This is a genomic window from Chryseobacterium sp. YIM B08800 (assembly GCF_026163565.1).
Taxonomy (GTDB): domain Bacteria; phylum Bacteroidota; class Bacteroidia; order Flavobacteriales; family Weeksellaceae; genus Chryseobacterium.
Genome location: NZ_JAPDKN010000022.1, coordinates 1 through 115,343 on the forward strand (window position 1 = coordinate 1; position 115,343 = coordinate 115,343).

Sequence of the window (115,343 nt, forward strand, 5' to 3'; positions counted from 1 at the left end):
CCGCCAAAAAACAAGAAAAAGAGCTCAAACATATCGTTCAATCGGGGCTAAAAATTTGTCACTATTCAAAAAATATCCCATTAATTTAAGATCAACCATGTCAAGGTTTCAAACCTTGACACGGTTTTTTTAGAGGCTATTTAAATTTGATATTTATTTTTAACATTAAGAAATTAAGATCATCGTCTTAAAAAAACTTAATACAAAATCAACGTGTTGATTTCTTAATCATTTCCTGCTTAAATGACTAAATACCTCAATGTTAAAATAAGAATAAACAAAGTTTATTTTAATTTAGAAATTGAAGATTATCTCCTTTCAGTCGATGAATGCTATTTCAACATAGTCAAAATTAAGATAAAGGCAATAGAAAAATATTTAATAAAAATTTAAACACGCTCTTAATTAAAGAAAATCACCCACCCAATTTTACAGTTTTTGTCAAGCTTTGCGAAGCAAATTTATTTGCCTTTGCTTCCTAAATATAAAATTTAAGTGTAAATCTTTGCGTTAAAAAAAAGCTTGTATTTCTTATCCCAAACGGAGACTAAATAAAACAAAACAAGTCAATGAATTTTCATTGGTTTTCAAAACGTACAAAAAACCTTCTTTTAATAATAATTTTAATATTCCATAACTCATTATTTCTCAAAAATGATTAATTTGGTATTTCGTTTTAATTAACACCAAAGAGAAATAACGAAATATCACTTATGGACACACCAAATTACAGAATGCCTTTTGTACCGTCTACACTCATGTCCGAAGGTGGAAGTATCGATACCTGCGACATGGGAGAAAGCATTGCTCATAACATTATGCTTTTAATTACCACAAAAAAAGGAGAAAACAGATATGATGACAACTACGGAAACGATGTTTGGAATCTGGAATTCGATAACGGCGTAACATCAGCAGTTTGGGAAAGTGTATTTGTAAAAAGTCTTAAAAGACAGATTTTACAATACGAACCACGAATTGTACAGCCACAGATTGATGCTCACATACGATTTGTGGAGCATAACTATGATACCAAAGAACATACGGAAATCAAGAAAAAAGTAAAAATAGGGATCAATGCAAAAATGGAAGCTACAGGCGAGCGTTTCAGTTTTTCTACCGAACTTTTTCTAAGCCCAATGTCCATCGACTAAATATTTATTTGTAATAAAATTTTATGAATTTAGATCAGAATATTTATTCCAAAGAATCCGTAAAAGCGAGAATGCTTCAGAATGCTACAAAAGTTTGGGGACTAAAAAGTCCACAGTCATTAGATCCTTTTGTGAAATTATTGATTGATGCATTCAGCACCGAAGTTTTTAAAGCGAATAATGAAATTCAAACCGTTAATGCAAGAATTTTAGAAAAACTTGCCAAGTTATTAACGCCTTCAATTTATACACACCCGATTCCTGCTCATGCTTTAGCTTATACTTCACCGTTTGAGTCGTCTGAAATTTTACTGGAGCACACTGAGTTTTTTTTCAAAAAGCACATGAATTCCACAGTAAAATCAGAATCAGATAAACAGCTGAATATTCCTTTTACACCCATTGGAAGCGTAAGAACAAACAAAGCGCAAACTACCATTATGTTTGTGGGGAATACTTGCTACAGTTTAGATGAAAGATTGAATAAAATTCCAATTTCCAGATTTCAGGGAAGACCGGAAGATTACAGAAAAGTAACCATCGGAATTGATGTTTCGAAATTTACCAACGAAAAGTTTCCGAAAACATTAAGTCTTTATTGTTCTAATCCTGCCTTTGAACATCTTGATTTTGTGTATAAGCTTTTACCTTACAGTACGGTTTCAAGCAACGGAAATCCCATGTTCATTAAAGAAGGAATTTCTTATATAAAAAACAATGAGAGGGAAGGCTACGAACAGATATTTCATGAGCAATCAATAAAAACAAAAATTATTGAGGATATCAAAAGTATTTACAGTCATAAATTTGTTGAGGTTACAGGACTTTCAAGAGATCTTTTCACAAAAGAACTTCCACAGGATTTAGATTTTTTAAAGGGAAAAGAAGAAATTGAAAAATATCTGAACGGAAAAGAGTATCTGTGGTTAACTTTCGAGTTTCCGCCGCAGTTTTCCGCCGAAATTTTAGACAACTTTACTTTTGTACTGAATGCTTTTCCGGTATACAACCGTGGCTGGAAAAAAACAGAATACAGTTTAGATATTATGGGAAATAATATTCCGCTGATTACCGAAGAAGCCGAATATTTCCTCTATGTAGATGAAGTTCAGGATGGAGACGGAAGGAAATACACCGAAATTCCTTTCACGCCTTCAGATAATCTTAAAAAAGGTTTGTACACCGTGAGAAAAGGAGGAATGGAACGTTTCAACAACAGAAATGCGGTGGATATGATTTCTAATGTTCTTGAACTGACAAGAGATGAGATTGCAGCATTTTCATTATTAAACCGTGACAATGTAAAAGGAATGTTGGGAGAAATGTCTGATAAGATGAAATCGATGGTGCAGAAAGTAAATAACGCCAAAAGAAACATCAGACAGGAACTTAACTATGTAATCATGGAACCTGTCGAAAAAACAGACCACACTTACGCTTCGTTTTGGATTACGCATTGCACTTTTGCCAATCACATGCGTCCCGGAACTGAACTTTCAAACCAGTTGAAATCACAGTCGATGATTTTGTTGACAGAAACAATTGGCGGAGCAGAAGAACAAAAAGGTTCAGACAGCATTCAAGCTTACAAATATGCTTTAACGACGAGAGATAAAATCATTTCTCTGGAAGATGTTAAAAACTATTGCCGAATGGTTTTGAAAGATGAACTGAAAGATGTTCGTGTAAAACGAGGAACCATGATCAGCAACAAACCAAAAGAAGGTTTTGTAAGAACCGTTGAGGTGGAAATTGTACCCAACAATTATTCTTTCTATGGAAGAATGTATTGGGAAAATATGGCAAACATTTTGCGGAACCAAATCGTAGCAAAAGCAATCGATGGAATAGAGTATCTCGTGAAAATAAGCAATGAAGACACCGATTTTTTTGAAAATTAATTTTAACATCCAAATATAAAATATGAAAAAAATAATGATGGTTGCACTCGCTTTGTCGCTGAGTGCTGCAAGTGTAAGCTGTAAAAAAGGAATGGATAAAATAGGAAATGCCGTTCTGAAAGCCGGAGAAAACGAATCTCAGGCGATTATAGATTTTAATAACGACTTTTTAGATTCTTACAAAAGCTCTTCCAGACATATTGAAAATATCGTAAAATATGCAGAAGCTGCCGTTAAGAAATCTAAAGGCGAAACAGTTTACAGCATGCCGGTTGTAATTAGTTCTATGGATTATTCGCTGAGTAAAATAAAAGAAGTTCCGTCTGGTTTTGAAAATGATAAAAAAATAATTGAAACCGATTTTAATACCTACAAAGCAAAAAGAGAAAGCATAGAAAAAAAATACGAAGAACTGAAATCATATATCACTTCTGAAGATTATAAAGACGATAAAGGGGTAAAAGCAGAAACTTTGCAAAAAGATATTACAGCAGAAGCGCAGGCATTTTTTACGGCGGGAGAAAATATTTTAACGAAAATAAAACCTGCAACCGATGCAGCAGAAGAAGTGATTCTTAAAGATCATCCGATGAAAGAATTTATAGTTTCTTCTAAATCTTTAATGAGTTCTATGGATTCTGTAATGGATGTTTTAGATAAGCAATATGCAGGAAATTTTAATGAAGCAGAAGCCCAGAAAAAGTATGACGAATTTGAGAAAATTGTGACGATAAATAACAGCAAAGTTTTTAATGTAAAAGAACAGCAGTACGCTTACAAAAAAACTCAGTTTGAAAGTGTAAACCAAAAAGCCTCTGACTTTTTAGATAAATTTAGAAAGTTGATCAGAGATTCAAAATCTACAGGGAAAATTCCGGACAGTAATATTCAGGAAATGGATTCTGCTTACGAATCTGTTTTGAATTCTTATAACTCATTTGTGAAATAAATTCTTAAACTTTATTCAGATAAAAATACCGATGGAAAAATTCATCGGTATTTTTTATACTGCAAAGACGTGATTTTTAGAGGTAATTATTCCCCGTTATGTATTTGACTCGTTGTCGTCACTTCGAGTAGATTTTTGAAAAAAATCGTATCGAGAAGCTCGTAATTTTTAGGACAAGTTCTATTCTCGATACATCTTTTCTCTACTTCGTTATGAAAAACACTTGAAGTGCCGAAAATCTAAAAAAAAAATTAAAATATACATGGCATAATTATTAACAACAAGATCTATAATTTAAAATTAAACAAACAATATATCTCTAATTTCACAGATGAGAAACTAACATTTTTTAACACGATAAATTCCATAAAATTCCGTAATTTTGCACATCGTGATTTTCAGGTAAAGTCACTCCAAATTATGAGTAAATCAACTGAATATATAGAAGTTTACGGAGCTCGTGAACACAATCTTAAAAATATTAATGTAAAAATTCCGCGTAACGAATTGGTCGTAATTACGGGTCTTTCGGGAAGCGGAAAATCTTCATTGGCTTTTGATACGATTTTTGCGGAAGGTCAGCGTCGTTACATCGAAACGTTTTCCGCTTATGCGAGACAGTTTTTGGGCGGTTTAGAACGCCCCGATGTTGATAAAATTGAAGGTCTTTCGCCCGTAATTGCTATTGAACAAAAGACAACCAATAAAAATCCACGTTCAACTGTAGGAACCGTTACAGAATTGTACGATTACCTTCGTCTCTTATTTGCGAGAGTTTCAGATGCTTATTCTCAAACGACGGGAAAAAAGTTGGTAAGCTATACTGAAGATCAGATTCTTGATACAATCAAAGAAAATTATAAAGGCGAAAAAATTATGTTGATGGCACCTGTTGTGCGTTCCAGAAAAGGACATTATCACGAACTTTTTGTTCAGATGGCCAAAAAAGGATACGGACAGGCAAGAATTGACGGTGAATTACAGGATATTGAATATGATTTAAAACTCGACCGTTACAAAACCCACGACATCGATATCGTAATTGACCGTTGGATTATTGGAGAAAGTGCATCGGAAGCCAGAATGGAAAAATCGTTGCGAACTGCAATGGAAATGGGGGAAGGTTTAATCGGGATTCAAAAACTGGGAAGTACAGAGATTGAATATTTTTCTAAAAACTTAATGGATGCCGAAACAGGCCATTCATTGGCTTTACCGGAACCGAATACATTTTCATTTAATTCGCCGAAAGGAAGTTGTCCAAGCTGTAAAGGTTTAGGAACAATTAAAAAAATCAACACCGATTATTTTGTTGAAAATCCTAAATTGTCAATCAATCAGGGAGCTTTGTTACCGTTGGAAGATATTAAATCTAATAAATATGTACTTTCTCAAATCAAAAATATTCTTGAAATTTTTGGTTTAGGATTGGCAACACCTTTTAAAGATATTCCGGAAGAAGCATTGGACTATATCTACAATGGTTGTCATAAGGAATTTAATAAAGATTTAAAATATGCCGGAATTACCAAAAAAATCAAAATCAGTTTTGATGGTTTGATTCCTTTTATGGAAGAATTAATCGAGGAAAGAGAATCTTACGAAGCAATTTTGCTTGAAAGACATTTTACAACCGAAGAAACTTGCCCGGAATGTAAAGGAACCCGTCTTCAGCCTTCAAGTTTAAGCTTTAAAATCGACGGAAAAAATATTGCCGAGATCAATGGTTTAAGTTTATCAGACTTAAAAGATTGGTTAGCCGATGTAAAAGATAAATTTTCAGAAAAAAATTCGATCATTGCTCACGAAATTTTAAAGGAAATCGAAACCAGACTTCAGTTTTTACTGGATGTAGGTTTAGATTATTTAAGTTTGAGCAGAAGTTCAAAAACTCTTTCTGGTGGAGAATCTCAGAGAATTCGTTTGGCAACACAAATTGGGTCGCAATTGGTCAACGTTCTTTATATTTTGGATGAACCAAGTATCGGATTGCACCAAAGAGACAATGAGAGATTAATTAATTCGTTAAAAAATCTTCGTGATATCGGGAACTCTGTTTTGGTGGTAGAGCACGATAAAGATATGATCATGGAAGCCGATGAGGTTTTAGACATTGGTCCGAGAGCCGGAAAATTTGGTGGAGAAATTCTTTGGCAAGGGAAACCGAAAGATTTGCTTAAAGCTGATACGATAACCGCTGATTATATCAACGGGAAAAGAAAAATTGCCATTCCGGAAGTGAGAAGAGAAGGAAACGGTAAAAATATTGTACTAAAAGGTGCTACAGGAAATAACCTTAAAAATGTAACGCTTGATATTCCGTTAGGAAAATTGGTTGTGGTTACAGGTATTTCAGGAAGTGGAAAATCTTCTTTAATCAACGGAACTTTATATCCGATACTGAATAAGCATTTTTACAGAGCCGTTCAGGAACCTTTGCCTTACAAAAAAGTAGAAGGCCTTGATAATATCGATAAAATTGTAGATGTAGACCAAACTCCGATCGGAAGAACACCTCGTTCAAATCCTGCAACCTACACCGGAATGTTTACCGATATCAGAAACTTATTTTCAGAATTGCCTGAATCTAAAATTCGTGGCTACAAACCAGGAAGATTTTCTTTCAATGTAAAAGGTGGAAGATGTGAAACTTGTCAAGGTGGCGGTTTGAAGGTAATCGAAATGAACTTTTTACCGGATGTTTACGTACATTGTGAAACCTGTAACGGAAAACGTTTCAACAGAGAAACTTTGGAAGTTCGCTACAAAGGAAAATCGATTTCCGATGTTTTGGATATGACGATTGATGAAGCGGTAGATTTCTTCCAGCCAATTCCTAAGATTTTTGCGAAAGTAAAAACTTTACAGGATGTAGGTTTGGGTTACATTACAATGGGGCAACAGTCGACAACTCTTTCCGGAGGGGAAGCGCAGCGTATTAAATTAGCAACAGAACTTGCAAAAAGACAGACCGGAAATACTTTATACATTCTTGACGAACCAACGACCGGGCTTCATTTTGAAGACGTGAAAATTCTGATGGATGCGATTAATAAATTAGTTGAATTAGGAAATTCATTCATCATCATCGAACATAATATGGATGTTATCAAATTGGCAGATCATATTATCGATGTTGGACCAGAAGGCGGTAAACACGGTGGGCAAATCATTGCACAGGGAACACCTGAAGAAATTATCAAGTCTAAGAAAAGTTTGACAGGAAAGTATTTGAAAAAGGAGATGTAAATTGGTCTTAAATTTGTGGTATCTCTTAAAAAATGTTATGAAATCTATTAAAATTTATTTAGCACTTTTGGTTTTTTCTCTTAGTCTAGCTTCTTGCGAAGTGAGAACGGCAACAAGCGTAAGAAGTAATAATTCTAAACCAATACCACCGGGTCAGGCTAAGAAAATTTACGGAACAAAATCTGCAAAACCTTTTGCTCCCGGGCAAAATAAATAAGCAATTAACATCTATACAATATTAACGAGCTGTAACATGTGTTATAGCTCGTTCTTTTTATCAAATTTAATTGAAATTGGTTCTAATTTAAATGTAATTTACACTTCCAATGTTAACTTTTTAATTATTTTTAAAATTTAATAATTTGATTATCAGTATAATATATTTTAATGTTAACTCAATGTTAACTGAATGTGAAATTTGTATGAATATTTTTTTATATCTTTGATTTAGAATTCAAAACAAGTTTAATATATAATTTAAAATCAGATGATTATGAAAAATAAAATTCAAATATTTGTTGCTTCTCTTTTCGCATTAGGATTAACAGCAATCGCAGGTAACGTAAAAGCTCAGACAACTTCAAACAATACAATTGAAGAGATTCAGATAAATAAAAATGATGCATTCAGTGAAATCAGAAATCTGTTGATGGCCAATTTTGATTTTACCAATCAAGATTATAAGCAAGGAGTTGTAAATTCTGAAGTAAAGTTTGATATTGCAGAAAATGGTAAAATTGTAAATGTACGTTCAAAAGGAGACTGCAAAAATGTAAGCAAAGAAATAGAAAATGTTTTGTCTCATCTTCAATATAAAGTGGATGCCAACAAACTGAATGAAAATATGCTTGCTTCTTCTTTTGTAATGCCTGTAAGAGTAGACATCAACAATAGATAAATACATAAAACTGTATATAATTTTCCTTAAACTGCTTGAAAAAGCAGTTTTTTTATTTCCGGTAATTGTATACATTTGATTTTAAATATTATCTGCCGTGAATCCTATTCTTGATGTAGTTATCCGTTCACTTTGCGTTTACCTTTTTATGGTAATCGCCATCCGTTTATTTGGAAAGAATCAACTTTCACAACTCAACGCAGGAGATGTTGTTTTGCTGTTGCTGATTTCAAATGCGGTACAGAATGCAATGGTTGGTGAAAATACTTCCTTAGAAGGCGGAATTGTTGCGGCGCTTGTTTTATTTGCTGCTAATTTTACTTTAAAAAGATTGATGTTTTCCAATCGTGGTTTTGCAAGTTTTATGGAAGCAGATCCGGTTATTTTAGTAAAAGACGGAAATGTAGATCAGGTTGCTTTAAGAAAAGTGAAAATTACTTTTGATGAACTGAATGAAGCAATCAGGGAGCATGGAGTAGAAGCAATGGAAAATGTAAAGCTTGCTATTTTGGAGGTGGATGGAAATATCAGTGTGATTTCTGAAGATAAAGATGATCAGCAGACTCACTATTCCAGAATTAAAAGAAAAAATAAAAGAAAATATCATTAAAAAAATGAACTACGAGATAAGAGAAATGCTTCCGCAGGACGAAACCAAAGTTTTAGAAATTTTCAAGCAGGGAATAGACAGCGGAATTGCCACATTTGATACAGAATTGCCAAGCTCAGAAGCCTGGAATTCCAGCTTTTTAAATGACTGCAGATGGGTTTTGGAAAACGAAAACAACGAAGTGATCGGTTGGTGTGCTTTAAAACCTGTAAGTAAAAGAGATTGTTTTAAAGGCGTTGCCGAAGTAAGTATTTATTTTGATCATAATTACCTTGGAAAAGGTTTGGGTTCGGTTCTTTTAAGAAAACTGATTCTCGATAGTGAAAACCACGGATTCTGGACTTTGCAGTCTAATATTTTCCCTGAAAACGTAGCATCTATAAAATTTCATCAGAAAAATGGTTTCAGAATCGTTGGTAAAAGAGATAAAGTAGGTCAGCTTCATGGTGAGTGGAAAGATCTTGTGATGCTGGAAAGAAGAAGCCCGAATATTTTTTAAATATTAACTATTAGTCGTTTGGCATTTTGATTGTACCATTCACTTCATCAATTTAAATTTTAAAATTATGAAACTCCTGAAAAATACAATTGCTATAATCGTTACAGCAGGATTTATTTCTTCCTGTGTTCCGCATCCGAGCCAAAGACCAATGCCTCACGGTCATGATAAGAAAGTTGAGGAATTGAAAAAACATCATCCAAGTAATAGATAAATCATCTTGATTATTCAGAAATAATAATAAAATTTCTTAAAAAATACTAAATATGCAGTTATAAGCAATTATTGGCATTAGTGTTGTTGGCTTTAGTCGTAATTTGAAATTGAGTATTATGAAGATCTTATCTAAAGTAATTGGGGTATTTTTGATTGTTTTTTCAATCGTGTTTTACCAGGCAGCGCCTCTTCAAAGAGGTCATCATCACGGTCCTTACAAAAAGCATTATCATCGTGGCCATTACAAGCCAAAGTATAAAAAAGTAGTGTATTATAAAGCGCCAAGACATTATAAAAAACATTATTATAAACCAGTACGACCATATTATTCTCATAAATACAGACATCCGAGAGTTTATCATAGCAGACCGGTAATAGTCGTTAACTTATAAAAAAAAAAGGCTGTTTCATTTTTTTGAAACAGCCTTTTTGTTTATCCTTTTGTTTAAGGTTTATTAAAGATTTTTCTTCTTAGGATTTAAAGAAGTATTGAAAATCATTACATCCTGCCCGAATTTGGTTTCGATTCTTTCAGAGATGTTTAATAATTCACTTTCCATAAATTCTGTTCTTTTTTCTTCGTCATCAAAAATTAAAAGAAGATTATAGTTTTTTCCTTCGTCTATAAAATCGCTGTGAACTTCAGATAAGATGTATTTATCAACATCCATAAGGTTTTCTGTCATTAAAACTAAAGTTTCATCCACATAATTTTCCCACTCATCTATACTGCTTTTTATGCAGTGAAAAGTTATACTTAATACACTCATATTTTAATTTTTTTTAAGATATTTTGCTTGATTTCTCAGGCAAAAATCGGTAAAAATTTTGTAACTTAGCCCGTTATTAATTATTTGAAATAAATAGTTTTCAGACCGATTTTTAAAAGTCTGATTATCATTACAATAAAACTTATATATGCAAAAAGAAGGAGAAAGATTAATTCCTATCAACATTGTTGATGAAATGAAATCATCTTACATTGATTATTCAATGTCAGTTATTGTTTCGAGAGCATTACCAGACGTAAGAGATGGTCTTAAGCCGGTACACCGAAGAGTGCTTTATGGTATGTATGGTTTAGGGGTTTTCTCAAACAGGAAATACTTAAAGTCGGCAAGAATTGTTGGGGATGTTTTAGGTAAATATCACCCACATGGAGATTCTTCAGTTTATGACGCAATGGTAAGAATGGCTCAGCCTTGGAGTTTACGTTATCCGCAGGTTGACGGTCAGGGTAACTTCGGTTCGATGGATGGTGATCCACCTGCAGCAATGCGTTATACCGAAGCAAGGCTTAAAAAAGTTTCAGACGAAATTTTATCAGATCTTGATAAAGAAACGGTAGATTTTCAAAATAACTTTGACGACAGCTTGACGGAACCTAGTGTAATGCCTACAAAAATTCCAAATCTTTTGGTAAACGGTACTTCAGGTATCGCAGTAGGTATGGCGACGAATATGGCTCCTCATAACCTTTCTGAAGCTGTAGATGCAATCTGTGCATATATTGATAATAAAGAAATTACCATCGATGAATTGATGCAGCACATTGTAGCTCCGGATTTTCCTACAGGTGGAATTATCTATGGATATGATGGTGTAAGAGACGCTTTCCATACAGGAAGAGGAAGAGTAGTTCTTAGAGCAAAAGTAAATTTCGAGGAAGTTCACAACAGAAATGCAATTATCGTAACCGAAATACCTTATCAGGTAAACAAAGCTGAAATGATTGCCAGAACAGCCGAGTTGGTAAAAGATGAGAAAATTCCTGGAATCTATGAAATCAGAGATGAATCAGACAGAAACGGGATGCGTATCGTTTATGAACTAAAAAATGATGCGATTCCTAATGTAGTTCTGAACTTATTATATAAATATACTTCACTACAAACGTCTTTCAGTGTAAACAATATCGCTTTGGTACACGGAAGACCGGAGCAGTTGAATTTAAAAGACATTATTCATCATTTTGTTGAGCACAGACATGTGGTGATTGTAAGAAGAACTGAATACGAGCTTAGAAAAGCAAGAGAAAGAGCGCACATTCTTGAAGGTTTCATGAAAGTGATTGGTTCTCAGGCTTCTTTAGATAAAGCAATTTCAATTATTCGTCACAGTGCCAATCCACAGGCTGCGAAAGAAGGTTTGATTGAAGCATTTGAATTATCAGAAATTCAGGCGCAGGCAATTCTTGATCTTCGTTTGGCTCGTCTTACAGGAATGGAGCTTGATAAGATCCGTGACGAGTACGATGCTATTATGAAAGAGATTAATAATTTAGAAGATATTTTGGCTAATGAACCAAGAAGATTCCAAATTATTAAGGATGAATTAATTGAAGTAAAAGAAAAATACGGCGACGAAAGAAGAACAGAAATCGATTATTCTGGAGGTGAAATGTCTATTGAAGATATTATCCCGAACGAAGCAGTTGTTCTTACCATTTCTCATGCAGGATACGTGAAGAGAACGTTGCTTTCTGAATACAAAATCCAAAGTAGAGGTGGTGTTGGTAATAAAGCGGCTACAACGAGAGATTCAGATTTCTTAGAGTATATCGTTTCTGCGACTAATCACCAATATATGTTGTTCTTTACAGAAAAAGGTAAATGTTATTGGTTAAGAGTATTTGAAATTCCTGAAGGTTCTAAAACTGCAAAAGGAAGAGCGGTACAAAACTTAATCAACATCGAACCAGATGATAAGATTAAAGCATACATCAGAACTAATGATTTGAAAGATGTAGACTACATCAATCAAATGAGCGTGGTAATGATTACTAAAAATGGTACAATTAAGAAAACTTCTTTGGAAGCTTATTCAAGACCAAGAGTAAATGGTATTAATGCTATTGAAATCAGAGAAAACGATCAGTTATTAAGTGCTTATCTTACCAATGGCGAATCTCAGATTATGATTGCTACCAAAAACGGTAAATGTATCCGTTTCCCTGAAGAAAAAGTAAGAGAAGTTGGTAGAGGATCTATCGGAGTTCGTGGTATTACGATGGAAGAAAACGATGAGGTTATTGGTATGATTGTTGTCAACGATTTGGAAAATGATACCGTTCTTGTAGTTTCTGAAAAAGGATATGGTAAAAGAACCGCAGTTGAAGACTACAGAATTACCAACAGAGGTGGAAAAGGAGTTATTACTTTAAATATCACTGAAAAAACAGGTAATCTTATTGCTATTCAAAATGTTACGGATGAAGATGGATTGATGATTATCAATAAATCTGGAGTTGCTATCAGAATGAATATGAATGAAATGCGTGTGATGGGTAGAAACACTCAGGGTGTAAGAATGATCAATCTTAAAAAGAATGATGAGATTGCAGCTATCGCAAAAGTATCAATGGATAAGGATGTAGAAGAGGAAGGTATTGAAGGTGAAGAATCTGAAGAAAATATTTCAACGGAAGAAAATGCTTCACCAAAAGCAGAAAATAACACAGAAGAAAACCCGACTGATGAAACTGAAAATTCAGATTCTGAAGAATAATATAAAAATATAATTAAAATTCTTATTTATGAAAAAGCTAATTTTAGGTATAGCAATCGTTTCTTCGGTTTTTGCTTTCGGGCAGAAGGAAGAGAAAAAAGATGTAAATGCTCAAGTTCAAGCTACTAATAAAGCGGCGATGGATGCATATAATGCAAAAAATTATACGGTTGCAGGACCAAAGTTCTTAGAACTTTATGATTTATTAAAAACAAACGGTCAGGATGATAAAACTTACAAGTATTATGCTGGTTTGAGTTATGCTTTAGCAAACAACTTAGATGAGTCTATAAAAATTTATACTGATTTAATTAATTCTGGCTATACAGGAGTTCAGACAACTTATACGGCAAAAGAAAATAAGACCGGACAAGTTTCGGCTTATGATAAGGCAACTTGGGAGCTTTTGAAGAAAAGCTCTAAAGATTATTCTGATTTCAAAACTGAGCAATCTAAAAGTGTTGAACCAGATTTATATGAAACTTTATCAACATTGCTTTTAAATGCAAAGAAAAATGATGAAGCTTTGGCAATAATTGAAAAAGGTTTAGCAAAATTTCCTAATAGTGCTAAACTAAAAGAATATCATGGTTCTGCTTTGTATGCAACAGGTAAGACCGATCAGTTTATGGTAAATCTTAAGGAGCAATTAGCAAAAAATCCTAATGATGCTACGAATTGGTATAACTTAGGAGTTTTGCAGTCAAAAAATCCCGCCACAGAAGCTGATGCAATTGTTTCATTTAATAAAGCAGTTGAGCTTGCTGGTACTGATGTTAAATTGAAGGATAACGCTTATCAAAACCTAGTATACACTGCTATTGGTGACGATTCTAAAGCTGTTGAAGCAATCAATGCAATTAGAAAATCAGATCCAGATAAAGCTACAACATTAATTGAAGCAAGAAAGGAGAGATTTAATAAAGCTTTGCCTTATGCTGAAAAATGGTATCAGGTAAGTCCTAACAATATTGATTCTGTTACTATCTTAAAAGATATTTACGCAATGTTAAAAAATCAGGCAAAAGTAGCTGAGTTAAAAGCTAAAGAAGCTGAACTTCAAGCTAAAGCTAAATAATCTAAAAGATAAGATTTATAATAAAGAAAATCGTCTCATTTTGAGGCGATTTTTTGTTTTGATTATTGAGCTTACTTAAATTTTATTTAAAAATAGAATTGCCACGAATACACGAATGTATTTTTCATAAATATAATTCGTGCATTCGTGGCAGCTAAAAAAATCAGCTTCATCTGCAAAATCTGCGAGAGAATGAATTTATGCTAGTTGAAGTTCTGAATTTTAAACATTACTTTTCTCAGCAAAACAGAAAATATTTCCAAGTTTAATGCTCGAATAACCATTACTTTTTATTTTAGAAGAATTAATCATTGCTTTAGCTAAAATGTCGGTTGGCAAAGGTTTTTGGCTTTCAAAAAGACCCAATGTATTAGCGAATTTTATAATTCTGCTTCCCAAAACTTCACCTGTTCTTTCAGAATCTTTTCTTTCGAGCATTCCGGGTTTGAAAATAGTAATTTTATTAAAATGAAGTTTTTTTACGGCTTCTTCAAGCTCGCCTTTCATTTTAGAGTAAAATATTTTTGATTTAGGATTAGCTCCATAAGCCGAAACCAGAATATAATCATCCACATTATTTTCTTTTGCAGCTTTTGCAAACTGATATTGATAATCGAAATCAACTTTTCTCTGGGCATCCTTGCTTCCGGCATCTTTAAGTGTGGTTCCGAGACAAGAAAATGCAACATCGCCTTTCACAAGATTTTTCCAGTCTTCATATTTTTCAAAATCTACCACATGAGTTTTTAATTTTTCATTGGTGATGGATAATGGCTTTCTTACAAAAACATTCACTTCCTCAAAATCGTTATCCTGTAACAATTGATTTACCAAATCTTTTCCTGTAGCACCTGTAGCACCGATTACTAAAGCTTTCATAATAAATAGTTTTGCGTGATGATCAATTCCTTTTTTAAATTTACTAAATTTGAGGTAATTATTTAAGATAAAAGATAAAAGATAAAAGATAAAAGATAAAAGATAAAAGATAAAAGATAAAAGATCTTTCAGTTAAATTAAAATATCAATTATCATTTATGATTTATGATTTATGATTAATCATTTATCAATCATTATTCATTACCAATTACTTATTACCCATACGAAATGGATGCCAACGAAATTTTAGATTATTGTCTTGCAAAAAAAGGAGTGACAGAAAGTTTTCCGTTCGATAACGAAACTTTAGTTTTAAAAGTAGGAATCAAAATTTTTCTGTTGATGTCTTTAGAAAGACAACCTTTAAGCATCAATGTAAAAACAGATCCTGAATGGAGCGAAGAACTTCGTGAGCAACATCCACAGATTACAGGTGCATTTCACATGAACAAAACCCACTGGAATTCTGTTTCTTTAGATGGTTTGAAAAGAGATTTAGTTTTAAAAATGATAGATCAGTCGTATGATTTGGTTTTTAAATCGTTGACAAAAAAAGCAAAAGAAGAAATTGAAAATTCTTAAGTAAATTAATAAAACAAAATGGCGAAAAAAATAGGTCTAACAATCTTTGCTTTTATCCTCGGATTTATTGTTTTCAGATATTGTGCAAAATTTGAATTGAATGAAAGTTTAATTATTTCTTTAGGAACTGCTGTTTTAAGCTTTTTGATTCCTAAGAAGATTTAATGAATAATAGATTTTACTAAAAACTAAAATTCTCAGTCAATCTTTTATCTTCATCCAACCTTTCGATCAATTTTTCTAACCCCTCAAATTTAATTTCCTCATGAAGAAAATCTCTGAATTTCACGGTGATTTTTTGATCATAAATATCTCCTTCAAAATCAAGAATATAAACTTCAACGGTTAATTTTTCGCCGTTTACAGTAGGATTTGTTCCCACACTCAACATTCCTTTGTATTGTTGGTTATTTAGAAAAACTTCAACAATATAAGCACCTTTTTTCGGAAGTAATTTTAGATTTTCAGTTTCTATATTGGCGGTTGGATAACCGATCGTTCTGCCTAGTTTCTTCCCATGCACAACCGTTCCGGAAACAGAGTAAGAGTAACCCAGCATTTCGTTGGCTTCTAAAATATTTCCTGCCAATAAAGCATTTCTGATTTTTGTAGAACTGATATTGTTTTCGTGGATGTTAATAGCCTCCATTTGCTCTACCTCAAAATCTAACTCTTTAGATAGTTTTTGAAGCAATTCAAAATTTCCGCTTTTATTTTTACCGAAAGAATGGTCGTAACCTATGATTAAATATTTTACATTTAATTTCTCAATTAAAATCTGACGCACAAATTCTTCACCGGTCAAGTTTCTAAATTCGTCATCAAATTCTTTTAAAAACAAATTATTGATGCCATATTTTTCCATCAGTAAAGTTTTTTCATCCAAAGTATTAAGAAGTTTTAAATCTTCATTTGGATTAAAAACAAATCTCGGATGCGGCCAGAAAGTAAGGATTGCAGTTTCCAGATGATGGGCAGAACCCACTTTTTTCAGCTCATCGATGATACATTTATGGCCAAGATGAACTCCGTCAAACATTCCCAATGATAACGCCAGAGGCTTTTGAGAGGGATAATCACTAAAATTTCTGAAAACTTTCAAGATGAAAAAATTTTGACTGCAAATATAGTTATAATGTACTTATTAATGTAACAATTTACCAATGTAATAAGCTAACATTAAAAATAGACACTTTATTGAGTCATTTATTGGTAATTTGCCAGATTGTTATATTGCTAAATTGTTAAAAAAAGCATGATAAAAATCTTTTTTTTAGCAATTGCAGGTTTGTGAAGATTCATTATATTTGCACCAAGAAAAAATTTAGCAATGGCAAACCAAATTAAAGGAAAAATTTCTCAAATTATTGGTCCTGTAATCGACGTAGTTTTTAATAATGTAGAAGCTATTCCAAGTATCTATGATGCTTTGGAGATTACAAAAGAAAACGGTGAAAAAGTAGTATTAGAAGTAGAGCAGCATATTGGTCAAGATACTGTAAGATGTATCGCAATGGATGCAACTGATGGTCTTAAAAGAGGTCAGGATGTAATTGGATACGGAAATCCTATTATCATGCCAATCGGTGATGCGGTAAACGGAAGACTATTCAACGTTGTTGGGGATGCTATCGACGGACTTCAGAATATTTCTAAGGATGGTGGTCTACCTATTCACAGACCAGCTCCGAAATTTGATCAACTTTCAACTTCTGCAGAAGTTTTATTCACAGGTATTAAAGTAATCGACTTAGTAGAGCCTTACTCAAAAGGAGGTAAAATTGGTTTGTTCGGTGGTGCAGGTGTAGGTAAAACGGTATTGATCCAGGAGTTGATTAACAATATTGCAAAAGGACACGGTGGTCTTTCTGTTTTTGCCGGTGTAGGTGAAAGAACGAGAGAAGGAAATGACCTTTTGAGAGAGATGTTAGAATCTGGTATTATTAAATACGGTGATGATTTCATGCACTCTATGGAAAACGGAGGTTGGGATCTTTCTAAAGTAGATTTAGAAGCAATGAAAGATTCTAAAGCTGCATTCGTTTTCGGACAGATGAACGAGCCACCTGGAGCAAGAGCAAGAGTAGCACTTTCTGGTCTTACTTTAGCTGAGTACTACAGAGACGGTGGTGAAACAGGACAAGGTAGAGACGTACTTTTCTTCGTAGATAACATCTTCCGTTTTACACAAGCTGGTTCTGAGGTATCTGCACTTTTGGGTCGTATGCCTTCTGCGGTAGGTTACCAACCAACTTTGGCATCTGAAATGGGTGCAATGCAGGAAAGAATTACTTCTACTAAAAATGGTTCAATTACTTCAGTACAAGCGGTTTACGTACCTGCGGATGACTTAACTGACCCGGCTCCTGCTACAACGTTTGCTCACTTAGATGCAACAACTGTACTTGATAGAAAAATTGCTTCATTAGGTATTTATCCAGCGGTAGATCCATTGGCTTCTACGTCAAGAATCTTGGCTCCGGAAATTATCGGTGAAGAACATTATAACTGTGCTCAGAGAGTAAAAGAAATTCTTCAGAGATACAAAGCATTGCAAGATATCATCGCAATCTTAGGTATGGAAGAACTTTCTGAAGAAGATAAATCTGTAGTTTACCGAGCTAGAAAAGTTCAGAGATTCTTATCTCAGCCTTTCCACGTTGCTGAACAGTTTACAGGTATTCCGGGATCATTGGTAGATATCAAAGATACCATCAAAGGATTCAACATGATTATGGATGGTGAATTGGATCACTTACCGGAAGCTGCTTTCAACTTGAAAGGAACTATCGAAGAAGCGATCGAAGCTGGACAAAAAATGTTAGCGGATAACGCTTAATTAGACATAAAGATATTAGATACCAGACATGAGACTTTAAAGTTGTCTGAAATCTGAAATCTGAAATCTTCAAATCTAAATTAAAATGAATATAAAAATTTTAACACCAGAATACGTAGTTTTTGAAGGAGAAGTAGACTCAGTATTGTTGCCTGGAAAAAATGGTGAATTTCACCTGATGAAAAACCACGCAGGAATTGTTTCTTCATTATCAAACGGTAAAGTAAAGCTGTTTACAAAATCTGTAGATGAAGCTTACGCTAAAAACTTTACCAAAGAAAATGAAAATCAAAACGAAGTTTTTACGTATCCTATAAAAAGCGGTGTTGTAGAATTTAATCATGATAAAGGAATTATCCTTTGCGAATAATTAAAATCGAAGCTAAATATATTTTCAAAAAAGTGTAACTTTGGTTACACTTTTTTTATGCTTTGTAAAATCTGATTTTATGAAACAAAGTTTAATCATGTTCTTTACAGTTTTGGGCTTCATTCTAAATGCTCAGATTATTAAAACGAAAAGAGGCATTGTAAGTTTAGACGGAATTCATGTTGCGAAAATATCAAGCAAATCTGGAGAATATACTTTTATGGATTTGAAGGAAACTCCTATCTTCACGATGGAGTTTGTAGATAAGAGTGTAGTAGATTCTGTACGAGATAGTTATGTGAAGTTGAATCGTGTTTATAACCGCGAAAAAACTTTAGATATGGATTATATTTCTCCATCCGCATTTTCTGGTGACGAAAAATCTGCAGTTTATACATGTATTAAAGGTTTAAAAATTATCGATGAAAGAGGAATCAACGTAAAAAACTTGGATGAACTTTTCAAAAACATGCCGAAACGAAAGCTTGATACCAAAACAAAAGAAGCTTATACCATAAGATCTAAAATCGACAGATTAAATATTACCGTTAATAATGTAGGTGAAATTTTAAGTAATGGTGTTCCGGTTGGATATTTCACTAATTTACCTGTAAGTTTTGGCTCTGATGACACGATTTCAGATAAAACATTTATTGATATCGAGATGTATGATGCTAAAAGTAAGTTGGTTGGGCGATATAGTACAACAACGAAAAGAATTACTACAGCAGGTGGAAAAATTTTTACTTTATATAGGGAAATGTCGGGTCGGGCTTCTATTCTGAAATTTCCTACTTACAAAGCACTTGCTGAAAGAATGGCGATTTTAGATCCTAATTTTATTAAAATTAGAGAAAAAGTAGAAGTTGGGGAAGTGATAAAAGACGGAGTTGAAAAGGATAAAAAATAAATCTCTATAATTTAAAAAATTCAATAGGAACGGGTTTTAACCCGTTTTTTAATAGAAAACAATTGCATTGGCTTTAGCCAAAACATATAAATCCTGAAAACTTACTTTTCAGGATTAGTTTTTTTAAGTTTGTCATTCCGTAGAATCTAAACTTAAATTTTTAAAATATTGTTTGCTGAGACTCCTACGGAGTGACAAATTTGATATAATTGAATGAAATTTTGCGTTAAATAGAATTTAAAAAATAATGCTTTAAGTATAAGTTTGCAATTTACAAACTCAAAATAATTCCGTTTTCTTTTAATTGCTGCATTGGTTTTGAAAACCAGAATAATTCAAAATCATCAAATTTTTCTTCAAAATTAAGCTTAAGTTGCTGAAGTGTAATACGTTTCGGACTTTCAAAAGTGTTTTCAGAAATAATTTTTATCAGCCAGTCTGCTTTTTCCTGTTCTAGCTCTACCTTAACAATGTTGGTTCGTAAATGAAACGTAATTCTCGTATATGCCCATGAGTTCTGCTTTTTTGTTTTTACGTAATTCTCAGCGATTACGTTTTTCGCTAAAAATATAACTTTAGAATTTCCTTTAAAACTAAATTGATCTTCATCCAACAAACAGTCGTGAATATAATCTGGATGAATCGTTGTTTTCGGAATTTTAAAATCAAACCAATCCTGCAAAGGAATTTCAAAATTAATTCCGTGCATGAAATTGAACAGAGATTTTTTTAAACCAAAACTAAATTTACTGTGATCGATTCCGGTTTTATCTTTGAAATCAATATCATTATTGGCAAATTTAATTTCCTGCTTAATTGGAGTCACTCCAAATTCTTCAGGGTTCTGCCCAACCGGAGAATGTGCCGTCATTGCAAACTGATGCCAAAAACCACTTTGCAAAATTCCCATTTCAAAAAGCTGACGAACCATTTCCAAAGAATCTACAGTTTCCTGAATGGTTTGAGTAGGGTAACCATACATCAAATAAGCATGAACCATAATTCCTGCTTCGGTAAAATTTTTGGTAACTTTTGCAACCTGGTCTACAGAAACCCCTTTGTCAATTAATTTCAACAATCGATCACTTGCAACTTCAAGCCCGCCCGAAACCGCAACGCAACCCGAAAGTTTTAAAAGAAAACATAAATCCTGAGTGAAGCTTTTTTCAAAACGAATATTGGTCCACCAAGTTACGACAAGATTTCTTCGTAAAATTTCTAAAGCAACTTCTCGCATCAGAGCTGGAGGAGCGGCTTCGTCTACAAAATGAAATCCGGTTTCGCCTGTTGTTTTAATTAATTCTTCCATTCTGTCAACCAAAATTTTGGCAGAAATGGGTTCATAAATTTTGATGTAATCTAAGGAAATATCGCAAAAAGTACATTTTCCCCAATAGCAACCGTGTGCCATTGTCAATTTATTCCATCTTCCGTCGCTCCATAAACTGTGCATCGGATTGGCAATTTCAATGACTGAAATATATTTATCTAATTGTAAATCAGTATAATCTGGAGTTCCTATTTCCGATTGTTTGTAATCGTGTTTGGTAGAATTATTTTTGTAGGTAACTTCTTGGTTTTCAATTAAAAAAGTTCTTTTGAAATGAGATTCTTCGTTTTGCTCAGAATGACAAACATTTTCATAAACTAATTCTAAAGGAACTTCACCATCATCTAAAGTGATGAAATCGAAAAATTCAAAAACTCTTTGATCTTTAATTTCTCTTAATTCAGTATTCGGAAAACCACCACCCATCGCAGTTTTAATGTGCGGATAATTTTCTTTTATAAATTTTGCTGAACGAAAAGCTGAATATAAATTTCCGGGAAAAGGAATTGAAAAACAAACAAGTTTAGGTTGAACCAATTCTAATTTTTTATGTAAGATTTTTAAGGTAAAATCGTCAATAAATGTTTGAGAATCATTTAGTTTTAAATATAGTTCGTCAAAAGAATTGGCAGATTTTCCTAATCTTTCAGCATATCTGCTAAATCCAAAATCTGAATCTACATTTTCAACAATATAATCAGATAAATCTTCTAAGTATAAAGTTGCCAAATGTTTAGCTTTATCCTGAAGTCCCATATTTCCGAAAGCAAATTCCATATCATCCAACTGGTTGAATCGGGAAGCTTCGGGAAGAAAATTCATCGAACAGATCTGTCTTGCCAAAGTAGGATTTTTATTCTGGAGAAATAAAATTACCTGATCGATTGTTTTTAAATATTCATCTCTTAAAGCAAAAATTCGCTGCGAGTTTTCTGAAATATTCTGCAGATCAATTTCGGTATCAAAAATTTTCTGAATTCCATCTTTTGAGAATAAGTCCAAAATCACTTCGATACCCAAATCAATTTGATAGCTTGAGATATTTTTGGTATTCAGAAAACCTTTAATATAAGCTGTCGCAGGATAAGGAGTATTGAGTTGTGTAAAAGGCGGAGTGATGAGAAGGAGATCTTTCAAAAGGAATTTTTTTGCAAATTTATTCTAAATCTTTATGAATCTGTTTAGGTTTTGAAAAGTTTTGCCACGAATACACAAATAAAATATTCGTGCATTCGTGGCAATTATAAAAAATTATGTTTAGTCTTAAATTTCTTTGAAACTTAAACCTTGTTCAGATAGTAATTTTTGCTCCTGCTCTTTGTAGTGTCCACTTTTTAATTTGTCGTGAATAGCATCAAACGCAGCTAATGTTTCGTTAATTTCTGCATCTGTGTGAGAAGCGGTAGGAATTAATCTTAATAAAATCATTCCTTTAGGGATTACAGGATAAACCACTACAGAGGTGAAGATTCCGTAATTTTCTCTCAAGTCTTTTACCAAAAGAGTTGCCTCTACTGGAGAACCTTGCATCATTACCGGAGTTACACAAGTATTGGTATCACCAATGTTGAAACCTCTTTCGCTAAGTCCGTTTTGTAATTTTAGGGTATTTTCCCAAAGTTTAGCTTTAATTTCAGGTCTTGTTCTTAGCAATTCCAATCTTTTCAAACCTCCGATTACCATTGGCATTGTTAAAGATTTAGCAAAAATCTGAGATCTTAAATTGAATTTCAAATATCTGATGATTTCTTTATCACCTGCGATAAATGCTCCGAAACCAGCCATTGATTTTGCAAAAGTTGAGAAATAAACATCAATCTGATCCTGACATCCTTGCTCTTCTCCAGCTCCGGCTCCTGTTTCACCGAGAGTTCCGAAACCGTGTGCGTCATCAACTAAAAGTCTAAAGTTGTATTTTGATTTTAATTCGCAGATTTCTTTCAGTTTACCTTGTTGTCCTCTCATTCCGAAAACCCCTTCAGTAATTACCAAAATACCACCACCAGTTTCTTCTGCAACCTTAGTTGCTCTTTTAAGATTTTTCTCAAGACTTTCAATATCATTGTGTCTGTAAGTAAATCTCTTACCGGCATGAAGTCTTACACCGTCTACGATACAAGCGTGAGAATCTACGTCGTAAACAATTACGTCATTTCTGCTTACCAAAGCATCGATGGTAGAAACCATTCCCTGGTAACCGAAATTTAATAAATATGCTGAATCTTTTTGTACGAATTCTGCCAATTCCTTTTCCAGTTGCAAATGCTGATGCGTTTCACCAGACATTGCTCTTGCTCCCATCGGATAAAACATTCCGTATTCTGCGGCAGCTTTAGCATCTGCTTCCAAAACTTCAGGATGGTTGCACATTCCCAAATAATCATTAGCACTCCAGAAAATTACTTCTCTTCCCTGAAACTGCATTCTCGGGCCGATAGGACCCTCTAGTTTAGGGAAAATAAAATATCCTTCACCATAATCTGCAAACTGTCCAAGAGGTCCTGGATTTTCTTTTATTCTTTCAAAAATATCCAACATTATTATTCGTAATTTTTTAAGTAAAAAAGCCTTTTGTGGATTACAAAAAAGGCTTTACTTGTATTTGTATTAAAATTTTATTTAATGATTTCGGTCTTAAAGACTTCTTCGTAATTGTGAAAACAATTATTAACGAAACCTTGCTCAGCCATCCATTTATCACTGTAAACTTTGGTAATGTATCTCGATCCGTGATCCGGGAAGATCAAAACAACCAAATCATTTTCTGAAAACTGGTGAGAATTGGCATACTGCATTAATCCCTGAGTAACTGCACCGGTTGTGTAACCTCCCATAATCGCTTCTTTTAAAGCAATTTCTCTGGTTCTGTAAGCAGACATTTCGTCGTTTACTCTTACAAACTCATCGATTTTATCAAAAAGAAGAGCGGAAGGAATTAAATTTTTTCCCATTCCTTCAATCTGATAAGGATGTACATCTTCTTTGTGAATCTCTCCGGTTTCGTGGAAACTTTTTAAAATAGATCCGTCTGCATCAACACCGATAATTTTGATATCAGGGTTCTTCTCTTTTAAGAATTTTGCAGACCCGGATAAGGTTCCACCAGTACCCGTACAAGCAAAAAGGTGAGTAATTTTTCCTTGAGTCTGCTCCCAAATTTCAGGACCGGTTGTATGATAGTGCGCATCAATATTCAGCTCATTAAAGTACTGATTGATATACACCGAATTTGGAGTTTCAGCAGCAATTCTCTTCGCTACTTCATAATATGATCTCGGGTCATTCGCAGGTACATTCGCAGGACATACATAAACTGTAGCTCCAAGAGCCTTCAGATAAGCTATTTTTTCGGGTTTTGTCTTGTCGCTCACCGCTAAAATGCATTTGTATCCTTTAATGATGCAAACCATTGCAAGTGAAAAACCGGTATTTCCTGAAGTGGTTTCTACAACTACAGAATCTTCCTTTAATAAACCTTTTTTCTCAGCGTTTTCTATAATATGAAGTGCGATTCTATCTTTAGTGGAATGTCCAGGATTATATGATTCTAACTTAGCATAAATGGTGGCAGGAATTTCTTTAGTTACGGTATTTAGTTTTACCAAAGGGGTACTCCCAATTAAGCCAAGAATATTATCGTAAACATTACTCATTATTTGTTATTTTTCAATAAAAATCTGACCGCAAAAATACAAAAAAATAAATAATTTCTAAACTTTTAGTTAATTATAAGTTCGCTATTTGTATAAATAGGTGATTTATTTTTGCTTGCAGCCTACCGAACAAGACAAAAACTACGCCATAATTTTTAAATTTTGTTAAAATCAATATAAACTAATCTAAAAACCTTATTTTCGCATAATTGATTTTATACTATGAAAAACTGGACTTTTAGGCAATGGAACACCCTTCTCGGATGGGTGACTTTCGTTATTGCATTTTTCACGTACTTATCAACGATAGAACCCAACTTTAGTTTTTGGGATTGTGGTGAGTACATTTCTTCAGCAGTAAAATTAGAAGTAACGCACGCACCCGGAGCGGCTTTATTTCAGATTGTGGGAGCAGTAGCTGCCATTTTTGCTTTAGGTAAAGGTGAAAATTACTCTATCGTGATCAACGCAATGTCGGCATTATTCAGCGCATTTACAATTTTGTTTCTGTTCTGGACGATTACTCATTTTGTAAGAAGGCTTCTTAACAAAGATTTTGAAGAAATCACAAAACACCAAGAGATTTCTATTCTTTTTGCAGGAGTTATCGGAGCTTTATGTTTTACCTTTTCTGATACATTTTGGTTTTCAGCAGTGGAGGGTGAAGTGTACTCAATGGCGTCGATGTTCATTGCGCTTTTAGTTTGGTTAATTACTAAATGGGAAAACGAATATCTTGAGAAAGACAATGAAAGATGGATTATTTTAATCTTCTTTATTTTAGGACTTTCTGTGGGGGTTCACATGATGGGAATGCTTGCAATTCCTGCTGTTTGCTTGGTTTATTACGCAAGAAACTACCAATTTACCTGGAAGAATTTCATTTTTGCCAACCTTATTACTTTAGGAATTTTAATTATTGTATTTAAAATTATTTTCCCAGTAATCATGTCTTTATTCGGAAGACTTGAAATTTTCTTTGTAAATGGTTTAGGACTGCCTTTCCATTCAGGAACGATTGCTGGTTTTATTATTATGGTAGCATTGTGCTATTTCTTCATAAGATATGCAAGAAAATCGAAGAAAAATATTTTCCAGACGGTAGCTTTATCTGTGGTTTATATGATAATTGGTTTCTCTTGTTGGATGGTAATTCCGATCAGAGCAAATGCAAACCCACCAATGAACCTTAATGATCCTGATACTGCAATTGGTATGCTTGATTATTACAACAGAGAGCAATACGGAGACTGGCCTACAATTTACGGGCAAAACTATACTGCATTTTTGGATGCAAACGGAATTCAGAAAAATGAAGACGGTAGTTTTAAAACTACAAAAACTGGTGATGTTTACGAAAAAGACGAAAAAACAGGAACTTACAGAAAAACGAGTGAGCGTTTCAATTATGTTTTTGATAAGTCTCAGGTGAGCTTAATGCCAAGAATGTTTAATGATGATAAAGATGTAATGTCTAATTACATTTCTATGTACGGCGCACCAGATTTTAAATTTAATTATGCAAACGAAGATGTTGCAGACAGCCCTGAAGCAAAACAGATTTTTGACGAGTTGAGAGCTAAATATGAAGACGGATCTATTACGGCTGCAGATTATTTAAAAGTAAGACCTTATAATTTAATCACTGTTCAGAAGCCATCTTTTATGCAGAACATGGATTATTTTATTACTTTCCAAAACGGATATTATTTCTTAAGATATTTATTATGGAACTTTGCGGGTAGACAAAATGATCTTGAAGGAACAAGAGATACTACAAGAGGTAACTGGATTTCAGGAATTGCACCGCTTGATAATGCAATTTTAGGAAATCAGGATGCAATGCCTGCAAAATATAAAAATGAAAGTACTGTTGCATTCTTCTTTTTACCATTATTATTAGGAATTTTAGGATGTTATTTCCAGTTCAGCAGAGATTTTGGAAGATTCTATGCAATCTTATCATTATTTGTTTTAACGAGTGTCGGAATTATTTTCTACACGGGAGTAAAACCTTTCGAACCAAGAGAAAGAGATTATGCAATGGTTGGTTCGTTCTATGCTTTTGCGATTTGGATTGGTTTGGGAGCCGGAGCAATTCTTTGGTATTTACAGTCTAAAGTAAAATCAAATGTAGCAAATATCGGTTTCGGAGTTATTTTGTTGGGTGTTCCATTTATGATGGGCTTCCAAAATTATAATGTACACGACAGAAGCAATAGATATACAGCGTACGATTATTCTTATTCAGTATTAAAATCATTACCAAAAGAAGATATTTTATTTGTTTACGGTGATAACGATACGTATCCGGTTTGGGCAATGCAGGAGACTGAAAGATTCAGAGATGATGTGAAAGTAGTTAACTTTACTTTGCTTTCAACTCCTTGGAACATCGATCAGGTAAAGAGAAAAACGTATAATTCGAATCCGATTCCTAGTCAGCTTACTCATGAAGATTACAGAGACGGTGTGAATGACCAGATTTATTTGATGAAAAATAACGACTGGAAAAACATTATTGCCAATCTTCAAGAAGCTGGTGCTCCTCAAAGTATGATTCAGCCTTTTGAGAAATATTTGGTTCAGGATTCTATGACTTTGAAAGAAGCAATGAATTTTATTAAAATGAAATCTCCTGAAAAAGATGAAGTTTTAAAAATGATTTTTGGAGAAGAGCGTTACGAAAAATACAATTTCCTTCCGGTAAGCAAGTTTGTAATTCCTGTAAACAAAGCAAATGCGGTAAAAGCAGGAATCATCAATGCTTCAGACCTTCCAAATACAGTAGATCAAATCGTTGTTAATTATAAATCAGGAACTTTATACAAGAATAACCTGATGATGTTTGATATCTTGGCAAACTTCGATTGGAAACGTCCGATTAACTTCTCTTCAGGTGGAGTTTATGAAAGCGAAAACATTTTCTTCTTAGACGAATATCTTCAGTTTGATGGTTTCAGTTACCAACTGGTTCCTATTCATACACCAAGAAGCAGCGACGGAGAAATGGGAAGAGTAGATGCAAACTCATTATATAATGTTGTGAAAAACTACAGATGGGGTAATTTCAAAAATTTGAAAGTGCACTTTGATGAAACGGCAACTTCAAACATTATGGCCTACAGAAGCTCTGCAAGTAGAGCAGCGGCAGCTTTAGCATTATCTGGTCAGAAAGCAAAAGCTTTAGAAATATTAGATATTGCTACAAGAGAAATTCCTGCAGAAAAATATAATGATCCTCGTTCTTTAAGCTCAATGGTTTACGGATACATCGTTGCCGGACAAGAAGAAAAAGGATTGAAATTAGCCGAAGTTCTTAAAAAAGGAATTTTTGAAGAATACGATTATTATTTATCTTTAAGCCCTTCTGAACAAGGATATGTAGGAAGACCGATGAGATCAAAACCAATGGAATATTCATTAGTAGTGACTTCAGTAACCGATGCCTACAAAAAAATAGGTCAGAATGAGAAAGCTTACAATTATCTTGTGAAATCTATTGAGCCGATTGATAAGAAATTTAATGTATTCATCAAAGATCTTCAACAAATGGGTAAAGAAAAAGCAATGAAAGAATCTGAAAATGTGCAGAAAATCACACCTTTTTATCAATATTTATTTGATGTGATGGAACCATTCGATTCTACTTATGCTAAAGAAAAAGAAGATCAGATTACCACGGCGATCATCAAAGCAACTCAATAAAATAAATACTTAAAACGGAACTTCGGTTCCGTTTTTTTTATGTTTGATATTCCTGAAATTTAGGATTATATTTGTGTAACTAAAAAAACGCAATGGCTGAATCTAAAAACAAGAATCTCCCAATCTACGCTGTATTTTTTGCAATTATTGCAAAACTTTATTTTTTATTAACGCACCACATTCAGGAGGATGCATTTATCACTTGGCGGGTTGCCCAAAATCTTATGGATTACGGAGTAATCGGTTTCAACGGAGCTACAAAAATATCGGCATCTACAACGCATTTATATGTTTTTGTCTCGTATATTTTTAATCTGATTTTCGGAAAAGAAAATTTTATAGAGCCGTTGCTTATTTTTAATTCTACGCTTTTTACAATAGGAAGTTTATTTCTGTCACATCTTTTATTTAAAAATAATTGGCATAAAGCAATTTTCATCTTTTTATTTGGAATTTTACCACCTTCAATAAAGATTTCAATTCTCGGAATGGAATACGGAATTCTGTTTTTCCTTGAAATGGCATTGCTGTATTATGGTTTCAAAAAAGAGAAAAAATGGGCTTTTATTTTACTTCCCACATTCATATTATTTACCAGAATCGACACGGTTATTTTTCTCGGAATTGTATTTTTAGTGGATGTTTTTTGGAATAAAAAAATCAGATGGAGTTATATTCTAGGTGGAATTTTGGGAGTTGCAGTTTGTCTTTCTTTCAATTGGTTCTACTTCGGTGAATTGGTCAATAATACGATTGTCGCAAAGAAATTGGCGTATGATAAAGTATTTACTTTACATCAAAACATAGAATATTTTAGATTAAACTACGGCAACTTCTGGGGAATGCTGAAATTACCCGGAGATTTTAATCCGATTACGATTGTAATTGCGCTTTTTGAGCTCCTTTGTTTTATTTATTTAATAAGACAAAGAGAAAAAAGAAACTATTTTCTTTGGATTATTTTTCTGTTTGCGTGGACAAAACAGATTGTTTTTCTTTCACAAAAAAGCTTGTTCGATTGGTATTATTGGGTTCCGCAGATTTTATTGTTCGTTCCGGTTTTAATCTTTGTTTTAGAACAGAAAGTAAAAAGAAACCTTTGGCTGACTTTATTGATTCTTATTTATATTGTACCGATGTTGGCTTTCCAAACTATACATTCTATTGCCACAGGAAATGGTGAATGGAACTACAGAAGATCAATCGGATTATTTTTAAATACATACGAAAAAGATAAAAAACAGTGGATTTTACTGGAACCTGCTGGTTATGTTCCTTATTTTTCACGTTTAAAAACGATTGACGAAGTGGGATTGGTTGACAAGCAAATTCAGCAAGAAATTAAAAAAGACAAAGCTAATTCTTGGATCAATACGGTGAAAAAAAGGAAACCAAAATATATGCTTTCTTACAGAGATTTATTTCAGGATAAAGATTCAACCTATTACAAAACCAATTACCGTCTTTTGAATGAATTCAGAATAAAAGATCATTTGAAAAGCGATTATCCTATTTTAGAGAAAATTTACAAACTGAAACCTTCAGGAACAGACTATAATTTGTATGAAAAGGTAAAATGATTTGTATTAAAATGATTTGTATTAAAGTAAAAAGTAAAAAGTAAAAAGTAAAAAGTAAAAAGTAATTTTGAACTCTAAAACTCTAAAACTCTAAAACTCTAAAACTCTAAAACTCTAAAACTCTAAAACTCTAAAACTCTAAAACAAAATGAAATACTGTGCTTTTCTCCGTGGCGTAAATGTAAAAGGAACCAACATGAAAATGGCGGAAATCTGCCAGGTTTTCAAAAACTCCGGAATGGAAAATGTAAGTTCGGTTTTGGCTTCGGGAAATATTGTTTTCAGCTCAGATAAAAATACAGATGAGCTTAAGATAATTCTTGAAAAAGCAATGTCTGAACATTTTAATTATGAAGCATTTCTATTTGTAAAGACAGCAGAAGAAACAGAATTGTTTTGGACTAAAAATCCTTTTGAAAAAAATGAAGATTTTCACACCTATGCTTTTGTCGGTAATGAAAATGTAGAAAATATTCTAATAAATGAGTTTGAAAATGCATCAAAATCTGAAAACGAAAAAGCAGAGATTGTAAGCAATATATTTTATTGGCGGGTTTCAAAAGGAAATACATTAGATTCCAGCTTTGGAAAAGTTTTAGGTAAAAAAAGCCTGAAAGATCAGTTTACCAGCAGAAATATTAATACTTTTGAGAAGATTTTAAAAAAAATACACTTATGAAAAAAATACTTATTAGCTCACTAATTACATTAAGCTTATTTGCTTATTCTCAAAAGTTTTCAGATTTGAAATTTGAAACTAATGTTCCGGATGCAGAAAACCATTATATTGTTTTACCTGTAAAACAAGGTGAAAAGAAATTTAATTTTGGCTTTATGTATTTTGACGAAACCGCAGGCTACACGTTTGATTATATGGGAGATCTTTATGAAGAAGACGGTGTGTTAAAATTTAAAGAGAGAGAAGATGCTAAAGTTTCTTCAATGAAAGTTAGGATTGAGAACCTTTCATTTAAAAGTGCTTTGGTTTTAGACGAGATGCTGAAAAAATTTAGTTTACCAACTCAGCCTGAATGGTTAAAAATTTATTTAAGTTCCGCACCCGAAAATGAAAAATCTCTGCGAAGAGCAAGTTCAATGAATGGAGCAAATTTCCCTCAATTGGCATTACCAAAACTTCTTCAACTTTATAATAATAATTATCGAACAGAAGCGTTATATTTTGAATTGGTTTTTTCGTATAATGCAATGGGAAAATTTGCAGAAGCTGAAAAGATTTCTGCTGAAGCAATAAAGAATAAAAAGGCTGATGATCTTGTAAAAAAAGAATATATTTATGCACTTGTACATCAAGAAAAATTAAAAGAAGCAGATGATTTTTTAACTAAAAACTTATCTACTTTTACTACAGAAAACAATAAAATTGAAGCGATGATAAATACGATAGCATCGAGTGCTCATCATAGTAATTTTACAATTGCAGAAAAATGGTTGAAAGAACTGAAATCTCAACCTAATATCAATCGTTATCAAAAAAATATCAATCAATTAGAAAGTATAATTAAAGAAAAACAAAGTAAAATCCAATGATTCAACATTTAGATAACATACAGCACAAAGACTCTAAAAACTTTTTCTTAATTGCTGGCCCGTGTATTATTGAGGGCGAAGATATGGCATTAAGAATTGCTGAAAAAGTAATTGAGCTGACCAATAAATATAATATTCCTTATATTTTTAAAGGAAGTTTTAAGAAAGCAAACCGAAGCAGAGTAGATTCTTTCACAACAATTGGTGAAGAAAAATCTTTGGAAATTCTTAAAAAAGTAGGAGAGACTTTTAATATTCCTACCACAACAGATATTCACGAAAATGAGCATGCTGCTTTGGCTGCACAATATGTGGATGTTCTTCAGATTCCTGCATTTTTGGTTCGTCAAACTGATCTTTTGGTTGCTGCAGCTGAAACAGGAAAATGTGTTACTTTGAAAAAAGGACAGTTTCTTTCTCCTGAATCAATGAAATTTGCCGTTCAGAAAATTACTGATTCAAATAATCAAAAAGTGGCAATTATAGAAAGAGGAAATTCTTTTGGATATACCGATCTAATTGTTGATTACAGAGGAATTCCTACGATGAGAGAATATGCTCCCGTAATTCTGGATGTTACGCATTCTTTACAGCAGCCTAATCAAAGTTCAGGAGTTACAGGTGGAAGACCAGATCTTATCGAAACAATTGCTAAGGCAGGAATTGTTGTTGGTGCAGACGGACTTTTTATAGAAACTCATCCAACTCCGGAAACGGCTCTTTCTGATGGAGCAAACATGCTAAGATTAGATTTATTGGAAGATTTATTACAAAAACTCACAAGAGTAAGAGAATCTATACTATAATTGTTAAAAAATACTTAATTTTAGAAATTATAAATAATTCCTTTTGAAAAAACTAGTTTTACCACTAAGCCTTATGGTACCTGTCTTGGTATTCTCACAAGCAAGAAAAAGAGATACTACGACAACAAGGGTTTCCAATATTGAGGAAGTTGTTTTCCAGAAAAAAGTTACCGGGAGAACCAACGATGTTACTGCAGTAAGAATTTCAGCTAAAGATGCCAAAAATGTCGCAAGTATTTCTGGCGGTGTAGAGGGAATGCTAAAAACACTTCCGTCGGTAAATTCAAACACCGAGCTTTCTTCACAATATATGGTGCGTGGTGGAAACTATGACGAAAACCTTATCTATATTAATGATATTGAAATTTACAGACCTTTTCTGATTAGAAATTCTCAGCAGGAAGGTTTAAGTATTATCAATCCGGATATGGTTTCTGCAGTTAACTTTTCTGCGGGAGGTTTTGAGCCGAGATACGGTGATAAAATGTCTTCTGCTTTAAATATTTATTATCGTGAGCCTAAAAAGTTTGAACTTTCCGGTGAAGCGAGTTTAATTGGCGGAAGATTAACTACAGGTTTTGCATCAGGAAAAGAAGATGAAAACGGAAATAAGAAATTTACGGCTTTATTTTCAGGAAGATACAGAAATACAAATCTGGTTCTGAATACTTTAAATGAAGACACCGATTTTAATCCAACATATTACGATTTTCAGTCGTATCTGAATTATCATGTAAACAGCAAACTTTCACTTTCATTTATCGGATATTATTCTAAGAATGATTACGAAATGATTCCTAAAGAACGAAGTGTAGATTTTGGAACAATAAATCAACCCATGAATTTATCTGTTTTTTATAACGGTAAAGAAAATGATCAGTATAAAAACATGATGGGTACATTTTCCGTAAACTATAAAGCTTCGGATAAATGGAGATTTACACTCGACAGTTTTTCTTATCAGAATCGTGAAAGAGAATATTATTCTATTGCATCAAGTTATATTCTGCAGACTTTTGACCCGATTACAGGAGCTCCGATTACGTCTTATGATGTTGGAGGACAAATTGAGCATGCAAGAAATGATCTTTTTGTAAGAACATACGGAACACAATTCAGAACCCGCTTTTCACCGAATGTGAATACCGATATTGAATTAGGTTTTAAATATGAAAAAGAAAATCTTAGGGATTTAACCAACGAATGGAAATTGGTGGACTCTTCAGGTTACAGCATTCCGCATCCGGTTGATGATCCTAGATTTCCAGATGCTTCAGATTTAGATTTATTTTACAGTATTTCTGGAGCTAATCACATTCAACCAACGAGATTATCGGCTTATGCGCAGTATTCTCAGAAGTTTTACTGGGGCGCAAGTAAAGTTTTGGTAAATGGTGGAGCAAGAGTTGCACACTGGAGTTTTAATGACGAAACTATTTTCTCACCAAGAGCTCAGTTTGCAATAAAACCTGACTGGAATACAGAAATGTGGTTCAGACTTTCTGGAGGTGTGTATTATCAGGCTCCTTTTTATAAAGAAATTAAAGATTTGAATGGTAATTTTAATTCTAATATAAAATCTCAAAGATCGATTCAGGCAATTTTGGCCAATGAAACCGAATTTGAGTTTGAAAACAGACCATTTAAATTAACAACAGAATTATATTATAAAAAAATGGATAATGTAATTCCGTATTATATGGATAATGTGAGAATTCGTTATTCGGGACAAAATAATGCTTCAGGTTACGCTTACGGTATTGATACAAGATTATTCGGAGAATTTGTTCCGGGTGTAGATTCTTGGCTTTCTGCAAGTTATGCAAGGGTTTTTGAAAATATTGACGGAAGAGGAAATATTCCGAGACCGACAGATCAGCGTTTCAGATTTGCAATGTTTTATCAGGATTATATGCCGAAATTTCCACAAATGCGTGTAAATCTTACTTTAACGTATGCAATGGGATTACCAAACGGAGCGCCGGTTTTCACAGATCCTTATCAGTATCAGAAAACTTTGCCTTCTTATAAAAGGGTAGATTTGGGACTTTCTTATGCATTTGTAGATGCTAAAGCAAAAAAGCAAACTTATGGTTTCTTAAGTAATTTTGATGAACTAACTTTAGGAGTTCAGGTTTTTAATGCATTTAATATCAATAATACAATTGCCAATCAATGGATTACAGATGCTAATTCAAGTTTGATGTATCCTGTTCCGGTGCGTTTGACTGGAAGATTCTTTAATGTAAAGCTTGAATTTAAGATTAAATAATATTTAATGCCACGAATTCACGAATAATTTTTACATAGAGTAATTTAAAATTCGTGAATTCGTGGCATTTTAAAAACTATAATTTGTAAAATTAAAATGAAAAAACATTTCATTACTTTTCTGTTTTCAATATTTGCCGTTTTATCTGTAAATGCACAGTCGAAAACGAATCCGCAATTATCAAAACTATATCAGAATTACATTTCTGTAAAATCTGCGTTGGCTTCTGATGATTTTAAGAAAACATCGGCTGCAGCCGGAGAATTTTTGAAAACAGCTTCGTCAGTCAATTCAAAATCTTTAGATGCAAAGAAACTAAACTCTTTAAAATCAGATGCAAAAACAATTTCATCAGCAAAAAATATTGATGCACAGAGAAAACCTTTTTACAGATTATCTGAGGTAATGATTGCTGTTGCTAAAGAAAATAAAATTTCAGATAAAACTATTTTCGTACAATATTGCCCGATGGCAGAAGGAAGCTGGTTGAGTAACGAAAAACAGATTGTCAATCCTTACTACGGAAGTTCGATGCTTAAATGCGGTTCCGTAAAATCTGAAATAAAATAATGAAAAAAGAAATTCAAATCGAGTTTCTTTTTTTATATCTCCAGCTTTAAAATCTTTTCTACCATTTTCTGATTGATACTTTCAGGAATCGAACGCATCAAAAAATTCCTTAGTTGATTTCCCTTTTCCCATTGAGAAATTTTACCGATTGTCCAACTATTTTTAACAATCTCATCTACTTTTTTTCTTCTGATACTCTGAAATTCTTCAAAAACAGAATTGAAGTTTTGATTTTTTTCTAATAATTTTCCAATGACATACGCATCTTCAATCGACTGACAAGCACCTTGTCCCATATTTGGAGTTGTGGCATGAGCGGCATCGCCAATCAAACAAAGGTTTTCAGCATACCATTTTGGAATAGGAGCGAGGTCGATGATATCATTCAGAATAATATTTTCTTTTCTCGTTGATTTTAAAATTTCTAAAACCAAAGAATCAAAATCGTTAAATACTTCTGTTAGATTAAGATTTTCTTTAAATTTATTTTCATTCACTAAAGCATACCAATAAACCATTTTTCCGGAAAGTTTCACAAAACCAAAACGTTTTCCTTTTCCCCAAATTTCTAAAGCATGATGATTGTATTTTTCGGGAAGTTCAAGATCGGTTAAACCACGCCAACATTTTTGTCCGGCATTTCGGATGTTTCCAGTTTTAAAGATTTGGTTTCTGATTTTAGAATGAATTCCATCGGCTCCAAAAACGATTTTACTTTTTGCTGTAAAACCATTTTCAAATTCTAAAAGATAATTTTCTTTCTTCTGAATTTGCTGTAATGAATGATTGAGTTTTATATTTTCAAAACTTAAATTTTCAGCTAAAATATTCTGAAGTTCAGCCCTGTGAATGGCAACATTACAAGAATTGAATTTCTTTTCTAAAGCCAAAACGTTTGTCGTAGAAATAGTTTTTAGATTTTCATCGGTAATAAATATTCCGTGAATTTTATTTCCTCGACTTTCAATTTTCTCTTTTAAACCCAATTTATCAAAAATCTGCATCGCATTCACAGCCATCATAATTCCGGCTCCGACAGGTTTTATTTCCAGAGCAGATTCGTAAATGGTAAAATCTAAATGGTGTTGTTTTAGAATATTTCCTAAAGTTAAACCACCAATTCCGGCTCCGATGATTGAAATTTGATTCATTTTTAATTTAGAATGTAATGCCACGAATGCACGAATAATTTTAAATGATAATTAAGAAAAATTCGTGTATTCGTGGCAAAGATTTATTTTACGTTTTTCAATTCGTTTAACAATTGATTTTGCTTGTTGATGAAATTATTTAAGCTATCTGTTTTTAAAGGATGAGCATTTTGATATTTTTCAATTTCGGGGAGTGTTTTTTTGATTTTGAAAGTAATGTAATGATTTTCTATAATACTAATATTCTGATTAATTTTCACAATTAAATCTTTGATTTTTTGTGTTTTTAAATCATATCTTTCAGAACTAAATTTAATTTCTCTTTCAATCTCTTTCTTCATTAAAGAATCACTGATAGATCTTGTTAAATGTTTTGCATCATTATAATAACTATCAGATTTATAGATTATTTTTTCGTACTCTGAAACTACGGATTGTGTTTCGGTTCTTATCTTTTCAATTCGCTGTTCTAAATCTTGTAAATTTTTATCATTCTTGAGAAGTTCAGAATAAATTTCAAGAACCATATTTCCTTTTCCACGTACACTTTTTAAAGAATTTGAAACTGATGATTCTACATTATCAACCGTATTATTTTCTAAAGGATTGGTTTCTGATTTTTCTGAACAGGAAACTATTAATAAAAATAGAGTAGAGGCAATAATTATTTTTTTCATGTTTGTTTTTTACTTCGTTTGTCATTTCGACGATAGGAGAAATCTCTGAAAGTTCTCTTTAATTTAAAATATTGAGATTCTTCACTTCGCTACGCTTCGTTCTGAATGACAAAAGTATTGTTTAATTTATTATTTTAATGAATTGAAGATACTTTAAAATTTTTATAAAAAAGTAGAGTTTGATTTTCTTCAAACTCTGCATTTATTTGTACTAAATTATTCATTTCAACAAGATTCAAAAATTGTATTCAAATCAAAATCAGTTTTATTAAAATCTAAAAATATTTTATATTTTTCACTTGTTATACCTTTTCCAAAAGTTCCTTGTATTCTAAGTTTACCCTGTACTCTAAATTTTGAATCAAAAGAGATTTTTTTAGAAATATTATCAGATACAAAATTACTATTGCTTATTTGTAAAATGGGCTGAGCTTGTCTTATGGGTTTGTTGAAAAGTAAGAGGAATATTTCATTTTCTAATATGACAACATCAGATTTATTAAATTGATATCTATGCCTTATTTTGCCCGACGATTCCATTTCCATATCAAGATTTTTAATTAAAGTAAAATCTTTACCTTTTAAAGAATCAAGAAAACTTTCATGTTTTTTCTTATAATAAAGGTGGATTCCCAAGTTTCCAAAAATGAAAAAAGAAATCATAGTACCGAAAATAAAATATATTTCCATTGTTTAAAAATACAAAAAAACGGAGTCTGAAAAAATCAAACTCCGCTTAATAATTATTTAAACTAAAAATTATTTACCTAAATAAGACTTCAAAATCTTACTTCTTGTATTGTGTTTCAGTCTTTTAATTGCTTTTTCTTTAATCTGACGAACTCTTTCTCTCGTAAGATCGAAAGTTTCTCCGATTTCTTCCAAGGTCATTGGATGTTTTCCGTTTAATCCGAAATACAATCTTACCAAATCAGCCTCTCTCGGTGTTAAAGTATTCAATGCTCTTTCAATCTCGATTTGAAGAGACTCAAGCATCAAGTCTTTATCCGGGCTTGGAGATTCTCCAGAACGTAAAACGTCATAAAGGTTAGAATCTTCACCTTCTACCAAAGGCGCATCCATAGACAAATGTCTTCCGGAGTTTTTCATAGATTCTTTAATATCTTCCTCGCTCATGTCAAGAACTTCAGCCAATTCTTCCGGAGAAGGTGGTCTTTCGTTCTCCTGCTCAAGGTGAGCGTAAGCTTTGTTGATCTTATTAATCGATCCAATCTTGTTCAAAGGCAATCTTACAATTCTAGACTGCTCTGCCAAAGCCTGTAAAATCGACTGACGAATCCACCAAACCGCATAAGAGATAAATTTGAAACCTCTGGTTTCGTCATATCTTTTTGCAGCTTTCATCAATCCTAAATTCCCTTCATTAATTAAATCGGGTAAAGAAAGACCTTGGTTTTGGTACTGTTTCGATACAGATACTACGAAACGAAGGTTGGCTTTGATCAATTTTTCCAATGCGGCTCTGTCACCTGCACGAATTCTCTGTGCCAAATCTACCTCTTCGTCTGCTGTAATTAGTTCTACTTTACCAATTTCCTGCAAATACTTGTCTAATGAAGCGGTTTCCCTGTTGGTAACCTGCTTGGTTATTTTTAATTGTCTCATTTATTTTATTCTCAAAAATAGAGTTGCTATTACATTATACGTTTGAAACATTAAAAAGGTTACACAGGTTACAAAAATTTTTTATTTAATTAAAATGATGTTGAGAATTTAGTTGTAAATTATTCCCTTTATATTTATTAGGAGCTTTTTCCCGCTTTTCGCACTCGCTATTTTATGTTTTTGCGGCGGCTTTGCCGCAACTAAAACATAAAATGAGCTCAAACAAATGCTCCAATCGGGGCTAATGATAACTTACCGCTTTAAAAAACCTAACAGATTTTGAAAACCTAACAGGTTTTCAAAATCTGTTAGGTTTAGTAGAATAACTTTCACAAAAAAAAGCGAAACCAAAGTTCCGCTTTATAATATAAGGTAGTTTGACAGTCAACTAAAAACCATCAACTATTTACTTTTAAAACAAATCATTCAACAATTTTGCCAATCTTAAACCTCCGTAAAGAAGCTGTCTTTCCATGGTATCATTAAATTTATACTGATAATCGTAAGATAATTTTGATCCTTCTGGAGTTTGTGCATAAATTTTATTGGCAATCTGATGAGAATCGTACAACCAGTTTTCTAAAGTTCCCGATTGAATTTGCTTTACTTCATCCTTAGATTTAATATCCAAAAGCTTTGCATATTCTGTGTAGCTGTATTTTTGTGAATCTACCAATTTTCCGTCCCAAACTGAGTGAAGATTTGTTTTATCTCCAAAATAAGTAACATTAATTTTGTTTCCACCTAGATCTCCTGATCTTCCAGTGTGCATTGGTTGTGCCAAATCTCCCATCATGTGAATAAGGAAAATTAAAGCAATTTTTCTGTCTTTTTCAGATGTTTTTTCATCCTTGATTTGACTAGATAATACTTTAATTTGCGAATAAAGATTAGCTCCGGCCTGCGCTTTCAAATCTTTTTCAAAAGCTGTAAAATCTGTCTGTGGATCAATGTTTACATAATGCCAAGCTGAAGCCTGTTTCCAAGCTCCTGTAGTATCAGACTTAATAAAATCTGGCCAGTTTGCCCAATACGCCATTCTTTCCTGCCCCAACATTTTTTTGATCTCTCTCTTTGCTTTTCCTGAAAGATGATTTTCTGCAATCTCAGCAATCACTCTGTGACCCGTTAATCCCCATGCATAAGAATACAATGAACTTGCAACGAATGCCAAAAGCAAAATTTTAGAATAAATACTTTTCATTTCTTTAAATAATTTTCGAATTGCAAAGATAAGTCAGCCTTACGGAAATTTACGTTTAAAATAATTTTTTGTTGGTTTTAGCACTGTTAATTTTATGTAAAACAGACTTTGAATCTTGCCAGAATTTCCTTTAAACGTTAAACATTTTTATTTTAACAAAGATTAATACATTAGAAAATCAATATTTTAGATTAAATTACATCTTTTAATATAAAAATTTGAGATAAATGCTTTTTCAATATAGAGAGATATTTTATCTTTACGATACCAAACATGATCACAGGAAAAAAATATGTACGACAACAGCACCATAGATATGATTTATAATAAGCTGCAGACAGATTTTAAGGCTGAAGCAGTTGCTGTAAATCTCCTTAAATATCATAAGTCTGTAAGCAATATTTTTATTGAAAGAATAGGAATAAACGACAGGGCTTATCTTAAAGATATTAAAAGTATTTCAAGTCATTATTTAGGTTTTGACGAGGAAGTTCTCAGTATTAAAACATATCGCGAAGGCATTTACGACTATCTTCCGGAAGGAATTTTTCATCCGCCGTCACTCAATACTTCAAGAAAAAATGTAGAAAGTGTTGTAAAAGAAATCCGTAAGCAGAAAAGAGTAGAAGATGATGCGCGAAAGTTTTTCAGACCTTTTGAACTAGAGATTTTTTTTACAGAAATCAGTGCATTACTGAAAGAATATGATTTTGATTTGGCGAGTGATACAGATTCGCTTCTCAATATTTTCAGCGAGCTTTGGCCAATTATTAAAATGCTTGATAAGCAAAATGCTTATATTTTTCTTCATGTTTTGCCATTTTTTCACAATATCAGAGGTGATAAAAAATGGTTTGAACGCTGCATGACCGCTTTTTTGAAAGTTCCCGTTGAGATTACTTTTACCCCCAACGAAATCGACAGAATGAAAGAAGACGATTCGTCTATTCTTCTCGGAAATTCAAGATTGGGAGTTACTTATATTGCAAGCGGAAAACACATGGATGGTGAAAGAAACTGGATTGTAAATGTAGGCCCAATTCCTTATGACGAGATGAAAAACTATATTCCGGGACATCCTTTCAGAAAAGTTTTGCAAGCTTTGTACGATTATTGCCTTCCTGTTTCTGTAGATGTTGAAGAAAATTTCATCACAGAAAAAAAAGACTATTCTTTTGTGCTGGAAGACGATCAAAGAAATACAAACAGGCTCGGTTATTCTACTTTCCTGTAAAATATTTTAATTATATTTACAATTCATCAATCAAACTAAATATTAAAAGAAATCAATGGAAATTTCTTCAGTAAAAGGTATATTTTTAAGGTATATTTTCGTCCCGCTTATTGCTATTATCATGATGGTGATTTTAGGGGTAATCAGAAAAAACAAACCTGCCATAAAAATCAGAGTTATTATTGTTTATGTACTCTTGTGCAGTTTGTGTCTTGCATTACCAGGGTTTTTCGGTTTCTCAGGAAACTCGTTTAATCCGTATTGGTATCTTATTTCACAGATTATTTATCTTATTTTCGGAATTATCCATGTTAATTTGATGCATACATTTTTCAGAAAGCATTTTCAATCGCAGACTACAAGTATTACTTTTGAAGCTGTCTTATCGGTAACGTGCGCCTTGGTAGGAGCTTATCTTTTTGTTTTAATTTTCGGATGGATCAGCAAAGGAGCAGGATATCCTGTAATGTCTGCAACGAGCGTCCTTATATTTTTTGTACCGATGGTTTTTTATTATTGTTATATAATGTTAATCAGTATTCCGGTTGATATTTATAAAACGTGGAGATATTCTCCAGATCAGAAACCACCAGATTTTGACGGAGCAGACTTTGACCGTTTAATGGTTTTAAATGTTGAATTGAGCAAGAATCTTGAAGATGCAAACCGTTTTAGAATTAAAGCTAAAACTTTACCGACAGGCGTAACTTTCGGAGACTGGTTTTTCCGTGTCGTTGACGATTATAATCACAAAAACCCTAAATCTGTTATTCATTTAACAGACGAACACAGAGAATCTTATTACTGGATTTTTTATACCAAAAAATCGTTCTTTAGTTTTAGAAAATACATAGATTTTGATCAGGATATTACGACCAATACTATTTCAGAAAATGAAGTGGTGATCTGCAAAAGAGTTATTCAGCACGAAGAAGAAGGAAAAAAATAAATCAAAACAAAATCACATCAATAAAAGTACTACAATATGATACAGCCCATAAAACATTTTGCTATCAACTGGGTTGATGGAATGAAAGTTTCTCAGAAACATCTCAACGATCAAGATAATTTTTTAATAGATACGATCAGAGATGGTAATTCTCTTGGGATTACTAATTATAACTACGGTTTGCTGCCTCTTTCAAACGAATTTACCGATAAAACTATTTTTGATGTTCATAATACGGCAACCAACGATGTACAATTGTTTATCAAAAATTGCAGCGCCGTAACTTTAGCAGGTTACAGATTGGAGCTGAAAGACAGGAGAGTGAGCGTAAAATCTTTGGCTAAATCTTTGAATCTTGACGAAAACCAAATGGATGGAGAATATTATATTTTGATATCGGTAAATCCGTTTGATAAAGTACCTTTTGGAGATATTGATCCTGAAGAAATTCCGCCTCGACATCCGAATTCACATGCTAATTATCATATTGAATTGCTTCCGGTAAGCTCTTTGAACAGTAATCATTCGGGAGGAAATTATTTGGTAGTTGGGAAGGTAGATTTTAAAGGAAATATTGCGCAGGTAAATACTAATTTCATTCCGCCGTGTACATCGATTCAGAGTCATCCGGTTTTAATTGATTATTACAACGGATTTGCAAAATCTATTGGAAATTTACAGCAATATGCTTTTAAAATCATTCAGAAAGCTTCGCATAAAAATCAAAATACAGCTTTAGCATTAAATGTAAAAGCTTTGTGTACTGTTTTGGTGAATACTTTTGGAGATATGTATTTTCAGTTCAGAAATATTATTCCGTATCAACCACCGGTTTTTTTAATCGAAACTTTTGCTACATTAGCTTTAAGAATGTATAATTCAACGCAGGTTTTAGTTCCCGGAGAATTGGAAGAAATGCTGAATTATAGCTTAGAATGGAGCGAAATTGCACCACACACTTTGCTAAACCAGCTTTCTACTGTTGCTGAAACCAATTATGATCATCATAATTCCGGTGAACCGCTTTTGTACATCAGTCAGATGTTAAGGAGTTTAGAGACTATTTTCTCAAAACTGAGCGAGCTAGATTACATCGGACAGCGAAAAGAAAATATCATCGTTAACGAACAGGAAGTTTCTTCAAACACCAATCCCAAAAGGGGTTGGAGCGTTTTAGATTAATAAAATTAAAAAAGATTAATCCCGATTTTATTCGGGATTTTTTTTGATATTTTGATTTTTTATTGATAATAAGTTTGTAAATTCGTTAAGAAATTCTTCCTTTTAAGGATCATTTTTCACAAAAACACAATGTGATGAAAACAAAAAAAGTACTAGTAAAGGTCTTTCTATTCTTTATGACCTGTCTCCAAGCTCAAGGAGTTACCGATTCTGAATTAAGAAAAGAATTTGGTAAACTACTGACTCAAAAAGGAGAAAACCCCGATCAAAATATAGCTGTAGGGCAAAAAATGTTGAAAATAGCAAAAGATAAAAATGAAATTGCTCAATCTTTTCAGCTCATTTCTGATGGTTATTTAAAAAAAAACAATTATAACAAATGTATTTTCTATGGTCAAAAAGCTGATTCGGTTTTTATAGAACTAAACAATAATCTGGAGCATTTTTTAGCATCTAACAGAATGGCTGTAGCTTATCACAAGTCTGGAATGGAAAAAGAGGCTGAAAAATATTTGCTTGAAATGAAAAGAACAGCAGAAGCCGAAAATGATCCCAATCTAAGAATTATGAGTTTGTTCACAGAGGCTAATTTTTTATATGACGAAAAAAAATATGCTGAAGAAATTCCTATAAAAAAGAAAGCGATAGAAGAAATCAGAAAACTGCAAAAACAAAAATATAATCAAAATAGAGAGGTAGTTCTTTCAGAAGAATTTGGAGGTTTGGCTTTTGATTATTTAATGTGCAATAATATAAATGATGCAAAAAAAGCAATTCTAGAATCTGAGAAAATTCTGAAAAAACTTAGGCTTGAAGGACGTAAAGAAGAAAGTCTTTATTTCTTTTGTAAGGCAATTCTTTTGCAAAAGAAAATAATAAAGATAGTGCTAAAATATTTTTTGATAAAGCTGAAATTTACCCTCGAAAAAAGAATAACAAAAATATAATTTCTATCATTTTAGAACAACGCTTAAAATATTCAATAGATGATAATGATAAAAAATCTGAATTATTTAAAGAATATTCTCAAGTTCAGGATAGTATAAATTTGCAGTATAAGAATACAATCGCTTTAAACAGTTCTCAACAAAGTAAAAATCTTTCTCAGCAAAAAGAAATAAAAACTTATTTCATTATTGCTAGTTTAATATTACTTATATTAATATTGATCATTATTGTATTATATAGAAGAAGGCAAAGAGTATTATATAAAAATTTCAAAGAAATATTAGATAAATACGAAAAAACAGAAGCTTTTGCAGATAAAACAGCTTCAGAAATTTCTACTGAGAGCAGTATAGATACTCATTCGGAGAAAAACAAATTAATTTCTGAGGAGAAAGAGAAAGTTCTTTTAGAAAAACTTGAAGATTTTGAAAATGGTACCGAATTTACAGCGCATGGTTTTACTTTAAAAAACCTTAATGTTATTTTAGATACCAATAGCAAATACACCAATTATATCATAAAAACGTACAGAGAAAAAAGTTTTAATGATTATATAAATGGGCTGAAGATAAAATTTATTATAAGGCATCTACGAGAAAACCCGGAGCATTTAAAATATAAAATTAACTATCTATCTGATCTAAGTGGTTTTACAACACATAGTCATTTTACAAAAGTTTTTACCAACGAAACACAAATTTCTCCTTCGAAATTTATTTCAATGCTCAAAAAAGAAAATTTTAATTGATATTTTTAAAGTATTGATTATTAGGTGTTTGAATTTTATTTTGTAGCAAAATTCTGGAATTTTGCTATACAAAAGTTAGGTTTATAGATATTTTCGAATCTATATTTGCAATGTTAAAAAACAAAACACAATTTTAAAATAAAACACAAAAAAACACAAATGATGAAAATTAAAATTCCTTTTATAGGCAGCTTATTTTTTCCCGTTGCTTATACTCATTGCCAGATTTTATTTTTAATTAACTAACAATTTAAAGATTTTTATTGTTAGTCGAACTCTTTGGTATAAAAAAAATAATTCTAATGATTTCAAAATCACACAAGAATTTCTATAGTTTATACAAAAGAAGCGATTACGATTCTAAAAAAAAATGATGAAAAAAAATTTATTTAAAACTTATTGTTCCCAACAGTAATGAAAGAGTATTAAAAACAAAGTTTAAAAAAACAAATGAGTAGAAAAATTATTAGAAGCAACTTTCATCGGCTGTGTAACATACGTTATACAGCCAGATGAAAATTGAGGTTCTAAAGCAATTATAGACGTCGTGGAAAAAATTTAGCCAGAGCTAAATAAGAAAGATATAGCTTAAAAATATAGAAGAACAATTTTATTGTTCTTGTAAAAGATTAAAGTTTTTCATCGTCTGTATTTTATTGTTCATTTTAATTCAAAATAATGTATTGATTAGGAAAATGAGCAAAAGATATTTAACACACACACTGAATAGTCGAAAAGTTTAAAATCATGAAAAAAAATTTTATTTATTTTGCTATTTGTATATTTTTATATTTTTATTGAATATTCAAATAGTCTTTGGGCAGTCATTTGTAGTTAATTTTCCCGCATTTAGCAATGCGCCGACTGCAAATCCAAGAAGTTTAACGGTTGCTGGTGAAAGTTCTTTACTCCAGGTTCAGTTAGATGTATCTACATCTTCAACTGCAGGAGCAGATGTTGTCATTCAGTTACCAACTGGTGTTGAATATGTATCGGGATCGGTTGCTTTAGTCAGCACAAATGCTAATTTAACGATTACCGAAAACGGAGGTACAGCAAATGCGCCTCAGTTTAAAATTGGACCTAATAATCTTACTGCAGGAAACAGAATTGTTTTTACGATTGAGCGAAAAGCAAACTGTGCTGCAAGAAGCTACATTTTGGGAGGAGGAACTTTTAAAGATTCTGTTTCTGCAACCATTGGAGGAAATACAACTACCGAAAATTCATCTTCATATCAGGTTGTTTATCCTGTGTTTAGTCTTATTCAGCCAGCAAACCAATCTAATGCAGTTGTTGGGGGGAATTACACAAGAACATTTACAATTAGCAATGGAGGAAATGGTTGCTCAACTAGCGTTTATTTTTCTGTAGACCATACCTCAAACGGTATTGAACTGAATGATACGGATGGAGCTGGCCCTGCAACAGGTATTGCGATAACTTCTATAAATGGAGTATCATTAACAACGCCTATTCATTTAACACCCATATCTACTTCAGGAAGTGTTAAAAATTATATGATTCCTGCTGCAAATCTTCCAGGTGGAGACTTCTGCAATGGAGAGAGTATTGAGATTACCGAATCTTATAAATTAAAATCATGTAATGCTGTAACCAATTATGTGGCTGGTTGGGGAACTTCTGCTACAAATTTATGCCAACAAGTGAATGGTACAGGTTCTCTCCGGGAACAGCTACAACTTCGGTAAAGAGAACAACTTCTATTTTATCAGGAGCAAACAGCCAATTAATAGATAAATCTTATGCTCCAGCCAATGTATATAATAATATTCCATTTACAGCAAGATATTCTATGGGATATTACAGATATGAAGATAATTTGGATAACTTAAATACAAGACATGTATATGAAATTACTTTACCTGCCGGTGTTAGTTTAGTTGGTGCGCCAAGTTCTGTTATTTGGCATGCGGGTCAGTACCCAGACAATGCCACGATTACTACATATACAGCAAACGTAGTTCAGGTTGGAAATGTTGTTACAATAACTTCTAATACAAATTTATTTGGATGGTTTGAGCTTGATATGGTATATGATTGTTCAGCTGGGCCAGGTGGTAATGTTAGTATTCCTTATAAGGTTAAAAAAATTCAAAATATCAACTTCCCAAATTGTAGCTGTAACACTGAAGCTTTCTGTGACGATTTGGTTTTAGGAAAAGTAGTATGTCCTGCAAATTGTTCTACGGGAGGTCCTTCTGTAAGCTTTGTGAAAGTAGAGAGAGAAGATAACTCATTAGGGTGGACGGACAATACTTTAAGCACACATCAGTCAAGAAGTGCTATTTCATCTTATGATTTAGCGAAAGCACTGAATTTGGATGAGTTTTTTGTTGATACCAATGGTACTCAAAATATCTCAGTGGGTGATGGGGCTGCAAACAACTTGTATGTGTACCTTTCTATTGCTAAATTTGTTACAGGTGCGGCTGATAAAATTAAGGCAAAAAGTATTGATGTTACCATTAAAAGAGGATCCACTATACTTGTAAATAATGTTACTTTAAATGCTAGTGCTTCTACCTATTCAGGTGCAGAATCTAATACGACACAACAAGTAGCAGTCTGGAATTTAACCTCAATTCTTCCTGCTGGTGGATTGTTACAGGATGATATCATTGAGACGAGAGCACATTATACAGTAGAAGCTGGAGATGGAATTTTCTTAACATACGATCAACAAACTGGGAAAGAAGCATATCTCTACAATTTAGATACAAACAATGTTAAAAAATATTGTTCAACTCTTATTCCGGAGATGTATTTAGTATCTTCCATTTTTAGAGATCAGAATAATGTGGGATCATCACTTTCAAGCCAAGCATGTAATGCTTTTAACCCAGGTGGATCTAGTAATTCTATTGCAAGAAGATTTCATGCCGCAGGAACTAAATTTTTAGACGAAGTAAGACCGGGGATTTTACCTAAAACATATACAGTTACTGTTGATCCAACATACAAGGTGAATTCTATTACTTTGATTAATTATGATGTTTCAGGACCAAATGTTGTTTTAACACCCACATCTGTTGTTGGAAATACATATACATTTAATTTAGAACCTCGTACCTATCCAATAGTGGTTTCAAATAATTATAATTTAGCAATTCAGGTTAATGTTTCTCCATCATGTGCTACGCCGGCTTCAGTTGTTGGTTTAGTAAGTAAATTGGAATATTTAGATTATTATTATCATTATAAAGATATCACACCACAACCAGCGTTGTCGGTTGCAGACAAAAGTTTAACACTTACTTATGATACAGCAACACGTCCCGCAATTACGATTACGAACCAATCAGGAACAATTCAAGCATCAAAATCTACTGAAAGCTATGTGATAAGAATGTCTTCAACAGGAACTTCAACAGCTCCTTATACTTGGCTTGCAATTCCTACAACGGCGGGTGTTAATGTAACGCAATTGGTGGATATAAGTACAAATACTGTTCTTACTCCAATTACATATTCAGGTGGAAAATGGTTTAAAATAAGTACTGCAGGATTAGCTTCAGGTACTTTCAAAGATTATCGTTTAGATTTTAAATATACTACTTGTAACCCAACAACATTTGTAGTTGAAGGAGGTTGGAACTGTGCAGAATATCCTTCAGATCCTAGTACGTATATGTGTGGTAAAAGTGCACTTAGTTTGAGTTTTACACCACAAAATGGGGAAGTTCAGATTTTAACGGCTCAGCAACCAACTGCACCTAGCGATCTTTGTACGCCTATTAATTATGAGTTCCGTGTAAATTCAGCAAATGCGGGTAACTTAATAGATAACACCTTTACAATAAATCCGCCTACTGGTTTATCAATTGTTCCAGGAACATTACTGGTTGAATATCCTGTAGGGGCAGGAAATTGGCAAGCTGTTACTACTACAACATCTGGGGTAAATACCATTTTAGATTTGACGACGCATCCTAATTATCCGGCGCAAGGTCTTCCAGGAACTTTAAATGATCAGGGAAATGCCAATAACAGAATGATTGGAATTAAATTTCAAGCGACAACATCTTGTAATTTTGTAGTGGGATCAAATGTTTTTGTTTCTACAAATGCCAATAAAACTTGTGGAGCAGCAGCGGTAGGTAACGGAATTGTTCAGTCATCTAATGCAATACAAATCAATGGAGCAGATCCTTCATATAAAGTAGCAACTGAAGTTACAACTCCAAATGGTTTCGGAAGCTGTACTGTACCTGTGACGATTAATTTTAAGAATACTATAATTACTTCAGGAACAACTACTTCTACTGGATATATGAAAGTTTATGTTCCTACAGGATATTCTTATGCTTCCAACACATTTGCATGTACATCAGCTCAATGTCCAACTTTTGACGGTGTTTATACTGATAGTAATAACCTTCAATATGTAAAATTGAATATTCCTGGAGGTCTTACAACGAGTACAGAATTAAACTTTACATTAACTTTTAATCCTATTTCTAATACCATAGCAAGTGGAGCTTACAGTTTTGATGTCATTAGTGAAGATCAAGTGTCTGGATTAACTTGTTCTACCGCTCCGGGAGGAACATGCTCTAGTGTAGTTGTTCAAACAGGAAAAACAACGTATAACTATTCTTTAGCTTGTGTTTGTTATCAAGCTCCGGCAACAGGAACTGGTAACTATTCAGCAAAGTTTGGTATCACTTTATTGAAAAGAGCAGGAGCAGAAAATGGTAATTGGCCGATGAATAGAAATTCTGCACACGCAGTATTAGAATCCAATACCAAAGGTTTTGTAATTTCTAGATTAACAACAGTACAATTATCACAAATTACAAATCCAATAGATGGGATGATGGTTTATGACACCACAGATAAGTGTTTAAAAATTTATACTGTTGATGAAACAACTCCGGCAAATACAGGATGGAAATGTTATACAACACCTGCATGTCCGTAACGATCATAAACTAAAAAGAAATTTTATTTTAAATGTTTGATCAAATTCATAATAAATAAAAAATGAAAAATAGTATTAAAATTATAGCGACCGTTCTTCTCACTTCAAGCTCTCTGGCGTATAGCCAAATTGTGATAGGAGGAGAAACCGGTAGTGCAGGAAACAATACAACATCTGTTCTATTAGACTTTCCTAAGGGAGAAAACAAAGGAATAATTGTTCCTTATGTTACGACATTACCAACAACAGCGCCAACACGAGTAGAAGGAACAATTGTATTAGATGCGTCTTCTACAGGAGGGAGTAGAGTTAAATTTTATAATGGCATTACAACAACAACAGGAGCTGATGGATGGTTTGATCTAAGCGGCCAAGATGGAAATGTTTCAGTAGAATTAACACAGCAACCCCTTAATATAAACGAAGCTGATTCAAAAGTAATTATTGGAGCAGACACAAGCTCAGCAGACGGCGCTTTGGTATTAGAAAGTACAAATAAAGCAATGGTTTTACCTATTGTTTCTGATGTGCAAAATATTCCAAATCCTAGTCCCGGAATGTTAGTCTACGTAAATAAACAAGGATCTAAGAGACTTGCTGTTTACAATGGTAATAAATGGAGTTTTTGGAAACCATAGAAAGAAAACTACAATATCATTGATTAATGATAATGTAGACAATAATTTAGATTAAAATAATTACAAATTTTTATTTGTTTTTTCATATGTGTTTGATAGCCACTTTTTTTAAGTGGCTATTTTTTTAGATTTTACTAAAGCATAAACAATTTCTAAAAAAGAGATAGATTTTTTTTGATTAGAAACTTTCATTAAATTCGTGAAAAATCAAAAAGATAATGAAGATCAAATTGACCATCTGTCTTCTTGCGTTTCTTAATTTTTATGAAGCCCAGGAAAATATTTCGTATCAGAAACCGTCTGCAGAAATTTTAAAGCTTGCAGATTACGACCGACCGCCAAGTGTTTTAACCAATTCTAAAAAAGACTGGGTTGTTTTTGTGTATCGACCAACGTATAAAACATTAGACGACCTCAATCAGCAGGAAATGAAATTGGGAGGATTAAGAATTAATCCGGTAACCAATATTTCGAGTACCATAACGTATTCTAATAATCTTAAAGTTCGTAAAATGAACGATAAAACGGAGGTTCAGGTAAAAGGTCTTCCGCAAAATCCGAAAATAACCAATACTTCTTTTTCTCCGGATGAAAAGAAATTAGCATTTACCAATACTACAGATAAAGGAGTTGAGCTTTGGATCGTTGATCTTGAAACGGCAACAGCAAAAAAAATCACCAAAGATAATCTTAATGCCAATTTGGGAAATCCGTACAGCTGGATGAAAGATTCTCAGAGCTTCTTGATTAAAATTCTTCCCGAAAACAGACCTAAACTAACAGATTCTTCGAAAGATCTTCCAACAGGACCTATTGTTTCAACAGCCGATGGAAAAGTTTCTCAAAATAGAACCTACCAAGATTTGCTTAAAAACCCTCAGGATGAAAAGAATTTTGAAATTCTTACCGCTTCTGAGTTATATAATATAGATTTAAACGGAAATTTAAAAAAGATAAAAGATCAGGATTTATATTCCGGAATAAGCTATTCTCCCGATGGAAATTATCTGATGCTTACGACGATTAAAAAGCCTTTTTCATACATCGTTCCACTGAACAGATTTCCTATGACAACCACGGTTTATGATTCAAAAGGAAATGCCGTAAAAGTGGTGAATGAAGTTCCTTTAAATGAAATTATGCCGAAAGGTTTTTCATCTGTAAGAACAGGAAAAAGAGATATGGGTTGGAGAGCCGATCAACCTGCAACTTTGGTATATGCCGAAGCTTTGGATGGTGGAGATCAGTCGAAAGCTGTTGATTTCAGAGATGAGGTTTTCACTTGGGAAGCTCCGTTTACAACGCAACCAAAATCTTTCTTTAAAACAAAACAAAGATACAGTGGCGTAAGCTGGACAAACAACCATTATGCTATTGTTTCTGAAGGTTGGTACGATACAAGAAACACAAAATCTTATTTAGTTGATCTAAATACAGGTAAATCTGAAGTAATAGAAGATAGAAATTACCAGGATGTTTACAGTGACCCCGGAAGTTTTAACACCACAAAAAATGACTTCGGAAGATACGTTATCGATATGAAAGGGGAGAGAGCTTATCTGATCGGTGATGGCTTCACAAAAGACGGTCAACATCCTTTCATCGATGAAATGGATATGAAATCTCTGAAAAAGAAAAGACTTTACACTTCAAACCTTAAAAATGCCAAAGAGGAAATCATCGATATTATCAATCCGTCAAAAGGAGAGGTGTTGACGATCCAACAGTCGGCAAGTCAATATCCGAATTATTTTAAGAAAAATATTAAATCTAATAAAACGGAAGCAGTAACTAATTTTGCCAATCCTTTTGAAAGCATTAAAGATGTTTACAAAGAAGTAATTACCTACAAAAGAAACGACGGAGTTACTTTGACAGGAACGCTTTATTTACCGGCAAACTACGACAGAAAAGCTAAAAAAGAAAAACTTCCGTTATTGATTTGGGCTTATCCTACAGAATATAAAGACAAAAATACAGCCGGACAAAATACTCAAAATCCAAACGATTTTACCTTCCCATATTACGGTTCTTTTGTGTATTGGACGGCAAAAGGATATGCTGTACTTGATGACGCTGCATTCCCAATTATCGGAGAAGGAAAAACAGAACCAAATGATACTTTCATCCCACAACTAGTTGCCAATGGAAAAGCTGCAATTGATGCGGTAGATCAATTAGGATATATCGACAGAACAAAAGTTGCCGTTGGAGGACATTCTTACGGAGCTTTTATGACAGCGAATCTTTTAACGCATTCTAAAGATTATGCGTGCGGAATTGCAAGAAGTGGAGCTTATAACAGAACGTTGACCCCTTTTGGTTTCCAAAGTGAGCAGAGAAATTATTGGGATGTTCCGGAAATTTACAACAAAATGTCACCATTTATGAATGCTGATAAAATGAAAACACCCATGTTATTGGTTCATGGTGATGCCGATAATAATCCGGGAACTTTTACCTTACAGACCGAAAGATATTTTCAGGCTTTGAAAAATCTCGGAGCTCCAGTGAAAATGGTTCTTCTTCCTAAAGAATCTCACGGTTACGCTGCCAAAGAAAATATTCTGCATTTGCTTTGGGAACAAGATCAGTTCCTGGAAAAATGTTTGAAGAAATAATTATATTTAAAACTCGTTCTTTAGAGCGAGTTTTTTTATGGATTTAATTTAAATAATTCATTTTCTATTCATTTTAGTTTTTGTAATTTTCTGCGCATAAAAATGAGTATAAATAATAGATCCCGAAAGGAATCTGTCTGAAATAAAAATAATGTTAAGAACGAACCAACCATTTCTAAATTATCTTGAGATACTTTTCCATAACCAGGAACATAAAGGAAATATTATTTTAGAATCTTTTGAAAAAGACGAAAAATTATTGACGCAAGGCGAAGTTTCCGACAAAATAATGCTTATTAAAAGCGGAATTACCAAATGCTTTTTTACAGAAGAAAGCGATGAGGAATACATCGTTGAGTTTTTAGGAAAAGGAGAAATTCTTGGGGAGATTGAGATGATGAAGAATGTTCCGTGTATTTGCAGTATCGAAGCGATTACTGAGGTTACTGTATTTACGATAACGATTCCGTATTTCCAATCTTTGATTAAAAGTGATCTAAATTTAAACAATTTACTGTTAGATGTCTTTGCAGAACGTATTGCAAACACCTCAAACCGATCTTCTTATCAGCAACTTCATGCTACAGAACATACGTTGTCTCAGCTTTTAGATTTAAAAGCTAAAGAAATGAAAATTTCAAAAGAAGATATGGCTTCCTATTTGGGAACAACTGTAAAAAGTCTTACCAAAGCCATAAAAGATTATGAAAAGAAAAAGAAGGTGTAATAAAGTTTCCAATTAAATCTTCCGGTATCTTTGTAGAAATTTCGTTATAAAATGAATGACCTGAAGTTCAGAGATGCAAAATTAGAAGATTTAGAAAATATTGTCGAAATCTACAACTCAACCATAGAATCAAGAATGATCACTGCAGATACAGAAACTATTTCTGTGGAAAGCCGTCATCAATGGTTTTATGAACATAATCCAGAAAGAAGACCGCTCTGGGTAATTGAAGATTCTGAAAATAAGATGGTGGGATGGGTAAGTTTTTCATCATTTTATGGAAGACCTGCTTACAACGGAACTGTTGAAATAAGCATCTATATGGATGAAAGCTTCCGAGGAAAAGGTTATGGTAAAAAAACTTTGCAGTACTGTATCGATAATGCCGGAAAATTTGGAGTAAAAACTTTATTGGGATTTATATTTTTGCACAACGAGCCGAGCATAAAACTCTTCAAGCATTTCGGGTTTGAAGATTGGGGAATTTTACCGAATGTCGCTGTTTTGGATGGAGTAGAGCGTAGTTTGAAAATATTAGGAAAGAGGATTGGTTAAGTTTTAAAATATAACTTCACTATTGTTATTATACAAGTATATCAAATGAAAAAAATAGTATTCTTTTTTATTTTTCCATTTTTAAGTTTTGCTCAATTATCTCCACAAGTGAATAGTTTATATCAGGAACTTTCTAAAAACGAAAGATATGAAGGGAAGTATATAGGTTTTGGAGGAGACGAAAGTAAAGTTTATAATGTTTTTCAAAAAATTGATTTATTGGCTTCAGATGATGAGATGGAGTATATTGCTTCCAATGGCAATACAATGGCTAAAGCTTACGCTGGAAAGGTTTTATTTGTTAGAAAATCAGATAAATTTTTAAAAATATATGATTTGTTTCTAAAAAATAATAACCAGATAAAAATTCTTTCAGGCTGTACAGGTTATGATTCTTTTCTTGCTAATGAAATATATCGAAGGGTTTTTGAAGAAAAAAATGTTATAAGTCAGGCTCAAGCTTTCAAAGAGTATAAAGACAGTATTTTAACCAGTAAAACTTTACCACAGGATTTTGATAAAGACATTTTAGAAGAATTTAAAACTGAAACTAAATGGAACAATTCAGAAATTGATTCTTTGCTTTTAAAAATGGAAAAAGCAATCTTGAAAGATGAAAATTCATTACAAAGTTTGGTTGAATTGGTTTGTGAATATAATTTTTATACAGAGCAGAAAAAACCATATTACAAAAATTTGCTATATTTCGAAAAGAAGTATAATTCTGAAATAATTAAACAATATATTGATTATTGTAAATGAAATCAATTTCTCAATATTGAGTTGATTAATGGTTTATTTTAAACTCCTCGAAAGGATTATACCAAAAGCTCCCGTCGATTTACACAAATCCACGGGAGCTTTTAGAGAAAGCAGGCTTGCTTTTTTAAAATGTACGCCTGCTTTTTAAAATTGCTTACTTAGCTTTTCTAAACTTCATTACAGGAAGCATTCTTTACGATTAATTTTGAATGAAAAGCTATTTGATAATTACAACTCTTTTCTCATCATCAAATCGGTCTGTTCTTCATCACCAAACTTAAAAATATGTTTATCAAATTCTTTAAAACCATTCTTTTTATAAAACTGAACGGCTCTGTGGTTTTCTTCCCAAACACCTAACCAAACGTATTGTAGATTTTTATTTTGTGCAATTTCCAATGCTTTATCATATAAGATCTGCCCAACTTTTTGACCATGATAGTCTTTTAAAACATAGATCCTTTCAATTTCAAGAGCATTTTTATCCTGTAATTCGGTTTGTGCATCTCCTGAATTGACCTTTAAATATCCTACAACATCACTAAGATAGATAGCAAAGAAAAATTCAGAATCTTTATTTTTAAGTTCTGACAGCAATTTTTCTTCAGAAAATTTATCGTTAAGATATTTTTCCATGTTTTCTGCACTGTTATAGGGCGAAAAGGTTTCGAAAAAAGTCTTTTTAGCGATGCGCTGAAGCTTTTCAAGGTCATCTATTTCAACTTTTGTAATGACAATATTTTCCATAGTTTATTCAATAATTTGATTTTCAATTTTATAAATTACACCTTCTTGCCCATCAAAATCGAAGCCTTTTTCATATTGAAGTCCGATTTTTTCTAAAACTTTTACAGATGCCGTATTTTCTTTAATCGCTCTTCCTACAATTGTTTTTAAATTTAATTTTTCAAAACCATAATCGATGCAGGCTTTTGCACTTTCGATAGCAAATCCCTGATTCCAGAAATGCTCAAAAAACCGAAAACCAATATCAATTTCATCCAATTTTTCATCATACTTTAATCCACACCAACCGATAAATTGTTGGGTCGATTTATTGATAACTGCCCATCTTCCATAGCCGTTTCTTTGATAATCAGAATAAGTTTCCAGAAAAGATTTAGCTTCATCAATATCTTTAAAAGCAGAATTTCCGGTATATTTTATAACGTTAGGATTTAAATTTAATTCATAAAAACTTTCTGCATCGCTGATATCAAATTCTCTAAGCAAAAGACGGTTGGTTTCTAATATTTTTTTCATTAAAAAAATTAAGATTTTGGATAAACAAAGTAAATTAAATCAATTCTCCATTTAACAAGGATATCAATAATTTGATTTAAATTTTTGTCTTTGTTTAAAAGAATAATTCCATTATAAATAGGATAATTGTTTATATCTAAATTAAATTTTCTTAAAGATTCATGGTTATCTGTTTTTGAAGTAATGAGATTTGCCAAAACAATTATCAAATCAATATTTAAATTGGGATTATCGAATTTGGAAAGATATTCTTTTGAAAAAGAATTAATAGTAGATTCAATGTAGTTTTCAAATGCTAGAATTGCTAATCGACAAATAGCTTCATATTCTTTTTTCTCATCCAAACTTTCCCACCAATCAATTGCTAGTTCTTCGTTATAAAGATTTTTGATAGCGTTATTAACTCCATCAATAATTATTTTTAATCTCGAAATGTTGAAATCACAATTTAAAGCACTATTTCTAATTTCATCAATTGTTAAGTCCATAATTATTTTTAGATCTAAATATAAAAAAAGCGATCCAAAGACCGCTTTCAATACTATATTTTGTTTGCTTTAATTCTTCGGGCAGACATATTGAGAAAACGTTTAACGAGCATAAATGCTGAAATTGTTAATCCTAATCCAAGTGCGATCCACATTCCGAAAGCACCCATTTCTAAGGTTACACAAAGAAAATATCCTAGAGGAATTGTAATTAACCAATACGCGATAAACGTAATAATTGACGGGATTTTTACATCTTGTAAACCTCTCAACATTCCTAAAGCTGTCACCTGAATTCCATCAGAAAGCTGGAATAATGCTGCAATAATCATTAGTTTTGAAGCTAACTGTAGAACTTCAACTTCTTCTGGTTTTGTGAAAAATGTAGGTAAAATATTTCTTCCTAAAATAAATATAACTCCACAAAAACACATAAAGAGAAATGCAATTTTTAAGTTGTTGATTCCTATTTTTCTTAATTCCACAAAATTTTGTTCACCCAATTTTCTACCAATCATAACCGTTGAAGCTACACTAAAACCAATACATAAATTAAAGGTAAATGATGCCATACTTAAGGCAATCTGGTGTGAAGCAATATCGTGAGATGAAATCAGTCCGCAGATAAACGCTGCTCCTGCAAAAGCCGTTACTTCAAAAAACATCTGTAATGCAGTAGGAAAGCCTAATCTTACCATTTTTTCGAACATTTTCTTAGAAAAAACCTGCATTTTTAATGAAAATTCTTTGATGTACCGTTTTGTTTTTGGCTCTTTCATTAAAACAAAATAAAGAAAGACCACCATAAAAATTCTGGCAATCAAACTTGCTAAAGCAGAACCTTTTACGCCCATTTCTGGGAAAATCCAAATTCCTTTGATGAAAACATAGTTTAAAACAATGTTGATTACGTTAGCAATAATCGTAGCTTTCGTCACACCAATTGTGTAAGATAATCCTTCAGAAACTTCTCTCAAAGTCTGAAATGCCATAAACGGAATAATGCTGATTGCCATAATCCATAAGAAATCTACGGTATCAGGAATAATTTTTGCCGGCTGACCTGAATGATAGAGTAGTGGTAATCCTAAAAATAAGATCAGCATCAGAATAATTCCGACTGAAATATTGATGATAAAACCGTGACTGAAAACAGAATTAATCGTTTTGTGATCATTTCTGGAATGTGCCTCAGAAACCAATGGCGGAATGGCAAAAGAAAAACCCAATGCTAAAACAAACATCGAGAAAAACACGGCATTTCCCAAAGATACCGACGCCAAAGCATCTGCTCCCAAGAGTTTTCCTACGATGATATTATCAAAAAGGTTGACAGATACCTGTCCCACCTGCGTAAGCATTACCGGAAGAGCCAGCGTTAAGGCTTCTTTCGTGTAATTTTTATTTAAAAAGCTCATAATAGTTCAAAAAAAATTTGCAGTATAGTTACTGCAAATTTTTATAATGTATTTTAATTAATAATTAAATTATTTTCTAACAAAACTTGCAACGTCCTCTTCGGAAACCGTAGCTCCTCCAAGAATAATTAATCTTTCCACAACATTTCTCAATTCTCTGATATTTCCTGTCCAGGAAAGGGCTTTTAATGCCTCAATCGCAGACTCATCAAATTTTTTCAAAGCAGTACCGTGCTCATCAGCAATCATTCCCGAAAAATGATTTACCAAAAGACTGATATCTTCTTTTCTGTCATCCAAAGGAGGTACATAGATCTCAATTACAGAAAGTCTGTGATACAAATCTTCTCTGAATCTTCCAGCTTCAATCTCTGTCTGCATATTTTTATTGGTTGCAGCCAAAACTCTTACATCAACTTTGATTTCTTTGTCGCTTCCTACAGGAGAAACTTTGCTTTCCTGTAATGCTCTCAACACTTTTGCCTGTGCAATTAAGCTCATATCACCAATCTCATCTAAGAAAATAGTTCCACCGTTTGCCTGCTCAAATTTCCCTTGCTTATCTTTGATAGCTCCTGTAAATGATCCTTTTACGTGACCAAAAAGTTCAGATTCAATCAATTCAGAAGGTATTGCTGCGCAGTTTACTTCTACCATTGGTCCTCTTGATCTTTCACTTAAATTGTGAATGGCATGAGCTACCAGTTCTTTTCCAGCTCCGTTGGGTCCGGTAATCAAAACTCTTGCATCAGAAACAGCTACTTTCTCGATCATTTCCTGAATTTTCTTTAAAGCCGCAGATTCACCAATCATTTGGTATTTCTTGTTGACTTTCTTTTTCAGGGTTTTATTTTCGGTCTGAAGATTTTTATTTTCTTTTTTTAATGTTTCTTTCACCAAAGCGTTTTTCACACTTGTAATCAATCGGTTGATATCAATTGGTTTAGAAATAAAATCGTATGCACCGTCCTTTAAGCAAGAAACCGCAGAATCGATGTCGGCATGCCCGGAAATCATAATAAAAGTAGTCTCGGGTTTTAGAGCTAAACTTTGCTTTAAAAGTTCAGTTCCGGAAAGTTTTGGCATTTTGATGTCTGAGATCACCAATGCGAAATCTTCTTTCTCTATTTGTTTATAGCCTTCTAAGCCATCGTCGGCAATGACAAATTCATAGTCAGTTAGTTCATCCGAAAGGATACTGTGAAGTACTCCGGAAATTGCTTTTTCGTCTTCTACAATAAGGATTTTTTGCATAGTTGCAAATTTAGGTATTTTTTGCATGAGTATTAGCAAATATCATTCCTAAATCTTTAGTTTGAATAATCTCTTCTTCCAAAAATTGCAGATCCTACACGTACAGAATTGGCACCGCATTCAATCGCAATTGGAAAGTCATCACTCATTCCCATTGATAATGTTTCCAGTTTTTTGATCTGACTTAGCTCATCAAACAGATTTTTTAAAAATGAAAATTCTTTTCTGATTTGATTTTCATCTTCAGTAAATGTTGCCATTCCCATTAAACCTGTGATTTCGATATTAGGGAAATTTCCATTAATAAATTTTTGAAATAAATCTTTTGCTTCAGAAATCTCAAGTCCGAATTTTGTGTCTTCTTCAGCGATTTTTACCTGAAGTAAAACTTTTATTTTACGGTTGTGTTTTCCGGCTTCTTTGTTGATTTCATTTAAAACCTTTTCAGAATCTACACTTTCAATGGTATCAACAAACTCTGCAATATATTTTACTTTATTGGTCTGAAGATGCCCGATGATATGCCATTGAATATCTTTCGGAAGGAGAGGGTATTTTTCAACCAATTCCTGAACTTTATTTTCACCAAAAACTTTTTGTCCCAAATCATAAACCTCCTGAATAGCAGAAGAAGGATGCGTTTTTGAAACGGCAACCAATTGTACATTTTCCGGAAGACGGCTTTTTATATCTCTGTAATTTTCCTGTATACTCATAATTGCAAATTTCTGAATTTTAAAATAAATTTTAAGGATTTAAAGATTTTTTTAAACCATTAAGGTTTTATTAAGGAGTTAAGAATATTAAGTTGAGCTTTGCTCTTTAAAAATCTATTTGATTTTTCTTAATGCTGCTTAACTTATTAAATTTCCTAATGGTTCAATTTTAAAAGTGATTATTAAAGTGTTTATAAAATCTGTATAATTTTCCTAAATACTCAGGACTGCAAATTTTTGAATTTTAAAAACAAAAACTATATTTTAAATATAAAATCCCACAGATTGCACAGATTTTCACGGATAATTGAGGAAAATATTTGTTATAAAAATGCCACGAATACACGAATCAATTATCCTTAATGACGTTTTAATTATAAAATTCGTGTATTCGTGGCAAAAAAATCAGTATATCTGTGGGAGAAATATTAATTTAAAATCTCATTGATCTTCGGATACGCCGAAACTTTTCTGAAAACAAATCGATTTGATTTCTGTAATTTTTCAATAAACAAATCCAGTTCATTAATTGAATCTGAATCGTTAAGATATTGATCGTGGGTAAGTAAAACCAAGTGTCTTGATGTTTTTTCAAGGTCATTAAAAAAGATGCTGTCTACTTTTTTAAGCATTTCCTGATGGTTTCCTTTAAGCTGCATTTTATTGGTCGGTTTCCATTCCAGATCCCAACCGATTACTTTATAACCTGCACTTTTTAGTCTGTCTGCAGCTGCAGAAGAACTTTTTATATCGGTAACATTAATATTATTCAGCCTCCAAATATTTCTTCCAGGTGTTCTTGCGATTTTTCCGGGAAGCTTTAAGCTGTCTTTGGCAATATTAAAATCATTAACTACCGCTTCAGGATTTTTGTAAAATTCTGAATATCTGTTGTGTGCATGAGTATGGCTGTGATTGGCAAGCTCAATTAAATGATCGATTCGCATTTTTTCGAGATCTTCTTTTTGCTTTTTACTGTCTGTTGCATGTTTTCCGACAAGAAAAGCTGTTGCACAAACGTTTCTTTTGTGTAATATTTTTAAAAGATTTTCGGTGCCGCGATTAGGACCATCGTCGAAGGTAAGGTAAATTACTCTTTTATCTGTGGGTACATTTTCATCATCTAATTGGGGGACTTTTGCGACGGGAGGCAGTTTGGCGAGAACTTTTTCTGTTTCTTTTTTTTCAGTTTTCTGATTGCATCCTGTAAATAGGGTTGATGTTACGGTTACCACTGTAATCATCCTTAGAAAAGTCTTGCCTACAGACTTTTCCGCAAAAGTTTTTTTCATAAAGATTAATGGAAATTAAGTTGTTAAAAATTGTTAAATTTTACAAATTTTAGTTAACAAAGATAATGCCAATTTTTATATAAATATCACTTTTTAAGGATTTTTTAATTAAAATTATTTGGCTAAATATTTTTTAAGCTGAATAGCATTTTTTACTGCTGCATTTCCCCAAGTGTTATTAAAAAAGATAAAGCCTTTTTTTCCTGATTTTAAGATGTTTTCACTCAAATATTTTATTTCATCTTCAAAATATTCAGATTTATAGAGGATTGGTTTTCCATGAAGACGATAATAGAATAGCTCTGAGTGATTGACAATAAAATCGTTAGGAAGATTGCCCGGAAAACTTACTCCCGAAAAGATTATATTTTTTGAATTTAAAATTTGATAAATCTCATCACGCCACCATGATTCATGACGAAATTCAATGACATTCAAATAATGAAAATCTAAATTATTTAAAATTAAATCTAGATTCTCATCTGTATTTTTAAAGGATGGAGGAAATTGGTATAAAAATCCTGAGAGTTTTTCATTTAAATTATTTTGAATGTGTAAGCAGAATTCTGAAATTTCTTCTTTACAATCTTTTAATCGTTTTTCATGAGAGATTATTTTAGGAATTTTAATGAAAAATCTAAAATTATCAGGAGTTTCGTCAGACCATTTTTGCAACGTTTTTGCAGTTGGCTTTCTGTAAAATGTAGAATTAATTTCTACAGCGTTGAATTCTTTTGAATATAAAATTAAAAAGTCTTTACTTTTGGCGTCTTCAGGGTACAACGAACCTTTCCAATCGTTGTTGTAGAAACCTGAACAGCCAATGTAAAAACTTTCTTTTTTCATATTTTTTATTTTTCTCGCAGATTTAGCGGATCGTGCAGATTTTCAACTAACTAACTTTGCGAGAATTATGTGAAGCTTATTTGATTTCCAAATCCACAGAATTCAGTCGTAATGAATTTAAAATCACCGATAAAGAACTAAGGCTCATTGCCGCTGCCGCAATCATTGGAGATAATAAAATTCCGAAAAATGGATACAACAATCCTGCCGCAACAGGAATTCCCAAAACATTGTATACAAAAGCAAAGAACAAGTTTTCTTTGATGTTTCTCAGGAGTTTTTCGCTTAAAATTTTTGCTTTTGCAATTCCTAAAATATCCCCTTTCAGTAAAGTAATTTCTGCAGTTTCTATAGCGACATCGGTTCCTGTTCCCATAGCAATTCCGATATTGGATTGTGCTAAAGCAGGAGAGTCGTTGATTCCGTCTCCGGTCATGGCTACGATTTTTCCCTGCTCTTGAAGTTTTTTTACTTCATTCAATTTATCTTCCGGAAGACAGCTGGCTTTGTAGTTTTTAATTCCTAATTCATCTGCAACAGCTTTTGCAGTATTTTCGTTGTCACCGGTCATCATAATTACTTCGATCCCTTCATTCATTAAATGCTGAACAGCTTTTCTGGAACTTTCTTTAATTTTATCACTGAAACTTACAAAACCTAAAGTCTTATTTTCCTGAGCAATATAGGAAAGGGTATGTGCTTTTGACTGAACTTCTTTAGCTTTTAATTTTAAATTTTCAGGAATTTGAATTCCATTGGAAACTAAAAGATTTTCGTTTCCTAAATAAACCGTTTCACCATTAATGATTCCTTTCACGCCTTTACCGGAAATATTTTCGAATTTTTCAACTTTTTCTGCTGAAATATTCTCAGTTTTTGCTTTTTTGATTACAGCACTTGATAAAGGATGTTCTGAATTTTGATTTAATGAATACGCTAGTTTTAAAATTAAATTTTCAGAAGAATTATTAATAGTTTCGATGTGTTCTAAAGATGGCTTTCCTTCGGTTAAAGTTCCTGTTTTATCTGTAATTAGGACGTTTACTTTGTGCATTAATTCAAGAGCTTCGGCGTTTTTTATAAGAATTCCATTTTTAGCACCTTTACCAATTCCTACCATCAAAGACATCGGAGTAGCCAATCCTAAAGCGCAAGGACAAGCGACAATAAGAACCGCAACTGCATTGATAAAAGCAAATAAAGTTTTCTGACCTTCAGGACCAAAAAATTGCCATAAAATAAAAGTAAGAACAGCAACTAAAATAACTGTCGGAACAAAAACTTTAGCCACTTTATCAGTCAGTTTTTGGATCGGAGCACGGCTTCTGCTTGCATCGTTCACCATTTTTATAATTTTCGAAAGCAAAGTTTCGTCACCTACTTTTTCTGCTTTCATCAGGAAAACCTGATTTCCGTTGATTGTTCCTGAAGTTACCAGATCATCAATGTTTTTTTCAACAGGAATCGGTTCTCCGGTGATCATACTTTCGTCAACTACAGAATTTCCTTCGATTATTTTTCCGTCAACAGGAATTTTTTCGCCTGGTTTTACTTTCAATATATCTCCAATTTCCACCTCAGAAAGCGGAACTCTTTTTTCTTCATTATTTACGATTAAATTGGCTTCATCAGGAGAAAGGTTCATCAATTCTTTGATGGCATTTCCTGTTTTTTTATGCGCTAAAGCTTCCATTAACTGGCCTAAAATAACCAAAGTCAGAATAACAGAAACTGCTTCAAAATATAATGGTGCTTTTTGATTGTGACCTTGTATCTCATGAGGAAGCAGATCTGGAAAAACTAAAGCAACAATGCTGAAAATAAAAGCTGCAGCAACACCTAAAGCAATTAAACTGAACATATTGAGATTCCATGTTTTAAATGAAACCCAACCTCTTTTCATAATAAACCATCCGGAATAAAATAAGACAGGAATGGTTAAAATCAATTCAAGAATCCCCTGAAGCTTGTGTGAAAAAGGAAAATCAATCAGCATTCCACCCATTGAAAGAATTAAAACAGGAATAGTGAACGCTAAAGAAATAATGAATTTTCTTTTTAAAATAAGATAAGTATCATCAGTTTCTTCTTCACCTTTTTCGGGATATTTTACCAGATCCATTCCGCAAACCGGGCAACCAACATTGCTATCGTAAGTTTTATCACCTTCACAAAACATCGGGCAGTAATATTTTCCTGCCATATCATCTGTAACTTTTGGGATTTCGTGTTGTTGATGATCATGATGATGGTGATGTGAATGGGAAGCTGAATTTTTAACCAGATCTTCAGTGATTTCTTCCAAATGCATGTGACAAACCGGGCAATCTGTTTTTTCTTCATACACTTTATCGCCTTCACAGAACATTAGACAATAAAAACTTCCGATATGGTCTTTGAAATTTTCAGGCAAGTTGTTAGAAGAATACGTCGGTTTATGATTAGGATCTTTTGCTAATTTTTCCTCAATCGGAACCAGGTACATATTGCAATCAGGACATCTTTTTCCCTGTTGAAAATATACTTTATCACCCTCACATTCCATCGGACAATAATAAACGGAAGAAGGCGAAACACGGTCTTGAGGTTTTACAAAAGTGTTTTCTGGTTTATTGGGATCTTCTAATTTGTAATTTCCAATTTCTGAAAGTGCTTTATTCAACTCATTCAGATTGATTTCTGCATCAGAATTGATATCAACAGAACTATCTTCAAGATTTACTTTAGCGGAAATCTTATCTAAACTATTTAGTTTTTCTGAAATTTTTTTCTGACAACCTGAGCAGGTCATTCCCAAAACTTTATATTGTTGATTCATAATTCTACTATTTTATGGTACAAATTTCCAAAATATAGAGAGAAGACTGTTATAGATTTAGGGATAATATTTACATTATTCTGGCAGATTGTGAGTTGGAGGGTTGGAGAGTTTTAGGGTTTTTAGAGTTGTGAGATTCTAAAATTCTGAAAATTGAATTAAAAAAAGTTCGAGAATTGATCTTAGGTTTAATAATAATTTCGTTCAGACTAAAACTCTCAAACCTGATCAAGTGGTTTTCTGTTATGAACTTTTAGTTTTTTAAATTCAGTAGGTGTAAATCCTGTAGTGTTTTTAAATTGGGATGACAAATGCTGTACGCTTTTGTAACCTAATTTTCCGGCAATTTCTGTTAAATTAAACTCATTATAAAGAAGCAATTCTTTTACTTTTTCAATTTTTTGAAGAATAAAAAACTGTTCAACTGTAATATTTTCATTTTGTGAAAAGGCTTTTGATAATGAACTATAATCTTTATGAAGTTTTACACTTAAAAATTTTGACAGTAAAAAGTTTTCATCAATATCAAGTTTTCCGATTTTAATAATGATTAAGTTTTTAATTTTATCGACCAATTGATGCGTTACATCTTTTATTCTTTCAAAACCTGTTTCCTTTAATCTATTTTCAATGAATTGAATGTCGGTTTTTGAAATTTCGTCTTCGGTTTCTACTTCGCCTAAACTAATTTGAGTAATCTTTATATTACGTTCGTTAAAAATATTTGAAACTGCAGCAATGCATCTTCCACAGACCATATTTTTTATGAAAATTTTCATAGCGAATTGTTGAGTCTGTCTTTCACAAATTCTACTTTTGTTTTTCCGTGCGGTGCAGGATTTCCGTTTTCATCGAGGTTTACCATTACAATTTTATCAACGGTGATGATGGTTTGATGAGTCATTTTATTTCTTACATCACATTTCAATGTAAGAGAAGTGGAGCCAAATGCTGAAACTTCAATTCCAATTTCGATAATATCGCCCTGTTTTGCTGAACTCACAAAATTTATTTCTGAAATAAACTTGGTAACTACTTTTTTGTTCTCCAGCTGAATCACTGCGTATAATGCGGCTTCTTCATCAATCCATTGTAATAGTTTTCCTCCAAATAATGATTGGTTGGGGTTTAGGTCTTCTGGTTTTACCCATTTTCGAGTATGATAATTCATTTTATAATTGTTTTCAGCACAAATTTAGTTTTAAAAAAAAGCTTTTCAAAAGATTATTTAATGAAAAATTCATCATTTTTTTGCGATATTATTACAAGTTTTTAATAGAAGTGAATTAAACCTTTAAAAAGTTTTGATTTGAAGTTTTTAATTGTATCTTGCACCTGTTTATATTTGGAATCAATATCATGTTCATTATTATGTTGCTTTTCTTTTATATACCAATTTTATATATTAATTTTTAATTTTTTTTTAAAATGAACATTTTTGTTTCAAACATCAATTACGCAACTAAAGAATATGAGTTGCACGATTTATTCGCAGAATTTGGCGATGTATCATCAGCTAAAATTGTAACAGACAGAGAGACTGGTCGTTCTAGAGGTTTCGGTTTTATCGAAATGGGTGACGAAGAAGGAACTCAAGCTATTGAGGCTCTTAACCAGAAAGAATTTAACGGAAAAATTCTTAACGTTTCTGAGGCTAAGCCAAGAGAAGAAAAACCAAGAAGAAGTTTTGATAATAACAGAAGCGGTGGTGGAAGTTATGGTAACAACCGTGGAGGTAACTCTGGAGGTAGTTACGGAAACAACAACCGTGGAGGTAACGGAGGCGGCGGAAGTCGTTGGTAAAAAATTGAAGCGGCTTTTAAGCCGCTTTTTTTATGTCTTTATTTTAAATTATTTGATGGATATTAATAACAATAGTTTTTATTTTACGAACAACTAAAAACCAACAACCATCAACTAATTTTCATTCTTTTTCTTCTTCTTTTTTTTATCCTTTCCTTTCTTGTCTTTTTTAGGATTTAAGATTTCTTCAGCATATTCCAGTTTAGGTTCTTTTACTTTTACAGGTTTCATTTCGATTTTCAGATCAAAATAAGTTCTAAGATCATTCTGTGAAATCAAATTTTCATTAAATAAAAATTCCAGAATTTCTTTTCCTGAATCATTAAAGAAATTATGTGAAAGCTCTTTCAATAAAAACTTTTTATAATCATCAAAAGGTACAATAACTGAGTATTTGAAAATTCTGCCTTCTTTTTCTGTAGACAAATAGCCTTTTTCAACCAATATTTTCAGGTAAGTTGAAACAGTATTTTGATGCGGTTTTGGTTCCGGATGTTGCTCCATAACATCCTTTAAATAAAAGCTTTGGAGCTTCCAGAATAGCTTCATTAAATTTTCTTCGGCAGAAGTAAGATGATTTATTTTCATAAAAAATTCTTAGTGTTGAAATTGAATATTGCAATAAAGATAAATAAAAGATACCAGAAAAGCTATTCCTGCGCCCATAAATACCTCTTTTACGGTGTGTCTTTTTAAAATAACCCTTGTAATTCCTACCAAAGCTGCAATTCCGAACCAAAAAATTCCCGCTTTCCAGTCGAATCCATAAAACAATGCAGCAACAAATATATTGAAGGCAGTATGCATCGAACTTTTAATATATAGATTACTGTATTGAAGCGCAAAAAGCAATATTAAAATAAAAAGCATGACAAAATCAAGAAAACCATTCATAACGTAATGGTAAATTTGATAAGCGATAATAAAGACTGCAATAAAAATATATAAAGATTTTCTCTGTACCCGGTTTGATACATCCATATTCGTATATCTGCCCGTTTTTACATTCCAAACCAACCAGGCAACTACAGGAATAATAACCATTAATAATATCGGAAGAAAATGAGAAGCTGCTTGTTTAAAGGTGTAATTCTGAAAACTTAAGTACACAAAATAAATAAACAGAGAAACCAAAGGATTGAAAAAGTCTGAGATAACTCTCGAAATAATATGCAGTGCCGAAGTCTTTTTTTCTTCCATAAATTAGTTTGAAATGTAAATATAACATTATAAGTAAAAAAACAATTGCTGTGCATATAATAAAAACGAAGTTTTTTTTATATTTTTGCTCAACTATTTCATAATAAATAAGCAAGAAGCTCGCACATGAAAGAATTTTCTAAAGAGATATACCTAAAGTGGTATGAAGATATGACAATGTGGAGAAGGTTTGAAGACAAATGCCGTTCTCTTTATCTAAAACAAAAAATCAGAGGTTTTTTACATTTGTACAACGGTCAGGAAGCTATTCCTGCAGGTTTTACGCATGCAATGGATTTAACTAAAGATAGTATGATCACTGCTTACAGATGTCACATTCATCCAATGGCAATGGGAGTAGATCCTAAAAGAATCATGGCAGAACTTTGTGGTAAAGCTACAGGTACTTCCGGAGGTATGGGTGGATCTATGCACATTTTCAGTAAAGAACACCGTTTTTACGGAGGTCACGGTATTGTAGGAGGTCAGATTCCTTTGGGAGCAGGTATTGCTTTTGCAGATAAATTTTTCGACAGAAAAGCAGTAAACATCTGTTTCTTCGGAGACGGTGCTGCAAGACAGGGATCTCTTCACGAAACTTTCAACATGGCAATGAACTGGAAACTTCCTGTAGTATTTGTTGTTGAAAACAATCAGTACGCAATGGGAACTTCTGTAAAAAGAACCGCTAATCACGAAGATATCTATAAACTAGGTTTAGGATACGAAATGCCGTGTCTTGCTGTAGATGCAATGGATCCTGAGAAAGTAGCTGAAGCTGCTTACGAAGCTATTGAAAGAGCAAGAAGAGGTGATGGACCTACTTTTATCGAAGCTAGAACTTACCGTTTCAGAGGACACTCAATGTCTGATGCAGAACCATACAGATCTAAAGAAGAAGTTGCTATTCATAAAAAAGATGATCCTATTGAATTGATCAAAGAGAGAATCTTGGCAAACAATTGGGCAACAGAAGAAGAATTGGAAACTTTGGACAACAAATCAAGAGATTTTGTAGAAGAATGTATCGAGTTTATGGAAAACTCTCCATATCCTGATGCAGAAAAAGTTTATGAGTATGTTTATGCTCAAGAAAACTATCCGTTCTTAGATAAATTAGAAAATTAAAAAATAATAATTAATTTGATATTCGAATTTGAGTTTCCCTAATCTCAAATCTCGAATCTCGAATCTCAAATCAATATAAATTATGGCAGAAGTGATTACAATGCCACGTCTTTCCGATACAATGACGGAAGGAAAAGTGGCTAAATGGCATAAAAAAGTAGGAGATAAGGTAAAAGAAGGAGATATTTTAGCCGAAATCGAAACTGATAAGGCAGTACAGGATTTTGAATCTGAAGTTGAAGGAACTCTTCTTTATGTAGGTGTTGAAGAAGGTTCAGCTGCTGCAGTAGATTTAGTTTTGGCAATTATCGGAAATGAAGGAGAAGATATTTCAGGATTAACAGGCGGAGCTGCTGCTCCCAATGCTGCTTCTGAAGACAAAAAAGAAGAACCAAAAACAGAATCTAATACTACTGCAACTGAAGAAACTTCTGCGGAAGTTCCGGCTGGAGTAGAAGTGATTACAATGCCAAGACTTTCTGATACAATGACAGAAGGTAAAGTGGCTAAATGGCATAAAAACGTAGGTGACACCGTAAAAGAAGGTGATCTTCTTGCTGAGATCGAAACTGATAAAGCTGTTCAGGATTTTGAATCTGAATTTAACGGAATTCTTTTGAAGCAAGGTGTTGAAGAAGGTGGTGCTGCTCCTGTTGATACCGTTTTGGCTATCATCGGACCAGAAGGAACTGATGTTTCTGCGGTTGGAGCTCCAAAAGCTGCTGCAAAATCTACGAATCAACCAGCTGAACAAAAATCTGAAATAAAAACAGAAGAGAAATCGGCTGCATCAACTGCAAATTCTTCTTCAGACAGAGTAGCAATTTCTCCTTTAGCGAAAAAAATGGCTCAGGAAAAAGGTGTTGATATCAATTCTGTACAAGGTTCAGGAGAAAACGGAAGAATCGTTAAAAAAGATATTGAAAATTATCAACCATCTGCAAAACCTGCTGCTTCAGCTCCGACCGCAAGTCCAGCTGCACAAGTTGCATTAAGTTTTGTACAAGGTGAAGATACAGAGACTCCAAATTCTCAGGTTAGAAATATCATTGCAAAACGTCTTTCTGAAAGTAAATTCTCCGCTCCTCATTATTATTTGATGGTTGAGATCAACATGGATAAAGCGATTGAGGCTAGAAAAGAGATCAATTCTTTACCAGATACTAAAATTTCTTTCAACGATATGGTGATTAAAGCGACTGCAGTTGCTTTAAGAAAACATCCACAGGTAAACTCTAGTTGGGCAGGAGATAAGGTAATTCACAGAGGAAATATCAACGTTGGAGTAGCGGTTGCAATTCCTGACGGATTGGTAGTTCCGGTTCTTAAGAATACAGATCAGATGAATTACACTCAGATTTCTGCTGCTGTAAAAGATATGGCTGGAAGAGCAAAATCTAAAGGTCTTAAAGCTAACGAAATGGAAGGTTCTACATTCTCTATCTCAAACTTGGGAATGTTCGGAATTGAAACTTTCACAAGCATCATTAATCAACCTAACGCAGCAATTCTTTCTGTAGGTGCAATTATTGAAAAACCAATCGTTAAGAACGGTCAGATTGTAGTTGGAAACATCATGAAGCTTTCATTAGCTTGTGATCACAGAGTTGTAGATGGAGCAACTGGAGCTCAGTTCTTACAAACTTTAAAAACATATTTAGAAAGTCCTTTAACTTTGTTACTGTAACTTTTTAATATATAAATAATTAAAACCTCTCATTTCGAGAGGTTTTTTGTTTTAGATTTTATATTTAAACGTACTTTTTCTCAAATTTTAATTTTATTTCTAAATTTAAAAACTTTGTTGGTAATAAATAAAATTCTATTTTAGTGAAAAATATCTAAATGAAGAGAATTATTATTGGAGTTTTTTCCTTTTTAAGTGTGGCGTTTTTAGCTCAGAATCAACGTTTTTCTTATGAATATAAGTTTGTAAGAGACTCTACTGAAAAAGATAAGGCTGAAACAGAGGTTATGCTTCTTAATGTGTTTTCTAATGGATAGCAATTTTACAGTAAAGATGTTTTTGAATCTGACTCAATAATGAACGCTGAATTTGAAAAGCAAGCAAGAGGGGGTAATTATAATGTCGATTTAAAAGATTTTAAAGCTAAAGGGAGCGTAAGGTACCAGATTGAGAAAAATTATCCTGATTATTCTGTTAATTATTTTACCAACTTGGGATCAACAGAATATATGGTTCAGGAAAGTAGAAATCAAAACTGGAAAATTCTTTCCGAAAAAGAGAAAGTAGGAGAGTTTGAAGCCCAAAAGGCATCATGTAATTTTGCTGGAAGAATCTGGACTGCGTGGTTCGCAACTGATATTCCTATTCAGGATGGTCCTCATAAATTTCATGGTTTACCAGGATTAATTGTAAAATTACAGGATAAAACACAGTCCCACACTTTCGAACTTAAGGGCGTAAAATCCTTTAATGAAAATAAAGAATGGAAAAGTTTTAAAGATAAAGAACGTTATGAGCAGTTAATTGTTATGAATGAAAAAAAATATAAAAAAGTTTATATTGATAATCGTACCGATCCAAATAAAAGTATGCGAAATTTATTAGCCAATGGTGGTAAAGTTGAATTTAAAGATGCCTCCGGAAATATATTAGATACTAATAAGATGATGAAAGATATGGAAAAAAGAAAACTTGATGCAAATAAGAAAAATAACAATATTCTCGAACTGGATTTACTGAAATAATATTTATTTAAATTTTTTGCAATGAAATTAAGTTTTTTAATGATTACATTACTTGTATCAATAACTATTTTGGCACAAAATCAACGCTTTTCTTATGAATATAAATTCATAACAGATTCTACTAAAACTAATGAAGTTGGTACAGAAATCATGTATCTCGATGTAGCCAAAAAAGGTTCAAAATTCTATAGCCAAAAGAAAAGTATAGCCGATTCAATACATCAGGATAGAATAACGAAACAAACACGAGATTTTACGGGTATTGATTATGGCTCAGTTCCATTTGTTGTTGAAAAATCTTACCCTGATTTTAAAATAGATTTTTTCAACAATCTCGACATGAATAAATATAAAGTTTCTGATAACAGAACAATGAACTGGGAAATTCTACCCGGAAAAGAAAAAATTGGCGAGTTTAACGCCCAAAAAGCATCTCTTTATTTTGCTGGTAGAATTTGGACGGCATGGTTTGTTTCTGATATCCCTATTCAGGATGGACCTTATAAATTTCATGGCTTGCCAGGATTGATTATTAAAATTGAAGATAAAACAAAATCACACTCTTTTGTTTTAAAAGAAATCAAAAAAAGAAATTCTGATCAGGAATGGGTAAGTGATAATGAGAAAAAAACTTTTGGAAATACAGTTGTTATTGATCAGGAAAAATACAAAAAACAAGTTATCGATTTTAGAAATAATCCTACAAAAGGAATGCGTCAGATGTTATCCGGAAACACAAAAATAATGATGATTGATGAAAACGGAAAACCATTAGATATTGAAAAAATGCTGAGAGAACAAGAGAGAGATGCTAAAGCAAATAATGCAAGAAATAATAATTTATTAGAGTTAGATTTGCTGAAGTAAAATTATAAATCAACGAGTTTTTTATATAAAAGAAACCTGATATAATCAATATCAGGTTTCTTTTATAAAGTTTTACTATTCTTTCACTTTCCAGTGCGTGCCATTTTTTGGAGGATCTTTTGGTTCATCTATAACTGGTGAGAATGAAATTAATGAATCAGTTTTAAGATTATTTATAGGGTTTCTGGGCGGAGTTTTTATGGAATCTCCAGAAACTTTCCAGTGTGTTCCATTTTTTGGGGGATCAGTTTCTATGCTTTCTACTGATGTTGAATCATTGTTAGTTCTTTGAGATTCTTCAGTTGAATTCTGTTTCGTTGATGATCTTAAGGCTTCTTCTGCCATACTTTCGTCATCTTGCCTACAGCTCATTGAGCAGATTCCCGCTGCTATGAGACTGAGTACAATAAATTTTGTTTTCATTTTATTCTAGGATTAATGATTATATTTGTTCGTAATTTAGTTCTTCGAAAATAGTCAAAAATATATACTATTACAAATACATTGGGGTTCGATTTATAAATTTTTACCGTGCAAAAATACACTAATTTAAATAAAAAGAGTGTTAATTAATTAAAGTGATTACTCTATAATAGCTTATAATAAATAGTTTTTGCGTACTTTTGAATGAAATTTCTTAGAAATATTTAATGATTAAAAGAATTTTTACACTTAGTTGCTTTTTCATTATAAATATAATGTACTCGCAGGATTATTACTCGAAACTTAGAGAGAAGTATTGGGCTTACGAAGAAAATGATCCTAAGGCGCTTGTATATGTAAATCAATATATTAAAAAAGCAAAGTTAGAGAAAAATTATTCTGAGCTTTTTCAGGCGTATAAAGATGCTATTTTATATTCAGAAAATCAAAAAATGATTTATGCAGATAGTGCTTTAGTTGCTGCAAAGAATTCTGGGAATAATGATTTAATTGGAGATGGCTATCTTAGTAAAGGAGCAATATATTATTTTAATCAACGTAAATTTCAATATGCTTTAGAAGAATATTTAAAAGCATATGAATATCTAAAAGACTCAAAAAATGAGTTTTTAAAGTATCAAAATATATATCATATAGGCGTTGTAAAAAGTTATCTCGGGTATTACGATGAGGCTCTTAAGATATTTAATGAATGTATTGATTTTTTTGAAACAAAAATTGATGGTGACATTAAAAAAAATATTATTTTTAATAATACAAAAGGATATTTAAATTCTCTCCATCAAGCAATTATATGCTATCAGATGTTAGGAAAAGATGAGCAAGCCAACAAGCTACTGAATATAGCAGAGACTAAAATCCCTAAAACAAAAGATTTTTATCTGGAAACAAGTTATTTCACAAAAAGCTTAGGTGTTTCAGAATTCAAAAAAAAGAATTATAAAAAGGCGATTTATTATTTTGATAAAGCACTTCCAGAACTTATAAAAGTTAATGATTTTACTTGGGCTTCTTATATTTATTTCTATAAAGGAAAAAGTTACGAGCTTTTAGGGGATTTAAATCTTGAGGTAGAAAATTACAGAAAAGTAGATTCCATTTTTAAAGAAAATAAATTTATTCTTCCTGAACTGAGAAGTAATTATGAAGAATTGATTGAATATTATCGAAAAGATAGCAATCATAAAGAAGAATTATATTATACAAATCAGCTTCTTAAAGTGGATAGTGTAATAGCTTCAGATTTTAAACACCTTTCCAGCAGGGTTTATAAGGAGTATGATACCAAGATGCTTCTGGAAACAAAAGAAAACTTAGAGAAAACAAATTCTTACAGTAAACTGCTCATCTTTATTTGTTTGGCGATTATTACGGCATTAGGAATCGTAATGTATTACAGAATCAGAAAGCAAAAAAACATTCAAAAAAATTATGACGATTTATTAATAAAGCTTGAAGAGAGTATTCATACGCAAGAAATTCCTCCTCTTGTAAAACCTGATATTGTTGATTCGGGGGATAAGAATATCAAGTTTGATAACAGTATTGTAGAAAAGCTCTTAAATGACATTCATACATTCGAAAATAAGCAAGGATATTTAGAGCAAGGGTTAACCCTTAAAAAGCTTGCAGAACAGTTTAAAACAAATACTTCTTATCTTTCTCAGGTAATCAACGAATATAAAGGAAGTAATTTTAATACTTACATTAATGTTTTAAGAATCAATTTTGCGACGCAGAAGATTTATCATGATAAAGAATGGAGAAAATATTCTATTGAGCATATTGCTTCTGCTGCAGGTTTTAGCAACAGACAAAGCTTCTCAAATATTTTCCTTGAGCAAAATGGTATAAGACCTGCTGATTTTATTAAAAAGAGAATTAAGGAATTAGAAGACCAGGGTCAGTCTTAATTTTGCAAAACATATAAAAAATGAAAACCGAACTTCAAAGAAGTTCGGTTTTTCTATTAATAAAATGTGATGATGGTGTCTAATTTAGAATTGTAGAGAACAGGGTTCTTTTTCCTAGATTGTCCGAACCCTGATGTTCTACATGAAAACTGAATGATGAAAAGTTATTATATATGAATGATTAAGTGTCTCGTTTTATCTGTAACAAATATATCATCATAAAATTTCATCAACAACTTATTGTTGGAGCTATTTATAAATAGTTACGTAAAAATTCACAAAAAAACACCGTGTAATACTGTTTTAACTTTCTGATAATTAATTGTTTATTATTTTCGTTTGTATTGTTCGAGAATTTAATTGAAATACACTCTAATAATTAGATTTTCAATGAAAATTAAATTGAAATTTGAGCTTTAGTGATAATTTATGAATAGGAATTAAATCAATTTTAAAATTTTGACATAAAAAAAGCTGAATAATACGATTCAGCTTCTTAAATTTTCTATCACTTTTCTTGTTAATCTAAAGGCTTTCTGCCGGAAATAATATTGTAAAGAATAACAATTACTGCAATTACCAATAATACATGAATTAAATAACTGGTACTGATTCCCGGGATAATATTTAGCATTCCTAAAAGCCAAACAATAATACAGATGACGGCTACTAACCATAATAAGCTTTTCATAATAATATTTTTTGATGTTTATATATTGTTATTAGCATATTATGTGCCTTTTCGTTAAGAAAGAAAATATTTTTAATATTCTATATTCTTTTTGAAGAAAATTTCTTGAGCTAGATATAAAAATTAAATGATAAATGTTTATTGATTTCAATTGAATAAAATTTCCAATCTGAATCTGTTTTCCAAATCCTATAGTTTATTTTAATAGATATATGCGTTATAAAATATTATTTAGACTTGATAAGCTTAAATTGAAAGTTTGTCTTAAGCTCGAGTAATTATTAAGTATAAAATGACGGTATATAAAAAATTAAACCCTCCGTGTAGGAGGGTTTAATAAAAACACAAATGATGAAAAAAAAATTTTCATTTCAAATATACTTAAAAAAATAATATCTGGTAGAATTTATTTTAAAAAAATTCATAAACTTATTTCTTTCGAGGGTCTAATTATCAAATAATTTAAAAATTTTCACAACTATTGAAAATTTATGATTTAAATAATAAAAAGGGAATAGAAATTGATGCCAAATTTATTCATTAAATAAATCATTATCCGTTGTATTTATTTTCTAGATTTTTTCTTTTGATGATAAAATGTTTTTCGTATTTAGTATTCTGATTACCAGTTGTTAATTCTAATTTTTTCATCTTCGAATTAATATTTTGAAGCAAATGTATTTTCTTTAAATGGTGATATATTTATATAAAACATCACATCTAAGTACTTTAAGCTTTAAAAAAAAATGAATATAGATTATGATTTTTAAATAAGATAAATATTTTAAGCAAATTATACTATAATAAAACTAATGCAGACAAAATTAATGAAGGCAAAAAAAGTTCCGGGAATTCCGTTGCAAGTGAAAGGTAATTTCCACGATACAGAAAGTATTCAAAAACTTGAAAATGCTCAGGAAGCTGAGTTAAAATATAATTTACTCAAAGAAAGGTTTTTTGAAATAAATAAATGGGGAACTTATTCAAAAGAAAATATCGCAGAATTCACACTATGTGATTCTTCAGGAAATAGAATAGATAGATCACCCATGATAGGAGATTATATCAAAATATTACTATCTGAAGTAAAAAATCCTAAGACAAATGATTATCAATGGGTAAGAATCGATATGATTGATAAAACAAACCCTAATCGTATCATGATACAATGCCGACCTTCAAAATTACCGGGAAATGAATTCGCAGGAAAAACGGTGCATTTTCATTCTGCTGGTACAACTTCCACTTTTGTTATTTCAAAAGGGAATGATTATGTTAAAATGGCAATTTACGGGAGAAACGAAAAGCCAAATCAAAACACGGATCTAATAAGCAGTGTAAAGAATATGTTTATTGTTCTTGGTGGGATGGTCGGTTCATCAAAAATTCAATGGAAACAACTCGCTGATGGTATGGTAAGTCTAAAATAAATACCACATTTATCATTTTGTTGTTCTTTTTTATCATAAAAGCATACAATTTGCTTCATGTTTTTAAAGAAATAAAGATTCAGTATATTATTTTATGCTGAATTTTTATTTTAAATCATAATCACCAAAAATATATGAATAGATTACAACTTAATGGTAAAACAGTCTTAATTACCGGAGCCGACAGTGGAATAGGAAAATCTGCAGCCTTACTTTTTGCAGAAGAAGGTGCTAATATTGCAATTATCTTTCATTCGGATATTGAAGATGCTGAAAAAACAAAAAATGAGATCGAATATTTGGGACGCCAATGCTTGATTTTTAAAGGAGATGTAAATGACAGTAACTTTTGTCAAAAAACAACAAAAGAAGTGATTGACCAATGGGGAAGCATCGATATTTTGGTAAATAATGCAGGAATTCAGTTTCCAAGTGATGATATTACAAATTTAAATGAAGAAAATATTCGTACGACTTTTAATTCAAACATCATCGGAATGATTCTGCTCACAAAAGCGGTTTTTCCTTATTTAAAAGAGGGAAGTTCTATCATTAATACAACTTCAGCAGTAGCTTATCAAGGTCATGAGGAACTATTAGATTATGCCGCAACTAAAGGAGCGATTGTTTCTTTTACAAGATCTTTGGCCTTACAGGCAAAATCGAAAGGAATAAGAGTAAATGCCGTTGCTCCGGGACCGGTTGCAACACCACTTACAGAAGAAACTTTTAACGAAAAAGAGGAAGATGATAATAAACCACCTTTGCAAAGAAATGCAAATACTGAAGAAATTGCACCGTCTTATCTTTTCTTGGCAACTTCGGCTTCGGCACAAATGACAGGACAGGTTTTGCATCCCAATGGTGGAATTATTGTTAACGGATAATTTAGAAAAAATGGACGTACAGATTTTAGGATTAATTGCAGGTGTTTTAACTGCTATTGCATCAATGCCACAACTCATCAAAGTAATTAAAACAAAAAATGTAGATGATATTTCCTGGTTGATGCTTGTGATTCTGATTTCCGGACTTTCACTTTGGGTTTGGTATGGTTTCGAGCAGGATGAATTGCCTATTATTTTATCAAATTCTTTTGCTGCCCTGGTAAATATTACATTATTAGTATGTTATTTTATTTTTAGAGATAAAAGCTGATATAAAGAGACATCTAATCTTTCAGATTTTTTACAATTTTCCCTGAATCAGTAATCAACAAATATTGATATTCAGGGAATTTTTTTATTAACTTCAAACCTTCCTTTTTTCCTAAAACCATTATTGAAGTACTAAAGCCATTTGCCATTGTTGCATTGGGTCCTACAACGGTAACGCTCGTTAATCCGGTTGAAGGATAGCCTGTTTTAGGATTCATAATGTGAGAATATCTTTTGCCGTGAATTTCTGCATATTTCTCATAACTTCCGGAAGTTGTCACGGCATTTTCTTTTAAATAGAGAACTTCAGCAATTTTATCATCTTTAAAAGGATTATTAATTCCAATTGCCCAAGGTTTTCCATCGGGTTGAGTTCCCCAAGTTGAAATATCGCCCGAAGCATTGATAATTCCTGCTTTTACTCCAAAACTTTTCATCAATTCTCTGGTTTTATCTGCTGCATAACCCTTTCCTATCGATCCGAAACCTATTTTCATTCCTTTGTTTTTCAAAAAAATAGTAGAATTGTTTTCATCTAAAATAATATTTTGATAGCCAACATTTTTTACAGAATTTTTTATAGATTCTTCAGACGGTAATTCATTCATAGAATCATCAAACTTCCAGATTTTATCCATCGCAACGATGCTTATGTCGAAAGCTCCGTCAGTCAATTTAGAAAAATAAATTCCTTTTTCTGTTAAAGCAAAAACTTCGGGATCAACTTTTAAAGGCTTTATTCCTGCATTTCTGTTAACTTCCGAGATCTGAGTTTCCGGTTTCCATTCTGAAATTAAATTTTCAATTCTCGTAATTTCTTCTATAGATTTATCAATGTTTTTTTCTGCCGAAAGAGAATCTTTATCTACCAAAGTAATTTCAAATTTACTTCCCATTAAAGTAACCAATCTGCTTCTTTCAACTTGAGCAAACATTGATGAAGAAAGTAAAATCAAAAATAATTGGAAGAAATTTTTCAGGCTTTTCATGTGCTTTAAAATTAATAACAATCGGTTAAAATTTGTCCGTTTGCTTTGTAATTTTCGTAATCTTTATTTTTTAAAGCACACAGTTTTCTTAAAGTATCTTCCACATCATGTTGCATTTTTAGTGCACCACAAATCATGATGAAAGCTCCGTTTTCCAATGAATTGGCAAACAATTCAGCATCTCTTTCAACCAGATCCATTACATATTGAGAATTTTCTTCACGAGAAAAAGCTAAACTGAAAGAACTTAATTTTCCTTTTTGGATATTTTCATGAGCGAAATATTCATAATTTACAGTCAATTCATTTGATTTTCTGAAACCACAATACAAATGAGTTTTTGTTTTTCCGGTTTGCTCCTCAATCATTCCTAGAAATGGTGCAATTCCGGTTCCATTGGCAATCATAATTACTTCAGAAGCTTTTTTAGGAAAATGGAATTCTGAATTTTTAATAATCCTGGCTTTTATTTCCTGATTTTCTTTTAAACGATGCAAAAACCCTGATCCGAGACCATTTTCATGAAGTTTTACAACCAATTGAATTGCTCCATTCACTTTTCCGATAGAATAGAATCTCTCTTTATGATCATTCTCAGGGTAAATCGCAAGTAAATCTCCCGATTTAAATTTTACTAATGAATTTGGTTTTAAAATTACTTTAAAAGTTGTCACTTCATCCACGATTTCACTTCTTCCGATAACTTTCATTTTCTTTAAAGACGGAACTTTTTCGCTGTATAAAGATGGTGCAGTTGCCAAAGGAATCATGGTTTCATAGCTCCATTTCTTCACCCATTCTGTAAATTCTGCGGCTGATTTATCGTTGACTGTAAAAAGTTCAAGATGAGAGTCTGCCCAGTTTTGTTCGGATAATAATTGGTTAACTTCAATTGCAAAACCGCAAAAATCTTCGTAAGATTTAGAACCAAAACCAACTACAGAATATTTAATCTTTTGATTTTGAGGAAATTCTTTTAAAAGCTTTTTAAAGTTGGAAGCATTGGTTGGAGCTTCACCTAAACCATAAGTTGAAGTAAAGATGATAAATTGCTCTGCTTTAGGATATAATTTGTATTGATTAAGCTCTGTGATAAATGATTTTTTTCCGTCTGATAAAAGTTGAGAATGAATTTTATTGGCAAAACCTAAAGTCGAGCCGTTTTCTGAACCTACAAAGATCACAATCTCTGCATTTTCAGCTTTGTATTTATTCTTGATTTTATTTCTGGTTCGTTTAAAAGTAATGACAAAACCTGAATAAATAAACATCAAGATCCCAATAGAAGAAAGCCCTAAAACGATTGACCAAAAAACACTTCCACGACCTGTATGAAAGGTTAAACTTAGGTTTTCATAAATAAGGGTCAACGGATATTTTTCCTCCTTTACAATTTCACCGTTGATTTGGTTGACGGTAATTTCTCTGTCTTTTAGTTTTAAAACAAAAAATTCTTCAGCATCATCTTCAATAAAAGGAAATTCTATTTTCTTGACTTTACTGAGTTTTGTTTCCTTAAAAATAGGGAAGTCTGCTAATTTTATCTGAGTTTCAGAATTGGTGATTTTATGAGCAATCTTTTCATTTTTTCCTTTTGGTATCAATTCAAAACGATGAAGGAAAAGATAAGTTCCTGTTACAGAAACGACTAAAATTGGAATTAATAAAATTCTTCCTGAAACAACATGCAAATATTGCGAGAAAAAGTCTTTCTTGATATTGTCGAAAAAATGTCTAATCCCATTTTGTCTTTTGATAATCAGAATAAGCCCTGAAATACTGATGATCATTAATAGAAAAGAAACAACTCCAACTGCAAATCTTCCGGTTTCTTTTAAAAATAAAGAACGGTGCAGCGAAGTTATCCAATTGATAAATTTACTTTTTTCAACAGGTTTTCCTAAGATTTTTCCGGTTGTAGGATCGATGTATGCTTTGATGTTTTCACCATTATCGTCTAAACCTTCCAAGGTTACAAACTGATTGTGATCAACACTGATCTCCGTAATTTCCGGAAAAACCTTGCGCAGTTCCGGTAAAGACTGGGCAAGGTTTATGTTACTGAAATCGTCAACTCGATAAGGTTGAACTTTTTCCTGTGCAGCATCGTAAGCTAAAATAATTCCTGTGGTAGAAGCTACGATCAAAAATAGGAATGTAAGTATTGCTAAAGTTAAATGGGCATACCTCCAAATCGATAAGGTCATTTTTGGATTTTTTTATAACTTATTAAGTTTTACATATCGAATGTAACCTTTTCCTTCTGTTTTTGCTGTAATACCTTCAGTTGTAAAAGGTAGTTCTACATCTGAAACGTTGTATTTTTTATCTTCAACAGCAGTTTCAAAACGTACTTTGTAACCTTTGTTCAGATATTTATCTTCAATAGAAAAAGTAGAGATACTTCTGTCTCCATCTGCTACAGAGGCTCCTGTAATTGCATTTAATTTTACTGGTTTTTTACTCTGAAATTTGTGCCATTCTTTTAATGTATCATGCCATTTTGTATCAGGACCCATCACATAAAGCGTCTTTTCATAAGCACCTTTTGGGTTAATTAAAGAAACTACAACATAAGCACCTTCACCGCCATAGCTGGTCAACTGAAGCATACATTTATATTTTGAAGCCTGTGCATTGGCAAAACCTGCACAAAATAAGGTCATTAAAATTCCTAAAGCCTGAATTTTAAAATATTTCATAGTATTTTATTTTAAAAAGTCAATTGATACGTTATTATTTTTTAAGCTTTCATTTTCTGAAGCAAGATCGTAAGCAGTTTCGTCAAATTCTGTTTTGATGGTCTTATTGGCACCCAAAGAAACCAGATATTTTAAAATGGTATCATCTTTTGCAACCAAAGCTGCTTTTTGAAGAGCAGTCATACTTTCTTTGTTAAGAGAGTTCACATCAATTTTTAGATCGCTTAATTTTTTCAGAAGATCCAAATCATTTTTTGCAATCGCTAGATGGAGTAGTGTATTACCATCTTTTTGTGAAGCAGTAACATTTACATTATTTGATTGAAGAATATTTAATTTTTCTGAAAATTCATCAGAACCTCTTTGCGGACCAGGTCTGTAAGACTGAATTAAATAATATGCTAAATTATTTCCTTTTGCATCAACAATTTTAGCATCAGCTTTATTTGAAATTAAAAATTTAACAATCTCTGCAGAACCACTTTGGATAGCCTGAGTTAAGGCAGACTCTCCATTAGAATTTACAGCATTGATGTTTTGGGTTTTTGCTGCAATTGCTTTTACATTTTCAATATCTTTTCCGCTTGAAGCAATTATTAAAGCATTATTTCCTTCTTTGTCGGTTTTATTCGCATCAACTCCTTTGCCGATTAAATAATCAATAATTTCTTTTTGACCATTTTTTTTAGCAATGATCTGTAAAGCATTGGCACCATTTGCATTTACAGCAGAAGGATTTAACTTTACTTCATCAATTAAATATTGATAAACAGGAAGTGTATTCGTAACTGCTCTTGTTCCTGTTGCAGCATTGACCAAAGCTTTATCCGAAGCTTTTACACCCTGATTTTTTAATGATTTTAAAAGCTCAATATTTCCGAAGCTTGCCGCATAATCAAAAGCAGTTGCTCCGGTGTCATCTACATCCTTTATAGAAAGACCTTTTGAAGTGAAAAGTTTTTGTAAAGAACCATCTTTGTCGTTTCCAATCGCCAATAGCAAAATATTGGCTCCGTTTTTATATTTGTGTTTCGGATTTACACCAGCTTTGAAGAATGTTTCGTACACTTTTGGATCATTTAAACCAAACATTGCAGCAAAAGCAAGAGGCGTTAAACCTTTTGTATCTAATTTATTAACGTCAGAACCTTTAGAAATAAAATATTCAATGATTTCAGGATTTCCAGCCATTGCAGCCCAGTGAAGATAAATTCTACCATCATGAGTAAGCTTGTCTACTGCATTTCCTTTTTGCTCTAAAAGAAATTTTACCGTTTCCAGAGGAGCTTTATTGGTAAGGGCAAGAGAAACAGGATCGAAAGTACTTCCATTAAATTCAGAAGGACTGTTTCCATTGGATATTTCTTGCTTTACTTTTTCTACATTAGGTTTAGATTTCCAAAAATCTGCCTGTAATAAAGTGTTTTTTTGAGCACTGATTATTACAGAAAATAATAATAGAGCAGAATATAATATCTTTTTCATTGTTATTTTTATTTATTCTAAATACTGAACGCAAAATTAGTGTTTCCTAACGAAGCTGAAAAGGAATCTGTATAGAAATTTGAGCTTTAATTGTTGATTATTATCATTAAATGAATAAAACCAGGAAGCCTTAAAATAGTTTATGCGTTAGGTCATAAAAAATTATAGCGAAAGTTTATAATTTTGAATGTATAGATAGTATCAATCCAATTTTATTTGTCTACGTTTATAACTCAAGTTTTTTAAGACTGTCAATGTTTTTTTGACAGTCTTTTTATTTTAATTATGATTCGGAGATACCACAAATCTTATGGTTGGCAATAATTTTGTTTTAACTGAAGAAATATTAGTTTATGAAAAATTCAGTGAAAATTGCCTTAGGTATTGTTGCCGGTGGAGTTTTAGTCTTTTTAAATCAAAAAAGAAAAGGAAGAAACAATAAAAATCACACATTTACGGCTCCTGATGGAAATCAATACAAAGAAAATCAAATGTACCGAACTGCTGAAGGAGAAGTTTTTAAAAACGGAAAAAAGATTCGTCTCGAAACTCCGGGAAATATTGTTTCAACCCATAATCATGTAGATGTAAATTTTAATAATCAACATCTGAATGATCATTATAATCCAAATCAGCAGGTTTCTTATCATCAAAAAGGAGACAGACATCGATAAAATTTAGCAATCATTGGCGCTGTAATTGGCTTTTTCCAATTCGTCTTCCATTTTTTCAATTTCAGATTTAGATTGTTTTATCTTTTTTAAATCTACCTTTAACTGTTTTTTTCCATCAGGAGAAATCCATAGACCTTGAAGTGTTTCTGAATTGCGTTTTAAAAGCATAATTCCTGTATTATAATGCTCAACAAAAGTATATTGTTGAGCTTTTTCAGAAAAAGTAGTATCCAGAAGGATCCAGTTTCCAGTTTTATTATCGGTATATTTATAAATTCCGGAAGCAATAATACTGGGACAACCTGTTTCTTCAATTTTCAGATAAAATGAAATATTTATTTTTCCGTCAATAGTTCCTGTATATTTTTCTTGTTTAAGAATTTGCTGAGCATTGATTGCTAAAGATGAAAACGATAAAAGTAGAGTAGTGATAATTTTCATTTTATTCTTTTTTTTAATAAAAACTTAATTTTTAACTGGTATAATTATTATCACTAAAATATGATTTTCAAAATTAATTATTTTTTATAAATCAATTATCAAATATTTGTCGATGAAATGAGGCTTTTGTTGCAAATTTAGATTTATAAATATTCAATTTTATTGGCTTATTTTTTGAATCTTCAAATAAAATTTCATCATGTTTTTAGCAACTTTTTTAAACTTTACCTGGAAAGAATTATTCTTGGGAACCGAAGATTGGGGATTTCTCTTAGAAATTATACTTCGTACGATTATTATGTTTCTTACCATTATTATTAGTCTTCGGGTTTTAGGAAAAAGGGGAGTAAAGCAGCTGTCAATTTTTGAATTGGTGGTCATTATCGGTTTAGGTTCTGCAGCCGGAGATCCTATGTTTTATAAAGAAGTGGGAATTGTTTCGTCGATGCTTGTTTTTTTGGTCATCATTATTTTGTATTCTTCTATTACAGCACTGATAGGAAGGTTCAAAAAAATAGAAAATTTATTTGAAGGAAAAGCCATATATCTTATTGAAAACGGAGTTTTTGCCATTGACAATTTTAAAAAAGAAAATTTAGGAAGTGATGAGTTTTTTGCAGAATTAAGAGTGAAAGGAATTTCACATTTAGGTCAAATTGACTGTGCTATTGAAGAAGTTTCCGGTGAAATAAGTGTTTTCTTTAATGAAGATGAAAAAGTGAAATACGGTCTTCCGATCATGTTAAATTCTTTGGATCATCCAATGAAATATATCCAAAAAGCGGGGCATTATTCTTGTACTTTTTGTGGTTTTACAGAAAAAAAGGAGGTAGGAAATGCGGGAAGCTGTAAAAATTGTGGCAAAGAAAATTGGGTCGAAGCCAGCAACAAAACAAGAGTTACATAAAAATCCCCAACCAAAGTCAGGGATAATAATATAAAAATATGAAGTTTAATCGCTTCGTTTTTTAAATGGCTGCTTCGTGAAAAGAGCTTTTCAGAAAAACGGTTGTCTCTTTACCAAAAAGACAAGAGAAAATATTCTGAAATTCGTGGATATATTTACACTTTATCGTATTCCCATAAATTTTTAAGCCTTCAAAAATCTTTTTTGAATTTAAATCAATATCATATTTAATAAAAGATTCTGGCCTTTCATAGCGAATAATTTGTTGGTCTGAAGCATAAGTTTTTAAGAAACCAAATTTCTCTAACCAGTCTTCTGTAATCTGAATAGGGCTGATTTTTTCTGCCGGTACAGAAATAGCGTGACTTTCATTTTCAATCTTAACAAAATAATCGTTTCCATTCTGGAAAATCTCTGTTATCGTAAAAATCTCTGTTTTGTACTCAACAAGATTTTTAATTTTTAAATCTGTAACTTTCATATTATTAGGTGGTGTGGTATTTATTATGTTAAATGGTTAGTTGCAAATACTATGCCTCACATCATTTATGTGGTACCTAATTAATATGAATTTTTAGAATTTTTTTCAAAAAAATAAAAATTATTCTTTTACTGCTTTTTTATAAGTCTCCAAAGCTCTTTTTCTTGCAACAGTATGTTCCACGATTGGTGTTTTTACGGCGTATTTCTCAGGATTCCATTGAGTAATATATTTTAAATCTTTATCAAATTTTTTAGTTTGTTCACTCGGATTAAATATTCTGAAATAAGGCGCAGCATCGCAACCACAACCTGCTGCCCATTGCCAGTTTCCATTGTTTGAAGAAAGCTCGTAGTCTAAAAGTTTTTCTGCAAAATAAGCTTCGCCCCATCTCCAATCGATGAGAAGATGTTTGGTTAAAAAACTGGCGACAATCATTCTTACCCGATTATGCATAAATCCGGTCTCATTGAGCTGTCGCATTCCTGCATCTACAATTGGATAGCCTGTTTTTCCTTCACACCAGAGTTTAAATTCGTCTTCATTATTTCGCCATTTAATGTTTTCATATTTTTCTTTAAAACATTTTGTAACAACTTTTGGAAAATGATACAAGACCTGCATAAAAAATTCTCTCCAAATTAATTCATTCAGCCACGTCTCGTTATGTTCTGAAGCATATTTCACACATTTTCTGATTGAAATTGTACCAAATCGTAAAGCAATTCCCAATCGTGTCGTCTGATCTAAAGCCGGAAAATCTCTGTTTTTGTCATAAGATTCTATAATTTTTTTATCTAAAACAGGTTCAACGAAAACCATATCCGTTTTTTCAAAACCAATTTCTTTCAAAGTATGAATATTCTTAGTTTTAAATGAATAAAAATTTTTAAAACTAATTTGTGTTGAATGAATTTCAGTTTGATGAAATTTTTCTTTCCATTTTTTTGAAAATGGCGTGTAAACCGTATAAGGCAAACCATCGTTTTTTACAATTTCATTTTTTTCAAAGATGACCTGATCTTTAAAATCTTTAAAATTGATCTTGTTTTTATGGAGAAAATCTGAAATTTCCTGATCGCGTTTTATGGCATTTGGTTGATAATCGCGGTTGCAGAAAACAGTTTCAACATCAAATTCGTTGATAATTTCTTTAAAAATTTCGAGTGGTTTTCCGTGATAGGTTTTAATTCCTGATTGGTGTTTTTTTAATTCTTCATTAATTCCTTCTAAAGCCTGATGAATATAATCAACTCTTCGGTCTGACTTATTTTCAAGCTGATCTAAAATTTCGGTATCAAATATAAAAATTGGCAGTACTTTCTGGTCTGATTGTAATGCAGCATTAAGAGCGGTATTATCAGAAAGCCTCAAATCTCTTCGAAACCAGAATATATTAATTTTGTTCATCTTTTTTAAATTTATGAAAGAAGAAAAGATTCCACAGAATCATTTCGTAACCATAGACTGTATCTTCAACAGGAATCGTTAAAATTCTGAAACCTATAAAATCTTCCGGGTTGTAATTAACAATAGGAGAATCGAGTCCGGTTCCGGTGAGAATTCCGTTGACAGCTAAAAATCCGGGCATTAAGACCAAATAAATGAATGATGCTTTTCCAATCCATTTTACTTTTAAAACAAAATAGAGTACCATTAAAGTGATTGCAGCTGTAAGAAAAGTAATAAAAGAATATATTTTATCTCTAAATAGAATAGCTAAAATCAGGCAAAAAATAATTGAAATAATTACAAAAGCTTTTTCAACAGATGGTTTCCAATTTAGTTTAAAAAATTTATCTAAACAGAAATAGGTAAATACACATGAAAATGGAATGCAGATAAAAAACAATAGTTCCTCAATCGGAAGTCCGAAAAGTCGTTTGCCAATTAAATATTTATCTTTAAACCACCAAACTCCATTTGCGGTGAACCAAACATCCCATGCAATAAAAAATAGAGCAACAATAATTGAAGAAAGCAAAAAAGCTTTAAAATGTCTGTGAAATTTAATTTTCGGATGAAAAGAAAATATAAAACAGATAATTATTGTAAAAAAATTAATCGCTAAATACGTGTATTGCAACATTTACTGTTTATTTTTATTAAAATACATTTTAAAAAATCTCACAGGAACCCATAGAAAGCCAAAGCATTCTCCTTGTTCTTTTCCTGTATGCTTGTGATGCTGTTTGTGACCTCTTCGAATAGCCAGCAAATAAGGATTTTTTGTGTTCTTTAAAATATTGAAACGCTGATGAATAAAAATATCATGTACAAAAAAATAAGCCATTCCGTAGATCGTTATTCCAAGAGCGATATAGAAGTAAATATTGAAATCATTTATCGTTCCATAGTACATTAATGCAATAGTTGGAATTGCAAAAATGGCGAAGAAATAATCATTTCTTTCCATAGGTCCTTCGTTGCTGTGATCGTGATGATCGCGGTGAAGCGTCCACAAAAAACCATGCATAATGTATTTGTGAACTAACCAGGTAATTCCTTCCATCGTAAAAAATGTAGCTACAACAATTAAAAAATTCATGCTATTTTTTATTAAATGTTTCTTCTAAAATTTTAAATCGGTAATCGAAAATATGTTCCAATTTTTTCTTTACCATTACGCTGTGTGCAATTTCTCCTAAAAAGCCGAAAGGCAATTCGTAACTTATAGTATCCATCATCAAAACACCTTTATCATTTATAATAAATTCATGAAAATGATTCCATAGTTTGAAAGGTCCTTTTTTCTGAAAGTCTGTGAAGCTTTTCTGAAAATTAACTTCCGTAATTTCGGTTTGCCAGTTTAGTTTAATTCCCAAAAGAGGCGAAACGTAATAATCAATCAACATTCCTTCATAGATTTCGTCATCAGAAAGCTGTGTTCTTACTACAAAATTCATGTCTTTCGGGGTGATTTCCGAAAGATTATTTGCCGAAGAGAAAAATTTCCAGGCAGTTTTTATATCGCAGTTAAGTTGTTGTTGACGTTTAAGCTGGTGTACCATTTTTTTAATTTATATTTTATAAAAAAGACATTTTGTATTGCACATAGCTGCTCATCATTAAAGAAAATTTTCTACCGTTTGATATTCTGATTCTTTGGTTGATGATCTTATTGGCAGAGGTTTTTTTTATTTTTCTGAAAAGAGAAATATAGTATCGATAAGCCAGATAAACTCCAAATCTTGAAGAATTTGGAAGTTTTCTGATACCTTCAAAGGCTTCATTAAATTCATCGAAAATTTCTTTTTCAATTTGAGACTTTACAACATTATCAAAGTAAGAAATATCGACATTCGGAAAATAAGTGCGTCCCAAAATCTGATAATCATCTTTCATATCACGTAGAAAGTTTACTTTCTGAAATGCAGAGCCCAATTTCATCGCAGAAGGTTTCAGTAGATTGTATTTTTCTTTATTTCCGTCAACGAAAATATGAAGGCACATTAAGCCGACAACTTCTGCAGAACCGAGAATATATTCTTTATAAAGTTCAGAGTCATAATCGATTTTCTGTAAATCCATTTCCATACTTTTAAGAAACTGATTAATCAGCTCTACATCGATCTCATATCGGTGAATCGTCTCCTGAAACGCCTGCAAGATTGGGTTTAAAGAAATTTTTTCGTCTAAAGCCTGGGTGGTTTGCTCACGAAATCTTGCCAAAAGAGTAGTGCGGTCAAAACCATGAAAGCTGTCGACAATTTCATCAGCTAACCTTACATATCCGTAGATGGCGTAAATGGAATTTCTGATCTTTGGTGAAAGTGCCAAAATTCCCAAAGAAAAACTCGTGCTGTATTGTTTTGTGGTCTGTTTACTGATCTTATAAGAAAGTTCATCGAAAAGTTTTTTCATATTTTTGGGTTATTTGGTGGCTTCGGTTGCGGCTATTTTTCCGGATATAATCGAGGGCGGAACTCCCGGTCCGGGAACGGTGAGTTGCCCTGTATAAAAAAGATTTTTTACTTTTTTATTTCTCAGTGACGGTTTCAGAACTGCGGTCTGATTCAGCGTGTTGGCCAAACCATAAGCATTTCCTTGGTATGCATTGTAATCGTTTTTGAAATCACTAATGCAATAGCTTTTTTTATAGTCGATTTTTGATAAAAGATTTAATGATTTGGTGTGTTTTTCAAGCCTTTCAATCATTTCGAGGAAATATTTTTCTCTGATCTCTTCGTTATCTTCAATTCCTATTGCGATTGGCATCAAAAGAAATACATTTTCGCAATTTTCGGGAGCTACATTTTTATCTGTTTTTGATGGACAACAGCTATAAAATAAAGGCTTTGTTGGCCATTTTTTATCTTCGTAAATTTCAGAAGTATGAAGCTCTAAATCATTTTCAAAAAATAAAGTATGATGTTTCAGATTTTGAATTTTTTCTTTAAATCCTAAATAATAAATAAGACAGGATGGTGCGAAAGTTTTCTTTTCCCAATAATCTTCGCTGTAATTTTGATATTCTTCCTGAAGTAAATTCTGTTCTGTATGATGATAATCAGACGATGCAATTACGCTATCAAACTTAATTTCTGAACCGTTGACAACAATTGATTGCGCTTTGCTATCTTTAATTTTAATTTCTTCAACATTTGAATTTAAATGAAACTGAGCGCCTTGGTCTTTGGCAATTTCAGACATGGCTTCAATGACTTTATAAAAACCTCCCATCGGATACCAAGTTCCCAATTTATAACCTCCATAATTCATCAAACTGTACAAAGCCGGAATATCTTTTGGAGCAGCCCCGAGAAAAATAACCGGAAATTCCATCAGCATAATCAGTTTGGGATGTGAAAAATATTTTCTTACAAAACGATGAAAATTAGATAATAAATCAAGCTTTAAAGCACTTTTTGCAATTTTTGGAGAAACAAATTCAAACCATGAATGACAAGGTTTTGTGACGAAATCTTTCATCCCGACTTCATATTTGTACTTTGCGTCTTCCATGAACTCATCCAGCTTTTTTGCTGCTCCTTTTTCAATAATTTCAAAAAGATCTCTCATTTCAGAATAATCTTTCGGAACAGCCATAATTCCGTCAGAAAAAACCATTTCGAATTGAGGATTTAACGAAATCAGTTCGTAATAATCAGAAGTTTTTTTATTAAATGCATTGAAAAAATCTTCAATAATATCGGGCATCCAATACCAACTTGGGCCCATATCAAAAACATAACCATTATCGGAGGTAAATTGTCTGGCTCTTCCTCCCAAACTGCTGTTTTTTTCAAAAACGTGAACTTCATGACCAGCTTGTGCAGCATAAGCAGCAGCAGATAATCCTGAAAATCCCGAACCGATAATTGCTATTTTTTTAATCATAATTAATTATCATTAAATGAATATTCTCTAAAGACCGTATCTAATAAATTTGTACTGTCAATATTTCTGCCAAAAATAGGATTGTGGAAGTGGTCAAGTTTATGTAGAAGCTCAATTAAAGTATACTTTTCGTCTTCTGTAAGATTTCCACTGACAATTTTGGTAGCATTTCTTATGTTGGTCATTTGCTTTTCCAACGTTTCCAACCCCTTTTCAGTAATACTCAATACTTTCGATCTTTTATCTGTTTTAGAATCAGATTGTTTTACCCAGCCTTGTTTAATCAGTCTGTTAATAATTAAGTTTCCTACCGGTTTATCCTGAATATTCTTCTTAATAAGTTCGGTTTTGCTCATATTACCGAAAGATTTTAGAGTGATCAGGTAGATAAACTCTTCTTGTGTAGAAAATTCTGAACCGGCAATTGCAGACTTTGAATAAGTCTTTGCGTATCTGTTCATGTGAACAAGTAGTGTACTAATAACGCTTTCCGGGCTTCTTCCGTTTTCTTTTCCTTCCCAAACAATATTTTTTTGAGTAGGTGTTTTTTTATTTTGATGATGCTGAACCCAAGTTTTAAATCCTTCAATATCAGAAGTGTATTGTGAATTTGTATTTTCAGAATCGAATTGTTCAAGCAAGTGAATTACATCTTTTGCTAAATTATAATTCATAATTAAACTATTTTAGTAAACAAATATACTTAATTTGTTTTAAATAATTTATTTATAAACTAATTTAAATTTAAATAAAAAATAAGACTTTGATTTTTCAAAGCCTTATTCTCCTAATTCTAATTACGATTAATAATTTATTCCATTTACTTTTTGATTACTTTTTTTATTATCTGCTTCCCTGTTTCTAAATTAATTTTAATATAATAAACTCCTTTTAAATAAGGGGTTAAGTCAATCTGTTGTGTTTCATGTTGTGTACTCAAAAGTTGTCCGACAGTATTTGTAATTTTTACCGATGTTACTTTTGTATTTCCTTTTATTTTGATGATTCCATTAGTTGGATTAGGATAAACTTCAAGGTTGTCTTTTTTAACATCTTGTACAGAAAGCAATGATGCTAAAGAGATTCTTTTTACCTGTGTATTGCTCTGAGTATATGCAAGGACTAAATAATTATTTACATTATCTACCGCCAGATCATTATAAGTTGCTTGACCGTCTGAGACAAAATCTCCTCCAAAAGAAGACCAAGTGTTAGAAATATTATCGTATTTATATACTGTATTTTTCAAATGATTCCCATCACTACTGTCCCATTGACTTGCAACGACAAACGGGATTCCTGTGGAAGTTACTGCAATAGCAAGATGCTGAACTGCTTTTGCTGAAAAATTTGCATTTCCCACTTGTGTCCACGATGTACCATCAAACTTTTTTACGTTTATTTTTCTTCCGTTTGCAGAATTAGAAATATAGGCAACATACAGGTTGTTATTAGAATCTATTGCAATATCTGAAGTATATTGCTCACCCGAAGATGAAGATGTGTCAACCATTGCTCCGCCAACCAAGCTCCAGTTGTATGAAGAAGTTGCAGTAGTGCTATTTTCATAAACCCGGATTCCGCTTGAAACATTACAAGTGTACACTTTGTTATTTGTGCCAATTACCATTTCAGCAAATGAAGCTCCATTTGAAAACCCCGAGTTTCCTACTTGCTCCCAACCGTTATTTATAAAACGTCTTACAGTTCCCGATCCGTCTGATGAATAAGTGAATAGTACATTTGAAGGAGATACTGCTGAAGCATGAAAATTAACAGTATTGGTTGTAGCGGTTGCCAAAACAGACCATGTATTGCTGCTGAATTTTCTTACTTCTAATCCCGTTCCTTGATTAGTGTAATAAATATTGCCTGAAGTATCTAAACTCAAAGAATTATAAAGTGCAATTCCCGTTGTGATTCCTGCACTTCCGCCGAGATATGACCAGTTATTTCCTTCAAATTTCTGTACAGAACCTTTTGAAACGGAAGTATCGTAATAAGATAAGTAATATCTTCCAGAACCATCTACGACTAGATTATTATAACTTGATCCACCTGCAGAAACATTAGCAGAAGATCCCACGTTTTCCCATTGTTGGGCATTTACAGAAATTAGATTTGCAAATATTCCTATTGTTGCAAATGCTTTCCCAAAATTAAAAGAAGAAATTTTTACCATAAATATTTGTTAAGAATAATGATATATTTAAATATTTGTAAAAAAAATGATTGATGATTTTGACGAATATTTAAATGTTTTTTATGCTGGCAAATATATTATGTGTTGAATTATTTTGAAGGTTTTGTTGCGAAATATTTATCAAAAAGCATACTCATTACATACTTTATTGTGTTTAATCGCATTTTTGTTGTGAATTTTAAAAGTGAATGTGTTGATTAAACAGATTTTACAACCTTATTTTAAAAATAGGGATGTGTTTAAATTTTCGGAAAATGACTTAAAGAATTAATGAAGAAGTTTAAATTTGATCAATCCATTGATAAATATCGACATTCTGAGGAATATTAAGCTTTTTCCTGATACGATATTTTTTATTTTGTACAGTTCTGGTTTCTATAAAGCTTATTCTGGCAATATCTTTGGTTGAAAGTTTCATTTTTAGTAAAGCACAAAACTCAATTTCCGATTGTTGTAAATCTGGATTCTTACTGAGAAGCTGATTTGAAAACTCAGGATAGACTTTTTCAAAAGTAAATAAAAATGCAGGATCCTTTTTTTCTAAAAGCTCCATAAGATGATGATAGGTTTCCCTGCGATCAATTTCGGGTTTAGTTTCCGGCTCGATTTTATTTTTTTTTCTTTTGAAGGTTAAAAAAGCACCGCAAACGATGGCAGAAATCGCAGGAATAATCCAATACCAGATAGGATTTTGGGCATTTTCCTGTTCTTTTTTATCCTTGCTGATTACTTCCTGTAAAGAATTGTATTTGCTTTTGAGAGATTTTAATTCATATTGCTCAATCTTATTACTGTAAAAATTAGCACTGTCTTTATTATTTAGAATACTGTATATATCTTTTAATGAATGATAAATCTGATTATTATTAAGCTCAGTGCCGTTTTTATTGCTTATAAATAATGCTTTATGAAAGTTTTTTATAGAATTTTTATAATCTTTTTTGTCTTTATATACTTTTCCAATTACAGAGTAATTATCAATCATTGATTTATCATCGATTACATCCGAAGGTTTTATTAAAATTGATTTTTTTGCATAATGATATGCCGAATCTGAATTAATCTGAATGTAAATATTCGCCAGATTAGCGTAATTCAAATACTGAAAATTGGCTTGTTCATTTTTATCCTTAAGGATTTTTCCACTTTCAATTTCCTCATAAATCTTTTTTAGAGCTTCTTTTGGCTGATTTTTATCTAAATAAACATTGGCAAAGCTATTCAGCACATTCGATTTCGCGTAAAATATTTTTTTGCTGTTTGATTCATCTTTTTGAAGAATTTGATAGGCAGAATTTAAATATGAAATTGCTTTATCAGGAAATTTGTTGATAGAATATATTTCGGCAATATAAATATTAGACATCGCTTCAAAATAAATGTCTTTATACAAACTCGATTTTTTTCGAAGATTTTCACTGGTGATAATCAGGCTGTCCATCATATTTTTACTGTAAAAATACCTGCACTTCCTGTCGAGAAGCTTCATTTCAGAAATAGAATCTTTCAGAATTACAGTTTGTTTCAAGAGTCCGTTTAATTCTTTGTAGGCCTCGTCAATATTATTTTTATAAAGTTTAGAATTGTTGGCGATTTTGGTTTTCAGTTGTGTGGCAGTGAGATTATTCTGTGCTGCTGTCAGAAAACTTATAAGTATAATGTTGAATAAGAGTATTTTTCTAAACACAAACATTGTAAATAAATAGATATTTAGAGAATTGAAAGTGTAAATTTAATAAAAATAGAATGGAAATTATATCAAATTAACATGATTTTTGACTTTAAAATTAAAAATAAATAATGAATAGAATTGTAGTTGTAACATAATTTAAAATGATTTGTTATTTTTTGCATAGCTTAATCTTAATTTATACTTTTGTTGAGAATTTTAAAAATTCGCAGGTTTTCAGATCATTATCACTTTCATAAAACATGAAAGCAAAATATTATTGTTTTAAAATAATGATTAATAAACCTTTACACAGTTTTCACATTCCCGTTATGGGATTATCTTACACGATAGACAGCCCGATTCGTGTCGCTCAATACGGAATTTCTTCGGTTATATCGATTATTGATGACGAAATTGTAGAAAAAATGAAAAATTTCTACAGTAAAAAATTCAATCTTAATTATTTTGGAATTTCTTCAAAAACCGAAGATTACAGAGCCAAAAGAATTACAGATTATCTCGATATGATGGACGATATCGTTACAGAAAAATTTGAATCTTTTAAAGAAGAAATTTCTAAAAATACAGATGCTCTGAAGAATTTTATGACGATGCTTCCGAATACTTCCGAATTAAAAGACGGACTGCAGAATATTCTGAACCAGGGCGATTCCATAGCTTCAAATATTAAAAACTTTATCGAAAAAAATCTTGTTCCGGGAAATATTGATGTCAATATTATGACCAAGGTTGATAAAGACAATTATCGTAATAATGAACAGCTTCCTGTCATTTTCAATGATGCACATGCTTCTCTTCGTGGGTTTGCTCAAAGCAAAATTTCTTCATCAATGGTGCTTTCTGCGGGTATGAATCCTCGTTTGTACAGTTATATTGAAGAGTTTGAAGATTTCTTTCCAGATGCTAATAATTTCATAAAAAAGAAGATCATTCTTAAAGTAAGTGATTTCCGTTCTGCAATGATCCAAGGAAATTTTTTGGCTAAAAAAGGACTTTGGGTTTCAGAATATAGAGTTGAATCGGGGCTGAATTGTGGCGGTCATGCTTTTGCTACGGAAGGTTTGTTATTGGGACCAATCATGGAAGAATTTAGACTGAGAAAAAATGAATTGATTTCTTCGGCACATTCTCTTATGATTAAAGCTCTCGAGCAAAAAGAAAAATATATTCCTACTGAACCTTTAGAAATGAAAATTACGGTTCAGGGTGGAGTAGGAACTTCTGAAGAACACGATTTTCTTCTTGAAAATTATCAGGTTGACAGCATTGGTTGGGGTTCACCATTTTTATTGGTTCCTGAAGCCACATCTGTAGATCGTGAAACGAGGGATCTTTTGGTGAAATCAAAACAGAACGACTATTTTCTGAGCAATATCTCTCCTTTGGGAGTTCCTTTTAATACTGTTAGAGGAACATCGAATGAGATTTTAAAATATCATAAAGAAGCCAGAAATAAATTCGGAAGTTCATGTCCTAAAAAATTACTGGCGTTAAGCAAAGAATATTCTCCACAAGGAATTTGTACGGCTTCCAAAAAATATCAGGATATCAAACTGAAAGATCTTGAAGCTGTAAAAGGTGAAATTACTCAAAAACAATTTGAACTTAGAAAAAAAGAAATCACAGATAAAGCTTGTCTTTGTGTAGGTTTGGTAAATTCTGCATATTTAGAACAAGGAATCGAAATAAAAGGTGAGAAGCAAGGAGTTGTTATTTGCCCAGGACCTAATTTGGCGTATTTTGATAAAGAAGTTTCTCTTTCAGAAATGATTCAGCATATTTACGGAAATGGAAATATTCTTCCTGAAACCGAGCGACCGAATATGTTCATTAATGAACTGAAAATGTATGTGAATCATTTAAAGAATGAAATTTCAGATTTTTCAGGAGAACTTACTAATTCCCAAATAAAAAAATGGAAAACTTTTAAATCCAACCTTTTTGAAGGGATTGATTATTATAAAGAACTTTTCGAGAAAACCTCTTTTTTCTCAACAGAAAAAGACCGAATTAAAAATCAGTTAGAAGGTTTTAAAATGAACTTACATGAACTTATAATTCCAGAATTACAAAAATAAAACTTCAATCTAAGACCGGAGATCTTAAGCTTCGGTCTTAGATTTATCTTAAAGATATTCATCTCGTTTCCAATATCTTTTATTTTTGGAACCAATGATCTGACTTTTATAAATGCTGTTTTGTCCAGAAAAAAAGTAAGAAACAACACAAGCGATAACAACATAAACTCCGCATTCCATCCCAAATAACTCAAAAGCCATTATGCTGCAAGCAATCGGTGTATTGGTAGCTCCGGCAAAAACTGCCACAAAACCCATTCCCGCCAAAAGTGCTAAAGGTAAAGGGATGAAATATCCAAGTGCATTTCCTAAAGTTGCACCAATGAAAAATAACGGAGTCACTTCACCACCTTTAAAACCTGAAGCTAAAGTAATAATCGTAATAGTCATTTTTAAAGCAAAATCATAAGCTGGAAGCTGTTGCGAAAAAGAATCTAAAATTGTAGGAATTCCTAAACCAAGATATTTTGTGGTTCCCATTAACCCAACTGATATTAGCACGATAACTCCTCCAATCAACGGGCGAAGTGGCGGATAAAAAATTTTAGATTTAAAAAAATCTCCTGTTTTATGAATGGTTTTACTAAAAAAGGCGGCACAAATACCAAAGAAAACACCGGCAATAAGAGCATATAAAATATTCAATAATGATATTCCAGGAACAAAATTGATTACATATTCAGTGTGATGAGTGTTTAATGATTTTGTAACTGAATCTGCAATAATTGATGCGGAAATTGCCGGAAATAAAGCTTTGTATTTTATTTTTCCAGTAAGAGAAACTTCCAGTCCGAAAATTGCTCCGGCTATTGGAGTTCCGAACACCGATCCAAATCCTGCCGCAATCGCTGATATAATTAAAATTTTTCTATCATCAGCTGAAAGCCTTAATGGTTTTGAAAGCTGATCGGCAATTGATGCCGCCATTTGCAAAGCTGTTCCTTCACGACCTGCAGAACCTCCAAAAAAATGAGTAATTATTGTTCCAAAATACACTAATGGAGCCATTTTAAAAGGGATTGTCTTTTGGGGCTCGTGAATGGTTTCTAATAATAAATTATTTCCGGCTTCAACATCTTTTCCGAAATAGTAATATAATAGACCAACCAGAAACCCTGCTAAAGGTAAAAAAGCAATTAACCAAAGATGGTTTTCTCTGAATTGGGTTGCCCATTCTAAGGTCTGTAAGAAAAAAGCAGAGGCACATCCGATAAAACCTCCAATAATTGCAGTAATGAAAAGCCATTTCACTACAAAAAATACAGAAGGATATTTTCTGAAAAATATTTGAATTAAAACACTGAGAATTCTAAAAACTGATCTTTTATTTTTTTTAAACATAAAAACCTGATTAAATGGTAAACATTCAACTAATCAGGCGCCATCAGCTTTTTTAATGCGGTTGGGTAAGGAAGACACCATTTCCTTTATTTCGAAAGAACAAATTTAAGACAAATATCTTATTTATAAATAGTTTGACTTCAAGATTTAGTCTGACTTTTTTCAATCGAAATTTTCTATTGGCTACATTTTTATTAAAACTAAATTCCAGAGCTGTTTTCCAAAGGTTGTTTCATAAATTAGCTTTACTTTTTAAATAATATAAAATCTGTTTATGGAAAAGATAAAAATAAAAAATACCAATCTTTTGGTAGCGCCGATAAATTTTGGAGGAAATGTTTTTGGTTGGACTTTAGATGAGAAAAAATCTTTTGATATTTTAGATCAGTTTACAGCAGGAGGCTTTAATTTTATTGATACAGCCGATACGTATTCTTGGTGGGTAAATGGAAAAGGCGGCCAGTCGGAAGAAATTATCGGAAACTGGATGAAAAAAAGAAACAACCGAAATGATTTGGTGATTGCAACGAAAGTAGGTTCAGAAACAAAAGAACATGGTTTCGACATCAGCAAAAAACATATTCTGAAATCGGTAGATGAATCTTTGGCTCGACTTCAAACCGATCATATAGATCTTTATTACACCCATTTTGATGATCAAAAAACTCCGGTTGAAGAAACTTTAGAAGCGTATGATGAAATTATTAAAGCCGGAAAAGTAAGATATATTGCGGCGTCGAACCTTTCACCCGAAAGATTGAAAGAATCTTTTGATGTTGCCGAAAAAAATAATCTTCCTAAATATGTTGCCTTACAGCCGCATTATAATCTACTGGAAAGAGAAAAATTTGAATCTCAATATGCAGATCTGGTGAAAGAATATGATTTGAGTGTTTTTACCTATTGGTCTTTGGCTGCAGGTTTTCTTACCGGAAAATATCGTAATGAAGATGATTTAAAGAAAAGTGCAAGAGGAGAAGGAGTAAGGAAATATTTAGATGAAAAAGGTCTGAATGTTTTAAAAGCTTTGGATGAGATCAGCGCAAAACACGAAACCACTCAGGCTTCCATTGCATTGGCTTGGCTTCTGGCAAATCCATTAGTGACCGCTCCGATTGTAAGTGCAACGAGCGAGTCTCAATTGAAAACTTTATTTGCTGCTCTTGAACTCAAATTAAGTTCTGAAGATGTTGAGCTTCTAAACAAAGTAAGTCAATAGTTTTAAAATTTGACACAAAAAAAACTCCTGTAAATCTATTTTGCAGGAGTTTTTTTATGTATAAAGCTTAGAATTGTAAAATACTTTTTTGCAGGTCGTGATAAAGAAGAACTTTCCATTTATTTTCAATAGCTTCTTTTTGCCATTCTATCCTAAGCTGCATTGCTTTTTTGCCATCAAAATCGCTTTTGTATGCGAGATGATATTTTAAATAAGATTCTTGTGGAAGATCATCGGCGCCATAAAAAGCCGTTTCATTATTCTCGGTAATTTTGAAAATTTGCATGAAAGGACTGTGACCACCAACAACTTCATAATAAATTTCATCATTAATTTTTCCCTGATCATCATCCATCCAAACAATATTGGGCTGCTGAATGAGCGTTTCTAAAATTTCGAAATCAAATGATGGATTTCCTCGGCTTTCAAAAGCAAAATCAAGCTCTCTTTTTTGAATATAAATTTTAGCATTCGGAAAATTAGGTTCAAATCCATGATCTGTTTTCACTAAAGTTCCATTGATATGATCCTTGTGTAAATGAGAAAGAAGAACCTTTGTGATTTGACTGGGCTGAATATTTTCTTTTTTTAAAATTTCATTGATGACCAATTTTCCTTCTTTGTTTTTCCAGCCTAAACCAGAATCGATAAGAATATGATCATTTTCAGTAATAATTAAAAAAGGCTGAATAGACATTCTGACTCCTTTGGCTTCCGGATTTTCTTCAAGAATTTTAAAATTTTTGGATTTGTCGGCAACAAAATTGCCTTCTTTTATAGGAATGATTTTCATGTAAGTTGAATTACATTTTGAATTTTTAATGAGTTCACTGTATGAATTTGCAAAGATACATTACATAAAATTGATAGTAATAAGGTTAATAGTAACCTTTTTGTTAAAAAAAATAAACTTATAAATGAAATTTTTTTTGAAAAACAAAGATGGCATCAAACGTGCAACAGTAAAGGGAATACAATGAAAAAACTTTTGTGAATTATTAGTTTGATATTGAAAAAATTTGTAATTTTAATTAAGAATGGTGAATTATTTTAATTCATCATATCATTTACCATATCATAGCTTTATTGAGATTATTTATTTTTATTGCTTTTATTTTTGATAATATTTTAGCCATATTTTGTTTTATTTATTAAGGCTGTATTGTTTTGTGATAAATATTTGATTAGGATGTATTATTTTTGCACTCTTTATTTGAAAAAAAATTAAAGTATAAATAATTTGTTTGTTTTTTTTACATTGTAAAAACCGGATGATGAAAAAAATCGTAGTTAATAAAAATATATCTTATACAATTCTCACTTAAGAGATGTATATTTGTGAATAGACTTGTTAAGTCTTTTGTAAATAAAACATTAGATGTTGTGTAAGATTTTTAAATATTAAATAATTGCTTTTAGCAAAAAATAGAAACGATGCCCAGAAAAGTTGTACAAGGTCCTATTAGGGACAAAGAAAAAACAAAACAAAAACTACTCAATGCAGTAGGAAAGATTTTGAAAACGAAAGGATATTCAGGATTAATGGTAAGCAAGATTGCTGCTGTTGCCGGTTTTGACAAAAAACTAATCTATGAATATTTTGGAAGTACAGACAAATTAATTGATGAATACATCAAATCTCAGGATTACTGGAGTAGATTTGAGTTAGGAGAAGACGTCGATTTGTCTGACGGAGGAAGAGAAATGTCTAAATTGGCAATTCTTGACCAGTTTGAAAACTTGAAGAAAAATAAAGAGCTTCAAAAGATTTTAGTGTGGGAAATGTCTGAAAGTCGTCCTATTCTTAAGAAAATTTTTGATCAGAGAGAAGAAATTGGTGAAGAATTATTCAAGAATATTACGGATCCTCATTTTGGTGAAGAATCAGACAGATTTAGAGCAATTGCAGCTATTTTAGTAGCCGGAAGTTATCATTTAAACATGTTTACTGCACACAATGCTACTAACTTTTGCGGTATTAATATGAAGAGTGAAGAAGGAAGGCAGCAAATAAAGAATGCAATCGAAGATATTATCGACTTCGCTTACAATAAAAAATAATTTATTGCCCAAATGTAAAGCGTAGTTTTCTAAAATTTGAAAGCTAAAATTTTCAAATTAAAACTATATTTCTTACTTTTGGGCAATGGAAAATTTTATCGTATCTGCAAGAAAATACCGTCCTCAACAGTTTGACACCGTTGTTGGGCAATCTCATATTACAGATACTTTAGAACACGCCATTGAAGAAAACCAGTTGGCGCAGGCATTGTTGTTTTGCGGACCTCGTGGTGTTGGTAAAACTACTTGCGCCAGAATTCTGGCAAGAAAAATCAACGAAAAAGATGGCTCTGTCTCCGAAGATGGTTTTGCTTATAATATTTATGAGCTCGATGCGGCATCCAATAACTCTGTTGATGATATTCGTGAGCTGATTGATCAGGTGCGCTTTGCACCGCAGGTTGGTCAGTACAAAGTGTATATTATTGATGAGGTTCACATGTTGTCTTCTGCAGCATTTAATGCTTTTCTTAAAACTTTAGAAGAGCCACCTGCTCACGCTATTTTTATTTTAGCAACCACTGAAAAGCATAAAATTATTCCAACCATTTTATCACGTTGTCAGATTTATGATTTTAAAAGAATCACAATTCTTGATATTCAGAATCATTTAAGAGGGATTGCAGAAAAAGAAAATGTAACGTACGAAGATGATGCGTTGTATCTGATTGCTCAAAAAGCAGACGGTGCATTAAGAGATGCTCTTTCAATTTTTGACAGGCTTTCTACTTTTTCTCAAAAAAATATTACTCTTGCAAAAGCAGCTGAAGTTCTCAATATTTTAGATTACGATCAATATCTTAAAATTGTTGATCTAGCTAAAGAAAATAAAATCTCGGAAGTACTTTTTGCTTTTAATGAAATTGTAAAAAAAGGTTTTGATCCGCACCTATTCATTGCCGGACTTGGAAATCATTTCCGTGATTTGATGATGGCTCAAAATTCTTCAACAATAGATTTAATTGAAGTAGGAGAGCAGACTAAAATAAAATTTGTTGAGCAAGGGCAAAAGTGGAGTCCGCAAAATCTTATCGATGCAATTGAAATCTGTAATCATGCGGATATCAATTATAAAAATTCAAAAAATCCTAGACTTACTGTAGAAATTGCTTTGATGCAATTATCGTCTCTTTCAGCCGCTGGCGAAATAGCTAAAAAAAAAAGTTCTTAATACTGGCTCCGTTTCTTAACGAGAAACAGGAAGTAAAATTACCGACTCAGGTTCAGGAAAAGAAAATAGAAGAAGCAAAAGTTCAGGCTAAAGTTGCTGAAAATGAGCAAGCTTCACAAGCTGTCGCTAAAGCTTCAAAGCCTTTATCAAAACCAAATATTTCTTCAGGATTCAGCATTAATTCTTTTCTGAATAAGGAGGAAAAAACTGATGAAAAGGAAAACTCTGCAGTTGTAAATACAGGGAATCTTCCGGAGCATCATTTCACAGATACAGATATTCAGACAGAATGGAATATTCTTCTAAAAAATCTTCGTACTAAAGATCCTGTAGTTTTTAATGCCATTAAAGCTTTTAAGCTAGCTAAAATTGACGAAAAAACGATTGAGATTTCTTATCCGTCAGATTCTGCGAAAGGAGAATTTGATAAAATAAGCATTGAATTTTTTAATCATTTTAAACACAAAGTAAATAATCACTCAATCATTTTCGAATTTAAAAAAGATCATGAAAATTTAAAGATAGAAATCATGACAACCAAGAAAATCTTTGAGAAATTTGTGGAAATGAATCCTTTATTAAAAGATTTAGATGATTTAATGAAGTTTGATTTGTCATAATTTTTTATATATTTGCTAAATATTTACAAAACAAAAGATAAATTATAGTATAAAAGTGGAACTTTCTAAAATTCCATATACCTCTGATTTTGCTACAAAAATCAATACTACACCTGCTTATTTCTTAAGCAGCTATCTTTCTTTTGACGCTTTTTATTATAGAAATTTTAGAAGTTATTATCGATTTTATTGGTATAGCTAATTTAATTTCTTTCTTAAAAAAATATAAGGACTCACTTTTAGATTCCTGATTTCACAACAATTTTGAACGACATTTTTTTGAAAGAATTATAAATAAATTTTATAATAGATATGCTATTGACTCTAATTTAAAAATATAAATTTACAACAATATGAACTTAACAGATTTGGAAAACAGCTGGATTAACCAGTTCCAACAACCACTCATTATCGCAGGACCATGTAGCGCAGAAAGCGAACAGCAAATGCTGGAAACTGCTAAAAGAATTAAAGAAACCAATGCACAAGTTCCTATTTTCCGTGCAGGAATCTGGAAGCCAAGAACAAAACCTAATGGTTTTGAAGGAGTTGGTGTAATTGGTTTAAACTGGCTAAAAAAAGTAAAAGAAGAATATGGCTTCAAAACCGCAACAGAAGTTGCTAATGCCCATCACGTAGATGCTGCGTTGAAAGCAGATGTTGATATTTTATGGATCGGGGCACGTTCTACAGTGAATCCTTTCACTGTTCAGGAGATTGCGGAAGCTTTAAAAGGAACTGAAAAAATAGTTTTGGTAAAAAATCCGGTAAATCCAGATTTGGCTTTATGGATTGGTGCTTTGGAAAGGCTTTTAGGACAAGATATCAAAAACTTAGGAGCAATTCACAGAGGGTTTTCTACGTACCAAAAAACTAAATACAGAAATAATCCAAACTGGCAGATTGCTTTAGACTTCAAGAGTCAGTTTCCAAATATTCCGATTTTGATCGATCCTTCACATATTTGTGGAAATCGTACCGGATTGGCGGGAATTACTCAGGAAGCCTTGAATGTTGGTTACCAAGGTGCTATTATTGAATCACATTGTAATCCTGATGAAGCATGGAGCGATGCTTCGCAACAGATTACTCCTGAAGTTTTGGGCGAAATGATTTCTAATCTTAAAGTTAGAAGTACAGATTTAGCTGGTTTTGATGATGAAATGGGAAGACACAGAACTTTAATTTCTGATTTGGATTTTCAAGTGATTGAATTGCTTTCTCAAAGAATGAAAATTTCTGCAAAAATCGGAAAGCTGAAGAAGGAAAACGATATTGCTATTTTTCAGCCGGATCGTTGGAAAGTAATTACTGAATACGCTGCACAAAAAGCTACAGAAACAGGAATGTCTCAAGATTTTATTGAAAAAGTCTTCAAAGCGATTCACGAAGAGTCTATTGAAGTTCAAAACAATATTATGATTAATAGATAAATTGGTTTAAAAAAAGATAATGGGGTTTAGGATTTATATTTCAGCAAATCTGGCATAAACTAAATCCTGTTATCTAAAACCTAATTCCTTATCTTTGCAGATATCGTATGAAAGGAAAAATCATTAAATCTACAGGAAGCTGGTATCAGGTTTTGGAAACAGAAACCGGAAAAATTTTTGAGGCGAGAATTCGTGGAAAATTTAAACTAATAAAAACCAGACTTACAAATCCCTTAGCTGTTGGTGATTTTGTAGAATTTCAGCTCGAGCAGGATGATATTGCTTGGATCACAAAAATAGAACCCCGCAGAAATTACCTGATTCGAAAATCTGTAAATCTTTCAAAAGAAGCACACATTATTGCGTCGAATATTGATTTGGCGTGTTTTATTTTTACATTAAAGCATCCTGAAACTTCTCTCGGTTTTCTTGACCGGTTTCTCGCTTGTTGTGAAGCTTATAATATAAAGCCGCTTATTTTGTTTAATAAAATGGATGTTCTGTCGGAAGAAGAATCTGAGATTGTAAAAGATATTGAATTTCTATACAACGAAATTGGATATGAAACATTGGAGATTTCTTCTTACTCTAAGCTTAATTTGGATACACTGGTTGAAATTCTTAAAGATAAAACTTCCGTATTTTTTGGACACTCAGGTTGCGGAAAATCTACATTGGTCAATGCAATGCAGCCAAATCTTAATTTAAGAACTTCCGAAATTTCCGATACTCATTTAAAAGGAAAGCATACAACTACTTTTGCTCAGATGCATTTTTGGGATTTTGGCGGAAACGTGATCGATACTCCCGGTGTACGAGAATTTGCCATGATTGATATTGAGAAAGAAGAAGTGCAACATTACTTTCCTGAAATATTTAAGAAAAGGGAAGAGTGTAAATATCATAACTGTATGCATGTGAATGAACCCAAATGTGCTGTTTTAGAATCTTTAGAAACTGGAGAAATTCAGCCTACAAGATATTCTACTTACATTAAGCTTATGGACGAGGCGGAAGAAAACACCCGTAAATAAGTAATTCTCATCTTATTTTTTTTAAGTTAATTTATTGCTTTGATTGATTTTGAAGCAAAAGATTATTATATATAATTATGATTACTTGTATAATTGTGAATTTTTTAATTTATTGGGTTGTTTTTTATAAATAAAAAAACCCAGCCGAAGCTGGGTAAAAACTAATAACCATGAAAACTCAAATTAAACATGAGAATCGAATTAGTAATTACAATTACTGTGCCAAAAATGATTTTAAAATTTCTTAATAAAAGTTATTTTGTGTTAAAATTAATTTAAAACTATAATTTGGATATTTTTTGTAATTTTGCGCCATTAAAAAAATATTCAAGTTATGTCAAACATTACATTTACAATGATTAAGCCAGATGCAGTTGCTGACGGTCATATTGGAGCAATTTTAGGAAAGATTTCAGAAGGAGGATTTAAGATCAAAGCTTTGAAATTAACTCAACTTACTGTTGCTGATGCAAAAGAATTCTACGAAGTACATGCAGAAAGACCTTTTTACGGAGAATTGGTAGATTTTATGAGTTCAGGTCCAATCGTTGCTGCGGTTTTAGAAAAAGACAATGCAGTTGAAGATTTCAGAACTTTAATTGGTGCTACAAATCCTGCTGAAGCAGCTGAAGGAACGATCAGAAGAATGTTTGCTAGAAGCATCGGAGAGAATGCTGTACATGGATCAGACTCTGACGAGAATGCTTTAATTGAAGCTCAATTTCATTTTTCAGGAAGAGAGATTTTTTAATTAAAGTCCCATAAAATAAAAAATCCGGAAATTATTCCGGATTTTTTTTTGTGCTTATATTTTTTTATCAATTTATCTGCCATTTCGTCCTAAAAATATAGATGAATTATTTTAAATTTTAACTTTAAATATTATTTAGAATTAATCTAATTAAATTTTAAAAGGCTGATATTTTGTTAATGATTATTCTGGTATGTTTGAATTAAAAACTAAAATAAAGATTTATTAATTAAAAATTCAGTGTTTTTACGGATAGGATGGTGTTTTTTATTTTACCATCTTTATGTCAGTAAAAAAGAGGTAATCGGTTTCATTAAATCGAAACCCAAAAAAAGAAAAAACTAATAACCATATAATTACTCAGGGTAGGTAATGAGAAGAAAGGCAGTTGATAAAACTGCCTTTTCTTATTTAAACCTTTAAAAGCTCAATTGTTCTTTCTGGATTTTCTGTTGAGAAAACTGCGTTTCCGGCAACTAAAACATCTGCACCTGCTTCAAATAATTTAGATGCATTATCTAGGTTTACACCTCCATCAACTTCAATAAGAGCTGTAGAATTATTGCTTAAAATAAGATCTTTAGTCTCTGCAATTTTCTTATAGGTATTTTCAATGAATTTTTGTCCGCCAAAACCTGGGTTTACGCTCATTAATAATACCAAATCTACATCAGCAATAATGTCTTCCAACATCAAAACCGGAGTTGAAGGATTAAGAACAACTCCAGCTTTTGCGCCTTTGCTTTGGATAAGGTTGATTGTTCTGTGAAGATGCGTACAAGCTTCGTAATGTACAGAAACCAAATCTGCCCCGTAATCGATAAACTCTTCAACATATTTTTCAGGTTCTACAATCATCAAATGTACATCTACAAATTTCTTTGCGTGTTGCTGGATCGTTTTCATCACCGGAAAACCGAACGAAATGTTAGGAACAAATCTTCCGTCCATTACATCAACATGTAACCAGTCGGCTTGAGAATTGTTCAGCATTTCAATGTCTCTTTGCAGGTTCCCAAAGTCTGCAGATAAAAGGGAAGGAGCAATAAGCTTCGTTTTCATTTTTACTTTACTTAGATATATTAGATATTAGAAGTCAGATATTAGATATTAGAAATCAATCAATAGTTTTTAAACTAACTTCTAAACTCTAATTTCTAACTTATTTTTTAATGATATTTCAGTTTCATTTCTGGTTTTATCTTAAGAAGTGTTTCGTAAATCAACTGAATGACATTTCCGACATCTTCTTTAGAGACCATTTCTACTGTTGTATGCATGTAGCGCAAAGGTAAGGAAATCAAAGCACTTGGTACACCACCGTTAGAATGAGCGAAAGCATCTGTATCTGTGCCTGTTGCTCTGCTTGCTGCTGCTCTTTGGAAAGGTATTTTTTTAGTTTTTGCAGTATCAATAATCAGTTCTCTTATTGTATGATGCACACTTGGAGCAAAAAATACAACCGGACCATTACCGCATTTTTGGTCGCCTTCTTTCTTCTTTTCAATCATTGGTGTTGTCGTGTCGTGGGTGACATCAGTAACAATTGCAATATTTGGTTTAATCGTGTCTGCAATCATATCTGCTCCATAAAGACCAACTTCTTCCTGTACTGAATTGGTAATGTATAAACCAAAAGGAATTTGTTTTTTATTTTCTTTTAAAAGTCTGGCAACTTCTGCAATCATAAATCCTCCGATTCTATTGTCTAAAGCTCTGCAAACAAAATAACGGTCATTCATTTCGAAAAATTCATCAGGATAAGTGATCATGCATCCTACAAAAATTCCTAAATCCTCAACCTCCTGTTTTGAGATTGCACCACAGTCGATGAAAATATTGTCAATTTTTGGAGTTGGCTCATTTTGGTTAGTGCTTCTTGTGTGGATTGCAGGCCATCCGAAAACTCCTTTTACAATTCCTTTTTCACCGTGAATATGAACGACTTTAGAAGGTGCTATAGTTTGGTCTGAACCTCCGTTTCTGATTACATAAATTAATCCGTCATCAGTAATATAATTGACGTACCATGAGATTTCGTCAGCATGTGCTTCAATAACTACTTTGAATTCTGCTTCAGGATTGATGATTCCGTAGCAGGTGCCGTAATGATCTACTTCTACTTTGTCTACATAAGGTGTGATATAATTCATCCAAACTTTTTGTCCGTCATGTTCGTAACCAGTTGGTGATGAAGTGTTTAGGTATTTTTCTAAAAATTTCAAAGATTTCTTTTCGAATTTCATATAAAGGGAATGATTTTTGTTGTCAAATTTTGCTATAATAAGTGTAAAAATAATGAAATTTCATAAAATCGCTTGTCTTTTTCTCCTGTTTTTTGTGATTGGTATTTCTGGACAGAAGAAAGATTCTATAGCTATAAAACCTCTAAGTCAGTATCCACCTGAAGAGTTGAAGACTGACGAGTTTGGTAATAAATATTATTATGATGTAAGGCAAAAGGCTAAATTCTACGAAATCAACGGCGAAACTGTAGTAGTGATGGATGAATTAGTTCTTTTAAATAAGCCTAAATTTAATAATCAACTCGATAAAAATTACTATTTCTTTTTAAATAAAAAATTATACCGTGTTTATCCTTTGTTTTTAACTGCATTGCAACAATACAGAGATATTCAGGGTGAAATGAATAATCTTGACAGTGCAGCTAAAAGAAAATATGTAAGAGACAGACAAAATATGCTCGCTGATCAATATGAAAAGCAATTGAGAGATTTAACAACAACAGAAGGTCAGGTTTTTGCAAAATTAATGAACAGAGCAACCGGAAAAAACGTGTACGAAATCATCAAAGAATTACGTGGTGGATGGAGTGCATTTTGGTGGAATGTAAAAGGGAAAATGGCAGATATTGATCTGAAAGAACCTTACAATCCCCATAAGAACAGAACAGATGAGTTTTTAGAATCGCTATTGCAGTCTAATTGGAATTCTGGTTATTTACAACCATATCCCGGAGCAACAGATTTTAGAGCATCTAGATAATTAAAAATTCCTGTAAATATTTACAGGAATTTTTCTTTTAGTATATCGAAAACAATTTTATCGATAGGCAGGCTGAAAGGGTTTTCAGTTGAGTCGATAGAAATCCAGTCTATTTTTTCGATGCAAGGATCAAGAATGATAAAATCTTCTTCATTAATTATGTTTACCATATAATATATTGTAAGAAGCTGTTCGTTTTCTTTGAAACGCGAAACCAAAAAATCTTCCTGCGTATAAAGATGCTCTACAATTTCTATATTTACATTCAGCTCTTCTTCAAACTCACGCTTCAGGCAATCTGTCAATCCTTCTCCGTATTCCAGTCCACCGCCGGGAAATTTCATTAAAGGTTCACCTGCATATTCTTCAAAAAGCGTAAGAACTTTTTTGTCTTTTACAACGCATGCATAAACTCTTACATTAATATTGTCAATCATAGATAGTATTTTGCTTAGCTAAAATAGGGAAAATAGTTAGAAGTTTAGAGTTATGGATTATGAGTTTTAACAAAATTAAAGACTTTCTATATTCAATAACTTATCATTCATCATTTATAACTTATAACTTATAGCTTATAGCTTCGTTGCATTAATCATTTCTCTTTTTCCGGGAGGTCCTTGTTTTTTTTCAACTTTAAAATTAAGGTCTTGTAAAATCCTTCTTACACTCCCTTTGGAAGAATAGGTTGTTAACAGTCCGTTTATATTCATTTTATCGGAAACCATTTCAAATAAAGGCATTTCCCAAAGGTCTGGCTGCACTCTTGCTCCGAAGCAATCGTAATAGACAAGGTTAATTTTCGGTAAATCAATGTTTTTAAGGTCAAAAAAATCGCATTGAATCTTATGTAAATGAAAACCTGGAATAATTTCTATTGATTTTTCCCATTCAGATTGATGAATTTTTTGATAAATATTTTTTAATTCAACGTTATCAAAAAGTTCAAAGTAGGCTAAACTTTCAATTTCAGACTCATTTATTGGATATTTTTCAAGTGTAAAATAGTTGATGACATGATTTTTGTCAGTTTTTAAATATTCATTAATTGTTACCAAAACATTCAAACCTGTCCCAAAACCGAGTTCTAAAATGTTAATTTCGTAATCATTTACTAAATTTAATCCATTTTTGATAAATACGTGTTCGGCTTCCTGAAGAGCACCATGATGAGAATGGTAGTTTTCATTTAATTCATTGATAAACAATGTTTTACTTCCGTCGTTTGTAGTCTTTATTTCTCTTTCCAAAGTAATTTTTTTCAAATTTAATCTAAAATTTTTATATTTGGAAAATTATGTTAAATTTGTAGAACATCATAAAAATTTTAAGAAATGATAATTCAAAAAACAGAAAACTCTAGAATTTCTACTTTCGATCCCAATAATTTTTCTTTTGGAGGTACTTTCAGTGATCACATGATTATCTGCGAGTATGAGAACGGAAAATGGGGCGAGGTAAAATTGGTTCCTTATGGTCCATTATTGTTTACGCCTGCTATGATGGGAGTAAACTATGGGCAAGCTTGTTTTGAGGGTATGAAAGCCTACAAAGATAAAGACGGACAGGTTTTCCTTTTCAGGCCAGAAAAGAATTTTGAGCGTATCAATACATCTGCAGCTCGTTTGGCAATGCCACAGGTTACAGAAGAAATCTTTTTGGATGGTTTGAAAGCTTTAATCGATATTGACAGAGAATGGGTTCCTCAAGGAGAAGGTAATTCTCTATATATCAGACCATTGATTTTCGCTACTGAAGAAGCTTTAAAAGCAAGAGTAGCTAATAAATATATGTTTGCAATTGTAGCTACACCGGCAAAAATGTATTATACAGAGCCTGTGTCTGTGAAAATTTCAGATCATTATTCGAGAGCAGCAAATGGTGGAGTAGGTTCAGCTAAAGCTGCAGGAAACTATGCTGCTTCTTTCTACCCGACTCAGTTGGCGATCGAAGAAGGTTACGACCAGATTATCTGGACTGATGATGCTACTCACGAATATTTCGAAGAGAGTGGAACAATGAATGTTTTCGTAAGAATCAACGATACTATTTATACGCCGCCTACTTCAGAGAAGATCTTAGATGGTGTTACAAGAGATAGCTTCCTTCAATTGGCTAAGAGAAGAGGTTTTGAAGTAAAAGTAGAACCTATCAAAGTAAAAGATGTGGTAGAAGCTCAGAAAAACGGAACTTTGAAAGAAGTTTGGGGTGTAGGAACTGCGGTTGTTACAACTGTTTTCCAAGCTTTAGGGTATAATGGTGAAAAGCTTGAATTGCCTAGACTTTCAGACGAAGAAAGTTTTGCAGTAATCCTTAAAAATGACTTAGTAGATCTACAAAATAACCTTACTGAAGATCCTTTCGGATGGAGAGTTTTGGTGGATCATGCATTAGAAACTGTTTAATTTAAAAATTAAATATCAATACAAAGTCAGGAATTGTTTCCTGACTTTTTTTGTTTAAAATTGTAATGCGAAATAGTAATTGATTTTAATATTAAATTAAAACTATCGTTAACAATCTTAGTCTCTTAATGAAATTTCAGTAGTTTCTAAATATAAATTCATCAAGTTTTGTAATTGATTCCCGAAATGCTTATTTTCGCAAAAGTTTTTATGAAAAAAATACTCTTCATATCTCTTCTAAGCTTGTTGAGCTGCAAAAGAAATAATCCGGTGCATCCACCGGTTGGTGGCGTTTTGAGCCAAAATGATCTGGATGTTTCTAAAAACCGTATGAAAAATCTGAATACGGTGGAAAGGCAGCAAATTCAGGATTGGATTTCAAGCCAAAATATAAAATTCTTTCCTACACAGCTGAATTATTGGACGACAGTTGATGGTTTTGATAAGCGCGAAAGAAGACCTGATGAATCTACAGTATCGTATTCATATGATCTTTATGATTTTGATCAGACTAAAATTTATGATAAATCCATAAGCAGGAACGATGCAAGATTCGGACATTTTGATGAGCTTAAAGCTGTTGAAAATGCACTTCGATACATGCAGAACGGGGAAGAAGTAACACTTCTTGTACCATCATCATTAGCTTACGGAACCTACGGAGACGAAAATAAAATTGATAACGATATTCCTTTAATTATAAAATTAAAAGTACTGTAAAATGAAATTCTTAAACAAAAATATAATCTTAGCAGCGGCAAGCGTTTCGCTTTTAAGCTGTACTCCAATTTATAAAAAGATGAACGTAGACAAAGAAACTTACGAAGGGCTTAAAGACGGACTTTATGCTAATATTCAAACTACAAAAGGTAACCTTATTGTAAAATTTGAAGACAAAAAATCACCGGTAACTGTGGCTAACTTTATTGGTCTTGCAGAAGGAAAGATTGATAATAAAGCGAAAGCGAAAGGAGTTCCTTTTTATGACGGAACAATCTTCCACAGAGTAATTAAAGATTTCATGATTCAGGGAGGTGACCCTCAAGGAACAGGAATGGGAGATCCTGGATACAAATTTGAAGACGAGAAAAACGACCTTAAACATACGGGAAAAGGTATTCTTTCGATGGCTAATTCAGGACCAAATACCAACGGTTCTCAGTTTTTCATTACTGAAGTGGCTACACCTTGGTTAGACGGAAGACACACTATTTTTGGTGAAGTTGTAAAAGGAACTGAAACTATCGATGCCATTGCTAATGTAGAAAAGGGAGCTCAGGATAAACCAAAAACTGATGTTGTTTTAGAAAAAGTAAGCATTTTCAGCAAAGGAGATGAGTACAAAAACTATGATGCTGCAAAAACTTTCAACGAAGGAAAGGGTAAAATTGCTGCTAACAATAAAGCTATGGCTGAAAAAGCTGAAGCTGAAGCAAAAAAAGCTCTTGAAGAATTAAAAGCTGGAATGCAGGTTACAGAATCTGGACTTTATTACAAAATCACTAAAAAGACTGAAGGAAAGGCCCCAAAAGCAGGTGATAATGTACAAGTGCATTATGCCGGTAAATTGACTAACGGAACAGAGTTCGACTCTTCATTCAAAAGAAATGAGCCTCTTGAATTCCCTGTAGGAACAGGTAGAGTAATCAAAGGATGGGACGAAGGAATTTTGTTATTAAAAGAAGGTGAAACCGCTACTTTATTGATTCCACCAGCAATGGGTTACGGAGAAAGAGGTGCAGGAGGAGTTATCCCACCAAATGCATGGTTGATCTTCGATGTAGAATTGGTAAAAGTTCCTTAATCGAATTTCCATAAAAATATATAAAACCGTCTTATTGAGGCGGTTTTTTTAGTATTTTTAAATCTTCATACTTTTAAACCTAACAGGTTTTAAAAACCTGTTAGGTTTAATTTTTAATAATTAGATAATATTTTAGATAAATTATGAAAACTAAATTAATTACAGCCTTATTTATTTTTGTTTCTCTGTTTTCTTTCGCTCAAACAAAAGTAAATACAGACGATCAGGCCATCAGAAAATCGATGGTCTATTTTGCCAATACGATTAAATATAAAAAGCTAGACCAGACGGTTGATGCTATTTATCCAAAATTTTTCACGGTTGCCAACAAGGAGCAGTTCACGCAAATGCTAAACATGACCTACAATAATCCGTTTGTGAAAATTGATGTTTTGGATATGAAATTTATTTCCGTTGGAAAACCGGAATTGGTAGAGGGTGAAAACTTTTCAATTACAAGCTATTATTTAAAACTGAAAGCCGATGTAAGCTCGATGAATGAAGAAATGAAAAAATCTATTTCAGAAATGCTTGCCAAAAAATATGGTCAGGGAACCGTAGAGTATTTGGCTAAAGAAGGGGCTTATGTCATTAACGCACCCATGAAAATGGTTGCTGTATCAAAAGATAAGAAAAACTGGAAAGTAGTTTTTGCAGATAAAGAATATAAAAAACAACTGGCTAAAGTTCTTCCCAAGAAGATTTTGGATAAATTGTAAAAATGTAAAAGCCGATTCATGAGAGTCGGCTTTTACATTTATAACCAGTAATTATTTTAGTGATTGAAAATTATAAATTTAATTTGATGTAAAGTTTTAATATTTTTGCTTTTAAACAATAAATAATGGACGATTCTTTTGCAATAAAGGATGCTTTGACAATAGCAAGCCCTTTTATAAAAAGTGTTGTAGACACTTTTGTAACTCCTAAACTTGAAAAATTTAGAAATAGATTAAATGATGAAAAAAATATAAATGCATTGCCTGTAGAATC

Annotated in this window: 107 protein-coding genes, 1 pseudogene and 1 riboswitch (1 of these 109 running past the window's edge); of the genes and pseudogenes, 61 read left to right on the forward strand and 47 right to left on the reverse strand. The window is 32.2% G+C overall.

Features of this window, described 5'->3' with window-relative positions:
* Positions 1-713: 713 nt before the first annotated feature.
* The 10 genes from OEW74_RS09390 to OEW74_RS09435 all read left to right on the forward strand — a co-directional run bounded on the left by OEW74_RS09390 (position 714) and on the right by OEW74_RS09435 (position 9,868).
* Complete coding sequence (locus tag OEW74_RS09390) at positions 714-1,154, forward strand: GPW/gp25 family protein (protein ID WP_265428224.1); 441 nt, start codon at positions 714-716, stop codon at positions 1,152-1,154.
* Between the two features lie 23 nt (positions 1,155-1,177).
* Complete coding sequence (locus tag OEW74_RS09395; protein WP_265428225.1) at positions 1,178-3,055, forward strand: type VI secretion system baseplate subunit TssF; 1,878 nt, start codon at positions 1,178-1,180, stop codon at positions 3,053-3,055.
* Between the two features lie 22 nt (positions 3,056-3,077).
* Complete coding sequence (locus OEW74_RS09400; RefSeq protein WP_265428226.1) at positions 3,078-4,004, forward strand: DUF3829 domain-containing protein; 927 nt, start codon at positions 3,078-3,080, stop codon at positions 4,002-4,004.
* Between the two features lie 420 nt (positions 4,005-4,424).
* Positions 4,425-7,253 (forward strand): excinuclease ABC subunit UvrA, encoded by a 2,829-nt coding sequence (uvrA, locus tag OEW74_RS09405; protein ID WP_265428227.1) that lies wholly within the window; start codon positions 4,425-4,427, stop codon positions 7,251-7,253.
* A 37-nt stretch (positions 7,254-7,290) separates the two neighbouring features.
* Complete coding sequence (locus OEW74_RS09410) at positions 7,291-7,470, forward strand: hypothetical protein (RefSeq protein WP_265428228.1); 180 nt, start codon at positions 7,291-7,293, stop codon at positions 7,468-7,470.
* Positions 7,471-7,746: 276 nt separating this feature from the next.
* Complete coding sequence (locus tag OEW74_RS09415; RefSeq protein WP_265428229.1) at positions 7,747-8,151, forward strand: hypothetical protein; 405 nt, start codon at positions 7,747-7,749, stop codon at positions 8,149-8,151.
* A 97-nt stretch (positions 8,152-8,248) separates the two neighbouring features.
* Complete coding sequence (locus OEW74_RS09420) at positions 8,249-8,761, forward strand: DUF421 domain-containing protein (RefSeq protein WP_265428230.1); 513 nt, start codon at positions 8,249-8,251, stop codon at positions 8,759-8,761.
* A 4-nt stretch (positions 8,762-8,765) separates the two neighbouring features.
* A complete protein-coding gene (locus OEW74_RS09425; protein ID WP_265428231.1) occupies positions 8,766-9,260 on the forward strand; it encodes a GNAT family N-acetyltransferase in 495 nt (164 codons plus the stop codon).
* A gap of 67 nt (positions 9,261-9,327) precedes the next feature.
* Entirely contained in the window at positions 9,328-9,474 is a 147-nt protein-coding gene (locus OEW74_RS09430; protein ID WP_265428232.1) for a hypothetical protein, read from the forward strand.
* A 118-nt stretch (positions 9,475-9,592) separates the two neighbouring features.
* A complete protein-coding gene (locus OEW74_RS09435) occupies positions 9,593-9,868 on the forward strand; it encodes a hypothetical protein (RefSeq protein WP_265428233.1) in 276 nt (91 codons plus the stop codon).
* 63 nt (positions 9,869-9,931) lie between these two features.
* On the opposite strand, the gene OEW74_RS09440 is transcribed toward OEW74_RS09435, so the two are convergent.
* A complete protein-coding gene (locus tag OEW74_RS09440) occupies positions 9,932-10,246 on the reverse strand; it encodes a DUF4286 family protein (protein WP_265428234.1) in 315 nt (104 codons plus the stop codon).
* A 148-nt stretch (positions 10,247-10,394) separates the two neighbouring features.
* Between OEW74_RS09440 and gyrA the strand changes: the two genes are divergently transcribed.
* Complete coding sequence (gene gyrA / locus OEW74_RS09445; RefSeq protein WP_265428235.1) at positions 10,395-12,983, forward strand: DNA gyrase subunit A; 2,589 nt, start codon at positions 10,395-10,397, stop codon at positions 12,981-12,983.
* A 28-nt stretch (positions 12,984-13,011) separates the two neighbouring features.
* A complete protein-coding gene (locus OEW74_RS09450) occupies positions 13,012-14,061 on the forward strand; it encodes a tetratricopeptide repeat protein (RefSeq protein WP_265428236.1) in 1,050 nt (349 codons plus the stop codon).
* Between the two features lie 222 nt (positions 14,062-14,283).
* On the opposite strand, the gene OEW74_RS09455 is transcribed toward OEW74_RS09450, so the two are convergent.
* The gene (locus OEW74_RS09455) at positions 14,284-14,940 is read right to left on the reverse strand and encodes an NAD(P)H-binding protein (RefSeq protein ID WP_265428237.1); all 657 of its coding nucleotides are present in this window, start codon (positions 14,938-14,940) and stop codon (positions 14,284-14,286) included.
* Between the two features lie 228 nt (positions 14,941-15,168).
* Here OEW74_RS09455 and OEW74_RS09460 point away from each other — a divergent pair, with 228 nt between their 5' ends.
* Entirely contained in the window at positions 15,169-15,522 is a 354-nt protein-coding gene (locus OEW74_RS09460) for an MmcQ/YjbR family DNA-binding protein (protein WP_265428238.1), read from the forward strand.
* An 18-nt stretch (positions 15,523-15,540) separates the two neighbouring features.
* On the forward strand, positions 15,541-15,687 hold the full coding sequence (locus tag OEW74_RS09465; protein WP_265428239.1) for a hypothetical protein: 147 nt from the start codon (positions 15,541-15,543) through the stop codon (positions 15,685-15,687).
* 16 nt (positions 15,688-15,703) lie between these two features.
* On the opposite strand, the gene OEW74_RS09470 is transcribed toward OEW74_RS09465, so the two are convergent.
* A complete protein-coding gene (locus OEW74_RS09470; RefSeq protein ID WP_265428240.1) occupies positions 15,704-16,624 on the reverse strand; it encodes a bifunctional riboflavin kinase/FAD synthetase in 921 nt (306 codons plus the stop codon).
* Between the two features lie 228 nt (positions 16,625-16,852).
* Here OEW74_RS09470 and atpD point away from each other — a divergent pair, with 228 nt between their 5' ends.
* The 3 genes from atpD (at position 16,853) to OEW74_RS09485 (ending at position 19,641) form a co-directional block, all read left to right on the forward strand.
* Entirely contained in the window at positions 16,853-18,361 is a 1,509-nt protein-coding gene (gene atpD / locus OEW74_RS09475) for a F0F1 ATP synthase subunit beta (RefSeq protein WP_265428241.1), read from the forward strand.
* A gap of 85 nt (positions 18,362-18,446) precedes the next feature.
* A complete protein-coding gene (locus OEW74_RS09480) occupies positions 18,447-18,731 on the forward strand; it encodes a FoF1 ATP synthase subunit delta/epsilon (RefSeq protein ID WP_265428242.1) in 285 nt (94 codons plus the stop codon).
* Positions 18,732-18,810: 79 nt separating this feature from the next.
* Positions 18,811-19,641 carry a hypothetical protein gene (locus tag OEW74_RS09485; protein ID WP_265428243.1) on the forward strand — a complete coding sequence of 277 codons (831 nt, stop codon included), beginning with the start codon at positions 18,811-18,813 and terminating at the stop codon, positions 19,639-19,641.
* A gap of 271 nt (positions 19,642-19,912) precedes the next feature.
* Here the strand turns inward: OEW74_RS09485 and OEW74_RS09490 are convergent, their stop codons facing one another.
* The 3 genes from OEW74_RS09490 to OEW74_RS09500 form a co-directional block, all read right to left on the reverse strand.
* Positions 19,913-22,108, reverse strand: a complete 2,196-nt coding sequence (locus tag OEW74_RS09490) for a B12-binding domain-containing radical SAM protein (RefSeq protein WP_265428244.1) — start codon at positions 22,106-22,108, stop codon at positions 19,913-19,915.
* Between the two features lie 126 nt (positions 22,109-22,234).
* Positions 22,235-23,506, reverse strand: a complete 1,272-nt coding sequence (locus tag OEW74_RS09495; protein ID WP_265428363.1) for an aminotransferase class I/II-fold pyridoxal phosphate-dependent enzyme — start codon at positions 23,504-23,506, stop codon at positions 22,235-22,237.
* Between the two features lie 80 nt (positions 23,507-23,586).
* Positions 23,587-24,624: a PLP-dependent cysteine synthase family protein gene (locus tag OEW74_RS09500; protein WP_265428245.1), complete on the reverse strand. Its 1,038-nt coding sequence runs from the start codon at positions 24,622-24,624 to the stop codon at positions 23,587-23,589.
* Positions 24,625-24,846: 222 nt separating this feature from the next.
* Here OEW74_RS09500 and OEW74_RS09505 point away from each other — a divergent pair, with 222 nt between their 5' ends.
* From OEW74_RS09505 to OEW74_RS09535, 7 genes are all read left to right on the forward strand, one after another.
* Positions 24,847-28,332 (forward strand): DUF2723 domain-containing protein, encoded by a 3,486-nt coding sequence (locus tag OEW74_RS09505; protein WP_265428246.1) that lies wholly within the window; start codon positions 24,847-24,849, stop codon positions 28,330-28,332.
* Between the two features lie 92 nt (positions 28,333-28,424).
* Positions 28,425-29,912, forward strand: a complete 1,488-nt coding sequence (locus OEW74_RS09510; protein ID WP_265428247.1) for a hypothetical protein — start codon at positions 28,425-28,427, stop codon at positions 29,910-29,912.
* 148 nt (positions 29,913-30,060) lie between these two features.
* On the forward strand, positions 30,061-30,591 hold the full coding sequence (locus OEW74_RS09515) for a DUF1697 domain-containing protein (protein WP_265428248.1): 531 nt from the start codon (positions 30,061-30,063) through the stop codon (positions 30,589-30,591).
* Positions 30,588-31,460 (forward strand): hypothetical protein, encoded by an 873-nt coding sequence (locus OEW74_RS09520; protein ID WP_265428249.1) that lies wholly within the window; start codon positions 30,588-30,590, stop codon positions 31,458-31,460. The genes OEW74_RS09515 and OEW74_RS09520 overlap by 4 nt, the downstream gene beginning before the upstream one ends.
* Positions 31,457-32,266 (forward strand): 3-deoxy-8-phosphooctulonate synthase, encoded by an 810-nt coding sequence (gene kdsA, locus OEW74_RS09525; protein ID WP_066676633.1) that lies wholly within the window; start codon positions 31,457-31,459, stop codon positions 32,264-32,266. Before OEW74_RS09520 ends, kdsA begins: the two co-directional genes overlap by 4 nt.
* 43 nt (positions 32,267-32,309) lie before the next feature.
* Positions 32,310-34,538 carry a TonB-dependent receptor plug domain-containing protein gene (locus OEW74_RS09530; protein WP_265428250.1) on the forward strand — a complete coding sequence of 743 codons (2,229 nt, stop codon included), beginning with the start codon at positions 32,310-32,312 and terminating at the stop codon, positions 34,536-34,538.
* Positions 34,539-34,634: 96 nt separating this feature from the next.
* On the forward strand, positions 34,635-35,108 hold the full coding sequence (locus OEW74_RS09535; RefSeq protein ID WP_265428251.1) for a DUF3347 domain-containing protein: 474 nt from the start codon (positions 34,635-34,637) through the stop codon (positions 35,106-35,108).
* Positions 35,109-35,140: 32 nt separating this feature from the next.
* Here OEW74_RS09535 and OEW74_RS09540 read toward each other — a convergent pair whose 3' ends face one another.
* The 5 genes from OEW74_RS09540 to OEW74_RS09560 all read right to left on the reverse strand — a co-directional run bounded on the left by OEW74_RS09540 (position 35,141) and on the right by OEW74_RS09560 (position 39,766).
* Positions 35,141-36,259: an FAD-dependent monooxygenase gene (locus OEW74_RS09540; RefSeq protein ID WP_265428252.1), complete on the reverse strand. Its 1,119-nt coding sequence runs from the start codon at positions 36,257-36,259 to the stop codon at positions 35,141-35,143.
* Positions 36,260-36,342: 83 nt separating this feature from the next.
* Positions 36,343-36,936 (reverse strand): hypothetical protein, encoded by a 594-nt coding sequence (locus tag OEW74_RS09545; protein ID WP_265428253.1) that lies wholly within the window; start codon positions 36,934-36,936, stop codon positions 36,343-36,345.
* Positions 36,937-37,161: 225 nt separating this feature from the next.
* Positions 37,162-37,626, reverse strand: a complete 465-nt coding sequence (locus OEW74_RS09550; RefSeq protein ID WP_265428254.1) for a hypothetical protein — start codon at positions 37,624-37,626, stop codon at positions 37,162-37,164.
* Between the two features lie 69 nt (positions 37,627-37,695).
* Positions 37,696-38,562: a sigma-70 family RNA polymerase sigma factor gene (locus tag OEW74_RS09555; RefSeq protein ID WP_027385416.1), complete on the reverse strand. Its 867-nt coding sequence runs from the start codon at positions 38,560-38,562 to the stop codon at positions 37,696-37,698.
* Between the two features lie 412 nt (positions 38,563-38,974).
* Positions 38,975-39,766 carry a S1/P1 nuclease gene (locus OEW74_RS09560; RefSeq protein WP_265428257.1) on the reverse strand — a complete coding sequence of 264 codons (792 nt, stop codon included), beginning with the start codon at positions 39,764-39,766 and terminating at the stop codon, positions 38,975-38,977.
* 292 nt (positions 39,767-40,058) lie between these two features.
* On the opposite strand from OEW74_RS09560, the gene OEW74_RS09565 reads away from it, so the two are divergent.
* From OEW74_RS09565 to OEW74_RS09620, 12 genes are all read left to right on the forward strand, one after another.
* Positions 40,059-41,000: a type VI secretion system baseplate subunit TssG gene (locus OEW74_RS09565; RefSeq protein ID WP_265428258.1), complete on the forward strand. Its 942-nt coding sequence runs from the start codon at positions 40,059-40,061 to the stop codon at positions 40,998-41,000.
* Between the two features lie 55 nt (positions 41,001-41,055).
* Positions 41,056-41,949, forward strand: a complete 894-nt coding sequence (locus tag OEW74_RS09570) for a TssN family type VI secretion system protein (RefSeq protein WP_265428260.1) — start codon at positions 41,056-41,058, stop codon at positions 41,947-41,949.
* Between the two features lie 36 nt (positions 41,950-41,985).
* On the forward strand, positions 41,986-43,131 hold the full coding sequence (locus OEW74_RS09575; RefSeq protein WP_265428261.1) for a hypothetical protein: 1,146 nt from the start codon (positions 41,986-41,988) through the stop codon (positions 43,129-43,131).
* 134 nt (positions 43,132-43,265) lie between these two features.
* A complete protein-coding gene (locus tag OEW74_RS09580; RefSeq protein WP_265428262.1) occupies positions 43,266-44,078 on the forward strand; it encodes a hypothetical protein in 813 nt (270 codons plus the stop codon).
* A 101-nt stretch (positions 44,079-44,179) separates the two neighbouring features.
* Positions 44,180-44,827, forward strand: a complete 648-nt coding sequence (locus OEW74_RS09585; RefSeq protein ID WP_265428263.1) for a helix-turn-helix domain-containing protein — start codon at positions 44,180-44,182, stop codon at positions 44,825-44,827.
* 797 nt (positions 44,828-45,624) lie between these two features.
* Entirely contained in the window at positions 45,625-46,539 is a 915-nt protein-coding gene (locus OEW74_RS09590) for a hypothetical protein (protein WP_265428264.1), read from the forward strand.
* On the forward strand, positions 46,485-49,772 hold the full coding sequence (locus OEW74_RS09595; protein WP_265428265.1) for a hypothetical protein: 3,288 nt from the start codon (positions 46,485-46,487) through the stop codon (positions 49,770-49,772). The genes OEW74_RS09590 and OEW74_RS09595 overlap by 55 nt, the downstream gene beginning before the upstream one ends.
* A 131-nt stretch (positions 49,773-49,903) precedes the next feature.
* Positions 49,904-50,410 (forward strand): hypothetical protein, encoded by a 507-nt coding sequence (locus OEW74_RS09600; RefSeq protein ID WP_265428266.1) that lies wholly within the window; start codon positions 49,904-49,906, stop codon positions 50,408-50,410.
* Between the two features lie 218 nt (positions 50,411-50,628).
* The gene (locus OEW74_RS09605; protein ID WP_265428267.1) at positions 50,629-53,031 is read left to right on the forward strand and encodes an alpha/beta hydrolase family protein; all 2,403 of its coding nucleotides are present in this window, start codon (positions 50,629-50,631) and stop codon (positions 53,029-53,031) included.
* Between the two features lie 151 nt (positions 53,032-53,182).
* Complete coding sequence (locus tag OEW74_RS09610; RefSeq protein ID WP_074229005.1) at positions 53,183-53,758, forward strand: Crp/Fnr family transcriptional regulator; 576 nt, start codon at positions 53,183-53,185, stop codon at positions 53,756-53,758.
* Between the two features lie 51 nt (positions 53,759-53,809).
* Positions 53,810-54,313 carry a GNAT family N-acetyltransferase gene (locus OEW74_RS09615; RefSeq protein WP_265428268.1) on the forward strand — a complete coding sequence of 168 codons (504 nt, stop codon included), beginning with the start codon at positions 53,810-53,812 and terminating at the stop codon, positions 54,311-54,313.
* Positions 54,314-54,358: 45 nt separating this feature from the next.
* Positions 54,359-55,075 (forward strand): hypothetical protein, encoded by a 717-nt coding sequence (locus tag OEW74_RS09620; protein ID WP_265428269.1) that lies wholly within the window; start codon positions 54,359-54,361, stop codon positions 55,073-55,075.
* A 228-nt stretch (positions 55,076-55,303) separates the two neighbouring features.
* On the opposite strand, the gene OEW74_RS09625 is transcribed toward OEW74_RS09620, so the two are convergent.
* From OEW74_RS09625 to OEW74_RS09675, 11 genes are all read right to left on the reverse strand, one after another.
* Positions 55,304-55,822: a GNAT family N-acetyltransferase gene (locus OEW74_RS09625; RefSeq protein ID WP_265428270.1), complete on the reverse strand. Its 519-nt coding sequence runs from the start codon at positions 55,820-55,822 to the stop codon at positions 55,304-55,306.
* A gap of 3 nt (positions 55,823-55,825) precedes the next feature.
* Positions 55,826-56,338, reverse strand: a complete 513-nt coding sequence (locus OEW74_RS09630) for a GNAT family N-acetyltransferase (RefSeq protein ID WP_265428271.1) — start codon at positions 56,336-56,338, stop codon at positions 55,826-55,828.
* 8 nt (positions 56,339-56,346) lie between these two features.
* Positions 56,347-56,877 carry a hypothetical protein gene (locus OEW74_RS09635; protein WP_265428272.1) on the reverse strand — a complete coding sequence of 177 codons (531 nt, stop codon included), beginning with the start codon at positions 56,875-56,877 and terminating at the stop codon, positions 56,347-56,349.
* A gap of 2 nt (positions 56,878-56,879) precedes the next feature.
* Positions 56,880-58,244: an MATE family efflux transporter gene (locus OEW74_RS09640; protein WP_265428273.1), complete on the reverse strand. Its 1,365-nt coding sequence runs from the start codon at positions 58,242-58,244 to the stop codon at positions 56,880-56,882.
* Positions 58,245-58,313: 69 nt separating this feature from the next.
* The gene (locus OEW74_RS09645) at positions 58,314-59,498 is read right to left on the reverse strand and encodes a sigma-54-dependent transcriptional regulator (protein ID WP_265428274.1); all 1,185 of its coding nucleotides are present in this window, start codon (positions 59,496-59,498) and stop codon (positions 58,314-58,316) included.
* 56 nt (positions 59,499-59,554) lie between these two features.
* Positions 59,555-60,214 (reverse strand): YggS family pyridoxal phosphate-dependent enzyme, encoded by a 660-nt coding sequence (locus OEW74_RS09650; RefSeq protein ID WP_265428275.1) that lies wholly within the window; start codon positions 60,212-60,214, stop codon positions 59,555-59,557.
* Positions 60,215-60,642: 428 nt separating this feature from the next.
* Positions 60,643-61,506 carry a polysaccharide deacetylase family protein gene (locus OEW74_RS09655; protein ID WP_265428276.1) on the reverse strand — a complete coding sequence of 288 codons (864 nt, stop codon included), beginning with the start codon at positions 61,504-61,506 and terminating at the stop codon, positions 60,643-60,645.
* A gap of 114 nt (positions 61,507-61,620) precedes the next feature.
* Complete coding sequence (locus OEW74_RS09660) at positions 61,621-62,352, reverse strand: DUF72 domain-containing protein (RefSeq protein WP_265428277.1); 732 nt, start codon at positions 62,350-62,352, stop codon at positions 61,621-61,623.
* Positions 62,353-62,428: 76 nt separating this feature from the next.
* The gene (locus OEW74_RS09665; RefSeq protein ID WP_265428278.1) at positions 62,429-65,170 is read right to left on the reverse strand and encodes a heavy metal translocating P-type ATPase; all 2,742 of its coding nucleotides are present in this window, start codon (positions 65,168-65,170) and stop codon (positions 62,429-62,431) included.
* 218 nt (positions 65,171-65,388) lie between these two features.
* On the reverse strand, positions 65,389-65,949 hold the full coding sequence (locus OEW74_RS09670; protein ID WP_265428279.1) for a helix-turn-helix domain-containing protein: 561 nt from the start codon (positions 65,947-65,949) through the stop codon (positions 65,389-65,391).
* A complete protein-coding gene (locus OEW74_RS09675) occupies positions 65,946-66,341 on the reverse strand; it encodes an acyl-CoA thioesterase (protein ID WP_265428280.1) in 396 nt (131 codons plus the stop codon). Before OEW74_RS09675 ends, OEW74_RS09670 begins: the two co-directional genes overlap by 4 nt.
* A 257-nt stretch (positions 66,342-66,598) precedes the next feature.
* Here OEW74_RS09675 and OEW74_RS09680 point away from each other — a divergent pair, with 257 nt between their 5' ends.
* Positions 66,599-66,973 (forward strand): RNA recognition motif domain-containing protein, encoded by a 375-nt coding sequence (locus OEW74_RS09680; RefSeq protein WP_265428281.1) that lies wholly within the window; start codon positions 66,599-66,601, stop codon positions 66,971-66,973.
* Between the two features lie 114 nt (positions 66,974-67,087).
* Here the strand turns inward: OEW74_RS09680 and OEW74_RS09685 are convergent, their stop codons facing one another.
* Entirely contained in the window at positions 67,088-67,561 is a 474-nt protein-coding gene (locus OEW74_RS09685) for a BlaI/MecI/CopY family transcriptional regulator (protein ID WP_204534471.1), read from the reverse strand.
* A gap of 9 nt (positions 67,562-67,570) precedes the next feature.
* Positions 67,571-68,173, reverse strand: coding sequence for a phosphatase PAP2 family protein (locus tag OEW74_RS09690; RefSeq protein ID WP_265428282.1), 603 nt, complete (start codon positions 68,171-68,173; stop codon positions 67,571-67,573).
* A 126-nt stretch (positions 68,174-68,299) separates the two neighbouring features.
* On the opposite strand from OEW74_RS09690, the gene pdhA reads away from it, so the two are divergent.
* From pdhA to OEW74_RS09715, 5 genes and pseudogenes are all read left to right on the forward strand, one after another.
* On the forward strand, positions 68,300-69,301 hold the full coding sequence (gene pdhA, locus OEW74_RS09695; RefSeq protein WP_139423529.1) for a pyruvate dehydrogenase (acetyl-transferring) E1 component subunit alpha: 1,002 nt from the start codon (positions 68,300-68,302) through the stop codon (positions 69,299-69,301).
* Between the two features lie 82 nt (positions 69,302-69,383).
* Complete coding sequence (locus OEW74_RS09700) at positions 69,384-70,988, forward strand: pyruvate dehydrogenase complex dihydrolipoamide acetyltransferase (protein WP_265428283.1); 1,605 nt, start codon at positions 69,384-69,386, stop codon at positions 70,986-70,988.
* Between the two features lie 158 nt (positions 70,989-71,146).
* Complete coding sequence (locus tag OEW74_RS09705) at positions 71,147-71,305, forward strand: hypothetical protein (protein ID WP_265428284.1); 159 nt, start codon at positions 71,147-71,149, stop codon at positions 71,303-71,305.
* Between the two features lie 12 nt (positions 71,306-71,317).
* Positions 71,318-72,013: pseudogene (locus tag OEW74_RS09710) on the forward strand (GLPGLI family protein); the annotation flags it as partial.
* A 39-nt stretch (positions 72,014-72,052) separates the two neighbouring features.
* Entirely contained in the window at positions 72,053-72,880 is an 828-nt protein-coding gene (locus tag OEW74_RS09715) for a GLPGLI family protein (protein ID WP_265428285.1), read from the forward strand.
* 75 nt (positions 72,881-72,955) lie between these two features.
* Here the strand turns inward: OEW74_RS09715 and OEW74_RS09720 are convergent, their stop codons facing one another.
* The gene (locus tag OEW74_RS09720; RefSeq protein WP_265428286.1) at positions 72,956-73,252 is read right to left on the reverse strand and encodes a hypothetical protein; all 297 of its coding nucleotides are present in this window, start codon (positions 73,250-73,252) and stop codon (positions 72,956-72,958) included.
* A gap of 326 nt (positions 73,253-73,578) precedes the next feature.
* Here OEW74_RS09720 and OEW74_RS09725 point away from each other — a divergent pair, with 326 nt between their 5' ends.
* Positions 73,579-75,237 (forward strand): helix-turn-helix domain-containing protein, encoded by a 1,659-nt coding sequence (locus tag OEW74_RS09725; RefSeq protein WP_265428287.1) that lies wholly within the window; start codon positions 73,579-73,581, stop codon positions 75,235-75,237.
* Positions 75,238-75,757: 520 nt separating this feature from the next.
* On the opposite strand, the gene OEW74_RS09730 is transcribed toward OEW74_RS09725, so the two are convergent.
* Positions 75,758-75,928: a lmo0937 family membrane protein gene (locus OEW74_RS09730; protein WP_265428288.1), complete on the reverse strand. Its 171-nt coding sequence runs from the start codon at positions 75,926-75,928 to the stop codon at positions 75,758-75,760.
* A gap of 812 nt (positions 75,929-76,740) precedes the next feature.
* Here OEW74_RS09730 and OEW74_RS09735 point away from each other — a divergent pair.
* The 3 genes from OEW74_RS09735 to OEW74_RS09745 all read left to right on the forward strand — a co-directional run bounded on the left by OEW74_RS09735 (position 76,741) and on the right by OEW74_RS09745 (position 78,516).
* Complete coding sequence (locus tag OEW74_RS09735) at positions 76,741-77,358, forward strand: hypothetical protein (protein WP_265428289.1); 618 nt, start codon at positions 76,741-76,743, stop codon at positions 77,356-77,358.
* Between the two features lie 134 nt (positions 77,359-77,492).
* Positions 77,493-78,245 (forward strand): SDR family oxidoreductase, encoded by a 753-nt coding sequence (locus OEW74_RS09740; RefSeq protein ID WP_265428290.1) that lies wholly within the window; start codon positions 77,493-77,495, stop codon positions 78,243-78,245.
* A gap of 10 nt (positions 78,246-78,255) precedes the next feature.
* Complete coding sequence (locus OEW74_RS09745; RefSeq protein WP_265428291.1) at positions 78,256-78,516, forward strand: SemiSWEET transporter; 261 nt, start codon at positions 78,256-78,258, stop codon at positions 78,514-78,516.
* A gap of 13 nt (positions 78,517-78,529) precedes the next feature.
* Here the strand turns inward: OEW74_RS09745 and OEW74_RS09750 are convergent, their stop codons facing one another.
* From OEW74_RS09750 to OEW74_RS09765, 4 genes are read right to left on the reverse strand one after another with little or no spacing between them, the layout of a single operon-like run.
* Positions 78,530-79,504: an FAD:protein FMN transferase gene (locus OEW74_RS09750; RefSeq protein ID WP_265428292.1), complete on the reverse strand. Its 975-nt coding sequence runs from the start codon at positions 79,502-79,504 to the stop codon at positions 78,530-78,532.
* An 11-nt stretch (positions 79,505-79,515) separates the two neighbouring features.
* Positions 79,516-81,711 carry a PepSY domain-containing protein gene (locus OEW74_RS09755; protein WP_265428293.1) on the reverse strand — a complete coding sequence of 732 codons (2,196 nt, stop codon included), beginning with the start codon at positions 81,709-81,711 and terminating at the stop codon, positions 79,516-79,518.
* 12 nt (positions 81,712-81,723) lie between these two features.
* Entirely contained in the window at positions 81,724-82,206 is a 483-nt protein-coding gene (locus OEW74_RS09760; RefSeq protein WP_210149497.1) for a DUF2271 domain-containing protein, read from the reverse strand.
* Between the two features lie 6 nt (positions 82,207-82,212).
* A complete protein-coding gene (locus tag OEW74_RS09765) occupies positions 82,213-83,691 on the reverse strand; it encodes an ankyrin repeat domain-containing protein (protein WP_265428294.1) in 1,479 nt (492 codons plus the stop codon).
* Between the two features lie 353 nt (positions 83,692-84,044).
* Here OEW74_RS09765 and OEW74_RS09770 point away from each other — a divergent pair, with 353 nt between their 5' ends.
* Positions 84,045-84,365 carry a hypothetical protein gene (locus OEW74_RS09770; protein ID WP_265428295.1) on the forward strand — a complete coding sequence of 107 codons (321 nt, stop codon included), beginning with the start codon at positions 84,045-84,047 and terminating at the stop codon, positions 84,363-84,365.
* Positions 84,366-84,368: 3 nt separating this feature from the next.
* On the opposite strand, the gene OEW74_RS09775 is transcribed toward OEW74_RS09770, so the two are convergent.
* Positions 84,369-84,806, reverse strand: coding sequence for a hypothetical protein (locus OEW74_RS09775; protein ID WP_265428296.1), 438 nt, complete (start codon positions 84,804-84,806; stop codon positions 84,369-84,371).
* 199 nt (positions 84,807-85,005) lie between these two features.
* On the opposite strand from OEW74_RS09775, the gene OEW74_RS09780 reads away from it, so the two are divergent.
* Positions 85,006-85,713, forward strand: coding sequence for a DUF421 domain-containing protein (locus OEW74_RS09780; protein WP_265428297.1), 708 nt, complete (start codon positions 85,006-85,008; stop codon positions 85,711-85,713).
* A gap of 61 nt (positions 85,714-85,774) precedes the next feature.
* Here OEW74_RS09780 and OEW74_RS09785 read toward each other — a convergent pair whose 3' ends face one another.
* The 10 genes from OEW74_RS09785 to OEW74_RS09830 all read right to left on the reverse strand — a co-directional run bounded on the left by OEW74_RS09785 (position 85,775) and on the right by OEW74_RS09830 (position 95,430).
* Positions 85,775-86,194, reverse strand: a complete 420-nt coding sequence (locus OEW74_RS09785) for a hypothetical protein (protein WP_265428298.1) — start codon at positions 86,192-86,194, stop codon at positions 85,775-85,777.
* Between the two features lie 120 nt (positions 86,195-86,314).
* Positions 86,315-87,604 (reverse strand): cryptochrome/photolyase family protein, encoded by a 1,290-nt coding sequence (locus OEW74_RS09790; protein ID WP_265428299.1) that lies wholly within the window; start codon positions 87,602-87,604, stop codon positions 86,315-86,317.
* Complete coding sequence (locus tag OEW74_RS09795; RefSeq protein WP_265428300.1) at positions 87,591-88,283, reverse strand: lycopene cyclase domain-containing protein; 693 nt, start codon at positions 88,281-88,283, stop codon at positions 87,591-87,593. The genes OEW74_RS09790 and OEW74_RS09795 overlap by 14 nt, the downstream gene beginning before the upstream one ends.
* Positions 88,284-88,742, reverse strand: a complete 459-nt coding sequence (locus OEW74_RS09800; protein WP_265428301.1) for a sterol desaturase family protein — start codon at positions 88,740-88,742, stop codon at positions 88,284-88,286.
* Position 88,743: 1 nt separating this feature from the next.
* Positions 88,744-89,205 (reverse strand): SRPBCC family protein, encoded by a 462-nt coding sequence (locus tag OEW74_RS09805; RefSeq protein ID WP_265428302.1) that lies wholly within the window; start codon positions 89,203-89,205, stop codon positions 88,744-88,746.
* 16 nt (positions 89,206-89,221) lie between these two features.
* On the reverse strand, positions 89,222-90,058 hold the full coding sequence (locus tag OEW74_RS09810) for a phytoene/squalene synthase family protein (protein ID WP_265428303.1): 837 nt from the start codon (positions 90,056-90,058) through the stop codon (positions 89,222-89,224).
* Positions 90,059-90,067: 9 nt separating this feature from the next.
* On the reverse strand, positions 90,068-91,534 hold the full coding sequence (locus OEW74_RS09815) for a phytoene desaturase family protein (RefSeq protein WP_265428304.1): 1,467 nt from the start codon (positions 91,532-91,534) through the stop codon (positions 90,068-90,070).
* Positions 91,535-91,536: 2 nt separating this feature from the next.
* A complete protein-coding gene (locus OEW74_RS09820; RefSeq protein ID WP_265428305.1) occupies positions 91,537-92,208 on the reverse strand; it encodes a MarR family winged helix-turn-helix transcriptional regulator in 672 nt (223 codons plus the stop codon).
* Positions 92,209-92,354: 146 nt separating this feature from the next.
* Positions 92,355-93,716, reverse strand: coding sequence for a T9SS type A sorting domain-containing protein (locus tag OEW74_RS09825; RefSeq protein ID WP_265428306.1), 1,362 nt, complete (start codon positions 93,714-93,716; stop codon positions 92,355-92,357).
* 301 nt (positions 93,717-94,017) lie between these two features.
* Positions 94,018-95,430 carry a LuxR C-terminal-related transcriptional regulator gene (locus tag OEW74_RS09830; protein WP_265428307.1) on the reverse strand — a complete coding sequence of 471 codons (1,413 nt, stop codon included), beginning with the start codon at positions 95,428-95,430 and terminating at the stop codon, positions 94,018-94,020.
* A gap of 269 nt (positions 95,431-95,699) precedes the next feature.
* Between OEW74_RS09830 and OEW74_RS09835 the strand changes: the two genes are divergently transcribed.
* Positions 95,700-97,508: a hypothetical protein gene (locus OEW74_RS09835; protein WP_265428308.1), complete on the forward strand. Its 1,809-nt coding sequence runs from the start codon at positions 95,700-95,702 to the stop codon at positions 97,506-97,508.
* Between the two features lie 48 nt (positions 97,509-97,556).
* Here the strand turns inward: OEW74_RS09835 and OEW74_RS09840 are convergent, their stop codons facing one another.
* A complete protein-coding gene (locus OEW74_RS09840) occupies positions 97,557-98,849 on the reverse strand; it encodes a voltage-gated chloride channel family protein (RefSeq protein ID WP_265428309.1) in 1,293 nt (430 codons plus the stop codon).
* Positions 98,850-98,876: 27 nt separating this feature from the next.
* A riboswitch (Fluoride riboswitch) is annotated at positions 98,877-98,943 on the reverse strand.
* A gap of 180 nt (positions 98,944-99,123) precedes the next feature.
* Between OEW74_RS09840 and OEW74_RS09845 the strand changes: the two genes are divergently transcribed.
* Positions 99,124-100,068: an aldo/keto reductase gene (locus OEW74_RS09845; protein ID WP_265428310.1), complete on the forward strand. Its 945-nt coding sequence runs from the start codon at positions 99,124-99,126 to the stop codon at positions 100,066-100,068.
* 67 nt (positions 100,069-100,135) lie between these two features.
* Here the strand turns inward: OEW74_RS09845 and OEW74_RS09850 are convergent, their stop codons facing one another.
* Positions 100,136-100,861 (reverse strand): MBL fold metallo-hydrolase, encoded by a 726-nt coding sequence (locus OEW74_RS09850; RefSeq protein ID WP_265428311.1) that lies wholly within the window; start codon positions 100,859-100,861, stop codon positions 100,136-100,138.
* Between the two features lie 641 nt (positions 100,862-101,502).
* Here OEW74_RS09850 and OEW74_RS09855 point away from each other — a divergent pair.
* The 5 genes from OEW74_RS09855 to OEW74_RS09875 all read left to right on the forward strand — a co-directional run bounded on the left by OEW74_RS09855 (position 101,503) and on the right by OEW74_RS09875 (position 107,138).
* Positions 101,503-102,129, forward strand: a complete 627-nt coding sequence (locus OEW74_RS09855) for a TetR/AcrR family transcriptional regulator (protein WP_265428312.1) — start codon at positions 101,503-101,505, stop codon at positions 102,127-102,129.
* 85 nt (positions 102,130-102,214) lie between these two features.
* Positions 102,215-103,300, forward strand: coding sequence for a DNA polymerase III subunit gamma/tau (gene dnaX, locus OEW74_RS09860; RefSeq protein ID WP_265428313.1), 1,086 nt, complete (start codon positions 102,215-102,217; stop codon positions 103,298-103,300).
* A gap of 973 nt (positions 103,301-104,273) precedes the next feature.
* Complete coding sequence (locus OEW74_RS09865) at positions 104,274-105,353, forward strand: chorismate mutase (RefSeq protein WP_265428314.1); 1,080 nt, start codon at positions 104,274-104,276, stop codon at positions 105,351-105,353.
* Between the two features lie 107 nt (positions 105,354-105,460).
* The gene (gene rsgA / locus OEW74_RS09870; protein ID WP_265428315.1) at positions 105,461-106,387 is read left to right on the forward strand and encodes a ribosome small subunit-dependent GTPase A; all 927 of its coding nucleotides are present in this window, start codon (positions 105,461-105,463) and stop codon (positions 106,385-106,387) included.
* 334 nt (positions 106,388-106,721) lie between these two features.
* On the forward strand, positions 106,722-107,138 hold the full coding sequence (locus OEW74_RS09875; protein ID WP_265428316.1) for a nucleoside-diphosphate kinase: 417 nt from the start codon (positions 106,722-106,724) through the stop codon (positions 107,136-107,138).
* A gap of 411 nt (positions 107,139-107,549) precedes the next feature.
* Here OEW74_RS09875 and rpe read toward each other — a convergent pair whose 3' ends face one another.
* Positions 107,550-108,200: a ribulose-phosphate 3-epimerase gene (rpe, locus tag OEW74_RS09880; RefSeq protein ID WP_265428317.1), complete on the reverse strand. Its 651-nt coding sequence runs from the start codon at positions 108,198-108,200 to the stop codon at positions 107,550-107,552.
* A 107-nt stretch (positions 108,201-108,307) separates the two neighbouring features.
* Positions 108,308-109,384: a M28 family peptidase gene (locus OEW74_RS09885; RefSeq protein ID WP_265428318.1), complete on the reverse strand. Its 1,077-nt coding sequence runs from the start codon at positions 109,382-109,384 to the stop codon at positions 108,308-108,310.
* A gap of 52 nt (positions 109,385-109,436) precedes the next feature.
* Here OEW74_RS09885 and OEW74_RS09890 point away from each other — a divergent pair, with 52 nt between their 5' ends.
* Positions 109,437-110,144: a DUF4294 domain-containing protein gene (locus tag OEW74_RS09890; protein ID WP_265428319.1), complete on the forward strand. Its 708-nt coding sequence runs from the start codon at positions 109,437-109,439 to the stop codon at positions 110,142-110,144.
* Between the two features lie 20 nt (positions 110,145-110,164).
* On the opposite strand, the gene OEW74_RS09895 is transcribed toward OEW74_RS09890, so the two are convergent.
* Both OEW74_RS09895 and mnmD read right to left on the reverse strand, forming a co-directional pair.
* Complete coding sequence (locus tag OEW74_RS09895; RefSeq protein WP_265428320.1) at positions 110,165-110,581, reverse strand: NUDIX domain-containing protein; 417 nt, start codon at positions 110,579-110,581, stop codon at positions 110,165-110,167.
* A 135-nt stretch (positions 110,582-110,716) separates the two neighbouring features.
* Positions 110,717-111,391, reverse strand: a complete 675-nt coding sequence (gene mnmD, locus OEW74_RS09900) for a tRNA (5-methylaminomethyl-2-thiouridine)(34)-methyltransferase MnmD (protein WP_265428364.1) — start codon at positions 111,389-111,391, stop codon at positions 110,717-110,719.
* A gap of 84 nt (positions 111,392-111,475) precedes the next feature.
* Between mnmD and OEW74_RS09905 the strand changes: the two genes are divergently transcribed.
* The 5 genes from OEW74_RS09905 to OEW74_RS09925 all read left to right on the forward strand — a co-directional run.
* Positions 111,476-112,546: a branched-chain amino acid aminotransferase gene (locus OEW74_RS09905; protein ID WP_265428321.1), complete on the forward strand. Its 1,071-nt coding sequence runs from the start codon at positions 111,476-111,478 to the stop codon at positions 112,544-112,546.
* A 210-nt stretch (positions 112,547-112,756) separates the two neighbouring features.
* Entirely contained in the window at positions 112,757-113,266 is a 510-nt protein-coding gene (locus tag OEW74_RS09910; protein WP_265428322.1) for an FKBP-type peptidyl-prolyl cis-trans isomerase, read from the forward strand.
* A gap of 79 nt (positions 113,267-113,345) precedes the next feature.
* On the forward strand, positions 113,346-114,350 hold the full coding sequence (locus OEW74_RS09915) for a peptidylprolyl isomerase (RefSeq protein WP_265428365.1): 1,005 nt from the start codon (positions 113,346-113,348) through the stop codon (positions 114,348-114,350).
* Positions 114,351-114,493: 143 nt separating this feature from the next.
* The gene (locus OEW74_RS09920) at positions 114,494-115,069 is read left to right on the forward strand and encodes a hypothetical protein (RefSeq protein ID WP_265428323.1); all 576 of its coding nucleotides are present in this window, start codon (positions 114,494-114,496) and stop codon (positions 115,067-115,069) included.
* 125 nt (positions 115,070-115,194) lie between these two features.
* A protein-coding gene (locus tag OEW74_RS09925; protein WP_265428324.1) for an NACHT domain-containing protein crosses the window boundary here: on the forward strand, positions 115,195-115,343 show its beginning. The gene runs 1,837 nt beyond the window's last position; the window shows 149 of its 1,986 coding nt (coding positions 1-149); the start codon lies at positions 115,195-115,197; its stop codon lies beyond the right edge, outside the window.

Coding starts and splice junctions, on each gene's coding strand:
- OEW74_RS09390 (WP_265428224.1), top strand. CDS start 714: ATGGACACACCAAATTACAGAATGCCTTTTGTACCGTCTACACTCATG.
- OEW74_RS09395 (WP_265428225.1), top strand. CDS start 1,178: ATGAATTTAGATCAGAATATTTATTCCAAAGAATCCGTAAAAGCGAGA.
- OEW74_RS09400 (WP_265428226.1), top strand. CDS start 3,078: ATGAAAAAAATAATGATGGTTGCACTCGCTTTGTCGCTGAGTGCTGCA.
- uvrA (WP_265428227.1), top strand. CDS start 4,425: ATGAGTAAATCAACTGAATATATAGAAGTTTACGGAGCTCGTGAACAC.
- OEW74_RS09410 (WP_265428228.1), top strand. CDS start 7,291: ATGAAATCTATTAAAATTTATTTAGCACTTTTGGTTTTTTCTCTTAGT.
- OEW74_RS09415 (WP_265428229.1), top strand. CDS start 7,747: ATGAAAAATAAAATTCAAATATTTGTTGCTTCTCTTTTCGCATTAGGA.
- OEW74_RS09425 (WP_265428231.1), top strand. CDS start 8,766: ATGAACTACGAGATAAGAGAAATGCTTCCGCAGGACGAAACCAAAGTT.
- OEW74_RS09430 (WP_265428232.1), top strand. CDS start 9,328: ATGAAACTCCTGAAAAATACAATTGCTATAATCGTTACAGCAGGATTT.
- OEW74_RS09435 (WP_265428233.1), top strand. CDS start 9,593: ATGAAGATCTTATCTAAAGTAATTGGGGTATTTTTGATTGTTTTTTCA.
- OEW74_RS09440 (WP_265428234.1), bottom strand. CDS start 10,246: ATGAGTGTATTAAGTATAACTTTTCACTGCATAAAAAGCAGTATAGAT.
- gyrA (WP_265428235.1), top strand. CDS start 10,395: ATGCAAAAAGAAGGAGAAAGATTAATTCCTATCAACATTGTTGATGAA.
- OEW74_RS09450 (WP_265428236.1), top strand. CDS start 13,012: ATGAAAAAGCTAATTTTAGGTATAGCAATCGTTTCTTCGGTTTTTGCT.
- OEW74_RS09455 (WP_265428237.1), bottom strand. CDS start 14,940: ATGAAAGCTTTAGTAATCGGTGCTACAGGTGCTACAGGAAAAGATTTG.
- OEW74_RS09460 (WP_265428238.1), top strand. CDS start 15,169: ATGGATGCCAACGAAATTTTAGATTATTGTCTTGCAAAAAAAGGAGTG.
- OEW74_RS09465 (WP_265428239.1), top strand. CDS start 15,541: ATGGCGAAAAAAATAGGTCTAACAATCTTTGCTTTTATCCTCGGATTT.
- atpD (WP_265428241.1), top strand. CDS start 16,853: ATGGCAAACCAAATTAAAGGAAAAATTTCTCAAATTATTGGTCCTGTA.
- OEW74_RS09480 (WP_265428242.1), top strand. CDS start 18,447: ATGAATATAAAAATTTTAACACCAGAATACGTAGTTTTTGAAGGAGAA.
- OEW74_RS09485 (WP_265428243.1), top strand. CDS start 18,811: ATGAAACAAAGTTTAATCATGTTCTTTACAGTTTTGGGCTTCATTCTA.
- OEW74_RS09500 (WP_265428245.1), bottom strand. CDS start 24,624: ATGAGTAATGTTTACGATAATATTCTTGGCTTAATTGGGAGTACCCCT.
- OEW74_RS09505 (WP_265428246.1), top strand. CDS start 24,847: ATGAAAAACTGGACTTTTAGGCAATGGAACACCCTTCTCGGATGGGTG.
- OEW74_RS09510 (WP_265428247.1), top strand. CDS start 28,425: ATGGCTGAATCTAAAAACAAGAATCTCCCAATCTACGCTGTATTTTTT.
- OEW74_RS09515 (WP_265428248.1), top strand. CDS start 30,061: ATGAAATACTGTGCTTTTCTCCGTGGCGTAAATGTAAAAGGAACCAAC.
- OEW74_RS09520 (WP_265428249.1), top strand. CDS start 30,588: ATGAAAAAAATACTTATTAGCTCACTAATTACATTAAGCTTATTTGCT.
- kdsA (WP_066676633.1), top strand. CDS start 31,457: ATGATTCAACATTTAGATAACATACAGCACAAAGACTCTAAAAACTTT.
- OEW74_RS09535 (WP_265428251.1), top strand. CDS start 34,635: ATGAAAAAACATTTCATTACTTTTCTGTTTTCAATATTTGCCGTTTTA.
- OEW74_RS09540 (WP_265428252.1), bottom strand. CDS start 36,259: ATGAATCAAATTTCAATCATCGGAGCCGGAATTGGTGGTTTAACTTTA.
- OEW74_RS09545 (WP_265428253.1), bottom strand. CDS start 36,936: ATGAAAAAAATAATTATTGCCTCTACTCTATTTTTATTAATAGTTTCC.
- OEW74_RS09550 (WP_265428254.1), bottom strand. CDS start 37,626: ATGGAAATATATTTTATTTTCGGTACTATGATTTCTTTTTTCATTTTT.
- OEW74_RS09555 (WP_027385416.1), bottom strand. CDS start 38,562: ATGAGACAATTAAAAATAACCAAGCAGGTTACCAACAGGGAAACCGCT.
- OEW74_RS09560 (WP_265428257.1), bottom strand. CDS start 39,766: ATGAAAAGTATTTATTCTAAAATTTTGCTTTTGGCATTCGTTGCAAGT.
- OEW74_RS09565 (WP_265428258.1), top strand. CDS start 40,059: ATGTACGACAACAGCACCATAGATATGATTTATAATAAGCTGCAGACA.
- OEW74_RS09570 (WP_265428260.1), top strand. CDS start 41,056: ATGGAAATTTCTTCAGTAAAAGGTATATTTTTAAGGTATATTTTCGTC.
- OEW74_RS09575 (WP_265428261.1), top strand. CDS start 41,986: ATGATACAGCCCATAAAACATTTTGCTATCAACTGGGTTGATGGAATG.
- OEW74_RS09580 (WP_265428262.1), top strand. CDS start 43,266: ATGAAAACAAAAAAAGTACTAGTAAAGGTCTTTCTATTCTTTATGACC.
- OEW74_RS09595 (WP_265428265.1), top strand. CDS start 46,485: ATGCCAACAAGTGAATGGTACAGGTTCTCTCCGGGAACAGCTACAACT.
- OEW74_RS09605 (WP_265428267.1), top strand. CDS start 50,629: ATGAAGATCAAATTGACCATCTGTCTTCTTGCGTTTCTTAATTTTTAT.
- OEW74_RS09610 (WP_074229005.1), top strand. CDS start 53,183: ATGTTAAGAACGAACCAACCATTTCTAAATTATCTTGAGATACTTTTC.
- OEW74_RS09615 (WP_265428268.1), top strand. CDS start 53,810: ATGAATGACCTGAAGTTCAGAGATGCAAAATTAGAAGATTTAGAAAAT.
- OEW74_RS09620 (WP_265428269.1), top strand. CDS start 54,359: ATGAAAAAAATAGTATTCTTTTTTATTTTTCCATTTTTAAGTTTTGCT.
- OEW74_RS09625 (WP_265428270.1), bottom strand. CDS start 55,822: ATGGAAAATATTGTCATTACAAAAGTTGAAATAGATGACCTTGAAAAG.
- OEW74_RS09630 (WP_265428271.1), bottom strand. CDS start 56,338: ATGAAAAAAATATTAGAAACCAACCGTCTTTTGCTTAGAGAATTTGAT.
- OEW74_RS09640 (WP_265428273.1), bottom strand. CDS start 58,244: ATGAGCTTTTTAAATAAAAATTACACGAAAGAAGCCTTAACGCTGGCT.
- OEW74_RS09645 (WP_265428274.1), bottom strand. CDS start 59,498: ATGCAAAAAATCCTTATTGTAGAAGACGAAAAAGCAATTTCCGGAGTA.
- OEW74_RS09650 (WP_265428275.1), bottom strand. CDS start 60,214: ATGAGTATACAGGAAAATTACAGAGATATAAAAAGCCGTCTTCCGGAA.
- OEW74_RS09655 (WP_265428276.1), bottom strand. CDS start 61,506: ATGAAAAAAACTTTTGCGGAAAAGTCTGTAGGCAAGACTTTTCTAAGG.
- OEW74_RS09660 (WP_265428277.1), bottom strand. CDS start 62,352: ATGAAAAAAGAAAGTTTTTACATTGGCTGTTCAGGTTTCTACAACAAC.
- OEW74_RS09665 (WP_265428278.1), bottom strand. CDS start 65,170: ATGAATCAACAATATAAAGTTTTGGGAATGACCTGCTCAGGTTGTCAG.
- OEW74_RS09670 (WP_265428279.1), bottom strand. CDS start 65,949: ATGAAAATTTTCATAAAAAATATGGTCTGTGGAAGATGCATTGCTGCA.
- OEW74_RS09675 (WP_265428280.1), bottom strand. CDS start 66,341: ATGAATTATCATACTCGAAAATGGGTAAAACCAGAAGACCTAAACCCC.
- OEW74_RS09680 (WP_265428281.1), top strand. CDS start 66,599: ATGAACATTTTTGTTTCAAACATCAATTACGCAACTAAAGAATATGAG.
- OEW74_RS09685 (WP_204534471.1), bottom strand. CDS start 67,561: ATGAAAATAAATCATCTTACTTCTGCCGAAGAAAATTTAATGAAGCTA.
- OEW74_RS09690 (WP_265428282.1), bottom strand. CDS start 68,173: ATGGAAGAAAAAAAGACTTCGGCACTGCATATTATTTCGAGAGTTATC.
- pdhA (WP_139423529.1), top strand. CDS start 68,300: ATGAAAGAATTTTCTAAAGAGATATACCTAAAGTGGTATGAAGATATG.
- OEW74_RS09700 (WP_265428283.1), top strand. CDS start 69,384: ATGGCAGAAGTGATTACAATGCCACGTCTTTCCGATACAATGACGGAA.
- OEW74_RS09705 (WP_265428284.1), top strand. CDS start 71,147: ATGAAGAGAATTATTATTGGAGTTTTTTCCTTTTTAAGTGTGGCGTTT.
- OEW74_RS09715 (WP_265428285.1), top strand. CDS start 72,053: ATGATTACATTACTTGTATCAATAACTATTTTGGCACAAAATCAACGC.
- OEW74_RS09720 (WP_265428286.1), bottom strand. CDS start 73,252: ATGAGCTGTAGGCAAGATGACGAAAGTATGGCAGAAGAAGCCTTAAGA.
- OEW74_RS09725 (WP_265428287.1), top strand. CDS start 73,579: ATGTACTCGCAGGATTATTACTCGAAACTTAGAGAGAAGTATTGGGCT.
- OEW74_RS09730 (WP_265428288.1), bottom strand. CDS start 75,928: ATGAAAAGCTTATTATGGTTAGTAGCCGTCATCTGTATTATTGTTTGG.
- OEW74_RS09735 (WP_265428289.1), top strand. CDS start 76,741: ATGCAGACAAAATTAATGAAGGCAAAAAAAGTTCCGGGAATTCCGTTG.
- OEW74_RS09740 (WP_265428290.1), top strand. CDS start 77,493: ATGAATAGATTACAACTTAATGGTAAAACAGTCTTAATTACCGGAGCC.
- OEW74_RS09745 (WP_265428291.1), top strand. CDS start 78,256: ATGGACGTACAGATTTTAGGATTAATTGCAGGTGTTTTAACTGCTATT.
- OEW74_RS09750 (WP_265428292.1), bottom strand. CDS start 79,504: ATGAAAAGCCTGAAAAATTTCTTCCAATTATTTTTGATTTTACTTTCT.
- OEW74_RS09755 (WP_265428293.1), bottom strand. CDS start 81,711: ATGACCTTATCGATTTGGAGGTATGCCCATTTAACTTTAGCAATACTT.
- OEW74_RS09760 (WP_210149497.1), bottom strand. CDS start 82,206: ATGAAATATTTTAAAATTCAGGCTTTAGGAATTTTAATGACCTTATTT.
- OEW74_RS09765 (WP_265428294.1), bottom strand. CDS start 83,691: ATGAAAAAGATATTATATTCTGCTCTATTATTATTTTCTGTAATAATC.
- OEW74_RS09770 (WP_265428295.1), top strand. CDS start 84,045: ATGAAAAATTCAGTGAAAATTGCCTTAGGTATTGTTGCCGGTGGAGTT.
- OEW74_RS09775 (WP_265428296.1), bottom strand. CDS start 84,806: ATGAAAATTATCACTACTCTACTTTTATCGTTTTCATCTTTAGCAATC.
- OEW74_RS09780 (WP_265428297.1), top strand. CDS start 85,006: ATGTTTTTAGCAACTTTTTTAAACTTTACCTGGAAAGAATTATTCTTG.
- OEW74_RS09785 (WP_265428298.1), bottom strand. CDS start 86,194: ATGAAAGTTACAGATTTAAAAATTAAAAATCTTGTTGAGTACAAAACA.
- OEW74_RS09790 (WP_265428299.1), bottom strand. CDS start 87,604: ATGAACAAAATTAATATATTCTGGTTTCGAAGAGATTTGAGGCTTTCT.
- OEW74_RS09795 (WP_265428300.1), bottom strand. CDS start 88,283: ATGTTGCAATACACGTATTTAGCGATTAATTTTTTTACAATAATTATC.
- OEW74_RS09800 (WP_265428301.1), bottom strand. CDS start 88,742: ATGAATTTTTTAATTGTTGTAGCTACATTTTTTACGATGGAAGGAATT.
- OEW74_RS09805 (WP_265428302.1), bottom strand. CDS start 89,205: ATGGTACACCAGCTTAAACGTCAACAACAACTTAACTGCGATATAAAA.
- OEW74_RS09810 (WP_265428303.1), bottom strand. CDS start 90,058: ATGAAAAAACTTTTCGATGAACTTTCTTATAAGATCAGTAAACAGACC.
- OEW74_RS09815 (WP_265428304.1), bottom strand. CDS start 91,534: ATGATTAAAAAAATAGCAATTATCGGTTCGGGATTTTCAGGATTATCT.
- OEW74_RS09820 (WP_265428305.1), bottom strand. CDS start 92,208: ATGAATTATAATTTAGCAAAAGATGTAATTCACTTGCTTGAACAATTC.
- OEW74_RS09825 (WP_265428306.1), bottom strand. CDS start 93,716: ATGGTAAAAATTTCTTCTTTTAATTTTGGGAAAGCATTTGCAACAATA.
- OEW74_RS09830 (WP_265428307.1), bottom strand. CDS start 95,430: ATGTTTGTGTTTAGAAAAATACTCTTATTCAACATTATACTTATAAGT.
- OEW74_RS09835 (WP_265428308.1), top strand. CDS start 95,700: ATGATTAATAAACCTTTACACAGTTTTCACATTCCCGTTATGGGATTA.
- OEW74_RS09840 (WP_265428309.1), bottom strand. CDS start 98,849: ATGTTTAAAAAAAATAAAAGATCAGTTTTTAGAATTCTCAGTGTTTTA.
- OEW74_RS09845 (WP_265428310.1), top strand. CDS start 99,124: ATGGAAAAGATAAAAATAAAAAATACCAATCTTTTGGTAGCGCCGATA.
- OEW74_RS09850 (WP_265428311.1), bottom strand. CDS start 100,861: ATGAAAATCATTCCTATAAAAGAAGGCAATTTTGTTGCCGACAAATCC.
- OEW74_RS09855 (WP_265428312.1), top strand. CDS start 101,503: ATGCCCAGAAAAGTTGTACAAGGTCCTATTAGGGACAAAGAAAAAACA.
- dnaX (WP_265428313.1), top strand. CDS start 102,215: ATGGAAAATTTTATCGTATCTGCAAGAAAATACCGTCCTCAACAGTTT.
- OEW74_RS09865 (WP_265428314.1), top strand. CDS start 104,274: ATGAACTTAACAGATTTGGAAAACAGCTGGATTAACCAGTTCCAACAA.
- rsgA (WP_265428315.1), top strand. CDS start 105,461: ATGAAAGGAAAAATCATTAAATCTACAGGAAGCTGGTATCAGGTTTTG.
- OEW74_RS09875 (WP_265428316.1), top strand. CDS start 106,722: ATGTCAAACATTACATTTACAATGATTAAGCCAGATGCAGTTGCTGAC.
- rpe (WP_265428317.1), bottom strand. CDS start 108,200: ATGAAAACGAAGCTTATTGCTCCTTCCCTTTTATCTGCAGACTTTGGG.
- OEW74_RS09885 (WP_265428318.1), bottom strand. CDS start 109,384: ATGAAATTCGAAAAGAAATCTTTGAAATTTTTAGAAAAATACCTAAAC.
- OEW74_RS09890 (WP_265428319.1), top strand. CDS start 109,437: ATGAAATTTCATAAAATCGCTTGTCTTTTTCTCCTGTTTTTTGTGATT.
- OEW74_RS09895 (WP_265428320.1), bottom strand. CDS start 110,581: ATGATTGACAATATTAATGTAAGAGTTTATGCATGCGTTGTAAAAGAC.
- OEW74_RS09905 (WP_265428321.1), top strand. CDS start 111,476: ATGATAATTCAAAAAACAGAAAACTCTAGAATTTCTACTTTCGATCCC.
- OEW74_RS09910 (WP_265428322.1), top strand. CDS start 112,757: ATGAAAAAAATACTCTTCATATCTCTTCTAAGCTTGTTGAGCTGCAAA.
- OEW74_RS09915 (WP_265428365.1), top strand. CDS start 113,346: ATGAACGTAGACAAAGAAACTTACGAAGGGCTTAAAGACGGACTTTAT.
- OEW74_RS09920 (WP_265428323.1), top strand. CDS start 114,494: ATGAAAACTAAATTAATTACAGCCTTATTTATTTTTGTTTCTCTGTTT.